Below are 115,343 nucleotides of genomic sequence, written 5' to 3'. Positions count from 1 at the left end.
CGGTACCGAACCGTCGTGCGCCACCGTGAGCGGTCGTGGTACCAGGCGGATTCCGGCGGGATCGGGCACCCCCGCGTAGACCGATTTCCAGGTGCGGGCTCGCAGTGGCGGACGGTGTGCCTCGGTCACCACCCGGTCGTAGTTGCCGGTCGCGATCCTCGCCATATTGTCGAGGGATTCCGACGGCACCCAGTTCCCGGCGAAATCTCTCGTGAATTCGAATTGTTGACGATGCGCCGTCACGCCCGTATAGCGTTCCGGGTATTCGGACCGGCCACGAATGGCACCGAATTCCTTGCTGGCCGGGGATATACCGTGGCCGATATCGATGGCGTGCTGCACCGCGTCGAACAAGCTCCCGCGCATGCCCGGCGCGGGTGCGCCCAGCCGGGCGACCGGATCCTCCGCTGGCAGCAGGGCGAACACCCGGCCCGGTGCGAGGCCGTATTCCGAGGCATGCCGGACGGGACCGGCGCCAGGCGACCCCAGCAGGGTGAGCGATTCGATCACCGGCGCAAGCCGACCGTTGTGCGCGGCGTAACTGGCGGTGACCGAACCGTAGCTGTGCGCGAAGACGTGCATGCGGTGCGCCGGTGCACCGTCCGCGCCGATGCGACGGGCCTCGTCGAAGGCGTGCAGAGCGGCACGCAGCCGATCGGCGCCCTCGATCGCCAGCGTGGGACGAGTGGCCCGCAGCATCGTCCATGGCCGCCCGTCCCCGCCCGGAGTCTTGTAGTCGACCCACACCACCGTCGCTACCGCCAGCTCCGGATCCGCACGCTTGGTCGCCGCGTAGAGGTTCATGCCGTTGATCACGTCGGTGTGCATGGTCGCTATCGACGTGCCGACGCCCGGGATGTACCACGACACCGACTCCGCGGTATCGACGTTCCCGTAGCTCATGACAGCGCTGCCGTACCCGCCGAACGCATCCGGATCGAATCGCAAGAGGTGAACCGGCGGTTGCTCGATGCCGGTCTTGCGGGCGATGAACCGGGCCTGCAGATCGGCGTTGTACAGGTTGATCAACATCTCCCGCAGGTTGCGCAGACGGTGCCGCTCGACCGAGGACAGCGCGGACGGGCGGCCCAGCTCGATCGACCTGGCCAATTCCCTGGCGATGTAGGTGCGGTTCAACGCATCTCGCACCTCGGCGGGGATGCCGTCCCCATTGCGCAGCCCGGCGAATTCGGTCACCAGGGCGAGCTGATCGGCCGGTTCCAACTCCGCGAAGCGCAGGTCCTGCCACCACTGGCTGCCCCGCGTACGCCACCAGTGTTCGACCGCTCGAGTGTGCGCGCGCACCGACTGCGGGTCGGCACTCCCGCCCGAGCCCGGTGGCGGATCCGGCGGTGTGATCGAGGGTGCCGCGGGTGCGAAGGCGTCGGGCTCGGGCAACGGGCGAGGCCGACCTTCGGCGGCTTGTTCTCGCCATGCGTCGAGATCTGCCTGTTGTCGGACCAGGTTCTCCCGATCCGCGCGCAGGGTCTGCTCGATCTCGTTCAGATCGTTCCAGCTGATTCGGACATCCCGCCACGCTGCGGCCCGTTCGGCGCGATCGCCGGTATGCCGCAGCAGTGCGCGCTGTTTGTTCGTGGTCTCGGTGCGCTGGACCCGCAGAGCCCGCTCCCGGCGCTCGAGAGCCGCACTCGCCGCGTCGAGCAGGAGTTGTCGGCGCTCGATCTCGGCGCGCCGGCGGTCGGGTCGAGTCTGCGGCGGCCGGGCCGGAGCGTCGGGATCGGCCGACCGCGTGGATCGAACAGTCACGGGCGTGTCGGGCGACAGAGATTGTCGGGTAACGGGATTCGCCGGGAATGGCGTGCTGTGCATGGTCGGACCGACCCGAAGGGGCGAATCGGGAGCGTTCGGCAGGAGAGCCGGACGCGCGCGGCTGCCGTCCTCGCCGGACGGGACGAGTCGGCTCGCGGACGTGGGCGGCACGGCGGGGCGCGCGGGCGTCATGCCCTCGCCCGGGGGCGTAGTGTGAGCGCTCGAAACGTGCTGTGTGAGAGAGGAACTGGCCGGCCCGGCGGGGCCCGGCGCGGTCGCCCGGGCTGGCGTCACGTCGGGGTCGGTGGGCCGCATCGGGATCGACGAATGCGCCGAGGGCGGCGGGTCCGAGCTGCCCGGGAAACGGGATACGTTGGGCGGCTGAGCGGTTGGAGCTGCCTGCGCTACGGGAACCGGGGCGTCCGCGGCGGCGGCACCGGCGAGCGAGTTGGGGTTCGGGGTGGTCGTGGGCTGACCGGTATGCATGCCGGGCCCGATCGGATCGGTCGTATTCGAAGCGGCGCCGGTGGCATGGCCGGTGCTCGAACTGGAGCCGGCGAGCGGAGCGGTGCTCGCGCTCGCGGCGGTCAACGGGCCGATGTTCGACCGTGCGGCGGCGGGGGGTTGGCCGGTGTGCGGATTCGCTCCCGCGGCGGGGCTGGGGTTCGGGTGGGTACCCGCGGGTCGGCTGTTGTCCGAGGCGGTACCGGCGAGGGGAGCCGTACCGGTGCCGCCGCCAGTGGATTGGTGGGCGCCGGGGACCGCGTCCCCGAGGGGAGTGGTGGTTGGGTTGGCGCCGATGCGTTGGCTGGTGCCGGAGTTGCTGCTCGCGAGGGGAGTGGTGGGGGCGGCGCCGGTGGGTCGGTCGGTGCGCGCGCCGGGGTCCGCGGGCCGAACATCGCTGGAGCCGCGTGGCGGCATGCTTGGCGCGGTGGATGGGGCGGTGGGGTTGGTGGCGCCGGTGCCAACGGGACCGGTCGCGCTCCCACTCCCGGCCGAGCTGGGCGACACGTTGGACAGTTCCACGATGCGGGGGGCGCTGCCGTCGGTTGCCAGGGCGGCGCGGGTGTTCTGCAGGTGATCGGAGACGCCGTGGACGCCACCGACCAGACCACCGCCCACGCCGCCGAGGATCATGTTGGGGTCGAAGGTCCAGTCGCCGGTGATGGCACCGTTGGCGACGTATCCGCCGAGGGCGCCGACGACGCCGGAGGGGACACCGGCGGCGATGGCCATTCCGCCGGCCTTCCACCAGGTCATCGTCGCCGGGTTCGCCAACTTGCCCAGGCCCTTGCCGATGTAGTGGCCGACCGGTGCGGCGACGGCTCCGGACACACCGGACACCGCTGTCGAGATGGCCAGCTGGCCGACATCGATGCCGTTGCGATGACCCTTTCCCACCTGGATGCCCTGGATGAGGAGCTCCTGGCCGAACCCGATGCCGGCCTCCCGGAGTGCGGCGACCCCGGCCAGCTTCCACAACGGCATATCGGCGATGCGGACGGCACGAGCCGCCAAGCGGCTCGCCAGGGCGCGGCCGACGGCCTGGATGATGCCGGCCGCCTCCGCCTGGATCACCGGAACCGCGAACGCTCCCCACATAGTCGCCAGCGCGTAGGCGATCTCGGCGGCGGTGATGATCAGCGTGATTATGATCTGCAGCTTGGCGTATTCGATCTGCGTCCCGCAGTCTCGGACCGAATCGCCAAGCTGGCGCAGGCCTTTCGCGATTTCGGCGATGGACTGGTCACCCTCGAAGAACTTGTCGAACTGTGCCTTGATCTGCTCCGCGCCGTCTCCGGAGTAGCTCCGCAGCGCGGTGTCGCAGGCGGCGCGCAGATCAGCGACCAGGCCGCCCAGCTCGTCGGAGGCTCGGTGCCAGTCCTCGGCGAGCGCGAACAGGGTGTCCTCGTCCCCCTGCGGCCACGACGAGCCCGCGAGATAGCTGAGCCACTGCAGCTCGGCGGGCATGTGGATCGACACGTTCAGATCTCCATGGCAGAGCCGAATTCACTCCGGTACAAGCTTTTCGGGAACCGAATCAGTAACCGTCGTCGGCGACCGCCGACCGCGCGCGGGGGGTATCGGAGTAGTCGAGATGTCGACGCGCCGAGGGCGGATCCATGGGCGCCCGCTGCGGTTCGGGCACCTTGGCTCGCAGATCGGGCAGGTCGGCGACGATCTCCGACAGGCTGGGCAGCCGGGACCGGGTGGAGCGGATGGGGGCGATCAATTCCTCGGCGCGGCGCGCGACCTCGACCGCCGCCAGCTGGGTCGCTTCCGTGACCGCCGCGGCGATCTCGTCGTAGTCCAGATCGTCGATGTCCTCGGCGAACCTGGTCTCGATGACCACGCCGTCGGCGTTCACCGTGATATGGACCCGACCTTCGCCGGCGGAGGCGGCGGCGGTGAGGGCGGTGCGCTGTCGCTGGGCCTCCGCAATGGACCGGATATGCGTGTTGACGGTATCGAACAGGTCTGCGAGGTCGGCCTTCGCCCGGTCGTTGGTCACGTCGAAATCTCCTACCGCCCGACGGATTTCGGAAAAGCGCCGCCGACGCCCGCCGCGCCCGCTTTTCCACGTTGCACGCTACCGGATCCGAGGGGTTCGGCAGCCGCGGATTATCCCGCGTTGACGGCCGAATGACGTCGTTGTGACGGCACCGGTGTTGAATGGCAACTGGTGGCATCTGCGAGCGGAGGCTGTTTATGGTGAACGAGCGTTTGAAAGCCGACGCGGCAATGATGATGGAAGAGTTGACCGCCCAGTTGACGGGTATCGCGAAGATCCAACGGGAACGCGCGCGGCTCACTGCGACCGTCACGGCCTGCGACAAACGAATAACCGTGACCGTCAACGCCGATGGGATTCTCGTGGAAACGCGATTCTCCGACGATATCGATGACCTGACCTACGACGAGATCGCCGCGGCCATGACCGAGGCCGTGCAGGCCGCCGCCGCCGATGCGGCTCGCCTCGGACGAGAACTCATGGATCCCCTCCGGGAGCGCAAGGCCCGGTTGCCGCGCCTGTCCGAGATGATCGAGGGCGCGCCCGATCTCGGTTCGATGATGCCGGTGACACCGCCCGCGTCGACCGCGCCGCCGAATTCGCCCGAGCGGCTCCAGGCGCACGACACCACGGAAGCCGATGGCGCCTACCGATTTCCGGCTCGGCGCTCGCTGGTCAGCGACCAAGACAGATGAACTGAGATCGGATCTCGATGGGAATCTATTTCCCGCCGGAACTGCAGTGGCTGGGCTGGATCGCGGGCAGCGCGTGGCCGCAGGGCGACGAGACCGTCATGCGGGAGGTGTCGCAGGCGTGGAAGGACGCCGCCGAGGCGCTGCGCCGGGTGGTGCCGGACATCGAGGCCGTCAAGCGGCAGGCCGTGGACGCCTACCCGGCCGGGTTCGGCGGGGAACAGATCGGGAAGCTGTTCGATCAGCTGCTCTCCGGCGACCATTCGCTGGATTCGCTGGCGAAATACATGAACACCGTGTCCGATTCGGCGTTCGACATGGCCACCCAGATCGAGGCCGCCAAACTGAACATCATCATTTCATTGATCGCGCTGGCCATCGAGATCATGTGGGCGTGGCTGTTTCCGCCCACGGCGCCGGCCGTCGAGGCGGCGGCCATCGCGGCGACCCGTTCCATAGTCAGGCGAATGGAACTGCTTTTCCAGGAACAAATCGTCGCCCGCCTGTTGTCGCTGTTCGGTCAGAAATTCGCCAATCTCGCCAAGAGTTACGTGGTGAAGATCCTCGAGGCCATGCTCATTTCCGGCGCGATCGACGCGGGCGTTCAGGTCGGGCAGATCGCCGGTGGGACGCGGCGGAATTTCGACGGCACTCAGTTCGGGGTTTCGTTGTTCGGCTCCGCCGTCGCCTCACCGTTCGGGCGAGTGTTCGCCGACATCCTCGGCAATCGGACCAGCAAATGGCTGGGCAACGCGATGGAGAGCCGGTGGGTGCGAACGGGGAACGGCGCGTTCGTCGGCGCCGTCGGAGGGGTGTTCGGCACCGCGGTATCGGGTGTCGCGGCTTCGACCATCACCGGCGACTGGGCCGGCATGGGCAGTCCCTACGGTTGGGCCGGCGGCGCGGCGCGGGGCGGCATCGGCGGTGCGGCGCGGGGATTCTGGGGGATCAACGCCTACCCGAGGGGAAAGAACTTCGACGTCGACTGGATGCCGGAGGGGTCTGTTCCGCCCGCGCGCCCCACCACCCCGGTCGGCGCGGGCGCTTTGCACAGCCGGGGTGTAGGAAGCGGACCGCCGCCGGTGGCGCCGGCGGCGAACTCGAACGCGCGGGCGGCGTCCTCTCCGTCGGCGACCGGTGTCTCGAATGCCGAGGCGAGCCGGCCGAGCACGCCGGTCAACGGTTCGGACGGGGCCGCGGCTCGGCCAGCTGGCGGTGGCAGCGCGGCGAACTCGCCTGGTGGCAACACGACTTCGGGGGGCAATGGCGCAAGCTCGCCCGGTGGTGGCGCAAGCTCGCCCGGTGGTGGCGCAAGCTCACCCGGTGGTGGCGCGAACTCGCCCGGTGGTGCGGCGAATTCGGCTGGCGGAGGCGCGAACTCGCTGCGGGATGGGACGAATTCGGCTGGTGGTGAGGGGAATTCGCCCGGTGGTGGCGCGACCTCGCCCGGTGCGGCGGTCAATGGCGCCGATACGCGTGGCGGTGGCCCGGGTACGTCTGGCGGTGGCCCGGGTACGTCTGGCGGCGGCGCGAATACGACTGGTGGAAGCTCGAATTCGACAACCGTAAGTACCGGGCACCGCACCGGGGCGGCGGCTGCCCCGGCCGTGGGTGGCGGTGGGGCCAATGCGTCAACTGGCACTGCCGGGAGTTCCTCGGGTGGGGCCAGCCCAACGACCGTAGGCCCCGCGAGTCTCGCTGCCGGTGGGACCTATTCGCCGGCCGTCGGCGCGGGCAACGCCGGAAACTCCTCCGGTGCCGCCAACTCGTCGTCGGCTCCACCCGCGAGTCCGGTCGGCCGTGCCGCGTCCATGCCGCCACCGGCTGCCGGGGTCGGCGATCCCGGCGGCAGGGGGCCGCAGGCCGCGGGGGTCACCGCATCCTCGACCGGTTCACCGGTCGGTCCCCCGGGGACCGGCGGGCGAGCGCCGGGAGAGCAGGCTGCGCCATCGGTCCGAGCGTCGTCGAGCGTCCCGGACACCCCGGCGCCGTCGGTCCCCCTGTCCCGCAACACATCCGGCGGGGATGGATCGCTGCCGTATCGACGGCTGCTACCGCCGGCGGGCCCGGGCGACGGACCGAATGCGTCCGGTCCGACCGCGAGCGGGCCCGGTGGCCAGGGGACGAATCCGTCGGCATCCGGCCACAACGCGCCACGACACCCCCTGTCGGCGACCCCCGACGAGCGCTCTCTCGCGTCCCCGCCGACGAGCGGGCACGGAGGCGGTCCCGGCGGTGGTGGCACAGCATCCGCTCATACCGGAATCGGCAGCGAGCCGGGGTGGCGCCGGGATGCCGCCGGAAACATCCTGGTCACCTCGCCCGACGGCACGCGGCATCTGGTCGACTCCGACGGCAACATCCTCGTGGGCCGGTCCACCGATTCGCAGCTGTTGCGGCTGCGTCCGGACGGCACCGTCGACGTGGTGGCCAACGATCCCGTCGACCCGCGCGGCGGATCAACGCTCGGTCGTGCCGCGCCCGGGCAAATCGTGCTGCGGCCGGACGGTACGGAGCACTCGGTGCTCCCCGACGGCTCGGTGCGCACCACCACGCCCGACGGCTGGGCCACCATCGTCAAACCCGACGGCACAACCGAGTTCACGTCGCCCACCGGGACGAAGACGATCTTCGACCCCGATGGCCGCGTGGCCGTGCACGAGCCCGGCCCGCGTGCGGATGCCGAGGAGCCGGCCGGCCCCGGCGACCCACCGACGCCGCCCGATCCGCGTCCGACGCCGGTCGACTCGGACGACCGGTCCCTCGTGCGCCATCCCTTCGGAACCGACGATCGGCAGCAGTCCGCGGGCCCGGGAACGCGGGAGCACCAGGCTCCGACAACACCGCCCCAGCCGCCGGAGAACACGGTCCTTTGGGAGCGGAACCCCGATGGCGCCATCCGGGTCACGTCTCCGGACGGCACGAGGCACCTGATAGATGCCGACGGCAACCTGGCCGTCGGCCGTCCCGGCGACGAGCACGTGCTGCGGATCGGCCCGGACGGGGCGGTGGACTTCGTCACCGCGCGGTCGAGGCCGAGCGATGAACCCGCTCGGTCGGCCGCAACCGACCCCGGCCGTGAACCGAGCTTCGGCCGCGCGGACGGCACTCGGCACACCGTGCTCGCCGACGGTTCGGTGCGGACCACCGGCCCGGACGGCACGACCACGACCGTCCGGCGGGACGGCACAACCGAATACGTCTCGCCCACCGGCGAGAAACAGCGGTTCGAGCCGGACGGCACCACCGTGACGTCCGGCCCGGACAGACCGACCGTGATCACCGAGCCGGACGGCACGAGCCGCTTCGTGCCGACCGATCGCGGCGGTTACGAGAAGAATGACAATGGTGTCCTGGTGACCTCTCCCGACGGGACGAGGCACCTGGTCGACGCGGACGGCACCATTTTCGTAGGCCGGCCGGACGAACCCCGATTGCTGCGGATCCGTCCCGACGGTTCGGTCGAATCGATACTCAACTCCGCCGAGCACCTCGGCCTGGCCAGGGGTCGCCGGTTGGAGGAAACGAGTTTCGACGGACCGGATCGGACGACGCGCACGATCCTCCCCGACGGTTCGGTGCGGACGACCGGACCCGAGGGGTGGACCACGACCGTCAAATCCGATGGTTCCGCCGAGATCGCCTCGCCCACTGGGGAGAAGACCCGCTTCGACCCCGATGGCACCCTGCGGGTGACCACCCCGGAGGGGGACACCACCGTGCACAAGCCCGACGGCGCCACGGTGGCGACCGGGCCCGCTCGGCCGATCGTCGTGACCAGCGCGGACGGCACCACACAGACGACGGATGCCACCGGCACCGTGGTTGTCGATCCGGATGGGACCAGGCATTCGGTGCTCAACCCCACCGACCCGCAGGGTGGGATGGCGACCTTCCACCCCGACGGTTCCCGCACGTTCACCACCGGCTTCAGCAACCTGGACAAGTCGCTGGAGTTCAGTCTGGCCGATCGCATCTTCGGGCTGAACCAGGACGGACCGCGCAAACCGAGCACGGTGCAGCTGAGCCGGCCCGATGGGACCGGGCTGGAATACATCCCCAGGGGCACGACGAGGGTCTACGACGCCGACGGCACCGTCTACGAACTCGAGCGCAGGTGGGCTCCCCTGCGGCAGTTGGTCGACCCCGAGCTGCGAGTGTTCGATGCGCACGGGAACCGGGTCGCCTCCGGGCCGAACATGCTCGACGAGCCGAAGACCCTCTCCAACGGGGCGAGGCTGGAGAAGACGTCCAACGGATTCAAGATCACCCACGCCGATGGCTCGGTGTCGGAGGTCGACGGGGGCGGGGTGCGCTTCACCGCCACCGATCCGAACGGCGGGTCGAACATCACGCGGGAGATCCAGCCCAATGGGATCGTGCGGGTGACGGAACGGGATTCCGACGGGAATGTGTTGCAGGTCAGGGAGATCCGACCCGACGGCGCGGTGCGGGTGATCGATCCGGACGGCGCCTCGTGGGGCAGTCGGCCGGACGGCACGACGTGGCGGGTCGACAGGGACGACATGGTGCACGTCAACGATCCCGACGGCGCCCAGCAGGCGCCGGCCCCGCGGAAGAACCCCTGGGTGGACGGCAGCGATCTCACCGGGAAGACGCGGCCCCGGCGCGTGCCGCACATCACCCCGCTGCCCGAGCCGTACGAGGGACCGTCGGCGCCGGAACCCGAGGCGTGGATTCCGCCGGGGGGCCGGGACACCGGGACGCAGAACCCGCCGTACCCACCCTATCCGCCGTACCCGCCGTACCCGCCGTACCCGCCGGAGCCCCCTGAGCCGGAATCGACGGAGCCGCCGGAGCCTCCCGAGCCGGGATCGACGGAGCCTCCCGAGCCGGAATCGACGGAGCCTCCTGAGCCGGAATCGACGGAGCCGCCCGAGCCCCCTGAGCCGGAATCGACGGAGCCCCCCGAGCCGCCCGAGCCTCCCGAGCCGGAATCGACGGAGCCTCCCGAACCCGGGTCGACAGCGCCGCCCGCGGCGCAATCGAACATGCCCCCCGGGCCCTCGGAATCGACGAAGCCCCCGGGGCCGCCGGCATCGCCGAATCAGTCGGCGTTCCAGCGTTCCCCGGAACTCACCGGCCGCCAAGGGCTTTCGGCGCTGCGCGATCTCTCGACAGCCATGGATGCGCTACGCCCGGCGAACTCCGCCGCAGCGGCTGGGATGTTCGCGCCGGCGAAACATGCCGGGCCGCCCGGATCGTCGGGAGCGCCGATGTCCTCGGACGCCCCTGGGGGAGAGGATGTCCCGGGTAGCGGCGCGACCGAGCCCGCCGGTGCGGGCGGCGGCGCGCGACAGCCGGGTGAGTCGGACTCCGCTCGACCGTTGGCGCCGTATCGGCCGGTCGGCGGGGCGCAACGAACCGCTGGATCGATGCCTACCGAACCCGCGGTATGGCCCGGTTCCTGGCAGCCGCCGGTCGAACCGGGGGCCTCGCACGAGCCGGGCGGGCCGATGCCGCCGGGCGGCATGATGCCCCCGGGTATGCCTGCGGCTCCGGGAGGTTCGTCCGGAGCGGCGTCGGGACAGTCGGATCGCAAGGAGAAGAAGGGTTCGGAGCACCGCCGCCGACCGATACCGAAGTCGGTGCTCATGCCGTCCCCATCGGAGGGAACCGATGGTTCGAGATCCGATGACGACGTGGACATTCCGTTCACCCTGGACGGCTTCGGTCCCACGGCATCGAGGCCGCCCGAGGTCGCGGGTTCGGAACGGGATGCGGCGAGCGGTGTGGGAGCCGATGGCAAACGTCGAACCTAGCGGTCGTCACGTCCCGTCTCGGACGACACGGCAACGAACACGATCGATCGAGGAGTAGGGCCGAATGGCAAAAGTTGATCTTGACAAAGATCCCGACGGCAAGCCGAAAGCCGAGCCAACGGAAAAGAAGCCGAACAGCGCGCCCACCGAGCCCGGTGCGTCGGACCCCAACCGGGACGGCGACGACATCGCGAAGAACGTCAAGGATCCGACCGAGTGGTCCAGCCTGAGGGACCAGGCGAACAACAGGACCCTCCGGGTCGATCCGGCGGCGGTGAAAGCGTGCGCCGAGGCGTGCCGCGATCTGGTCGCGACGATCATCGGTTACCGAGACTTCATCACCAACAACGGCATGAACAATCTGCGACCGTTCTCCCACCTCGAACCCGGTGGCAGGGCACTCGCGGTCAGATTCAACCAAAAGGGCAATGACGTCGTTCAGGGTATGAATCTGATGTCCAAGGTGTTGGAGAACATGGGTGACACCTTCATCGCGGCGATGAGGGCCTATCTGGCCGCGGACGGTAAGTCGGCGGCCGATATCGACGCGATCGGCGGCATGGGTGGGATCAAGCCGAAGCCTCCGCAGAATGCTCCGATCGACATCAGGCCGGACAAACCCGGTGGCGACATAGCCAAATTGACTCCTCCGAGCAATGCCGACGGCGCGGTGCCCATTGCCGTGCGAGCGGCCGCCTCCTTCGATATCGCGGGCTTCGTGGATTTCGGTCGCTCGCTCATCGGCAGCGACTGGCGGGCGAACGAGGCGGGCGCCCGCTACACCTGGATGGCCGGCAGTCTGGGGGCCGACCTCGATGCCTTCAACGAGAAGTTGCGGCGCGTCAAGGAGGACGCCTGGAGCGGAACGGGCAAGGATGCCGCGATCAAGGCGGTACAGCGGTTCCGAGACGAGTCGATGAAGTTCACCGAGAGCATGAATCAGCTCGGCAAGGACCTGGTCTACTGCTCCCAATGGTTGTGGCGGACCTTCAACAGCATGCCGGAGTACGATTACCACGGCTGCAAATACAACGATCGCCTGCGCGAATACCGTGAGGCCTACAACAAGCATTACGTCGAAGGTATCAACGGCGCGGTGGCCGCTATGCCGGCAATCGCGATGATCGGCCCGCCCCCGCCGCCTGCCAACAATAACAACAACAATAATAATAATAATAACGGTACCAACAACAACGGTACAAACAACGGCCCGATAAACACGACCGACCCCAATAGTCCATACAATCCCAACAACCCGAACAGCCTGTACAACCCGAACAATCCGGCGAGCCCGTTCAACCCCAACAGTCCCAACAATCCGAACAATCCGTACAGTCCGTTCAACCCCAACAATCCGAACAGCCCCTTCAACAACAAGAACCCGAACAGCCCCTACGGCTCCAAGGGCACCGGCAACGAACAGAGTTCCAACTACAGCGGTAAGTCGGAGGGCAACGGCAAGGGCGGGTCCGGAAACGGCAGCGGCGCCGGTGGCTCGGGCAGCAAAGGCAGCGGCGGCGGCCAGAGTGGTAGCGGCGGCGGCAAGAGCGGCAGCGGCAGCGGCGGCGGCAAGAGCGGCGGCGGCGAAAGCGGTAGTGGTGCGGGCAAGAGCGGCGGCGGAAGTTCCGGCGCCGGGTCCGGCGCCGGAACTCCGCCGCCCAGCTCGCGCCTGTCGCCGCCGCCTGGTGCGGGTGACGGATCGGGGAAGGGCTCGAAACCTCCCAGCGCACCGCCCGCCAGTCCGATAACGGATCCCAAAACGCCTCCGCCCCAGACGGATCCGGGTTCCACGCAACCTCCGACGCTGCCGCAGAACCCGATGCAGAGCGTGCTGCCCCAGCTGGCCAATGCCCTGTCGCAGGGCATTCAGGGAGTGACGACGGCGGCGATGCAGGGTGGCGCCGCGCTGGCGGGCCTGGCCGCCTCCGGAAAACTGCCCGGAATGGACATCCCGGGTGGTGGCGGCGGTGCGGGCGGTGGCGCCGGTGGACCGAATGGCCATGCCGGACCGGCGAATCCGGCGGAGCCGTCGAAGCTGTTCCCGCGCGCGGCCATCCCGTACGGCCCGAATATGCCGCCGGGGCTCGGGCAGGCCGGTCCCATGGGAGGCATCCCACCGGCCGCGCCACCCGGAGCCGCCAATGGTGCGAACGGCCGCGGTGAACACAAGCGGGCCAAGTTCCTCGACTCGGTCAAGCATCTCGAGGAGGCATTCGGTCCGCAGGTCGAGAAGGTGAAGCCGGTGATCGAACCATGAACCCGACGGCGGTGAGCGAAACCATGGAGGAGACACTGACTTTCACGGGTATCGAGTTCCAGGCGCTGTGCGATCGGCACCGCGACGGTGTGCTGCCGAACCCGTTCGTCTTCACCACCGACGAGCCCATGATGAGTCACGAATACGAACAGGCGACCCGGGAGGCCGTGGACGGGCTGGAGCGCCGGTTCGGCAGCGCATTGCACGGCCTCGTCGAAGTATTGTGCGCCCCTGAGGTTTTCGTTCGAGTACGGGCATGGGACGAACGGGATATGGACAACCCGCAGAAGTGGGCGCTGATGCATGTGGCCCGCCGGGGCACGCGGGCCTACGTGCTGCGGCAACTGCCGGGGAAAACCCTCTCCCGGAGCGGCGGATTCACAGCCACGGAGTGCGATCCCAGGGGGCTGGCCGTGACAGTCGTGGACGCACTGCCCAAAGCGCCGCCGGGGAACGGCGGGAGCATTCCGCTGGTGATCGACCCGGCGCAGCACACCGTTCCGCCCGGCACGGGCAGTTTCTTCCGTGACGACGAGGAGGACTCCGATGTCCAACGGACACAGAAGTTTTTCCAGAAGCGGGCGAAGTCCACGGGCTCGATCATCGTGGTGCAGGGCCGGTCGAAATACGGGCCGCGTGGAATTCACGAGTCGAAGATGATGTGGCGGGATGTCGTGGGCGAGGGCCGGTACGTGATGACTCTCGACGATTCTCCGATCGCGGTGCCGACGAGTCGAAAACAGTTGATCGAGCGAATCCAGACCGATATCGACAACTTGATGGAGCGCATCGGGTCCCATTGGGAACCCGGCTTGCGCGAGGATCGCGTCTGACCGGCCAACGGCGGACCGAAGGAGAGGGATATGGCAGGCAACGGGCATATCGAGATCAACACCGAGAAACTGCGCCGCGCCGCGGATGGTATGGACGCCGTCGGCCGCACCGTGGAATCGATACTGCGGACATTGCAGAACACCTTGAACGCCAAGGGCTCGCCCTGGGGTGACGACGACTACGGCCACAAGTACGCCAAGGGCGAGTCGGGTTACGAGAGGTCCAGCGAGAACCTGCTGACCGGCACCGGCAACATGGTGAAGTCGTTGCAGAAGTTCGGCTCCGGTATGCGCCAGGCCGCGGACAAGATGCAGACGATGGATCAACGGCGTTGAGGCGCCCGCGGACCCGTTTCGCGTGCCGGCCCTGTGAGTAGGTGATTCCGGGCGCGGGCGGTGCCCCGAGTTTCATCGGCTTGCCGGTGTGATGCTGTCGAGACATTGTGGACGGCGGATGACTCGGTGGTTGCCGGGCCGCGCCGGTGTTACCGTTGTCGAATCAGATCGCGGGTGTCGTGCTGGTGTGGAACGGGTGCGGCACAAGCGAATCGGGACCGAGGATTGAGCGTCCCTCGGTCCGTACTGCAGGAGAGGCGTGTGCGATGGGGACCCAGAAGTGGCAGATCGACCCGGAATCGTTCGGCAAGGCTGCCGGGCGGACACAGCATGTCGCCGACCGGATCGGTGCGGTCTGGTCGAAACTGGACTCCGGCTTGGCCGCGCTCGGCAGCCCCTGGGGCACATGCCGCACCGGTGACCAGTTCGCCAACGGTGAGGGCGGCAACGGCTATCTGAAGACCAAGACGGGTGTGGGACAGGGGTTGGTCGGCCCGCAGGGGATGGTTCCCAGCATCGGGAATCTGGCGGACGGCCAGCGCAAGACCGGCGAGAAGGTGCGCGAGTTCGAGACCGGCAACGCCGGCCGCTTCAAGCCGAAGAAGTAGGTCATGGCAGGCCCGTTCGGTCCGGACAAGTATCCGGATCTCATGGAAGACATCCAGTCGACACTGGAGACGATCGCGCGGCTGCAGCGGGAGCGTACGACCCTGCACGGCCGGGCCTCGGTGCGCCGCGGCCGGGTCACCGCCGTGGTCAACGCCGACAGTGTGCTGGTCGATCTCAAATTCGGCCGGGGCGTCGAGGATCTGGAGTATCCGGAGTTGGCGCGTGCCGTGATCGAGGCCGTGCAGCAGGCCTGCGCCGATGTGGCGCAGAAGTCGAAGCAATTGATGGCTCCGCTCGACGAGCAGCGGTCGCGGTTGCCGAAGCTGTCCGACCTGGTTCCCGGCATGCCCGATGTCCGTGATCGCTTGCCGCAGCCGGAGCCGGCCCCGGTGACCAAGCCTGCGACACAGGAGATCTACGGCGAGGAAGGCGACCAGCCGGACCGCGAGATGACCTTCGACAATGTCGAGATGGTGGACAAGCGCAAGACTCGAGAGCCAGGTGTCACCGATTCCGGTTGGTGATCGGGGAATGACGGCTTATGGAGTTGATGAGTGTCCTCGGCTGGGTGGCCGGGTCCGAGTGGCCCAATGGCGATCCGGACAAGATGCGGGCGCTGGCCGCCCTGTGGCGTGCGGCCGCCTCTGAACTCCAGGAGATCGAGCGGGATATCGACGCCGCCAAGAAGGCGGCCTTGGACGCATATCCGTTCGGCCAGGCGCGAGACGAGATCGCCGCCGCCTTCGACTCGTTGCGCGATGGGGCCGGTAAAGCCCTGGACGACCCGAAGAACGGGTCGGTGGCCAGATTGGCGCACGATTTCAAGGGAATAGCGGACGGCGCCGACGCCACCGCCGACGAAATCGAATACGGCCAGTGGATGGTCATTTCCTCGCTGGGTCTGCTCGCGATCGAAATCGCTGCCGCATGGGCTTTTCCGCCGACCGCCCCCGCCGTCGAGGCCGCCGCGATTCTCGCGACTCGATATGCGATCCGGCTGTTCATCATGCAAATCCGGAACCGGATTCTCAGCCTGGTGCGTAACAAGATCGCGAAAATCATTCTGGATTTCACGCTGCGCCACATCGCGATCAACACCCTCATCGGCGCGGGTCAGGACGCGGGTATTCAGCTCGTCCAGATCATGCAGGGGCACCGAAAGGGCGGGTTCGACTGGAACCGTTTCGCGGTGACCACGGTCTCGTCGGCAGCCGGTGGCGCGGCGGGCGGTCCGTTGGGCGAGGCCCTCGGGAACCGGCTCGCGAACATGGGTATGCGGCCGTTGATGAAGGACGTCATCGCCGCGAACGCCGGCGGTCTCGTCGGAGCGGGCGCCGGCTGGGCGGCGGGATTGGCGACTCAGTTCGGACTCGACCTGGCCCAGCACGGATGGGACCGGGCCGTGGAGAACCTGAACCGGGGCATCAAGGATTTCGATCCGCGGATGATCACCGGCGGCATGGCCAGCGGGGCACTGTCCGGCGGCGCGAAGGGCGCGTTCAACCGACATTTCGAGACCTCGACCCGCTGGGGCGGGGGCCGAATGCTGAACGAGCCGCGGATCGGCTTCGGCGGTCCGGGTGACGCGATGGCGGGAGCCAACGCCGGTGTCGGCGGCACGAGCGCTGCGCCGGGGAGCGCCAACGGCGCCGGTGGTCCTTCCAGCGGTACCGGCGGGGCGAACTCGTCGACCGGTGCGGCCGGGCGTGCGGGCTCCGACGGCGCCGCCCCGCGCGCCGGGATCGCCGGTGCGGGTGACAGCAGCTCGGTCCGTCCGGCGGGCTCGGACGCGCCGTCGGCGCGCGGTGGAGGTTCCGAGGCTCCGAGCACTCGTGGCGCCGGTTCCGACACGGCGGCGGGCCGGGGCGCGGACGCCGACAACTCGGCGCGTCCGGCAGCCGGGGACGGTTCCGCACCGCGTGCCGAAAGTCCTTCGCGTACAGGCGAAAACGGCTCTGCGCGCGCGCCCGAGGGGGCAGGTTCCGACGGGTCGACGGCGCCGAACGGCGCGGATCGGGGCACGGCCGCCGCCGGTGTCCCGGGCGCCGATCGGGGCGGCGCCGGTGCCGCCCCGGCGCGCGTGGACTCCCCGGCGGGGACGGACGCCGGCCGACCGGCGGGCTCGGATGCGGGCCGGCCGGCGAGCTCGGACGCGGGCCGACCGGCCGGTGACTCCTCGCCTCGGGCGAGCGCGGTGGGTGAGGCCAGGCCGGGCGCGTCGAGTTCCGAGCCGGTGCGCGGCGAGCAGTCGCGACCGGCCGGCCCCGAGCGGGCGGCGGGTGCGGCGGATTCCCGACCGAGCCCAGACCGCGGCTCCGCCCCGGCACGGGCCGGTGTCGCCGACGGGAATACGGCGCGCCCGCACCAGGATTCGGGTCCGCGCCTGCGCGCCGAATCCACCGGTGCGGAGGCGCCGCGGGCGTCGAGCCGACTGGCCGGCGACGCGGGTGAACAGGTGCCGGTGCGTCCGGCCGATCACCTTGCCCCCGCGGATCGCACTCCGGCGTCGGGTGAGAAACCACCGCTTGCCCCGGACCGCACCCCCACGGGGACCGACCGGACCACGAGCGCTCCCGACCACGGCGCGGGCAGCCAACCTCCGGTACGGCCCGACCGGGCGCCGGCAACGCCGGATCGCGGTGCCGGACTTGCGGATCGACCCGACGGCGCGCCCGAGCGGGCCGGAGCGTCCGACCGTTCCCACCCCGATCGGAGCCGGACGCCGGACCACTCCGAGGGCCGCGACCGGTCCGATGCCGGACAACCGGATCGCGCCCGCGCCGGCGACGAGTCGCGGCCCGGCAAGCGGCCGCTGCGCCCGTACGACGACGGCGTTCGGCCCGACGATGCCGCGGCCCGGCCCGACGAGTCGGACCGCGCGGAGCCCGCACGCGATCGCTCCGACGACACCGCGGACGACCAGCACCCGCCCCGACCCGAAGACGGGCTGGTGCCGCCGCCCCCGCACACCCCGCCCGCCCGTCCGGAGCCCGCGTCGCCGCCGCGTCGGATTCCGCCCGACGCCGGCGACGGGTCGGCGCCACCCCGCCCGCCCAGCGACGAGGACGGATCCGGACCGCGCCCGGACCGCGACGACGAGCGCGGCCGGTGCGGTCTGGCGGCGCTGCGCAAACTGATCGACCGGTTCTCGGACAGTTCGTTCGTGCGGCTCCCGGAGCGCGAGATCGGTGCCGAGGGCATGAGCCGGGCCGAGCTGGTCGGCGCGGCCGGTGGGCGGCTGCGGGAATTCGTCGGCGGGCACGCGGAAATCGCGAACACCCTGCGCTCGATGAAGGATGGGGCCGCGGCACTGGTGGTGGACACCTACCGCGGCGCGACGGACCGGTACGGGGTCGGCGGGCACGCGTATCTGATGGTGCGCGAGGGCGACCGGATCGTGGTGAAGGATCTCGGCACCGAGCACGCCTCGCCGCCGCGGGTGGTGCGGGAGCTGGGCAGGACCGAGGCGATCCTGTTCGATCACAAGGGCCGGCCGGTCGATCGGGTGAGCAATCGGGCGCGGGAGGCGTTGCTGGCGGCGGGAGCCGAGCGAGCGGTCCTCGCGCGCGAGGCCGGACAGGCGCTGGATCGGCGGGCCGACCAGGTGCGGCAGGCGTTGTCCCAGTCCGAGTTCGGGCGCGAGATTCTCGACGCCCTGGGGCCGGACGGGGATCCGAGTCGGCTGCGGCAGGTGCGAGAGCTGTTGTCGGAGAGCGAACTCGGACGTCGGATCCTCGAATCCATCGACGACGGACCCGATCGAATCGCGCCGCAGGATGGTCCGGCTGGCCGATGCCTCGTCGGTGCGCTGGGCGAATTGATCGACAGATACGGAGAGGACGCCGGCATCCGCATGGTGGGCCGGGTGGTCGACGAGCGGGGTGTCAGCGAGGCCGAGTTGCTCGCCGCCGCAGGTGGTGCGCTGCGCGAGTTCACCGATCACGACGCGATCGCCGACCAGCTGCGGGAGCTGGGGGACGGAGCCGCGGCGCTGGTGGTGGACTCCTACCGTGGCGGCGCTGACGACCACGGGGTCGGCGCACACGCATATCTGCTGCTGAACGACGGCGGCGAGATCGTCGTCCGCGATCTGGGCAAGGCCGATCACGGATTCCCGCCGCGGCTGCCGGACGAGGTGGATGGAGCACCGCGGGCAGTGGTGTTCGACCGCGACGGCCGCGCGACCGAACCGCTGGACGAGGCCGCACGACGGCTGCAGGTGCTCGACGAATTCGATCCGCACGCCGCCGGCCGGATCGGTCGCTCGTTGGACGCCGCCTCCGATCAGGTCCGAGAAATATTGCGTCAGACCAGAATCGGGCGCGAAATGCTCGAGGCGTTGGAACGCATGCCGGTCCGGCACGACTTCGAACGCGGCGACGGCAGCGATCTCGGTGGCTTCTTCGACGGGGAGCGGCACCGGCTGGTCGTGCGCACCGACGGGCACAATCAGGTGGCGCAGGCGGTCGCGGTGGTGCACGAGGTGGTGCACGGTCAGCGGTGGGCGAGCGGCGAGACCGCGTTCGGGCGCGAGAAGTTCATGACGCGTGACGAGTACGTGCGCGCCATGGTCGCCGAGGAGACCGAATGCTTCCTCCGGCAGGCGGAACTGTCCAAGGAGCTGCGTGAGCTCGGGTACAAGGTCTCGCGCGAGCCGGCCGAACAAGCCTACGACCGGGCGTACGACCAGACCACCGAACGTCTGCGGCAGCAATCACCGGAGCTGACGCCGAAGCAGGTGCACGCGCAGGCCCACGAGGCGGGCGTGCGCGAGGCGCACGAGGCGGTCGCGAAGTTCCCCTGGAAGGAGGGCGGGAACTACACCAAGTTCTATCAGGACCGTTGGGACGCCGCACAGCAGACCTCCGATTCGTTCACGCCGCACCAGGCCGTGCGTCCGGAGATCGCGCAGCGATTGCGTGCCGACGCCCTGCGGCGCACCCACGATGTGATGCGGTCGGACGAGATGGCCGAGGCACTCGAGCGGCGGTGCGACGAGCTCGGTGTCCCGTTCGGTGAGACCCCGGAGATCCGCGACCACGTGCTGCGCCGGCTGGCCGAGCTGGACGCCAGGTTGGCCGATCCCGCCACGCGCGGCGAGGAGATCCCCGATCTGCGCCGGGAACAGCATCGGCTGCGAGAACTGTCGGATCTGGCCGATCGTTGGCACAACCTCGACGCGGAACTGGGAGCCGCCGCGAAGCGGCTGCACGACGTCGCCGCCGCCGAGCAGTTGGCCGCGATCGCGCGCGTCACCCCGCACGCCGAGCGCCTTTCCGACCACGTGCTGAGATTGGCGGGCCCGCCGGAAAAGCTTCTGGTGGTGGGGATGCGCGGGACGCACGAGGAGGCGCTGTCGCATCCGCGCGCGGCCGAGGTTCGGGAGCGGATCGGCGACGACCGGGTCGTCTACGCGCGGACCGAGGTGGACGGCGAGGGCAATATCCGGCTGCGGAAGGGGGCGCCGGGGGAGCCGCCGTTCGAGCGCACACCCGAGGTCGTACCGCTGGACATGGCGGCCAAGGCGACCGCGGAGCGGTTGGCCGGAATCCGCGCCGAGTTGGCGCGGACCGAGGTCGGAAGGTGGGCGGTGGACGTCCTGCGGGACGTGGACATCGTGCACACCACCGATCCCGCGCAACAGGGGTATCAGCCGTTCCGCAACCGGCTGGTGCTGGATGTGGGGGCCTCCGACGCCGAACACATGGCCGCGCTGGTGCATCACGCCATCCATGCCGCGGCAGCGCGCGGGCACGAGGCCCCGATACAGGTCCCCGAGCGGGTCGCTCCGCAGGACCGGATGCGGCTGCGGGAGTCCTACATCGATCGGATGGTCGATGAGGAGACGCGGGCGCACGCCCTGGAAATCCTTGCGGCCGTGCAACTTCGGTCCGCCGGGCACGACGTCCCGGAACCGTTGGGGACGCGGGCCTACACCGAGGTGTACTACCGGGCGCGCGCGGAACTGATCGAGAACATGAAGCTGGGCGATCGACCCGTGCCCGATCGCCTGGCGCCGGCGTTGGACCGGATGGCCAACGACGCCGGTCTGGCGGCGTTGCGGCCGGAGATCGAACAGCATGCGCCGCACGGGGAGACCTACCGGGAGATCTACGGCAAGGCGTGGGACGAGGCGAACGGCGCACGCGCGTTCGAGGACATCCTGCGGGACGGCCGTGACTCCGGGGTGCGATCGGTGGAGCGGCTCGGGGACAACCTCTCGGTGCAGGGCGTGCGCAAGGTGGAGTTGGTCACCTTCGACAACGGCGCGCAGGTGATCCGCAAGACGCTGCTCAATTCGCGCTTCGCCCAGGCGGAGGTGCTGTCGTCCAAGCTCGGTCGCGCGTTCGGCCTCGACCTGCCGCGGGCCGTCGCCGAGGGCAACACGGTGTATTTGGAGCGGCCGTCGAGCCGGCTGGTCGAGCAGTTCGCGCAGCAGGGATTCGGCCGCGCGGGCAATGGATTGCACGATGTGCTGACCGGACTGCCGAGCGGCACCGACCGGATCGTCACCGAACCCGATGGGAAGCTCCGCTGGAGCAACCACCACCGAGCCTTCGAATCCCAACTCCTGACAAGGGAAACGGTCACCCGCTACGCGGAACGCTTCCTGCGGGTGCGCGACGACGGTGTGGTCGAGTTCATCGATCACGATATGACCAGGTCCGAGATCGCGTGGGTGCGCGATCAGGTGCGGGCATTGCGGCCGGCGTTCGAGGAGCTGGGGCGCGGGCAGTGGCACGACCGGATGCTGCAGCGCCTGGCGGAGATCGAGGCGCATGCCCGCCCCGACGACGCGCCGCGCGGCGACTCGTCGCAGGGCCCGCGCAGCGGTGCGCCCGCGCACGGGGACGGCTCTGTTCCGCGGTCGCCGTCGATGCGTGAGCCCGGCGAGAGCGGCCTGCCCGGTCGCCGTTCGCAACCCGGCGAGGATCGGCCCGAGGACGGCGGCGTCGAGCCTCGGCCGGTGCCCCTGGGAGCCGAACGCGGCCCCGCCCCCGAGGTTTCCGGCGCCATCCGGTCCCGGTCGATCGAGGGCATACCCGGCCCGATCAAGAACTCGATCACCGGTCTGGTCACGGGGGTGTCGTCGGACAGTCGGCCGACCCCGCATCCGACGGCCGACGAGACGGGGGCGCGACGGAGCACGGCCTCGCTGATCCTGGATTCGGTCGAGACGCGCGGGCCGAACCATCTCCAGCTGGAGGCCGCGATCGGCGCGCCGCAGCTCATCCGTGTCGAAAGTGCCGGGCACACCGTCGATTTCAAGGTGTTGTACCGGATCTTCGACAAGGGCAACATTCAGGCGCAGATCATCTACGACCATCCGGATCCGAGCCATCCCGCGTTTCAGAATGTGCGCAGGATGGTCGATGCCGCGCTGATCGATCGCTTCCCGGGCAAGTCGATCGAAACGATCGAGATCCACGAGATGGACGGCGGCGCCGAGTTCTACGATCGCGTGCTCGGTTCGGAGGAGCAGGCGCCGCCGCTGCGCGGGCAGGGGCCCGAACGTCCGGCGGATCTCGGACGTCCGCCGTGGGAGGATGGCGAAGGCCAGGGCGGCCGCAGACAGACCGCCCCGGTGCCGGCGCGGGAACGGGCGTTGGGCAGCGCAGGCTTGCGGTCGGACGCCGAATCGCCCGCGTCGCTGCGCGGTTCGTATCGGGACCCGGTATGGGACGGGACCCGCGGGGCGCCAGAGGCCGTCGGGAAGAACCCCGCCGAGGTACCGGTGGACGGAAGCGCGGACGTGCGACCCGATGCGGGTGCGCGTGACCACGAGCCCGGCCCGCGCGCCGAGGATCGGGGTGCACCGGCGGAGGCGCCGCACGAGGCGAACCGGGGCCGCTGTGGCGAGTTGTCGCTGCGCGAACTGTTGCGGCTGTTCGGCGAGGAGTCGGGTATCCGCCTGCCCGAGCGGCCGATCGGCGTCGAGGGAATGTCGCGAGCGGAGCTGGTGGCAGCGGTCGGCGGGCGCCTGCACGAGTTCGGTGGCCACGAGGCGATCGCGAATCGGTTGCGGGAGCTGGGGAACGGGTCCGCGGCGCTGGTGGTCGACATGTATCACGGCCCACGAGACCGCAACGGGGTGGGTGGTCACGCGTACCTGCTGGTGAACGAGGGCGGGCGCATCGTGGTGCGGGATCCGTCGTCCGGCGCGGAGCACACCGACCTGTCGCGGTTGCACCGGGACGTGCGCAGTACCGAGGCGGTCGTGTTCGACCGTGACGGTCGTGCGTTGGACCCCGTGGACGAGCGGACCCGGGATCGGCTGGTGCGCGAGGCCGCCGAGGAGCTGGGGCGTCCGGTATGGGAGGGCGTCGGCCGGTCGTTGGACGCGTATCCGGATCAGGTGCGGGAACTGTTGCGCAGCACCGAAACCGGTCGCCGGGCGCTCGAGGCGCTGGAGCAGATGCCGGTCCACGAACACTTCAGGTTGATGGCGAGAGACGGCCATCGCGGTGGCGAGTGGGTGGCGCATCAGCACGCCGTGACGGTATTCACCTCGGGACACGACCACTCCGCTCAGGCCGTTGCCCTGCTGCACGAGCTGGTCCACGCGCAATACTTCGTCGAGAACCGGTCGGTCAACCACCGGCCCCTATCGATGTCGCGCGAGGCGTACATCGATGCCATGGTCGCCGAGGAAACCGCATGTTTCCTGAAGCAGGCCGAGTTGGCGCGGGAACTTCGCGCGCGCGGGTTCGAGGTCGCTCGCTCCTCGACGGAAACGGCTTACGAACGGGCGTACCAGCAGGCGGTCGCAGCCCGCAGCGCGGACCCGGCGCTCACCCGGGAGCAGATCCACCAGCAGGCCCACGAGTCGGCGCTGCAGGCGGCCCGCCAGGAGACCAAGACCTTCCCGTGGCGCGACGGCAGCTCCTACGGCAAGTACTACGGCGACGCCTGGGACCGCGCGGCGGCGCACGCCGCGCAGCAGGCGCAGACCGCACCGCCACCGCATCCGGCTCAGCCCGCCCCCGCGCCCCACCCGCGGCGCTACGAGCCGACTCCCGAAGGCGCCCACCGGATGCGCGAGGCCGCACTGCACCGCGACAACGACATCGTGCAGGCGAACGATCTGAACCGCAGACTCGCGCGCGTGGCGACGGAGCTGGGGATCACGGTCGGCGATACCCCCAGCATCCGCGACCAGGTCACTCGCAGAATCACCGAATTGGACGCGGAGCTGGCGGGCGCGGCTCGGGAGCGGGCGGTCGAACTGCGCCGGGAACAGCATCGGTTGCGCGAGCTGTCGGATCTGGCGGACGAACGCGATGCCAACGACATCCGAATTCGGTGGGATCGGGTCCGGGCGATGCACGACGTCGTGGTCGGCGACGTCGTCGCTCGCATGCTGCGCGACGAGCCGGGGGCCCAGCGCATCTCCGACAACGCGGTGCTGTTGTCCGGCTCGCCGAAGCGTTTGGTGATCGTGGCGGCCCCGGGGGAGCACCACGCGGTCCTGGCCGATCCCCGAGTGGTCGCGGCTCGACAGGCCGCCGACGTCGAGTACCGCGCCGTCAAGGTGCAGCCGCACGGCGAGATCCACGTGTGGACCCCGCCGGGCCTGGCCGCACCGAGCACGCCGCCGTCGGCGACGCCGTTGCACCTCGCCGAGACGTCGACTCGCCGGCGCATGGACCTCGTGCGGGCCGAACTGGGCAACACCGAGGTGGGTCGGTGGGCCCTCGGCGTGCTGCGCGACGTGGAGATCACGCACACCGCCGATCCGGTCGAGGCGGGCTACCGGCCGTCGCGGAACCGGTTGGTGCTCGATGCCGGGATGTCCGACGAACAGCACATGGGCGAGCTGGTGCATCACGCCATCCACGCGGAGCTGGAGAAGGGCCGGCAGACCGTCGAGGGCCTGCGCGAGCTGCAGACGCTGAACCGTGAGGCGTACATCAACCGCAAGATCGGCGAGGAGACTCGCGCGCACGCGATGGAAATCCTGGCCGCCCTGCAGCTTCGGGCCGCCGGTCACGAGATCGCCGAACCGGTGGGAACGCGCGCCTATACCGAGGCGTACTACCGCGCGCGGGCGGCGCTGGTCGAGAACATGGGCCTGGCGGGTGGGCCGGTGCCGAATCGGTTGGTACCGGTGCTGGATCGACTGGCCAACCAGGCCGGACTGGTGGCATTGCGACCGGAGGTCGAACGGTACGCACCCCACGGCGAGTCGTATCGCGATTTCTACGGCAGGGCATGGGATGCCGCGCACGGGATTCGGCCGTTCCTCGAGCAGGTGCAGGCCGCGCGGCTGACCGGCGAGCGCTCGGCGCAGGTCCTCGGTGCGAACGCGAAAGTGCCCGGGGTGCGGAAGGTCGAGCTGGTCACCTTCAACGACAACGCGCAGTTCATTCGCAAGACCTTGCTCAACGAGCGCTACGCGCAGGCCGAGATGCTGTCGTCGGAGCTCGGGCGAGCGCTCGGTGTACCGCTGCCGCGTGTCGTCGTCGACGGCAACGTGGTGTACATGGAGAAGCCGGGGGGCGCACTTCCGCACGAGCTCGGTCGGGAGGGATTCGGCTCCGGCGGTATCGCTCTGCACGATGCGCTGACCGGACTTCCGGGCGGGCAGCGCGATCGGCTGGTGATCGAGTCCGGCGTGGCCTGGAGCAACCACCAGCGGGCGTTCGAAGCGCAGAACCTCACGCGGGAGACGGTCAGCCGATTCGCGCAGCGGTTCCTGCGCGTGCGCGACGATGGTGGGGTCACCTTCGTCGATCACGACATGACCAGGGCGCAGCTCGAGTGGGTGCGCGAGCGGGTGCAAGCAGTGCGGCGCGAGTTCGAGAACGCCGGCCGAGCGTCCTGGCACGATCTGGTGTTGCGCCGCCTTGCGGAGATCGAGGCCCACGCCCGCCCCGAACCCGCCCCCGGCGACGAATCGGCCAGGCGCCGAGACGATTCCGACGATCTGGAGGATCCGCCGACGCGGCCGACCCGGCGACGTGATGCGCAGGAGCGTCAACAGATCGAAACCACTTCGCGCCGAGACGATTCCGACGATCTGGAGGATCCGCCCACCCGGCCGACCCGGCGGCCCGGCGCCCAGCCGCGGCCGGACGCCGAGGAGACACCGACGCGGGCGATTCGCCGCGGTGGCGTGGCGCACGGCGACGGCTCGGTCGCGCGCGACGGGTCGGCGCCGGAGCGGCCCGGCGACGGCGAGGACGACCCCCCGACCCGGTCGCTGCGTCGCCGCGACGACGGCCGACAGCCGCCCGCGCCGCCGTTCCCGGCGCCCCCGCGCGAGCAGACTTTCGGGGATTCGGGCCTGACCGCGGCCCGGACCCACGCCGATGCGCTGGGCGAACCCGGGGAGCCGCACCGAAGCAAGGCGTGGGACGACGCTCGCGGCCTCTCCGACGGAACGGGCAGGAGAGCGCCCGAGGCGGCGGCCGATGACGGCTCCCGCACGGCGGAGCCCGGCGCTCGGCTCGAGACTCCCGTACGCGGCGGCGACGAGGCGACCCCGCCGGATGCCCGGGGGCGCTGTGGTGAGCTCGCGTTGCGTGAGCTGTTGCGGATCTTCGGCGAAGAATCCGGGATTCGCCTGCCGGAGCGGACGATCGGCGTCGAGGGCATGTCGCGCGGTGAGTTGGTCGCAGCGGCCGGCGGCCGGTTGCGGGAATTCCCCGATCACGCGGCGATCGCGGAGCGGTTGCGGCAATCGGGGGACGGATCGGCCGCGCTGGTGGTCGATATGTACCGCGGTCCGGCCGACCGGCACGGCGTCGGCGGTCACGCCTATCTACTGGTGAACGAGGGCGGCCGCATCGTCGTGCGGGATCCGGCCACCGGAGCCGAGCACGGTGATCTGTCGCGGCTGGCGCGCGATGTGCGCAGTACCGAGGCCATCCTGTTCGACCGCGAGGGTGGGGCCGTCGATCGGGTCGACGACACCACGCGGGATCGGTTGGCGCAGCAAGCCCACCGACAGCTGGGACTGCCGGTGTGGGAGGGCGTCGGTCGGTCGTTGGACGCCTATCCGGACCAGGTTCGAGAACTGGTGCGCCAGACCGAGACCGGGCGACGCATGCTCGGGGAGCTGGATCGCATGCCCATCCGCGATCGGTTCGAGTTGGTGAGCGAGGAGCGCAGTCTCAACGGGGAATTCCGCCCGCTGGACCATGTCGCCGTCGTGTTCACCGCCGGTAACAGTCATCTGCAACAGGCGATGACGATGGTGCACGAGCTGGTGCACGCCACCCGCTTCGTCGACGGTCGCACCGCCGACCCCAGGGCGATGACCAAGGATGCGTACATACGCGCCATGGTCGACGAGGAGGCAGCGTGTTTCCACCTGGAGATGCGCTTCGCGCAGGAACTGCGCGACCTCGGCTACCCCGCGCCGCGCACGCCGTTCGAAACGGCGTTCACCGAGCGCTACCGAACCGAGGCCGACCGGCTGCGCGCCGACCCCGCGCTGTCGCCGGAGGAGGTCGTTTCCCGAGCGGAGGCCGCGGCGTGGCGGGCGGCTCGCGACACTCTCGAACATACCGTCTGGCGCGACGGTACGACCTCCTACCACACCTATTACGACGAGGGGTGGGAGCGCTCGAACCGCCACGGCACCGTCGGCGACGGCTATCGGCCGACCCGACCGGAGGTGGCGCAGCAGTTGCGCGAGGGCGCGCTGCGCTGGCGACATGACATCCGGGAGTCGGAGGACTCCTACGGACGACTGCGGGAACTCACCGACGAGCTCGGTATCCAACGCGGCTTCGTCGACGCCGAGCTGCGTGACCCCGTCGCGCGCCGGCTCGCCGCGGTGGACGAGAAGCTGTCCGACCGCGCCACCGCCCCGCAGGAACTGGCACAGCTGCGGCGCGACCAGCATCGGCTGCGCGAGCTGTCGGATCTGCTGGACGAGCGGCAGAACCTCGATGCGCGTCTGGACCACCATCGCGAGACGTTGCACGCCTTGGCCGTCGGCGACGTGCTTGTCACGTTGCTGCGCGACCATCCGGGCGCCACGCGCGTCGGCGATCAGGCGGTGCTGGTCCCGGGATCGCCGGAACGGTTGATCGTCGCGGCGATGGCGGGTGAGCATCGACCGGTGCTGTCGGATCCTCGGGTGGCCGGGGAAATCGCGAGGTTGGGCGCCGATCGGGTCGAATTCCTCAGCGTCCAGGTGGATACCGGGGGCAAAGTCTTCCCGACGAGGACCACCGAGATCGGCACGCCGATCCCACGAACGCCGGAGGTGACGCCGCGCAATCTGGCCGCGGCGGCGGCCGACGAGCGGGTGGCGCTGATCCGGGCGCGGCTGGAGGCGACGACGATCGGTGGGTGGGTCGATCGGGTGCTCTCGGAGCATGACGTACGGATCGTCCACACCGCTGATCCCGGCGAGCAGGGGTACCAGCCGGTGCGCAACCGGTTGGTGCTGGACGCGGGGCTGTCCGACGGCGAATACGCGGCCGCGCTGGTGCACCACGTGATCCATGTGGAGGTCGCGCGCGGGCTCGAGACGCCGGGCGGGACGCAGGATCGGATAGCCATGGCGCGGGCGGACTACATCGACCTGATGGTCGGTGAGGAGACGCGCGCGCACGCGAGGGAAATCCGCGCCGTGGACGAACTCCGCCGGGTCGGGTTCGAAGTCCCGGATCTATTGGGCGAGCGGGTTTTCAAGAGTGCCCTCGACGCCGCGGTCGAGGCAGCGAAACGCCGGGGTGCTCCCGAATCCGACTGGGACGACATCGGTTTCGCGGCGGGGATGGCGGCGTTGCGACCGCTGATCGAAGAGCACACCCCGCACGGCCGGACGTACGCGGAAATCTACGGCGCCGCCTGGGACAAGACCCACGCCATCCAGACCTTCGCGGAAAGGGTGCAGGTCGCGCAGCGGGCCAGCGTGCGGTCCGTGGAGATCCTCGACGGCCCGGGGCGTGACGTGCCCACCGGCGTAGAGCAACTCCTCGCGATCGGCTACTCCAACGACACCGGCCTGATCGGCGTCACCCTGCGCGAGAGCCGTCTCGTCGACGCCGCGGTGCTGTCCTCCCTGGTGGGCCGCGTGTTCGGACGTGACATCTCGGAGACCTTCGCCGACGCGAACGTCGTGTTCCTGGAGCGGCTGGCCCCGGCCGCGATCCGCGAGTTGCACGAGGACGACTGGACGGCGCGCAGCATAGGTCTGCACGATGTGCTGGTCGGTGCGCCCGCGCGGCAGTCCGAGCGCTGGGTGTTCGATTCGGACGGCCGGATCATCGGCAGCCTCGGCCACCGCGCGTTCGACTCCGGGCGACTCACCCGAGAGACGGTGAGCGAGTTCGCCGAACGCTTCGCGCGCGTGCGCGAGGACGGTGGCGTCGAGTTCGTCGACCACGATCTGAGCCGTTCCCAGCTGGGTGAACTGCGGGCGCGGTTGCAAGCCCTGCGACCGGAGTTCGAGGCCCGGGGCCGTGCGCAGTGGCACGACCTGGTGATGGAGCGTCTGGGTGGGCTCGAGGCCCAAGCGCGCCCCGAGCCCGACAGCTACGATCCGGGTCCGGGGCGAATCGGGCGGTCGCTGGATCCGGTTTCCGATCAGCTGCGTGATCTGTTGTCGCAGACCGAGACCGGCAGCGAGATGCTGCGGGTGCTCGACGGCGGTCTGATGCGCGAAAGCCTGGAGTCGGGATCACCCGGCCTGCACGGGGAGTTCAGCGCGGCCGACCTGACCGCCACCGTCTACACCTCCGGTCGGGACCATCTGGCGCTGGCGCTGGCGCTCGCGCACGAGGCCGTTCACGGTGAGTACTTCCTGGAGGGCCGAACGGCCCTGGTGGACGACCGGATCATGACGATGGCTCGCGACGAGTTCATCAGCGCCATGATCGACGAGGAGGTCGACTGCTTCGTTCGCGAGGCGAAGCTCGCTCGCGAGCTGAAGGCGCTCGGCTACGACGCCAGGACCGTGCCGGCCGATGTGGAGCGGGCCTACAGCGCACGGTACGAGCGCGCCCTGGAGTATCTGAGCGAGGACCCGGCGTTGCGCCCGGCGCAGGTGCGCAGGCAGGCCGAGGCGGAGGCGGAGCGCGCCGTTCGCGACATCGTCGAACTGTATCCGGATCTGGAGGGAAAGACCTACGTCCAGCGCGCCGGCGAGATCTGGGACGACGCGCACGCCGACCCGGAAGCCGATTCCGGATCGGCGCTGCGGCCCGAGGATCCGCACGTCGCCGAGCGGCTGCGGGTGGAGGCATTGCACCGGCACGCCGAGAGCCTGCGATTGCGCGCCCTCGCCGAGGAGATCGACGCCCGAGCCGAGCGCCACGACATCGACTCCGCCCAGGACCACCTGACGCTCCGGCAGGAGGTGGCACAGCGGATCGCCGAGCTGGACGCCGAGCTGTCCGATCCGGCGACCGCACCGGAGCGCCGCGCCGAACTGCGGCGCACGCAGCACGAGTTGCGCGAGCTGGCCGACCAGCGGGTGGATTTCGAAAACCGCAGGGCGAGGCTGTATTTCGCCAACGACGCGGTGAACAGCATTGCCGTCCGCGAAGTCCTCGAGGCGCTGCTGCGCGACCACCCCGACGCGGAGCTGGTGGACGATCGCGCGGTGCTCGTCCCCGGCCCGCCGGAGCGGTTGATCATCCCGGCCGCCCGCGGTGACCACCACGAGCTGCTGCGGCGCGTGGAGATCGCCGACGAGGTGGACTACCTCGGCCCGGACCATGTCGAGTATGTCGACGTCACCGTGGACGGCATCGGCCGAATCGACCGCGAAACCGTGGCCGAGCCGGCCGAGCCGCTCCCGCGGCAGCAGGGCGCCTTCCCGATCGACCTGGCGGCATCGGCCGCGGCTCAGCGCCTGCGAGGTATCACCGAGGCCCTGGCGCGGACCCCCGTGGGCGAGTGGGCCACGGGCGTCTTGCGCGGCGTGGACATCGTCCCCACCGCCAACCCGCACGAGCAGGGCTATCAGCCGTACCGGAACCGGTTGGTGCTCGATGTCGGGATGTCCGATGCCGAGCACATGGCCGCCCTCGTGCACCACGCCATCCATGTGGAAGTGGCGCGGGCACGGGAGGCGAGCGGCAGCGCCCGGGAGCTGACCACGCTGGATCGCGATACCTACGTCTCGCGGATGCTGGACGAGGAGACCCGGGCACACGCGCTGGAAATCGTCGCGGCGCTGCAACTTCGGGCTGCCGGGCACGACGTTCCCGAGCCGGTGGGCACCCGTGCCTATACGGAGACCTTCTACGAGGCGCGGGCCGAGGCCAGGCGCAACGCCGGGCTCGCCGACGAGCCGATACCGGACGCCCTCGCGCCGGTGCTGGATCGTATCGCCAACGACGCGGCGATGACCGCGTTGCGGAGTGAGATCGAAGATCATGCGCCGCAAGGGATTTCGCACGAAGAGTTCTATCGCCGCGCATGGGAGGCCGCCAACGCGGCGGAGCCCGAGGAGGGCACGCGGCAGCGCCCCGACCCCGGCGACGGTTCACGCCCCGACGACGCGCGCTCGGCCAAGCTGCGGGCCCCGGACCCGGTGTGGGAAGCGTTGCGGGAGGCCGAGGCCGCCGCCCTGCTCGACGCGGTGAACCGGGGTCGCTGTGGTGAGCTGTCGCTGCGGGAGTTGCTCCGGATGTTCGGCGACGGGTCGGGAATCCGGTTGCCGGATCGGGAGATCGGCTTCGACGGGATGAGCCGTGCGGAGCTGGTCGCCGCCGCGGGCGGGCGGTTGCGTGAGTTCGACGATCACGAGGCGATCGCGGCGCGGCTGCGAGGTCTGGGGGAGGGGTCCGCGGCCCTGGTGGTCGACATGTACCGGGGGCCGACCGATCGCTACGGCGTGGGTGGGCACGCCTACCTGCTGGTGAACGAGGACGGCCGGATCGTCGTGCGCGATCTCGCCGCGGGGGAGGCCCACGCGGACCTGTCGCGACTGTCGCGGGATGTGCGCAGCACCGAGGCGATCGTGTTCGATCGAGACGGTCGGGCGGTCGACCGAGTGGACGATCCGACCCGCGACCGTCTGGCTCAGGAGGCGCGCGCGGCCCGGGAGAGCGCTCCGGCGGAAGCGGGGATCGGCCAGGCCCGCCGGCCCGACGACCAGAGCCCGGAACAGCGCGCCGCCAGGCGCCCGCTGGACGAGGTGCGCAGATTCCTGACCGATCACGCCGCCGCGCATCGTGACGATTCCGCGCGGCAGCGCAGCGACGCCGACCGTGAGTACGCCGGTCGCCTGATCGCCGCCCTGCGGCTGGACGATGCGCTCGCCAACCATCCCGATCCGCTGGCCGCCTTGCGGGAACTCGCCGAGATCGCCCGCGCCCGCGGCTTCTTCGGCGACGGCGCCGACGAGCAACCGCGCCCGATGCGGTATCCGGACGACCTGGGGCCGCTGCGGCCCGACGAATCGGACGGCACCGAGTTCCACCGTTTCGGAGCCGACCGGAGCTCGGCCGGTGGTGGGCCTCGCCCCGACCAACCCGCGGTCCGGTCCGAACAGCAACCCGCGCCACCGCCTCGTCCGGTGGCCGAGGAACAGGTGCGCGAACGGCTGCTGCGTCGGCTCGGCCTGCGCGCCGACGATCTGACCGGTGACGATCGCACTCGTATCCTGCAGGAGCTGCGGTATCGAAACGCGTTGCGCGCCGGCGCCGCCGAGGCGCTGGCCGGCCTTCTCGAGCGGCCCCACGGGGTGACCGATCCGCTGCAACGGGGCCGGATCGAGACCGCCCGCGACGGCTGGGCGCGGCTGATCGGCATGGACCCGGCCGATCTCGCCACCCCGGAGGCGGCGGCGCGTGCTCTCGCCGAACGGCGTGCCGACATCCTTCGTGAGGCCACGGATTTGGCCGACCTCGCCGCGATGACGGCCGAGAACCGGGAGCTGGGGCCGCCCGGCACCCATCGACTCGTCCTCGAGGTCGGTCGGGACCTGGTGCGGTTGCGGGCCGAGCCCGACGGCGAGGGTGGCTGGCGCGTCACGGAGGAGGCTCCGCCGGCGCGTCCGGACGAGACACCGGAGGATCCGGACGAGACCGAGCCCAAGAAGTCGTGGCTGCGCCGGAAGTGGGAGCAGTTCGTCAAACCACCCGCGCAGGAAACCCCGCCCGCACCGTCGGGGTCGATGTCGGCCCTGCCGCAACCACACGCCGATCAGAGTCCCGCTCCCGGTGCGTCGGCCCAGCCGCACGCTCCGCAGCCGCATGCCCCGCATCCGCTCGCGCCCGGTGTCGGCTTCGACCTCGTCGACGGGCTCGGCACCGCCGGCGAGGTGGTGCGCAAGCTGCCGATCGGTCTCGTCGTCGAGGTGCTCACGTTCTGGCAGAACCGAGAGCAACTCGCCAACTTCCTGCTGCGCCGACAGCAGGAGAACGAACTGCCGCCGCCGCGTCGACCCGACGGCAGCGAATACGAGTACTGGAACGAGCAGGCCGACCCGAGACTGCTCGAACAGGTCGGACTGACCGAGGAGCACCGCGCCCGGCTCAACCGTCGCGACGACGAATCACCGGCACCGCTGCGCCCGGACGAGCGTCCCGAGTTGCCCGAGCCGGCGGCGCGCCCCGAGGGCGGCGAGCGGTACCGGCCGGACGACGCCGAGCGCGACGTGCTGATGGACTGGCTGAACGAGGTCGACGCGCTACAGGACCAGCGGGTGGAGCTGGGCGAGGCGATCACCGCGCTGGCCCGCGCCTACAACCTCGAGCTGCCGGACCTGACCCCCGGATCGGTCCAGCGCGCGATCGAGCACCTGGAGTACCAGATCGCGCGGCGGGCCGCCGCCGTCGAAGGTCTGCTCGGTGCGACCCGGTGGTACAACGCCGCGGACGCGCTCATTCCCTACAGCCGGGAGATCGACTCGGGGCAGAACGACCCGATGGGCCGGCTGCTGCAGGAACTGGTGCGCGCGGAGGGCGGCGACGCCGCGCTGCTCACCTGGGCCGGCATCAAGAACAAGACCGCCTCACCGCCGCCGCACTGGAGCAGGCTGTTCGACGACGAGGGTCGGCTCAACCAATCCGAGTTGCGCGTCTTCTTCGAGGAGGCGTTGCGCCGGGAACAGATTCGCGAGCAGCGTGCCACCTGGGAAGATTTGATCCCGGACGATATTTCGCGGGATCCCGCCCGCCTGGTCGAGACCATCGAGGGTCTGCGCGAGGGCACCGAGACCCGAATGCAGGCGCTGGCACGGCTGCGGGAGCTGGCCGAGGATTTCCGGACGGTCGACGACCGCTACCGCGAAACCGGTGAGTCGCTGATCGATCTGGCCGCCACCGAATGGCTCCAGCGCGGTCTGGGCGGTCGCAGGCTCGAACCGGGCGTCTGGCGCGTGGACGGCGACCCGAATCGGCTGGTCGTCCTCGACTCGGGGTTGAACCACGACGAGGTACTGGCCCGGGCGCTGGCGAACCATCCCGAACAGGCCGCCGCGCTCAATCGCGGCGACCTCGTGGTCGACTACCGCATCGGCTGGGTGGATCCGGACGGCTCGGTCCGGATCGGCCGACTCGAGGCGCCGCAGGCACGGTTCTTCGACGGCGAGCTCGACGGCCGCCCGATCCGGGTGACCCTCGTGCGCGAGGGTGACGGCCCGTGGCGCCCGGTGCAGCAGACCGCCGACGACCCCGCGGCCTCCGTGCCGCCGGACGGTCCGGACGCGGCGCGACCGGCGCCGGACCAGTCGCGGCCCCGCGACCAACTCGAAAGCCGGGTGCGGGAGCTGGCCGAGAAGCTCGGTCTCGATGCGAACGATCTGCTGGCGCGGTCGGGATCCGGTCTGGTCGACGACGAACGCCTGCGAAATGCGGTGCGCGCGGCGCAGATCGAGGCGTTGGTCGACTACGTGCGCAGTGCCGGGGCCATCGAGGACTTCAACGGGATCGCGCTGGCGCGCGGTGCGCTCGCCCGTCGGCTGGACATCCCGGCCCAGGACTTGACCGCCGAGCACCTGGCGCGCGTGCTGTCGGATCCCGAGCTGGGCAGGACGAACCGGAATCGGATCGTCTCGGCGCTCACCGATTACGCCGCTCGGTTGCGCACGCTCGACTCGGAAGCGATCGATGCCGCGCGCGACCGGTTGGCGCGGCGGTTGGGCGTGGAGCCCGAGGAGCTGTATCCGCGGAAGTTCGACGACGATCTGCGCAAACGCGCGGCCGACTCCGACGGGATCGACCCGAAGAAACTGGCGAAGGCCATCGCGAAGATGGCGAATCGCTCGGGGGAATCCGACGGCGGCGCCGTGCCACAGGCCGAGCGGCTGCGCGAACACCTGGAGGAATTCGCCCGGCCGCTTCTGGAGATGGACCCCAGCGGCCGGGTCTGGGACGGGGAGTTGCGGGCGGATCCCCGTCTGGTCGGCGATGGGTCGCCGTTGCGCAGCGAGACCGCCTTCACCGATCTGCGAGCCCTGTTCACGGAGCTGGCCGGACCCCTGGACCCGACGCCGGGGCATATCGCCGAGCGGCTGGTCGACCCCGCCCTCACCCGCGATCAGCGGAACCGGCTCGTCGACGCGCTCGTCGGCTGCCTGCACGAATTGCGGTACGCCGATCGCGGCGCGGTGCTCATCGCTCGTAACAAGCTGGCCGACAAGCTGGGACTGAAGCCGCGTGACCTGTACGGCGCACGGTACGACGACGAGTATCGCCGCCGACCGGATCCGACCGCCGTCAACACGAGGCGGCTGAAGAAGGCGCTGTACAAGCTTGTGCGGCGCGGGGAGGTCGACGGTCTGATCGAACCGCTGACCGAGTTCGCCCGAGCCATCGTGGACGCAGAGCCGTCGGGCCGCCCGCCCGAGGGCGCCGTGCGCCAGGCGGCGCGTGCCGAACATCCGATCCGCGACGACTCGGCCGTCGCCCATCTGCGTGAGGTCATCGGCGATCTGGTGGAATTCGCCGGCCGGCTGGACGGCCGCGTGGGGCTACCCGCCGAGCACGGGGTCAACCGGGACTGGGCACGCATCATCGGCGTGGACGCGGGTGGTGCCGAACTGGCCGCCTATCGGGCCCGCTACGACGAGTTCCGCGAGGGCACCAGTGCGGAGTTCCGCGACCTCAGCGCCGAGGAACGCGCGGCGGTCGACGCCGAGATGCGCGAGAAACTGCAGGAACTCGTCGACGAGTACATCCGCGTGTACGACGCCTTCCGCGACGGCGTGATCGAGGATCACGAGCGGCTGTCGGCGGAGGAACTGGCCGAGGTGCACGCCGAGCTGCGGGCGGAGGTGCGCGAGCGGGCCGCCGACCTGAAGGTGCTGGCGGAACTGGTCGAGGAACATCGCCGGGTGGTGGCGCAGGACGCCCGGGCCGAACTGGTGGCCGCCGCGCGGGCGCGGGAAGCGGCCGCGCAGCGGTTGCGGGACGCGATGGATGCCGTGGAGCGGCTCGAGCGCGAGGCCCAACTGCGTGGCGACCGTCCGTCGCGGGAATCGTTGCCGGAGCGGGCGAAGACCGATCCGAATCCCGAGCGGCTGGCGGAGCTGGAACGTCTGCTCACCCGGCTGCGCGAGCAGACCATGCCGGTAGGTGAGGCGGCCGACCAGCGGCACCGGGCCTTCGACGAACTGGATGCGGCGATCGGGGAGCTCCGCTCCGCGCAGGATGCCCTGGACCACGCCGACGCGCGGATCAGGGCCGCGATCGAACACGACGCCCTGGTGTCGGCCGGGGCACGCGTGTTGGTCGGGGAGCACCGGGTCGGGATCATCGAGGCAGCGCCGCGCCGGGTGGCGGTGGCGGTGTGGGGTGATGCTAATCCCCGGGAGACGCTGCGGCGAGCGCTCGCCCTGGATCCGGGACTTGCCGACATCGTGGGCCGTGATCGGGTCACCGGCGAGCCGAATTGGGACAACGTCGTCGTGCTGCGGATCGGTGTGGACGAGAACGACAACGTCGTGGTGCGCCGCGAAGACCCGCCGGAGCCGCCGCGGGCATCGGCGCCTCGTCCTCAGCCCGAGGACCCGGGCTCGGGCGGTGCCGGCCGGCGCGTACCCGACTCCGACGAATCCGATTCCGGCACTGCCGCATCCGGCTCCGGCCGCCGGGACGAGCGGACCGGGGACGAGGCCGACGAGCCGTCGGCCGACGCCTCCGGCGCGGGCGGCGGGCCGCGCAAACCGCCGTCCGCACCACCCGGTGACAGGGGCGCGTCCGACCCGTCGAACGAGTCGCGCGACGGCAGCCCGGCCCCCGACGAGCAGTCCCAGGTGCACCAGCTGCTCGAGGATCTCAACCAGCGGCGTCAGGACGCGTTGCGGGAGCGAGACGCGTTGCTGCGCAGGCGCAATGGCCTGGCCGACGAGCTGGGGATCGGGTTGGACGACGGCGGGGCGGCATTGCGTCCCGACCGGCTGGGCGAGACGCTGCAGCAGGTGCGCGAGCGGACCGGGGTGCAGGACGTCGACCAACTCGAGCACGTTGTCGAGCTGATCCGCGTCGTGAAGCGGCTGGAGATCGCCGAGGAACACCTCGAGTGGTTGGAAGCGGAGAGCGTCGCACTGCGGCAGGACGAGTCGCCGCAGGCCGAGTACGAGCGGTTGGTCGAGCGCTGGCACGAGCTGACCCGCGAGCGCGAGTTCCTGCGCGCCAAACGCGACGAGCGCGCCGAATTGCGGGATGTGGCAGGGCTTTCCGGAGAGGCATTCGAGCGCAGGGTGCTCGAGCTGTTCCAGCGGACCCAGTCCCGCACGATCCGCATCCCGGGCTCGCTCGACATCCCGGAGCGGGTGGTGCAGCAGCGCATGGATCCCGCCGAGGTCGCGCTGCGGCGCAGGGGAATTCGCAAACTGGTCGAAGCGGTGGAGGAGTTCGACCGGGTCGATCAGGCGGTCCGAGACATCGAGGCGCGGCTGGTGGAACTCGAACAGGCCGGTGTGGGCGAGGGGCGTCCGCACTCGCCGCAGGTGGTCCGCGAGATCCAGCGTCTGGGTGCCGAGCGAGCCGAACTGTTCCGCAGCCCGTACAACAAGGCGCGCCGGTCGATGGTGGAGGACCTGGTCGAACGGCTGAAGGAACAGGGTGTGCCCGCGCGACTGGTCGAATTGGGCCCCGACGCCGAGGCGCTGAACCGCGCCGTGGACCGGTATCGCCAGGCCGCCGAGGGGCTGGACGGCGGCACGCGCGATCGGGCGCTGCGCTGGATCGATGCCCTGTACGACGCCGCCCAGGACGTGAACCGGGTCGACAACGCGATGGGCCGCCTCGACGACGAGGCCGGGCGGGTCGTCGGCAAGTGGGCGGACCACCTCGTGGCGGAGGGTGCCGTACTGATCAGCGACCGGGTCGGTTTCGTGGACGGCGAGCCGCCACGGATCATCGTGGTCGGACCGCGGGGCGACTACGATCACCCCTCCGCCGCTCACGATCGGGCGCTGGCCGAGGCGATAGCCACCAATGCCCGTGTGGCACACGCGATGACGCAACGACCGCAGATCGAATACCGGCAGCTGATCGGCGGCCTGTGGCAGACCGAGGTGGCCCCGCTGCCCGCACCGCGGGTCGAAACCCTGGCCTCGGACTGGTTCCGCGGTCGGCCGGGTATCCATCTGGTTCGCTGGCGCGACGGCGACGGTCGATGGCACGAGGTTGATCCGTCGCGGCCCTCCTGGCGCACCAACGACGACGCGAATACGCCCGATCCTTGGGAGGAGGGCAATCCCGACTGGTGGGGCGGCCTCGGCCACTACATCAACACGCTGGCGCTGCCCTTCGAGGACATTCCGCCCGGAATGATCCCCAAGGATCTGCTTCCGTTCAACGCCCTCGGCGTGGAGGGAAAGTTCTTCCAGGGCGATATCCCGGCCGAGGACATCTACACGATGCACCTCGGCAGCGAATTCAACGCCGTGCAGCGCAATCTGCGCACGCTGATGATGGCGTTGCAACATCCGCGCGTAGAGGCGTGGATCCAGCGGCACCCGGCCATCGGCGATTACTTGGACGCCCGGCCCTGGCTGAAGAAGTTGCCACCGTTCGCCACCATGTGGTCGGGCGTGGAATGGCATCAGCAGCGGCAGTACGACGTGCAGCCGATGTTCCCGCGGCGAGACAGCGGCGAGCACACCCTGGATCCGATGCGCGCCGACCTGCCCGAGTCGATGCGGCGTGACATCGACCGCGCCAACGCCGAGTTGGAGCGGTTCCGGTGGAATCAGCAGGTGCGCGCGGCCCACGAGGTGGTGGGGCTGATCCGACACGAACTGGTGGACACCCTGTCCCGCATTGACCCGACCCGCGCGGATCTGCCCGAGCAGCTCGATCGGGTCGACCGCTATGTCGAAGCCGTCGTGCGGAAGCTGGCCGACGCCTTCGTCACCGACGATCCCGGGGCGGTTCGCGATCTCGTCGTCGATGTGCAGCAGCGGTTGCTGGAGCTGCAGAGCGAAGGACGCGTCAGCGAAGCCGATATCGACCGGATCGTCGCGGACCTGACGCCGCACATGCGCAACGACTACATCGGAGGCGATCCGGTCGCCGACCAGTGGCGGCTGCTGTCGTGGACGGACCGGCAGTACGAACAGCTCCGGGCCGATCCACACCTGGCCGACAAGATCGTCGCCGGACTCGAGCAGCACCGCCGCAATCAGCAGCTGCTGGCCGCGCGCGAGCTCGTGGCCCGAATTCGGACCGATCTCATCGATGCGGTGCCGACCGAACTGTCCCGCGCCGACGCCGCGCAGCGGCTCGCGCAGTACATCGAAACGTTCATCGACAAGGCGTCCGACAAGAATCTGCGCAAGGTGGCCGACGCCTTCGACTCCGACGATCGTGCCCGTGTCCTCGACGCCGTCGTCCAGATCCGGGAACGGCTGCTGCAGATACAGGACTACGGACGGATCACCGAGGAGACGGTCAACCGCGTCGCCGACGAGGTGATCCAGCGGATCGAGGACGGCCTGGCGCCGCCGTTGCGCGACGACTACATGACCGACGCGGACGAGCTGCCGCCGCCGACGTTCACCCGAGAGCAGATTCAGCAGATCCTCGATCACCTGCTGGTCGACAAGCATCTCGTGCGTGACCACACCGACCCGTCCGGGCGATTCGTGTGGCGGCGGATGGACCAGGTGGTCGATGTGGCCGAGGCACTGCGGCGGCTGCTGAACGTCGAGCCGCTGCCGGAGAAGGTCGTGCCGCGGCTGCGCCACCCGCTGCAGCAGGACATCGTGCTGTTGCACGACGCGCTCGCCGAGTCCGAGTACGAGCGCGATCCGGCCAACCAGGGCGCGGGTAAGACGTGGTACGACGCGAATGCGCACGCGGTCGGCGCCGGCTATCACTGGGATGCCGACCGGCCGCCGCTCACCGGTTGGCGACGGGACCTGGAGTACAACTCGTACCTCGCCGAACTGCTCGAACTCCCGCGGGCGCAGGAGCGTGCGGAGCGGGCGGCGGGCGCGTTGGACGCGGCCGCGCGGGCGCTGCAGGTCGATCCGCGCGATGCCCTGGCCGCCTACGAGACCGCCGACCGTGCCCAGTGGCGGGAGAGCTTGCGGGCACAGCATCCGGACGCGGTCGGCCGCGAGCGGATCGAGGCGCTCGGGCGCGCCCTACGCGAACGGGTGGAGGCGGACCAGCACCTCGCCCGGGTCGAACAGGAGCTGCAGCGGTCGCGGCTGCGGAGCGGTCGCGACGAGATGGCGGATTTCCTGCCGCGCGACCGGCAGCACAGCGAGCTGCTGGCCGCCCAGGAGCGCCTGCGACAGGCGGCCGCCGCGCTCGACCGGGCCGCGGATACCGCGCACATCGATCCGCTGGCGGTTCTGATCGGCCACGAGTACAGCGGTGATCGCTGGTTCGAGACGCAGCGAGCCCAGCAGCCCGACGCCGCCGGCCGTGACCGGGTGGACGCCCTGGAGCGCGCGGTTCGCGAGTACGCCGACGCGGCCGACGATCTTCTCCGGCTCGAGCGAGCGCAGGAACCGAGCCGCGAAATCGCACCGCCCGGATCGCGGCGGGAAACGGCGTCCGAGCCCGCCGGTGAGATCGAGACCGGCGAGGGACGACGGGCGACGGAGGCGGAGAACCCGACCCGTGACGAGTCCGCGGGTCGGGATTCGGATGCGCGGGCGCGACGCGAGGTCGACCGGCTGCGGGCGGAGCTGGCCCAGGCGCAGGCGCGTCTGGACCGCGCCACGTCCGAACTCGACCAGGCGGCTCGGTTCTACCCGACCGAACCGCGGGCCGAGCTGACCAGTGAGGACCAGGTGACGTCGTGGTTGGACGAGCTGTTGGCGCGAACCCGTGAGGTGCCCGCGCCGGGTATGCCTGATATCTGGCAGGAGCGCGGGCACGCGCTGGAGGCGGCGGCGCGGGAGTACTTGCGCGCCGAGGCGGCGGTGGCACGGCTGCGCGAGGAGCTGGCGCGCGCCGAGCAGTTCGTTCCCGAGGTCGTCGAGAGCGAGTTCGGGACCACCTATGTGCACCGATACGGCGGTGACGATCGGCACGGCGTGCAGGCGTGGGTGGACGGCGACGGTGTACTGCACGCCGAGATTCGCCGGGGGCCCCATACTCCGAACGGCGCCACGATGTTCCGCGCGATGATGGCGGCAATCGGTCATCGGATTCGGTCGATCGAGGGGTCCTGGCATGCCGGCCCGCTGTTGGCGAGCAATCTGGACAGCTTCAATGCCGGTGTGCGGGATCGGTCGTTGACGCCGGAGCAGGCGGCGCGCGAGACGTTCACCGGCAAGATGGCGGCCGAGTTCGGTTTCACCGAGGTGACGGTGGCAGATCTCGTGGGGTCGCCGGGTGAGTACACCGAGGTGACCGTTCGATTCGGTCGTCCCGGCACGGATCCGGTCGAGAATCTGCCCGACCGCCCCGGCGAGCCCGAACAGGAGCGATCTCGGCCGGGGGCAGGGACGGAACCCGGTGCGTCACAACCCGTCTCCGGTCGCGCGCCGGATGGCCTCGGCGAGTCGGAACGGCATTCGGGGGAGGCGCCGCCGGCCCGGCCGTCCGGCGCCGACGCGCTCGTCGTGGCGCGCAGCGCAGAGATCGAGCGGGCTCGCGAGGAGGTCGAGCAGCGACGGGAGCGGCTGGAACTCGATCTGGCTCGGGCGCAGGCGCGATCGGATCAGGCCGAGGCCGCTCTCGACGAGGCCGCCACATACTTCCAGGCCGACCCACGCTCTCGGTTGACCCACGCGGATCAGGTCGGCCCGTGGATCGACGATCTGTTGTCCAGGAACCGTGACGCCGCGGATCGGCCCGACGAATGGTACGAACACGGCGCCGTTCTGGAGGCGGCGGCGCGCGAGTTCCTGAGTGCCGAGGCGGCGGTGGCCCGCATCGAAGAGCAACTGGCACAGGCGGAGTCGCGGGCCGAGGAGCTCGCCCACCGGTCCGGCTCCACCGGCGCGGAGGCGATGCGGCGTCGGGACGGCAACGAGGAGCAGGGCGACGGCGCGTCCTGGAATACCGCTGTGCGTTGGCGGAACGAAGACGCGCAGAGCACCGAGCCGATGGTCGCCGATCGCGCGGACGAAACGGACCCCGGTCCCGACGCCGACGCTCCGGACCGCGACGGTTCCGACCCCGCCGGCCCTGCCGAGGGCCGCAACCGAGGCGACCAGGGGCCGCTGCCGGTGTATCCGCTGTCCCGGATTCCGCATCCGCCGCACTTCTTCGAGCTCGAACTGCCGGAGGTCGAGCTCGAAGAACTGGAACTCGAGGCCCCGGAGCTACAACTGCCTCCCCCGCCCCAGGAACCGGTAGCCCCACCGCCGCCGCCGGTGGCACCCTCCGCGTCGGGCTCGACGCCCACGACCGGATCGGCACAGCGGTCGGTATCGACACCGTCGGGAACCCACGTACCGACTTCCGCGCCGGCGAAATCGTCGCTCTCGCCGCACCTGTCGGCGCCCGCGGACTCCGCGCGGTCGCCGATTCCGCCGCACGTGGCCGGCGCCCCTCGGCTGTCGAGTACGCCGCAGCCGCCGGGTGGTTCCCAGGCGCCGGGTATGCCGCACGCACCCGGCGGTTCCCAGGTGCCCGGGCACCCTCGGCCGACCGACCCTGCGCAAGGGCCGGAAGGAGGGCGAATGCCGGTGGCTTCGCGGCTCCCCGATGATTCACAGCGCGCGGGTGGTCCGCCGTCACCCGATGGTTGGTGGTTGCCAACCGATTCGCGGTTGCCGGGCGGCCCGCAGGCACCCGGTGCTGGGCAGTCCCCGGGGCAGGTCGGTTCGCCCGTGCTGCCGTACCCGCCGGGCCCGCCGGCGCCCTGGCCGTCGAACGGACCGGTGCCGCCGCCTGTTTCGCCACCGTGGGCGCCCGGCGGATGGGCGGCGCCCGGCGATTCGTGGCAGGGGCCGCCCGCCGGCCAGGTACCCCCGGTGATACCGCCTCCGGTGCTGCCGCCGCAGGGCGGCCACGGGAAGGCGACCGGTTCCGGCGGCGTGGGTGGCCGACGGCCCGAACCCGAGACAGGGTGGGGTGTCGATCGATTCGTCGTGCAACCCTTCGACGGAGCGGGCGGACCCGCGATGTTCGACGCCAACACGGGTGCGCTGCAGGGTTTGTTGGCCGCGATCGGACCGGTGACGGGGCTCTACGGGCGGCTCGGTGACGTACCGGTGGTGTTCTACCGGCGCAACGGCCGTCTGGAACTGTGGGCCGGCGGTCGGGCGATCACCCTCGACGATCCCGCCGTCGATGTCTACTGGGGCCGCTCCGATGCGGTCCAAACCTGGTTCCAGGTGGGGGTGGGCGGCATGTGCCTGTTCGATGCCCGCTATCCCTGGCCGGGCGCGGACTTCGACTTCGGACGGATGATCCATCAGACCCTGTCCGACCCCCAGCGACGGGCCGACATCTTCCGGAGGTGAGCCATGGCAACGTATCTCGGTCGCCGCACCGTCGGCCCGTTCCGATCACCCCGACACTGCCGTCTGGCGTGAAAAATGCCCGCACGGCAATATGGCCCCATAACTGTGTGTATCGCGCGCTCGCCGTAGCGATGAGGAAGGTCTAACCGCATGAAGGATCCGCAGCAGGACAAGCCGTCGGGAGCCGAAGAGGCGCCGGACGTCACCTTCCGGATGGGTGGCTCCGACCCGGTGGACGCCTCCGACGCGGCGCCGCCGGGCGCCGCCGCGGCATTCGACGGACCGGTCACCGATGCCACGGACGCGTCCGGCGGTGACGCGGACGAGTCCGCTGCGGCCCCCACCGAAACCCCCTCGGCCGAGCAGTCGATCGAGGCGCAGGCGACCGAACTCACCCACCAGATCGCCCGCGAACTCGCGGTCGCCGGTCCGGAGGGCTGGCAGCGCCTGGAGGCGGTCTTCTCCGTCACCGTTGCCGGTGGCGTGATGTACGTCCTCTACTTCGACGAGTCCGGACGGGTCGCCCGCAACGATCCCCCCGACGACGTGGTGGAGCTGGTGCGGCTGCAACGCGAGGTGTCCGCGCAACTCGGCGACGGCCCCTGGTGGCGGCTGGCCCTTCGGCTCGATGTCACCGGTCAGCTGGAGGCCGATTACGACTACGGCGACGAGCCCTTCCCGGACGATCAGCTGTTGGTGCCCGAGGCGTACCAGGCGGACCTGCAGGTATATCCGCGAAACCGGTTGCCGGTGTGGCTGGCCGCCTACATCGGCCACGACAATCGGCAGTGGCGCTCACCGCAGCAGGCGGCGCAACAGTCCCGGACCGATCGCGAAGCGAACATCGGCCCGGTGCGGTCGGAAGACGATTTTCCGGTGCTGCCGGTGCTGTGGGCCCGATGGGCGACGATCGCGGCGGCCTTCGTCGCGGTCGGATCCGAATGGGGCCCGCGCATCCTGCCCGCGCTGGGGGTGTTCGAGGGCGCCTCGCGCAGCGGTTCCACCCTGTACGTCCTGCCCGGCGGGCGGGCCGTACTGTCGGGCGGCGTCTGGAACGCCCCGGAGCTCGAGGCCGCGTACAACGACGGAGCGCCGATGCCGGATCTTTATGCGGGAGCCCCGGATTGGGTTGCCAACCAGGTGCTGAACCCGCGCGCGGCACGAGGGATGCTGTCCTTCTGCTACTGGTGGGACCACGGCAGCTGGTATCGCGGCGACTCCCCGACCTCGGACCGGATCAGCGCCGCGGTCCCCGGGGTGTGGACGGCCGACACCGTGATCGATGTCGTATGCGGTGTGATCAGTTCCGATCCGACCGACGAGCAGCGGTCGGCAGCGGCGAATCTGGTAGCTGCGGCCGAGGCCGGTGTGGTCACCCGCAACACGCTCACGGCGGTGTTCACCGATCCCGCCGACGACATCGATGGGGCGCTGTACCAGCTGTCACTCGCCGGCCTGGTGACAACGGTTCCCGAGCCGATCGCGGAGGAACACGCGATAACCCTGGTGCGCGAGCACATTCGCGGCCTCGGCATCGACGACTCCCGCTATCCGCTGGACGAACTCGTCGCCGAACGCCTCAGTGTCGGCTGGATGGTGTTCGTCCCGACCCGGCCGGGTGAGATCGCTGTCGGCCGGGCCATCTTCTACATCGCCGACGACGGAGTGATCGAACAGTCCTCCTCGTCGGTCGCGCCGTCCGTCTATGCCGAGGGTTTCGAACAACGTTTCCACCAGCGCCAGACGAGTGCGGCCGCCGATTTTCCGATTCAGTGAGGGGTGAGCAATGGCCGACGAACCATGGCGAGATCTGCGGAATCGCGCCCTGAACGGCTCGTACCGAATTCGGGTTCCCGAAGGGATCATCCAATCGGCGGCCACCTATGTGGGCGATGCCATCACCGTCATCGATACCGCGGCCTCGGACAAGAACCGATCCGGATCCTACGGGTCCATGACAAATTTCACCGCGGGAACCGATCGGGGGCAGGCCGGCCTCTTCTTCGGCAATCTGCCCTCCGGCAGGTTGCTGGCCAACGCCTACACCGATATTGCCGCGAAATTGCTCAACGAGATCATTCCCGCTTACAAGAAGGCGCTCGCGGATATGGGGGAGGCGCTCGTCGCGGGCGGCAGGGTGATGGCGAACGCCGATGGTAGTGCGGCGGACAAGTTCAACAGGATAAAGAGGGACAGCGCTGGTACGACCACCATGCAGGACAAGATCCGGCAGGTGGAGCGCAATCGCCGCTACTTGGAAACCGAGGGTGTGTACCGAGGGCAGTGGCGAGACGACAACGGCCGGCTCCCGGACTGGGCGAACAACGCCGACCGCAAGCGGCCATTGCAGTTGGAGCCCAGATTCAAGCCGGGGGACAAAGGCACCACAACGGTCAAGATCAGCCCCGAACCACCGGATTACCTCGACTATGCTCGGGCGCTCAGCCTGGGTCAGTCGTTGTCCGGAAAGCCGGTCTTCCTGGCGGAGATGGGTAATGCCTGGCTGCGCATGGCCTCCGGTATACAAACCGCATTCAGCGATTTGGACAACAACATCGAATCGCTGAAGAAGCTCGGTTGGGAGGGCCAAGGCGCGGACGCGGCGACGGGCGCGATCAATCGGTTGTCCGGCCACGGTCGGCAATTGGCTCAGACCATGAACACGATCGGGAACAATCTCGTGAACGGTTCGGGGTGGACGGCCGTGGTGGTGTACAACATGCCCACCAAGGACAAGCCCACCCCCGAAGAAGAGAACGCGTGGACCCGGCAGGCCAACGACGCCTTCAACAACTGGTACCTGCCCGGCGTCGGCATCTCGGGCGTCATTCCCGACCTCGTGCCGCCCACGGGAATTCAGGGAGTCAGCGGCGATCCCGGTGACCGCGGCGGCGGCAAGGACACCGGCGGGGGTGGCAAGGACGGGTCCGGCTCGGGCAGTGGCAGTGGCGGGGGCGGCGGCGGTGGCGGCGGCGCCGGGAAGGGCCAGCCGCGCAAGGAGTTCAGCCCCGATCAGAAGCGGCTCGAGGAACAAGCCCGTAAGGAGAAGGAACGGCTGGAGCGGGAGGCTCGCGAACGCGACGCCGAGAACCGCAAACGCCTCGAGGACTATTACAAACGTCAGGAGGAGGCGCAGAAGCAGGCGGAGCGGCGTGCTCAGCAGCAGGCCGCCCAGCAAGCCACCCAGCAGGCGATGCAGCAGGCGCAGCAGGCGCTGCAGCAGGGCCTGCAGGCCGCCCAGCAGGCGGCGCAGCAGGGCCTGCAGGAGGCTCAGAAGGGGTTGGCCGCGGGCATGCCGCCGCTGTCGTCCCTGGCCGGGCTGGCCGAATCCGCGCGCGATGCCGCCAAGAGCGGCAAGGGTGGTGGCGGCGCCGGCGGCGGCGGTGCGGGCAAAGGCGGTGGTGGCGCAGGCGCCGCCGGCGGACCGCAGAGCGTGTTGCAGGCATCGCGATTGTTTCCGCGGGCGTCGGTCACCGGCGCCGCGGAGACCGCCGTGGGAACCGGCCGTGCCGGAATCGCCGCGGGCGGCGCACCGATGGGCGCGCCCGGTATGGGGCCCGCCGGGGCCGGTGCCGGTGCGGGTCAGGGCGCCAAGGAGCGCAAGCGAGCCGAATTCCTCGACTCCACAGAGCATCTGGACGAGGCGCTCGGCACCCCACCGGTCGTGGCCAAACCAGTCGTCGAGAAATGAGCCGCAGCTGGAAGTTCTCCGGGTTCGACTTCTACGTCCTCTGGCAGGACGCCACCGGGGATCGACTGCCGTGGCCGTTCTTCTACACCAATCGCATGGACACCATCGACGAGTTCGAGAAGATGCGGCTGGAGGCGCGGGAACGCCTGCGACGGGAACTGGATCCGTATTTCGGCGAAGTACTGGCGGCGTTCGCGCAGCCCGACATCTGGATCGCCGTCAACGGCTGGGACGGCCGGAAACCGCGCGAGCCCAAGGGCCTCGTCCGGATTCGTGCTGCCCGGCGTGGTGATCGAGGCTGGCTGATCATTCAGGAAACGGGTGGAACATACTGGGACGCCAGCGGTTTCACGGTCACCGAGGGCGGTGCCGTGGCCCTGGCGGACGATCTGGTCGCCGCGCTGCCCGCGGCCGGCCCGGGGAAAGGGAACGATCTCATCCTGCCGGAGCGGGGCGGCACCGACGAATTGGACTTCTCGGTCGGTCGGTCCGCGGTGCACGACTCGTTCGACGAGACGGTGACCGATCGGGCACAGCGGTTCCTCGATACCGTCCCGGTGTGCACGGGGAGCATCGATATCGAGCAGGGGCGTTCGATCTTCGGTCCGCGCGGTCTCACCCGGCATCGGTTGACGTGGCGGGATCTGGAGGGCGACGGGCGTTATGTGATCGATGATCAGCATCCCCCGGTGGCCCGCCCGTCCGACGACAAGCGGATGATCTCCTTGATCAACGGCCGAATCGCGGAGATCATTCGCGCGATCAAGGACGAACGGAGGTGATCGCGTGCCGAGTACGCTGACGGGGACGCGCGGAGCACACGGACGGGGGATCGGATGAACAACGACAAGCCGAGCGGACCGGTCGAATGGACCGCCACCTCCCGCAGCGGCACCATCACGGTGCGCACCACGGACCAGGGCCTGCCCCTTGGCATTTCGGTTGAACCTGCCGAGTTGCGGCGCAATCCCCGGGAGCTGGCGGCCGAGATCGTTCGGCTGTGCCGGCAGGCGGCCAATCGGGCCGCGCTGGCGCGTCGAACGGAATTCGAGGCTGCCGGTGTCGATCCGGAGGCGCTCCGGATGATGGGCCTGCCCACCCGCGAAGAGGTGGCCCGGCAGGAGCAGTTGGAGGAAGACGAATACGAGACCGAGCCGCAGAGCTGGCTGCGGTCGGTGTAGGAAGGAACCGAGCGTCGTGTTCGAGACGATGGACGAACTGGAAGCCAGTGTGCGGCAACGGCTGAACCGGATGCTCGACCTCAACGATCGGATGACCGGCATCCGCGCCCGGGAGAGCTCACCGGACGACATGGTGATCGCCGAAGTCGACGGCAACGGCGCGTTATTGGATCTCGAACTCTCCGAGTCGATTTCGCGGTTGTCTCCGGCCGAATTCGAAAGCGCGCTCGTTGCGGCGGCAATGGCCGCCGCCCGTGCGGCCTTCACCACTCGTGCGGATATGATCAACGAGTTCAACGAGGAGATCAAGGGAGCGTAATTTTACAATCACCCAGGCGCTGCCCAGGGTTCCTGGGGGTCCCGAGCCGTAGCGCGCTGTCGGTGGGTCTGCTTACGATGAGATCGAATCAATTGTCTTACTGAGCGGGGTTTCCGATGGACGTTGTAGCTGCTACGCCGGACGCGATTCGTCGGTACGGAGACGCTTCGGCCGCGATGGCCGCCACCACTGCCACCGTCGGCGCCGTCGACCAGGCCGCCACCATGGCCGCCGCGGTGCCGGTCTTCGGACTGATCGGTCAGGACTTCCTGCTGTCGTTCGCCTACGCGCAGGCCAACCATCTAGCGTCCGTAAGTGAACTGGCCGCGGTGCACGCGGGCACGGCCGTGACCGCCTACGAGGGTGCGGCCACCTACGAGACGACCGACGCGGGCTCCGCCGCGAAGGTCGGCAAGGTCGGCGACTCGCTATGACGGCACCCGTGGATCCGACCGTGCTGGATCTGCTGCGAGGCAGTGCGCTCGCCCCGATGCTCGACCAGCCGGTTGGCCAGATTCTGAGCAATTTGGGTTTGCCGCAGTTGCCGAATGTGCCGCCCGCTCCACCGCTTCCGGACATGCCGCCGCTGCCCGTGATAGACCTGGCCGCCCTGGCCAAACCGCTCACGGATATGGCGGCCGCGTTCGGAACCGGCCAATTCCCCGGTGGCTCGGCGCCCGCGGCCGCGCCGGCGCCCGGCGAGCCGAAGCCGACGGGCGCACCCGGTGCACCCCAGAACGCCCCGCCCCCACCGCCCGCCGATCCCACCCAGATGCTGCAGGCGGTCACCACCGGAATGCAGAGCGTCATGCAGCTCGGCATGTCGGCGCTGCAGGCGGCGATGGCGCTCTGGCAGGGCATGGCCGCTCAGCAGGCCGCCGCGAAACAGGCCGAGGCACAGCAGAACGCGGGTCAGCTCGCGGGCCAGAGCACCGAGCAACACGGGATCCTCACCAGTGCGGCCGGCTCGGTCGCGACCGGCGGTGCGTTGATGACGGCCGTCATCGGGAAGTACACGACCACGGTCGCCATGACAGCGCCGTTCCTGGGGACCCCGCCCGGGCAGGGCTTCCTGCTGGCGTCCACGATCGAAAGCATTCTCGAGGCGCTCGGAATCGTGGCCAAGACGCGCGGCGAGATGACCATCCACTCGGCGAACATGACCAAGGCGGGCACCAAGGTCAAGATCACCAAGCCGCCCACCGGTGTGAACGCCGCCCAGAATCTGCAGCAGCTGATGCAGCTGATCCAACCCCTGGCCACCATGGCGCAGAGCGGTGTGCAGTCCGCGTCGCAATTGGCCGCCGCCAACAAGTCGCTGCTCGCACCGCAGCCGGTCGACGCGGCCGAACGCGATCGCACGGCCGTGGCGAGCAAGCTCAGCGGCGCAGCGCGCGGCGGTGGTGGCGGTGGTGGCGGCGGCATCGGCGGCGGTGTGGGCGGCGCGGTCGGCGCTGCCCCCGCACCCCTGAGCCCGTGGGCCGGTACCCGGGTCGCCGGGGGTGTCGGAAGTCTGCCGGGCGCAACGGGTTTGGGCGCGGGATCGGTCGGCGGCGGGTCGGTCGCGGCATCGCCGGCCCCGATGGCCTCCACTGCCGGTGCCGGCATGATGCCGCTGGGCGCGGCCGGTGCGGCGGCGGCCGGAGCGCGCGCGACCGGCGATAACGATGCGGACCAACATGCCGATTTCCTGGTAACCGGACGCAACGGCGACGAGGTCGTCGGTCCGATCGAAGGGGTCTCGGTACCGGTGGTCGGTGTGGGCGGACAAACGCCGGAACCGCCACCCGACAAGGAATTGACGCTGTAGCGGGTTGCGGAAATACGACTCGAGAGAGAGGTTGTCATGGTCGAGACGGTGAACTTCGCGGGCCTGAGCTTCGACCCGGCCGCGGCTACCGATGCGGCCGCTCGTCTGGATGCGCTCGCGCAGCGGTTGGAGGATGACCTGCGAGCGGACGAGCCGGCGCTCACCGTCCCCGCCGCGGGCGTGGACGAGGTGTCGGTGCGTGCCGCGGAGACGATGAACGGTGTGGCCGGCTCGTTCTCCGAAACCGCCAACGCCGGCATCCTCGAACTGCGGAAGCTCGCCGCGTCGCTGCGCGCCCAGGTGAGCTATTTCGGTCGAGTGGAAAACGACAGCGCCGCCGGCCTCGGCGGCGCTGCCCGATCGGCCTGAACCGAGGTGCCACGATGATCGAGCCCCCGAAACCCGGTTTCACCGGGGTGATTTGGGAGGCCCGCGAGGCAGGTCGGCTGGCGCAGGATCTGACCACCGGCCCGGGGCCGGTGCCCATGGCCGAGGCGGGCCTGGCCTGGGCGCGCCTGGCCGTCGGCTTCGGCGCCGCCGCGATCGAGTACGAGCAGATCATCGCCACCCTGCGCGGCGCCTGGCAGTCCTCGGCCAGTGAGTCCGTGCACCAACAGGTTGCGAAGCTGCGGGATTGGCTGGCCGACGCCGCGGTCGCCGCCGGCAGCAATGCCGCCAAGGCCGAGGCGCAGGCTGCCGCCTACGAGTTGGCCCGGTTGACCATGCCCAACGCGGCCCATATCGCGGCCATCGAGGCCGTGCAGCGATCCATCGAGCAGATCGGTGCCGCGATGGGTGCGCCGATCAAGGCGGTGGCCGCGGCCACCGATACCGAGGCCGATGCCGCCAAGGCCACCGCGTCCCGGGTGATGCGCGTCTACGAGGCGGCGACCGAGCCGCTGGCCACCCCCTGGGCGCACACCGAGCCACCGGTGCTCACCGCCGGCGCCTCGCTCGAGGCCGAGCGTGGCGGTACGCCGCTGCCGCAACCGCCGACCGCGACGGTGCCGACCGGAATGCCCGCCATGCCTGCCGGTTTCGGCATGGGGCCCACTCCCGTGGCCCCGGTCAAGACCGAATACCGCGCTCCTGTCTACGCGCAATCCGGCCAAGCGTCGGAAGTCCGGGTGCCGCAGCAGATTACGGTGCCGGTGGGCGAGCCCGCGACGCCGATGCCGGCCGCCGTACCACCCGGCGCCGCGGCGGCAGCGGCAGCGCAGACCGACGAGGAACATCGGGCCGGACTGGTGGCAGAGGGGGCCGACGTGATCGGCCTCGAGGGCGGAATCGTCAGCGCTCCGGCGGTTTTGGGCGCGCCGCCGGAGACGGCGGCGCCCGCCGCGGCACCGGAGGCCGGACGGGCGATCCCCGACCGAGGGGAGTCGTGATGGCCACTCTGACCAACGAGGGGTTGTTCGCGGTGGCCGAACGGCTGCGGGTGCAGACGCTGCCCTTGGTCCTCGCGGTCGCGCCGCGGCACGACTCCTTCTCGGAGTGGGCGCGAGCGCAGGAGGCCGCGGTCGCGCAGCTGACCGAGTCCGGGGTGTTCGACTCCTATGGTGAGGTGGAGCCCGACCTCGCGCTGGCCATGTACGCACTGGCTCAACCGGACCGGGAACTGGTGGCGCGGATCTTCGTGCGTCCCAAGGACTCCGAGGAGGGAGCGACCCGCTCGGTCCGGGTATGCCTGGTGCGCCGCGGTGAACAGCATGCCGTCGCGGTGCGGACCGACGACACCTTCGTCATTCAGCCCATCTGGTGCGACGGCTCCGGGACGGCGCTGGCACGCCCAATGCTGGCCGCGCTGGGAACGTGTGCGCCGGCCGAAGTCGAGAGCTGCACCGCGCTCGCGGACGAACTGAGCCGGCGGCTGGACGCGGCCACCACCACCGGCGACTACGCCGACGCCCTCTACGCCCTCGGCGTGTCCGGCCGGGACGCCACCACGTTGGGCCTGGCCTTCGAATCCTGTTACGCCTATGCCGAAATCGTGGCCTACGCGCACGGCGATGGCATTGCCACCAGATCGCCCGGGGCGGTCGCGGTGTACGACACCGGCCGCGGCCGGCTCGTCGCTGCCCCCGGGATCGCTCCGGACCAGCGGATCTGGTCCACGGTCACACCGGGCACGGATCACCGGATCGCCCAGGCGATCTCGGCGCTGATCGAAACTCTGCCCGGGGAGAGGTGGCTGCAACCGTAGGACAACACCGCGATCCGTTCCCCACAACCGGTGAGATCGCATCGATCTCGATGAAACATTCATGATGAAAGGGATAAGAAGATGACAAGCGCTGTTGGAGTAAATACTGGCGGTATTGACGGCGTCGTCAAGGAGATGGAGTCCGCGATCAACAACCTCCGGGCTTCCGTGAATGCGGTTGACGCCGCTGCCGACGAGGTGCGAGCCGGCTGGAAGGGCCAGGCCAACGACACGTTCATGCAGGTGTCGAAGAGTTGGAGCGACGAGGCCGAGCGCTTGAACAAGAAGCTCGACGAGCTGCAGGCGGCTGTGGACCAGGGCAAGAACACCCTCGTGAACATGGACCAGGGGAGCTTCAACGGTAATTCCGTCGCAGCTGCCAGCGGCCCCCGCAGCACCAACCTCCCCATGTGATTGTCCGGACCATTCGCACATCACCAACTGAAAGGAATTGAAATATGCCTACCGAAGAGATCAAGTATGATCCGGGCGCGATGGACCGGCTGTTCGACGAGCTGAAGAACAACGGAAGCAAGATTCAGGGCGAGATCGACGCGCTGCAGACGGCCGCGAACAATTTCCTGAACAACCTGGAGGGCGAGAAGGCCCAGACCGCGTTCACGGCTGCTCACAAGAATGTGAACGAAGAACTGGGCGACACCCTCACCACGCTGGACCGATTGGCCGCCGAGGTGGAGAACGCCAAGCATCTGGCGCTCGAGGCCGATGGCAAGGTTGGCGACGGTTTCGCCGCTTTCTGAGTCCGCTCGAACGACGACGGCCGGTTGGAGGCTTTCTCCGACCGGCCGTCGCTTTTGTTCGGATAACTCAACCGATGTGGACGCCAGGGCACTCGAGAATCATCGGTTGCCTCGCGTATACGTCATTCGCGACCGGCCCGCCCGACTACCGACTGGCAGCCAGCGACTCGCCGATGTAACGCATCTCGTCCGGCGTGGTGACCATGTGCACGGTCGCGCTGGCCGCCGGCGTCCGCACCGTGATCAGATTCGGCGACGACGGATCCTGCACCAGTGTGACGTCGGCGTCGAACGGGCCGGCGGTCTCGTGCGGGTCGTGCACGTAGATGATCGTCGCCCCACCCGCGAGCGAGGTCGGGGCGATGCCGTCGAATACGACCACCGTGGTCGGGGGATAGGGCGCGCCGGGCTGCACGACCGGTGTCGGCGGATGATGGCTGGCGCCGGCCGAGCGTGGCGCCAGCGACAGCGCATGGGGCGCGGCCACACCCCCGACCATGCTGTGCCATGCCTCGGGTCGGACGGTGTGCACCACCGTGTGGGCGCCCAGCGCGACCGCTCGCAGCACCACCTGCTGCGCAAGATCGAGTGCGCCGATGACCTCCAGGTGGCGGGTGCCCTCACCGATCAGCGGCACCGCGATGCCCTGTCCGCTCAGATCGGCGCCGATCAGCTGACCGCAGCCCGCCGTGGGGATGGTGATGTCGGCCAGCGCGTCGAGCAGGCCGCGGTGTTCGTCGGCCTGGCCCTGGCTCGGCGTGCCGATCGGCAGGGTGTCCAGCAACGCGCGCAGCTGTTGTCCCGGCAGTGGCCGCAGGCCCGCGACCGGTGGTTCCTCGGCGTCGGCGAGGGTGTCGAAGCGGGCCACGGCGGTGAGGGCGATCGCAGGCGACCGGTCGTCGCGCCCGCCTGGGCGCGGCGGGACCGGTCGCAACCGCAGCGTGATCGCGGTCGCCAGGCTCGGTGTCGCCCACAGTTCGGCGAAGCCGCGAGGGGTGAGCAGCTCCTTGCCGATCGAGTAACTGGTCAGATGTAATCCGTCGTCCTGCACCGAGTTCGGCGTCTCGGTGATCCGGTCCAACGCGATTCCGCTGGTGATCTGCCGTACCGCACTGTTGATTTCGCCCGCGGTGAGCACCGAGACCGTGATGTCACGCGCGGCAAGTCGATTGGCGACTCGGCGGGTGGCGATGATGGCCGTGCGCAGCGCGCCGGCGCCACCGCCGCCGCGGTTGTCCACGGCCTCGGCATTGGCGAGCGGATCCAGCCGCAACACGAGCCAGACCGTGCGGCGGGCGATGGCGGGCAACGGTCCGAGGATGCGGTCGTAGAGCTGGGCCACCGCCCCGTTGCTCGCGGTCCGCGCCCCTATGCTGACGATGTCTATCGAGGCGAGGGTGATATCGAATTGCGTGAGACAGCGCGCGATTTCGGTGAGCGGGAGCATCCGCTCCGTACCCAGCGAGCCGGGGCGCAGGAAGGTCATCGTGTCCGGTGGCGGCTCGATCCGGAGCACGGTGATCACCCGGTCGCCGTCCCAGCGCACGCCGTAACTGCCGCCCTCCGGCAGCGGCACGTCGAACGGCTCCGATCCCTCGGTGATCGAACTCTGCCGCATCCGGTACCACCGGAAAGCCAGTGCGCCGGCGACCATTCCGGCACAGGACCGCGGCGCCTTGCGTCGCACCGGAGCCAGCCCGAGCACGAGCACCACCGCGCCGATGGCGGCGACAGCGGCGATGGGCAGATCGAAGACCAATGCCACCCAGGTCGCCACGGCGGCCAGCAGCGCCACGGGCACCACGAGGTGCAGGGGAAAGTCGCGGAAGAGCCAGAAATCCTGATCGCTCAGCGCCGGCCGCGACCGCAGCGCCCGGTGTCCGTTCTCGCCGGGCGGGGGCGGCTGTGCGCCGGAATTCGAAGAACCGGATAGCGGACCGGTATAGACGATCGCTTCTTCGACCATGTCACCGGTCTTTCACAGTGTTGTTCACGATAGTTTGCCCTGCAAGGTCGAACGCGCCGTTTCCACATGCCGGTTCGCGCAGTGGTTGACCGGCTCGCAAATACGTTACCCGTTTCCGGCGCGGGTGGCGGCATGGCTCGGCTTCCGCATAGGCTTTTCCCGCAGACGGCGGTTGCGCCCGCGAGTCGCGACAAAGATCTACCGTTCGAGGGAGTTCCGGTGCCGGCACAGTTGACCACCCGTCAGCAGGTCAATGGATACCGCTTTCTGCTACGTCGACTCGATCATGCCCTGGTGCGCCGGGATGTGCGGATGCTGCACGATCCGATGCGCTCGCAGACCCGCTCGCTGGTCGTCGGCGCCATCCTTGGACTACTGGTGGTGGCAGGCGCCGCGATCCTGGCATTCCTGCGGCCCCAGGGCGCCATCGGAGACGCCAAAATCGTCATGGGTAAAGACAGCGGCGCGCTCTATGTGGTGGTCGCCGACAAGGCCGGCAACACCACTCTGCATCCGGTGCTGAATCTGGCCTCCGCCCGGCTGATCAGCGGCAGCAGTGAGGGCCCGAAGTCGGTGAAGGACAACAAACTCGGTTCGATGCCGCGCGGTCCGATGCTCGGCATTCCAGGCGCGCCGGCCGCGCTGCCGGGCTCCGGGCAGGGGAAGCGATCGGACTGGACGCTGTGTGAGGCGGTGAAGTTGTCGGCGACCGGTCGCCTCACCCCGGGGGCGGGCACCACGACCACCATCGCGAGCGGGCGACCGGCGCTGAGCGAGCGAATTCGCGTCGCCGGCCCCGGCGAGGCGGTCCTCGTGCGTCACGCCGACAAGACCTATCTGATCTACGAAGGCAAGCGTGCGGAGGTGGATGCCGGCAACTCCGTCGTAGCTCGGACCCTGGGTCTGGCCACCCATCCGCCCCGTCCGGCCGGGACCGCGCTGCTCGATGCCGCGACCGCGGTCCCGCCGCTGACCCCGCCCGCGATCGCGCAGGCGGGCAGTCCCGGTCCCGGACGGCTGTCGAATGTTCCGGTCGGCGGCGTGATCTCGGTGGACGGCCTCGGACAGCCCGACCTCTATGTGGTGCTGGCCGACGGTGTGCAGCGCATAGCTCCGTTCACCGCCCAGTTGATCCGCAATGCCGATTCCCAGGGGATGAGCGAGATCAAGAGCGTTCCACCGGACGCGCTCGACGGGGTGCGGGTGGTCGAGCATCTGCAGGTCGAGCACTTCCCGACGCAGATCCCGAAGATCATCTCCGGCGAGGATGCCCCCGTGGCCTGCGTGACGTGGGGGAAGAACGTCGGTGCCCCGGCAAAGAAGGAGACGCTCGCCGATGATCCGGCCGACCGGGCTGTGGTGTCGCTGCTGGTGGGATCGCGGCTGCCCATTCCGGAATCGGCGAAACCAGTGGAATTGGCCACCGCGACCGGCGACGGCAACCACGTCGACAACGTCTATGTCCGGCCGTCGACGGGGGAGTTCGTTCAGACCACGGGCATGGACCCGAGCAGCGTGCGGCGCGACGGCCTGTTCTACATCGGCGACAACGGAATCCGCTACGGCATACCGGATGTGGCGACCGCGCAGATACTCGGGCTGAAGGAAGCCCCGCGGCTCGCGCCCTGGGCGATCGTCGGCCAGTTGGTTCCCGGACCCACCCTCTCGCCGGACGCCGCCCTGGTCAGCTACGACACGCTGCCCCAAACCCGCTGACGGGAGAGGGTTCTCGTCGCCGCGCCGACCGGGGGGCTCCGGAGGCGAATCCGCCGGACCGGCGGTGCCGCCCGACTCAGCCGGCGAGGCCGAGCGACGACAGCACGCTGTCGAGGGCGGTGCGCATATCAGGCGCCTCGATGCGCATCAGCACCGATTCGTCGATCTGGGTGAGATCCAATTCCGGGTCGTTGGCGAGCCGGAACTCCCGCTCCTCCTCGGCGGCCTCGATGACGTTGCGCACGAATCGACCGTTACCCGCCAGATCGACGCCGCGTCTGGGCTGGCCGCTCTGGTCGACGCTTTCCAGGGCGTACAGCCGCGTGCACGCCTCGACCAGGAGTTCCTGAGCCTCCGACGAGAGTTCGGAATCCCGGGATTCGGCGATGATGTGACCGATCTGGCCGAGTTCTTGCGGTGTGTAGGACGGGAACTGGAGGCGTTTGGCGAACCGTGAGGCCAGGCCGTCGTTGGCGGCCAGCAGGCGATCGATCTCGCCGTCGTAGCCGGCGATGATCACCACCAGGCGATCGCGATCGTTCTCCATGCGGGCAAGCAGGGTGTCGACGGCCTCCCGGCCGAAGGCGTCACCACCGGACAATCCGGTCTGGATCAGCGTGTACGCCTCGTCGATGAACAGCACGCCATCGATGGCGCTGTCGATCAGCTTGTCGGTCTTGATGGCGGTGCTGCCCAGGTGCTCACCGACGAAGTCCATGCGCTTGGCCTCGACGACCTTGTCGGTCTTGAGCAGGCCGACGCCGCAGTAGATCTTGGCGACGATGCGGGCGATGGTCGTCTTGCCGGTTCCCGGCGGGCCGGTGAAGGCCAGGTGCTGGCCGCGAGGCGCGCTCGCGAGCCCCTTCTCGGCCCGGATCTTCGCCAGCATCGCCGACGACTGCAGCTTGGCCACCTGGGTTTTCACCGAGGCCAGACCGATCTGTCGATCCAGGTGGGCACGGGCCTCGTCGAGAATGCGCTTGGCCCGATCCTGGGTCTCGACCTGCTCCAGCTGCTCCAGGGTCGGCGCCGAGTCCGGATCCCAGCGATTGGTTCGCGACTCGATCACCTCCTTGGAGGTGACCGTGATCCGGTAGGTCCGATCGCGCATCGCCTCGGTGTTGGCCTTGAAGTCCGGCGTCTGCGAGTAGACCTTTTCGAACAGCGACTGCGCTTCCTCCTCGTTGCCCATCTCGCGCAGGCACAGACCACGGCAGAACATGGCCGTCGTCCGCGCCGCCGGAATCGGACCCTGCTCGGCCTGTTCCATCCGGCGGATCGCCTCGCCGAACAGTCCTACCTGGGCACATGCCGAGCCGACCATCACGTGGGCGCCGGCGGCCATGTAGGGGTCGTCCCACTCGGACGACCCGGCCAGCACGGTCATGACGTCGGGCCAGCGCTGCGTCGTGTAATGCAGCACGCCGCGCACATAGGCCGCGATTCGGTTGTCGGCCACTGTCTCCGCGGTGGCGGACCGGGTCCGCAGATATTCGGCCAGCTTGTCCAGCACCCGCTCGGCCTCGTCGAATTGCTTGTCGGCGATCAGCTGCGCGGCCTGGGCGGCGCAGATCTCGGTGTAGTTGGCCAGCGGGTAATCGATGTACAGGCCGGTGTTGAAGCGGGCGGACAGCTCCCGAGGCTGCAACCCGAGCCGGCGTTGCTCCCGATACAGCGTCGAATCGCTGGTCTTGTAGAGGTTGAAGAGCACCTCCTGGGTGACCTCACCCGCCGCCGCCCGGCCGAGCCAGGCGTCACACATCGTGGGATCCCATTCGGTGGCCCGTTGGAATGCCAGCTTGGCGTAGTCGAGATCGCGCGCGGACTCCTGTCCGTCGATGGTGAGACCCAGCGACAGGACTCCGGCGTCGAAGGCGCGCTGTGCTTGGCGGTTGCCGGTCATTGCTGTCGATCCCCGAATTTTTCTGTTGTCGAAGCTTTGTGGTCCATCTGCCGACCAGCCTACCGATAGCGCAGGTCCGGGCAGTCCGATACAGTAGTTTTCGCGGCCGGATGGTGGCAACGTAAGATTATCGACGGGGTGAAAGTGGTTCTGCCGAAACGGAGATCGTTCAACGAACAGCTGTTCCCCGAGCCTCCGGAGTTGTCGAAGAATTGACCACATCAGCCATCGGCGGCCGTGCCGCCGTCGAACCCGAACTGTGCCGCGTTTCGGTCATCGGCGGTAATACGCAGCTCGATATCGGACTGCCGGCGTCGGTGCCGATCGCGTCCTTCATCGGTGAGCTGGTCGAGCTCATCGAATCGCGAAACCCTGATCCCACGGAGAGCGACGAAGACGCCGCACCGCTGCAATCGCAGCACTGGACATTGGCCCGGCTGGGCCGCGAACCGATCCCGCCGCATCGCACGCTGACCGAAGCCGAGGTATACGACGGTGAACTGCTGGTTCTGAGGTCGGTGACGGCCAAGGAATCGCCCGCGCTGTTCGACGACGTCATCGACGCGGTGTCGCGGCTGACCGCGGACTCGTTCCGCGGCTGGTCCCCCTCCGCGGCCCGCTGGACCGGCCTGCTGGCCGGGGCGGCGGCGGTCCTGGTCGCCATGCTGTTGCTGGCCATGAGCCGGTCGGAGGGCGACGGACTGGTGCCACCGTTCCTCGCCACGGGCACGGGTATCGCGGCAATGGTCGCCGCGGCCATCGCCGCGCGGAAGTACGCCGATTCGCTCTCGGGCACCTGGCTTTCGGTGTCGGCACTGCTCCTGTTGTTCACCGGGGCGATGCTGTTCGCGCCGGGTCCGCTCGGCAGTCCGCATCTGCTGCTGGGATTTTCGGTCCTGCTGGCCGCCGCGGCGGTCGGTTACCGTGCCACCGGGGTGGGAGCCACCCTGTTCTCCCTCACCATCACCGTGTCCGTCTTCGGCGCGATCGCGGCGGCGGTGCGGATGATCTGGGATCCGGCCCTGCCCAAGATCGCCGGCGGACTGCTGGTCGGCGCGCTCGTACTGATCTCGGTCGTGCCCAGGTTGTCGGCCGGGCTGGCTCGTCTGCCGGTGCCGCCGGTACCAACGGCGGGTGCGGCGATCGACCCCGCCGACCACGAACCGCGGCCGACCATCGAGGGCATCGGCGCGATCGGCGCCACCGCGCTGCCGTCGGCTGTCGGCCTGGGGCGTCGGGCCGAGGCCGCCAACCGGTATCAATCCGGCATCCTCGCCGGCAGCACGGTGGCGGCGGTCGTGGGTGCGCTGGGTGCGGCCGACCCGTTGGGCGCCCCGCGCTGGCCGGGCATCGCCCTCGCGGTCGTGACGGCGATAATCCTGTCCCTGCGGGGCCGCTCGTTCGCCGATCTCACCCAGGCGGGCACGCTCATCGTGGGTGGGGCGGTCGCCTTCGGCGGGCTGCTGGTCGGATTGGCGCTCGGGGACTCCCGATACGCCGTGCTCGCGGCGGCCGTATTGCTGGTGCTCGCCGCGGCCGTCGTCTTCTTCGGCGTGGTGGGGCCGCATATCGAGATCACCCCGGTGCAGCGCCGAGCCGGGGAGATCTTCGAGTATCTGCTGATCGTTCTCGTGATCCCGTTGGTGTTGTGGATCATGGGTATCTACTCGATGGCTCGCAACCTATGACCGAGCCGGGGGGCGGCGGGCGCGGCATCCGGTCCCACGGACTCGGTGGCGCGTGGAGCGCAGTCGTCTGCGCCGCAGCTGTTCTCGGTGCGGCGCTGCTCGGAATCCCGGCAGTGGCGGGTGCGGTCGCACCACCGACGGTGGATCCGGGTGCGCTGGGGCCGGCGCTGGCGCTGAGCGGTCGGCCGGCCCCGCTCGAGCCGACCGAACAGCGCCGCATCTGTGCCGAACCGACGCTCGTCGGCTCGCCGCCGCAGGAGCCGCCGATCGCGCAGCGCGTGCTGGATCTGCCGGCCGCCTGGCAGTTCAGCCGGGGCGCGGGGCAGAAGGTCGCCGTCATCGACACCGGGGTGAACCCCCATCCGAGGCTGCCCGCACTGCAACCGGGTGGCGACTATGTCTCCGATACCGACGGCACCGCCGATTGCGACGGGCACGGCACGGTCGTCGCCGGTATCATCGCGGCCCGGCCCAGCCCCGATGATGCGTTCGTCGGTGTCGCCCCGGAGGCCGAGATCCTGACCATTCGCCAGCTGAGCCTCGCCTACGAGCGCAAGGATCGCAACAACGACCAGGTCCCGGGCGCGATCGTCGACTCCGGCTACGGCAATGTGCTCACCCTGGCCGCCGCGGTGGTCCGCGCGACCGACATGGGGGCCAGTGTCATCAACATCTCCGAGGTCGCGTGCTCGTTCGCAGGTTCCGACACCGCCGATGCCACCCTCGGCGCTGCCGTGCGGTACGCCTTCGAGCGTAATGTGGTCGTCGTGGTCGCGGCGGGGAACCTGCAGTCCGACGGTGCGTGCAAGACGCAGAACGAGACGCCGGGTTGGGCTGGGGTGCAGACCATCTCGAGTCCCGCATGGTTCGACAAGTACGTCCTGTCGGTCGCCTCGATCGATCCGAACGGTGTTCCTTCCGAGCTGACGCTCCGCGGGCCGTGGATCGGTGTGGCGGCCGTGGGGCGGCAGATCGTGTCGCTCGACAGCAAGCGCGGCGGGACCGGATTGGTCAACGGGGTGCAGACCACCGACGGCATCCGGCCCATCGAGGGCACCAGCTTCGCCGCTCCGTACGTGGCCGGGCTGGCGGCATTGATCCGGGCGCGATTCCCCGAGCTGAGCGCCGGGCAGGTCATCGACCGGATCGTCCGCACCGCCCACGCACCCGGCGCCGGACACGACGACGCCGTCGGGCACGGCATGATCGATCCGCTGGCCGCCCTGACCGCGCGGCTGCCCGAGCGGCCGGTGTCCGCCGACGCGGACAAGCCCCGTCCCATCGCGGCTCCGTACGTGCCGCCGCCACCGGACCCGCGGCCGCGCCGCTACGCCGTCATCGGGTCCATCACCTGCCTGGCCGCGCTGGGAATCGGTATGGCCGTCGCGATTCCGTTCCGCCGCAAACGCGACGACGTCGAGTTCTACAACGAGCCGTAGCTACGGGACTGCAGAGGAACATGGTTACCGAAGGTTTTGTGCGCCGCCCCCGGATCGCTCCGCTGCGGGCGCCTGGTGGCGAGGTGACGCTGAGCCCGCCGCCGGAGATCGCCCGGCCGCTGCCGGCCCCGCTGATCGCAAAGCTGATGCCGGTCGTAATGGTCGTCGCCGTTGTCGGCATGCTCGCGATGTTCGTGATGATGGGCCGGTCGCTGCTGAGCAATCCGTTCATGATGATGTTCCCGATGATGATGCTCATGTCGATGGCCGGCATGATGATGGGGTTCGGCCGGGGCGGCGGCGGCCCCAAGTCGGCCGCGGAGCTCAACGAGGAACGCAAGGACTACTTCCGCTATCTGGACCAGGTGCGCAAGGACGTGCGCCGCACCGGCCAGAAGCAGCTGGATTCGCTCATCTGGAGCCATCCCGAGCCGGCCGATCTGGAAGCGATCGTCGGTAGCCGGCGGATGTGGGAGCGGCGCCCGAACGACCCGGATTTCGGCCACGTCCGCGTCGGGGTCGGCAGCCACCGGCTGGCCACCAAACTGGCGCGACCGGAGACCGGCCCGCTCGAGGATCTGGAGCCGGTGTCGACGGTGGCGCTGCGCCGGTTCGTCCGGACCCACTCGGTGGTGCACGGATTGCCCACCGCGGTGTCGTTGCGGGCCTTTCCGGCCATCAACATCGAGGGCACACCCGAGGACGCCCGGACCCTGGCGCGGTCGATCATCATGGAATTCACCGCATTCCACGGACCCGACCACGTCGCCGTCGCCATTGTCTGCGCCAACCCGGACGGGCCGGCGTGGGCGTGGGCGAAATGGCTGCCGCACCTGCAGCATCCGACCATGCGCGACGGCCTGGGATCGGCGCGCATGATGTACGGCTCGCTGGGCGAGCTCGAGACCGCGCTGTCGGCCGAGTTGATGGAACGCGGTCGCTTCATGCGCAATCCGCAACCCACGCAGGGGCGGACACATCTGCTGGTCGTCATCGACGACGGCTACGTCAACGGCAGCGAGCGGCTGGTCAGCGAGTCCGGGCTGGACTCGGTGACGGTGCTCGACCTCACCGCACCCGAGAACGGGCTGGCCGCGCGGCGCGGCCTGCAGCTGGTGGTGGGGGGCGGCTCGGTGAGCGCGCGCAGTCCCGCCGGTGTCGAAAAGTTCGCCACCGCGGATCAGGTGAGCATCGCCGAGGCCGAGGCGTTCGCCCGCGCGCTGGCCCGGTATCGGATCGCGACCGCGGCGCAGATCGTCAGCCTGGGCGACGAGACCCGGGCCGATCCCGGCCTGATGGCGCTGTTGAAGATCCCCGACGCCGCTCAGATCGAACCGGCGAAGGTGTGGCGCCCCCGCACGCCCCGCGAACGGCTGCGGGTGCCCATCGGCGTGACGCCGGACGGTACCCCGGTGGAGCTGGACATCAAGGAATCGGCCGAATTCGGCATGGGCCCGCACGGATTGTGCATCGGCGCAACCGGTTCCGGTAAGTCGGAGTTCCTGCGCACACTGGTGCTGTCGCTGGTGGCCACGCACTCACCCGACGCGCTGAACCTGGTGCTGGTCGACTTCAAGGGCGGTGCGACCTTCCTGGGATTGGACCCGCTGCCGCACGTGGCCGCGGTCATCACCAACCTGGAAGCGGAGCTGTCGATGGTGGACCGCATGCGCGACGCCCTGGCCGGCGAGATGAACCGCCGCCAGGAGCTGCTGCGATCGGCGGGCAACTTCGCCAACGTGACCGACTACGAGAAGGCCCGCGCCGCCGGTGCACCGCTGGATCCGCTGCCTGCGCTGTTCATCGTCGTCGACGAGTTCTCCGAATTGCTCTCGCAGAAGCCGGATTTCGCCGATCTGTTCGTGATGATCGGTCGCCTGGGCCGATCGCTGCACGTGCATCTGCTGCTGGCCTCCCAGCGTCTCGAGGAGAACAAGCTGCGGGGTCTGGACTCGCACCTGTCCTACCGAATCGGCCTGCGGACGTTTTCCGCCAACGAGTCGCGGGCAGTCCTCGGCATCACGGACGCCTACCATTTGCCCAGTATCCCCGGCTCCGGCTACCTCAAGACCGATGCCGCGGATCCCTTGCGGTTCAACGCGACCTACGTGTCGGGACCGTACGTCTCACCGCGGCCGTCGGGGCCGGTGGTGGTGGACGGTCGCATCGTCAGCGGGTCACCGACGGTGTTCACCGCCGCGCCGGTGGAGGTCAAGACGCCACCGGAGACGGAGCCGGATCCGTTGCTGGAGTTGCCGGAGCCGCCGCCGCCGGCGGAGGAGGGTATCCCGCAGACCCTGCTCGAGGTCGTGGTGAGCCGGCTGACCGGGCACGGTCGGCCCGCGCACGAGGTCTGGCTGCCGCCGTTGGACGAGTCGCCGTCGGTCGACATGCTGCTGCCCGACCCCGACTGGCGCTCGCCGGTCAATCGCCACGGCCAGCTGTGGATGCCCATCGGCATCATCGACAAGCCGTACGAGCAGCGGCGGGACGTGCTGACCATTCAATTGTCGGGCGCCCAGGGACATGTGGCGATCGTCGGCGGTCCGCAGTCGGGTAAGTCGACCGGGCTGCGCACGATCATCATGGCCGCGGCCGCCACCCACACCCCGGAGCAGGTGCAGTTCTACTGCCTGGATTTCGGTGGTGGCAGCATGGCGGGCCTTTCGGGTCTGCCGCACGTCGGTTCGGTCGCCGGCCGCCTCGACGTCGATCGCGTCCGCCGAACCGTCGCCGAGCTGTCCTCGTTGATGCGGCAGCGGGAGGAGCGCTTCAGCCAACTGGGTATCGAATCCATGGCGGAATTCCGGCGCCGCAAGTTCTCGCAGATGCGTCCGGACGGCTCGATGCCGGAGGGCGATCCGCTGGCCGACGACAGATTCGGCGATGTGTTCCTGGTCATCGACGGCTGGGCAACCATCCGGGAGGAGTTCGAGAACCTGGAACCGCAGATCTGGGGCTTTGCGGCACAGGGCCTTTCGTTCGGCATCCACTTGATGATCAGTGCGTCTCGCTGGATGGAGATCCGGCCGGCGGTGAAGGATCAGATCGGAACCCGGCTCGAGCTCCGATTGGGTGACCCGAGCGACTCCGAGATGAACCGTCGCACCGCGGCCCTGGTGCCCGTCGGCCGGCCAGGCCGTGGTTTGACACCCGAGGAGCTGCACATGTTGCTGGCACTGCCTCGACTGGACTCCAACACGGATCCCGAGACGCTGTCGGAGGGCGTTGCGATGTCCAAACAGCAGCTCGAGCAGGTGTGGGGCCCGCGCCGGGCGCCCGAGGTGCGCATGCTGCCGGCACAGATCGGCCGGGAAGCGGTGCTGGCCATGGCGGCCGAACGCGGAATCGAGCAGAGTCCGACCCGGATCGTGGTGGGCCTCGGTGAAAACGAGTTGGAACCGCTGGTCCTGGACTTCTCGACCGAACCGCATCTGATGGCCTTCGCGGATGTCGAATCCGGCAAGACCACGCTGCTGCGCAATATCGCCATGGGGTTGGTCGAGAGCGCCACACCCGACGAGGCGCGCATCATCATGATCGACTACCGGCGCACGATGCTGGGGGTCGTGGAGGGGGAGCAGCTGGCCGGCTACTCCACCTCGTCGCAGACGTGCGGGCCGATGCTCGCCGAGGTCGCGGCGTACCTGTCGAAACGGATACCGGATTCGACCATCACCCCGCAGCAGCTGCGCGAACGCAGTTGGTGGAGCGGGCCGGAGATCTACGTGCTGATCGACGACTACGACATGGTCCAGGTCGGCGGCGTCAACAATCCCTTCGCCCCGCTGATGGAATACCTGCCGCAGGCTCGTGACATCGGCTTCCACCTGATCGTGACCCGACGCATCGGTGGCGTCTCCCGCGCACTCTACGATCCGGTGCTCGGCGGCATGAAGAACATGTCCGTGGATACGCTGATCATGAGCGGCCCGCGGGACGAGGGCAAACTGATCGGCGACGTGCGCCCGACCAAACTGCCGCCCGGGCGCGGCATCCTGGTCTCCCGTAGCCGTGGGCAGGAGATGGTTCAGATCGCCTATCTGCCTCCGCTGTGAGAGCGTGCCGCCACGTGGCACCAACCTTCCGTGGCGGCGTCCGCGCCTACGGCATCCCAGGCACCGGCACGGCGCTCGAACAGGGCACCGGACGGGCCGGGCGCGTCGGGCCCGGCGAGACGGACCAGGCGAAACCCCGCACGCCGGTAGTAGTCGTGCAGGGTGGTATTGGTCGTCCACGCGTCCAGGCGCACCCAGGTGCGATGGCGCTCGCAAGCCACGGCGCCGGCGTAGGCCAGCAGCGCCTTCCCGACGCCCCGGCCGGCGAAGCGGAGGTCGACGATCATGTAGTGCACGATGACGGCGTCGGCGATCTCGCCCGGCGACCACAGACCGGCGTCGGCACGATCGTTCACGGTGATGGTGCCTGCCGGTTCGCCGTCGACCTCCGCGATCCAGGTCTCCCCGGCGCGCACGGCGCGGCCCACCGCGCGGGCAAACCGTTCGATCGGTAACCCCCGCCCCTGGCGGGTCCATTGATCCGAGCCTCGTTCCGCAAGCCAGGCCGTTCGTTGGAGTCGTAATCGGCAGATGGTGCCGAGATCGCTCATATGCGCCTGGCGGATGCGGATCGTCATGGTGGTCCTGGCACCAGCGAGCTACCGAAGGAATGCGAATTGCCCGGGGGCTGCGGCGATCCCAGGACCTTGCGGATCATCTCGGTGCCGCCGTCATCGCCCAGCTCGTAGGCGAGCCGGTTGCGCGCGGCGATCGAGCGATGCCGGGTGACGCGCGTGATGCGCGCGGCGTTCGCGCCGATGCGCAAATGATCCAGCAGCATGGTGCCGATGCCGACACCGAGGACCGCCGCCTCCTCGGCGGTCGCGGGGCGGGCGACGATGGTGTCGCGGTGCGCTGTCTCGGCGTGGCCCCGCGCTGCCAGCCGACGGGTGGTGCCCTCGGGAATGTCGTGCGGCGAGTCGATCCCGGTGGCCTCTGCCAAGTCCCGTGGATAGAAACTCACCTCCCACGACCACGGCTCGTTGTCCAGATACTGGACAACGGTTCTCGACATGACCCAGGAGTCCTTCGGCACGCCCAGCCACAGCGCGACCTCCCCGTCGGCGGGTTCCATGCGCGCGGTGAACTGCTTGGACGGTTCGCGCCCGGCCGCGCGCGCGATCTCGGAGAAGATGTCGTGCGACGACTTCGGCCGGTCCGGCCGGATGTGGTTGGTCACAACCGATTCCAGTACTTCCTGACTGCGGACGATGGTCCCCCGGGAAGTTGCCGTGTAGAGCAGGTTTTCGGCCACGAGAACCTGAATGGCGTTGCGGGCGGTGGTGATCGACACCTGCATTTGCTCCGCAAGCTCCGAGTGACTGGGTAATCGATCGCCCGGCTTCCAGGTGCCGCCTCGGATCTCCTCGCGGAGGAGGTCAGCGATCCGCTGGTACCTCGGACCCTCCGCCGCCATCTCGCTCCTAGGTTGTGCCTCGAGAAATGGAGTCTACTCTGCTGGTCCGATGGGCGTGTGACCCTTGACACACGCCTTCAGAGGTTTATTGTAATGAAGTCCTGAACGGGTGTTGTAACGGCGATGACGGCGAGGCAACGTGGCAGGTTCGGAGACATCTCAGACGGTGGTCGTGGCGCTGCCCGACGCACCACAGAGCGCGACCGCGGTCCAATCCCTGACGACCGGCTTACTGCCGAGTTCCGATTTGTTGTTGCGCGCCTGTCGCGGTCATCGCGTCATCGGCGGCCCCATGCTGTGGTTCGCCCGGGATCTAGCGGTGCTGCACGAGCGCAGGCTCATCGGTCGCGGCGGTTCCGAGCCCGACCGCGATCCCACCACGATCATCGAAATCGAGCGCCGCCGAACCGAATTGGTGATGGCGATCGACGACTGGATCGCCCGCACGGTTCCCCAGCACCGCCTCGGTGCGACGCTGCACACCGAGACCATCGGTTCGGTCATCGACCGCCTCGCCGAGGCCTCGGTCCGCGCCCACCACGCGCTGATGACCCTCGACGCGAATGACGAAATGCTGCACGGCGCCTGGCACCACCTGGCCGAATTGGCGGACGGCTACGACGATCTCGTCAACGATGTCCTCGCCGGCCGGCGGCGGCTGCCCGCCTGGTAGGAACGTCCGCGCTGAACAGATCGGACACCACGATCGAAAACGCGGCTATCGGTGCTTCTCTCCCGCACGTTTGCGGCGCAGGGCGCCGCAAACCCGCGACGACGGGGCCGGCGCAATCACACACTGTAACGCCGGTGGTCGGTGGCGAAATCGTCTGCGACAGTGGCGGCCAGCTCGACCAGGGCGCGTTTGGTGTTCTTGTGCAAACGGGCCAGGTCGATCTCGGCGCCCTCGGACAGATGCGGGTCGTAGGGGATGATGTGCACCGCGCGGCAGCGGGACAGGAAGTATTCGCGCAGTTGTTGAATGCCCACATTGGGTGAGCCCGGTCGCGGCAGGTTGATCACCACGACGGCATTGCGCACCAGGTGGTCGTGGCCGTGCAGCGACAGCCAGTCCAGGGTGGCGGCGGCGCTGCGGGCGCCGTCGATCGCCGAGGACGAGATCAGCACCAGCGAATGCGCCAGATCCAGCACGCCCGCCATGGCCGAATGCATCAGTCCGGTACCGCAGTCGGTGAGGATGATGTTGTAGAACCGCTGCAGGATGCGGGCGACCTTGCGGTACTCCTCCTCGCTGAACGCCTCCGACGCGGCCGGATCGCGTTCGCTGGCAAGTACTTCCAGCCTGCTGGTGGCCTGGGAGGTGTGCCTGCGCACATCCGAATACGAGCGGATGGACTGATCCAGCAGCAGATCTCGCACGGTCGAGCGGGTCTGCAGCGAGACGCGCTGGGACAGCGTGCCGAAGTCCGGATTGGCGTCCACCGCGATCACCCGATCGCCGCGGATGGACGCGAAGATCGAGCCGATGCCCATGGTGGTCGTGGTCTTGCCGACGCCGCCCTTGAGTGAGAGCACCGCGATGCGATAGTCCCCGCGCACGGGCTGGCGGATCCGCGCGACCAGCTCCTGCAGCCGCCGCTCCTCCGCGGACATCCCGGGATTGATCGCACCGCCGGACATGTGGTGCACCGCGCGCCGCCAGCCCGATCCGGGCGCCTTCTTGGCCCGGCGCACCGGCACATCGTCCAGCGAGGGCGGCGGCCCCTGCTGCCCGAAGTGCTGCGGCTGCGGCGTGCCCCACTGTCCACCGGGCTGCTGCCACTGCCCGCCGTGCGGGGGCGCGTAGGGAGGGCCCGGCTGCTCGTACGGCGCGGCGTAACCCGCTGCGGCCGGGTTCGTTCCGTTGTAGTGCCCGGGCGCGCGATCGTCGCCGCCCGGGGCCGGCGGGGCGGTACGCGGATGGTAGGCGGCGGGGCCCGACTGCGGCATCGCCGGTCCGGGGGCGTGCGGTATGCGCGGATCGGTGCCGGGGTACCGGGTTGCGGGCGTGCCCGTTTCGTCGCCCGGGGCGGGTGCGCCGGGGGTGGGTACGTGCGGTAGTCGTGGGTCGGTGCCGGGGTACCGGGTTGTGGGCGTGCCCGTTTCGTCGCCCGGTGTCCGTGCGCCGGGGGTGGGTGCGTGTGGTAGCCCCGGATCGGTGGCGGGGTAGCGGGTTGTGGGTGTGGCTGTTTCGTCGCCCGGGGCTTGCATGCTCGCGGCGGGCGCCTGCGGTAGCCGTGGATCGGCGGCAGGGTACCGCGTTGTGGGCGTGGCCGTTTCGGCACTCGGTGGCTGCGCTGCGGGGCCGGGGCCGGGGGGTAGTTGCGGTGTGGCTGTCGCACTGATCGGTGCCGATGTTTCCGGTCCGGGGACGGGCTGCGCTGTGGGCGCGCCGGTTCCGTTGCGCGCCTCGTGCGGGGCGGTCATCGGGAGGTGCGGACCGGATTCGCCGCGCGGCCGCACGAAGGCGGTGGGCTCGCCGGCCGGACCGAGGTGCGTCGGGATCGGCGTCTCGAGCGCGGGGTGGCGATCGGCGGCCGGAGCCGGGGTGGCGACCTGCTCGTCGGGCCGGGCCGTGGGGAGACCCGCAGGTTCGGCGGCCGTCGGCGGTGCCGAATCCGCCGATGCCGGAGCCGGTTCCGCGGGCGGCTCGGGGACGCGCATGGGGCTCAGCCAGGGCGGGGCCGGTTCGTCCGCGGGAGGGACCGCCTGCGATGGATCCGGAAGCCGTTCGGGCGCGGGACGATCGGCCGGTCCCGGCGGCTCCGGCAGCGACGGCCGGTCGGCCGTGCGATCCGGAGGCGGCGGCAGATCCGGCAACTCGGGCCGACGGCCGATCCGCGTCGTCTGCTCTACCGACTCGGCATCGGGGGCACTCGCCGCCGAATAGGACTGCGGCACCGACGGCGGAGCCTGCCAGGTCGGCGCTGCCTGCGGCCTTTCCGAAAACCCCTGCGGCGCAGAGCTTCCCGCCTGCGCCGCGGATTCACCGCCCGCGGCCGGAGTTGCCGCCGGCGCCTGCCCGCCCGGGTATCCACCGTGCTGTGGCGGGTACCCGCCGCTTGCCCGGGGGGAGGTCGGCCCGCCCGGCGCGGAGGTGTAATCGGCGTCCTCGCGTGCCGTGCCGGGAATGGGTCCGCCGGGTGCGGGTGTGTACGCGCCTGGGTATCCGCTGCTCTCGGGAGTGGGGGTATGTCCGCCCCCCGTGGGGGCGTAATCGGTGCCTTCGTGTGATGTGGCGGGAGCGTGCCCTCCGGGAGTCGGCGGGTGTCCGCTCGGGTATTCACCACTCTCGGGAGTGGGGGTTGGTCCGGTCGGGGCGTAGCCGGTGCTCTCGCGCGAAGTCGCGGGATGTCCGCCCAGCGTGGGTGAGTATTCGCTGGGCGGGGGCGGATATCCGCCCTCCAGGTGTGACGCGGGGGTTTGCTCGCCCGGGGCAGGCGCGTGCCCGCCGCCCGGCCGCTGCGTCGCGGTGCCGCCGCCGTACCGGCCGGGGTACTCGTCACCGTTGGCCCGCGTGGGCGAATTCTGGTGGGGCAGTTGGAATTCGCCGCCGTGTCGCTGGGGGAGGGGCGGGAGTTGCCGCGGTGCCGCGCTGTCGGGGGCGGGTGGCTCCTCCCGCTCCTCGGACTCGGATTTGTCGCGGCGCCAGCCGATCCGGCGCTTCTTGCCGCCCTCCGGATCCTCGGCCTTGCGGCGGCCCTTGCGCCGGGAGGCGGACTCCTCGGGGATGTACTCCTCGTGCGGCAGGTTCTGGACCGGAGCCTCGTAACCGACCTGTGTGACTTCGCTTTCGGACAGCCACGGCGGCAGCATCGGGAGGCCGTCGTCGTTACGACCCACAACGCACCTCGCAGACGCTCGAGCTCAGCTCCGCGGTGCCCGAGGGCGCTGCGGAGAAGACTGGCTCGCTGCGCTCCCTCACGGATCCCCCTGGATCTGCTGGTACCGGATTACCTGGACAGCCGGTAGTTTACGCGAGCGAAAACGGCCGTGACGGACCTGCCGCCCGGTCGGCCCGCGGGGAACCCCCGCCCGGATAGCTGTAGTGTGCCTCACACTCGGCGCGCTGGATTGCCGGGCCGTTGCGAGATCGGGAGCATGGCGGGATGGCGACAACAGTCGAAGACGGCCGCAGCGGCCTGCGGCTCGACCAACTCCCGGTCCGGCCCATCCATCGCAAGCTGGTCGCCCTGGTCGGAATGGGCCTGTTCTTCGATCTCTACGAGCTGTTCCTGGCCGGCACCATCACCGGCGTGCTGAAGCAGGAACTGCAGCTGTCGACCTATCAGCTCAGCGGCATCCTCGCCTCGGCCTTCGCCGGTCAGTTCTTCGGCGCGCTGGTGCTGGGCCGGTTGTCGGATCTGTTCGGCCGCCGCCGGATGTTCATGATCAATATCGGCCTGTACGCGGGCTTCACCCTGCTGGGCGCGTTCAGCCCGAACGTCTGGTTCCTCATGGCCACCCGCGCGCTCGCGGGCCTGGGCATCGGCGCGGAGATGACCGTCTCCGACACCTATCTGTCCGAGGTGATGCCCGCGCAGGTGCGCGGCCGGATGATCGCCATCGCCTACACCATCGGTTTCTGCGCGGTGCCCACGGTCGGATTCCTCGCGCGCTGGCTGGTCCCGCTGCGCCCACTCGGCATCGACGGCTGGCGCTGGCTGTTCGTGATCGGCGGTCTCGGCGCCGCGCTGGTGTTCGTCGCGCGGCGGCACATGCCGGAATCACCGAAGTGGCTGGCCCGACAACAGACCACGGCCGAACACGTGCCGTTCGCGCGAATCCTCCGCCCGCCCTTCCGGGGTCGCACCCTGCTGTTCTCCGCGGTGATGATCCTGCAGGTCTTCGGCTACTACGGCTTCGGCACGCTGGCGGTGCTGGTACTGCACGCCAAGGGCTTCACGGTGGTGAACTCGCTGGGCTATCTGGCCATCACCTATCTGGGCTATCCGATCGGCTCACTGCTGACGATCCCGCTGATCGAACGCGTCGAGCGCAAGTATCTGGTGATCGCCACGACCGCGCTGATGGCGGTGTTCGGACTGATCTTCGGCTTCGCGACGGCCGTACCGCTGATCCTGCTCTCCGGCGCTCTGTTCACCGTGGCGAGCAACGTCTTCTCCGACGCGATCCACACCTATCTGCCGGAGTCGTTCCCCACCAGCGTGCGCGGGACGGCCTCGGGCGCGACCTATTCGCTGTCGAAGCTGAGCACGGCGGTGCAGCCGTTCCTGCTGCTGCCGCTGCTGGAGAGCCACGGTCCCGGCGCGGTCTTCTCGGTCATCACCGCCGCGCTGGTGGTGATGATCGGATTGCTCGTGGTCTGGGGACCGCTGACCGGACGACGGCCACTCGAGCCCGACTGACCCCCATTTGGCCGAAGCGGACAGTCACGGGTAAGCTTGATCGGCGGTGCACCTACCCGCCGGTCGCTTCATGTCCGCATGCCGCTTCCGGAGAGTATGGCACCCGGTCGACGCAAGTGCACGACAAACTGCAGTGACAGCTAGGCGCAAGCCGAGCCAACCAGGCTCGGCCCAACCGGGATCGCGGAGGATATGGCGAAGAAGGAAGGGGCCATCGAGGTCGAGGGCCGAGTAATCGAGCCGTTGCCCAATGCGATGTTCCGGATCGAGCTGGAAAACGGTCACAAGGTTCTCGCGCACATCAGCGGGAAGATGCGGCAGCACTACATCCGCATCCTGCCCGAGGACCGCGTGGTCGTCGAGCTGTCGCCCTACGACCTGACCCGCGGTCGCATCGTCTACCGCTACAAGTGACCGCCGCTCCCGGCGAAGAGCGTGCCGGGAAACGAGCGGGCAGAAGACTTCCCCGGCCAATGGGCCGGGGAAAAACTGTGTTCACACCCCTGTGAACCGCAACCAGATTGGACGGACGTGAAGGTTCAGCCGAGCGTCAAGAAGATCTGCGAGAAGTGCAAGGTGATCCGTCGCAACGGACGGGTCATGGTGATCTGCGACAACCTGCGCCACAAGCAGCGCCAGGGCTGATTGCCGCCAAGCACCGATCGCGGATCGGATTGGCACACCAAAGAAGACCTCCCAGATCCAGTGGGCGTTGTCGAGCCCGAGAGGGCGGATGCCCAACCACCCCCGGTACGGAGGCCGGGGCCCCAGACGAGGGGACGGACAGGGAGCAGACCTCCGCAACTATTAAGGAATCGCCACCATGGCACGTCTGATGGGCGTCGATCTCCCGCGCGAGAAGCGCATGGAGATCGCACTGACCTACATTTTCGGCATCGGCCGTACCCGCGCCAAGGAGATCCTCGCCAACACCGGCGTCAGCCCGGATCTCCGCGTTCGGGATCTCACCGACGACGATGTCACCCGCCTGCGTGACTACATCGAGGCGTCGGACTTCAAGGTCGAGGGTGATCTGCGCCGCGAGGTGCAGGCCGATATTCGTCGCAAGATCGAGATCGGCTGCTACCAGGGCATCCGCCACCGCCGCCACCTGCCGGTGCGCGGTCAGCGGACCAAGACCAATGCGCGCACGCGCAAGGGTCCGAAGAAGACCGTCGCCGGCAAGAAGAAGTAGGGATAACCGATGCCTCCGAAGAGTCGGGCCTCCGGCCCCAAGAAGACCCAGAAGTCGCGGCGGCGGGACAAGAAGAACGTTCCGCACGGCAACGCGCACATCAAGTCCACGTTCAACAACACGATCGTGTCGATCACCGACCCGCAGGGCAACGTCATCTCCTGGGCGTCCTCGGGCCACGTCGGCTTCAAGGGTTCGCGCAAGTCGACCCCGTTCGCCGCGCAGCTCGCCGCCGAGAACGCCGCCCGCAAGGCGCAGGAGCACGGCGTCAAGAAGGTCGACGTGTTCGTCAAGGGCCCGGGTTCGGGCCGCGAGACCGCGATCCGCTCGCTGCAGGCCGCCGGCCTCGAGGTGGGCACGATCTCCGACGTCACCCCGCAGCCGCACAACGGTTGCCGTCCGCCCAAGCGGCGTCGCGTCTAAGCGGGAAGGAAGGTTTAGAGAAATATGGCTCGTTACACCGGCCCCATCACCCGCAAGTCGCGTCGTCTGCGTGTCGACCTCGTCGGAGGCGACCAGGCGTTCGAGCGTCGTCCTTACCCGCCGGGCCAGCACGGCCGCGCGCGGATCAAGGAGTCCGAGTACCTGATGCAGCTGCAGGAGAAGCAGAAGGCTCGCTTCTCCTACGGCATCCTCGAGCGCCAGTTCGCCACGTACTACAAGGAAGCCCACCGGCAGAAGGGCAAGACCGGCGACAACCTGCTGCGTCTGCTCGAGACGCGGCTGGACAACGTCGTGTACCGCGCCGGTCTGGCTCGGACCCGTCGTCAGGCCCGTCAGCTGGTCTCGCACGGCCACTTCCTGGTCAACGGCGTGAAGGTGGACGTCCCGAGCTACCGGGTCTCCCAGTACGACATCATCGATGTCAAGGAGAAGAGCCTGTCGACGCTGCCGTTCCAGGTGGCGCGCGAGACCCTCGGCGACCGCCCGATCCCGGGCTGGCTGCAGGTCGTGCCGAACCGGCTGCGGATCCTGGTCCACCAGCTGCCGGAGCGTGCGCAGATCGACGTGCCGATCAACGAACAGCTCATCGTCGAGTACTACTCGAAGTAATCGCGAGCGAGCTGCTGGTATGCGCGGCGGGGTGCTCCCGCCTCGCATACGACCCCAGTCGTGGGCGTCAAATAGCGGGCGCCCCTGAAGGAGGAGATCCTCAATGCTGATTTCACAGCGACCGACGCTGACCGAAGAGGTCGTGACCGAGAACCGGTCGCGGTTCACCATCGAACCGCTGGAGCCCGGCTTCGGTTACACCCTCGGCAACTCGCTGCGCCGCACGCTGCTGTCGTCCATTCCGGGCGCGGCCGTCACCAGCATCCGCATCGACGGCGTGCTGCACGAGTTCACCACCGTCCCGGGCGTGAAGGAGGATGTCACCGACATCATCCTGAACCTCAAGGGCCTGGTCGTGTCGTCCGAAGAGGACGAGCCGGTCACCATGTACGTCCGCAAGAGTGGCCCGGGTGCCGTCATCGCCGGTGACATCGTGCCCCCGGCCGGTGTGACCGTCCACAACCCGGATATGCACATCGCCACCCTGAACGACAAGGGCAAGCTGGAGATCGAGCTCGTGGTCGAGCGCGGTCGCGGCTACGTCCCGGCCGTGCAGAACAAGGCCTCGGGCGCGGAGATCGGCCGGATCCCGGTGGATTCGATCTACTCTCCGGTGCTGAAGGTGACCTACAAGGTCGAGGCGACCCGTGTCGAGCAGCGCACCGACTTCGACCGGCTCATCCTGGATGTCGAGACCAAGAACTCGATCTCCCCGCGGGATGCGCTGGCGTCGGCCGGTAAGACCCTGGTCGAGCTGTTCGGCCTGGCGCGCGAGCTGAACGTGGAGGCCGAGGGCATCGAGATCGGGCCCAGCCCGGCCGAGGCGGACCACATCGCCTCGTTCGCGCTGCCGATCGAGGACCTGGACCTCACCGTGCGGTCGTACAACTGCCTCAAGCGCGAGGGTGTGCACACCGTCGGCGAGCTGGTCGCCCGCACCGAATCGGATCTGCTGGACATTCGCAACTTCGGGCAGAAGTCCATCGACGAGGTCAAGGTCAAGCTGCACTCGCTGGGCCTCTCGCTCAAGGACAGCCCGGCCTCCTTCGATCCCTCCAGCGTCGTCGGCTACGACGCCGCCAGCGGGACCTGGAGCGACAGCGGCTCGTTCAGCGACACCGACAGCGGCGAGCAGGACTACGCCGAGACCGAACAGCTTTAGGCCATTTCAGCGGACGCAGCGCTGTGTCCGACACGAAGAGCCTTCCCTAAGGAGATTCCAACAATGCCCAAGCCCAAGAAGGGTGCCCGCTTCGGCGGGTCGGCGTCGCACCAGAAGGCGATCTTCGCCAATCTGGCGACGGCGCTCTTCGAGCACGGTCGGATCACGACCACCGAGGCCAAGGCCAAGGCGCTGCGCCCGTACGCCGAGAAGCTCGTCACCAAGGCGAAGGCCGGCACCCTTGCCGACCGTCGCGAGGTGCTCAAGGTGATCCGCAACAAGGACGTGGTGCACGAACTCTTCGCGAACATCGGACCGTCGTTCGAGGGCCGCGAGGGTGGCTACACCCGGATCATCAAGACCGTCCCCCGCAAGGGTGACAACGCGCCGATGGCGATCATCGAGCTGGTCCGGGAGAAGACCGTGACCAACGAGGCCGATCGCGCCCGCCGGGTGGCCGCGTCGCAGAAGAAGGTCGACGAGGCCCCGGCCAAGGAGACCGAGGCCGAGGAGACCGAGGCCGAGGAGACCAAGGCCGAGGCCGCCGAGGCCGAGGCCCCGGCCGCCGAGGAGAAGGCCGCCGAGGACAAGAGCGAGTAATTCGCTTCCTCACATGACGCGCGAGCCCGCCGTCCCCTCCGGGTCGGCGGGCTCGCTCATGTTAACCAGGAGGTCGCTGTGATCGCCGAGGATCCGGCCCAGCAAACCGTTGCGGTTCGGGTACGACTGGATATCGGTTACGACGGCACCGATTTCATCGGTTGGGCCCGTCAGCCCGGTCTGCGGACCGTGCAGGGCGTACTCGAGGAATCGCTGAGCAAGGTGCTGCGCGAACCGATCCAGCTCACCGTGGCCGGTCGCACCGACGCGGGTGTGCACGCCGAGGGGCAGGTGGCGCACTTCGATACGACCTCCGCATTCGACGGGCCCAAGCTGCTGCACCGGCTGGCCCGCTTTCTGCCGAAGGACGTGCGAGTCAAGAACGTTCGCATCGTCCCGCCCGAATTCGACGCCCGGTTCTCGGCGATTCGGCGGCACTACGCCTATCGGCTCACCACCGCGCCGTACGGGGCCGAGCCGCTGCAGGCCCGCAGCGTGGTCCCGTGCCGCCCCGGGGTGGATCTGGACGCGATGCGCGCGGCGTCGCGAAAACTACTGGGGCTGCACGATTTCGCGGCCTTCTGTCGCCGCCGGGAGGGCGCGACCACGGTGCGCGAGCTGCAGCGCTACGACTGGGAACGGGTCGGGGACCTGCTCATCGCCCATGTCAGCGCCGACGCCTTCTGCTGGTCCATGGTCCGCAGTCTGGTCGGCGCCGTCCTGGCCGTGGGCGAGGGCCGCCGCACCCCCGAGTGGGTGGCGGGCCTGCTCGACGAGCGGCAGCGATCCAGCGCCGTGACGGTCGCCCCGGCGCACGGCCTGAGCCTGGTCGGCGTGGACTATCCGCCCGACGAGGAGCTGGCCGCCCGCAATGCGCAGACCCGAGAAATGCGGACGGTACCGGCGGGCGAGGGATGCTGCGGCGGATGAGGCGCGAGTTGCTGAGGTGGCGTGGGCCCCGCGGATGGCAGACTCGGCTTCCATGAGTCCGGTGAGTCGCGGTCGTAAGAAGGACAACAGGCGAAACGGGTATGCGCCCGAGCGGGCGGAGGCGCCCGCGTCGCCCGAGGAGCAAATCGGTGCGGAGCATCCCGCGGTCCGGGAGATGCTCGACAATGTGGTGGCCACCCTCGATGACTTCGAGCGCGTGGACGACCCGGTGGACGGAGAGTATCTGGCCGCATCGATGCTGGCGGTCGGCTACGGCACCGGGCCGGAGGCCGCCGAGATGTTCGCCCGGCTGTTCATCGTCGAGGCCGAGGAGTTCGGCGGGGCGGGCGCGCTGGCCTTCCTGCGCTGCGTCGCGGCGCTGAGCCCGGAGCCGACCCGGACGCTGGCGACCGAGGCGGCCGAACGCCTTGCCGCCCAGGGTGTTTCGGCTCCGGCATGGGTGGCCGAGCTGGGTGAGCCGACCACCGCGGGGGAGTACTTCCGCTGGTCCGAGGGCGACGGCGTGGGCGCGGTGCTTTACGGCAGCTTTCATCGCGCCGGTCGCACCGACGGATTCCTGCTGTTCGTCGACGACGAGGACTGCGGTTCGGCCAACGATCTCGCCCCGTTCGTCAGCGCGGAGGCGCTGGCCGAGGCGCGGCGGATGACCAACGAGGAGGAGCCCGTTCCCGAGGCCCCGATTCCGGCCGACGAATTCCGCTGGCAGGTCGAGGCCGCGCTGGATGTGCGGGAATCGCACGATCGCGAGGTCATCGAGCAGGGCCTGGAGCCGTCCCAGCCCGAGGACGACATTCCCTACGAGGTGACCGATGTGGTGCTGCGCGCCCGCCTACGCGCGCTGCCCATGCCCGCGAAACCCCTTCCGGCGCACGTGCACCCGGTCTGATCGGTCGGGGACGGACGAGGGCGGCCGCGCGGCCCGATGCCTTTCACCGGCTGAGGTGTTCGCGGCGGTGACAAGTCACGCCGACTGGCTGCTGGGCCTCGGTCGCGGCCGCCCATTGACTATTCGACGGTCGTTACTTCGGTATTCGAGGTTGTCGCTATGGGCCACCACCTCCTTCGGTTCCGGATGGGAACCCCGCCGGCGTCAGCCGCGCGGTAGCGGCAGCCAGCGGGGGAGCCGTGCTCTTCAGCTCGACTGGGAGCCGGAGCTTGCCTCGATGGTCTTGGGACCCTTGCCCATTCCGCCGATCTCGATGCGGCGCGGCTTGGCCTTCTCCGCGATGGGGAGCGTGACCGACAGCACGCCGTCGTTGTAGGTGGCGGAGATGTGGTCGGTGTCGATGCCCTCACCGAGCGACAGCTGGCGCATGTAGCTGCCCGCGAAGCGCTCGGACGCGACCCACTGCACGTTCTGATCGCTGGGCAGGCTGCGCTGCGCCTTCAGGGTGAGGGTGCCGTTGTCTACGCTGACTTCGACCGAGCCGGGGTCGACGCCCGGAAGGTCGGCGTTCAAGACGTAGTGATCACCCGCCTTGAACAGATCCATGGGCATGAAACGCGGCGCGCGTGCTGAGCCGACAGTCTCTCCGAGGAGCTGGCGGGCAACGGTGTCGATGTCGTGGAACGGATCGAACCTCAGCACAGGAATCACCTCCATATTTCTGTGGCGACGCCCGCCTCGGCGGCGAGCGCCGGAAGCTGTCGCCCACTAATTTAGCACTCTCGGCGGGAGAGTGCCAGATGTGACGCGCGTTCGATCGGAATGGAATAGGCACGGCCGCAGCGGAGTTCGGATGGACTATGACGATCAAGGGACTCGGTAAATTCGGTGTATGGGCGCATCCCGTGCAGCCCGTGCTGTTCAGCGCGGAGGGCGCGCGCGAGGTGGAAAACCTCGGCTACGGGACGCTGTGGCTGGGCGGCTCGCCGGAGGCGGGTCTGACGGTGGTGGAGCCGCTGCTGGAGGCCACCGAGTCGCTGATCGTCGGCACGAGCATCGTCAACATCTGGTCGGCCCCGGCCAGGGAGGTCGCCGAATCGTTCCATCGGATCGACAAGCGCTTCCCGGGCCGGTTCGTCCTGGGCATCGGGGCGGGCCATCCCGAGGTCACCGACGTCTACCGCAAACCCTACGACGCGCTGGTCGAATATCTGGACGTGCTCGACGATGCCGGAGTGCCGAAGGAGCGACGGGCGCTGGCCGCGCTCGGTCCGCGGGTGCTGAAGCTGGCCCGCGACCGTACCGCGGGCGCGCTGCCGTATCTGACCACCGCCGAGCACACCCGGCAGGCCCGCGAGATCCTCGGCCCCGACGCGCTGCTCGTCGCCGAGCACAAGGTCGTGGTCGACACCGATCCGGTGCGGGCCCGCGCGACCGCGCGGCCGAAGGTCGAGCACTACCTGAAGTTGCAGAACTACACCGCGAATCTGAAGCGTCTCGGCTTCGCCGACGAGGACATCGAATTCCCGGGCAGCGATCGCCTCATCGACGCCCTCGCCCTGCACGGCACGGCCGATCAGGTCGCCGACTCCCTGGTGGCGCATCTGGCCGCGGGTGCGGACCAGGTCGCGGTGCAGGCGGCCGCGGACGACTTCCTGCCCACCCTGCGCGAACTCGCCCCGGCCCTGGCCGAACGGGTCTGAGTCTCAGGAGCGGACGAGGCGGGCGATGGCGTCGGTGGCCTCTTTGATCTTGGCCTCCGCCTCCGGCCCGCCCTTGACCGCGGCATCGACCACGCAGTGGCTGATGTGATCCTCGAGCAGACCCATGGCCACCGCCTGCAGCGCCTTGGTCATGGCCGAGACCTGGGTAAGGATGTCGATGCAGTACTTCTCCTCCTCGACCATGCGCTGCAGGCCGCGGGCCTGGCCCTCGATCCGGCGCAGGCGCTTGAGGTAGTCGTCCTTGGCGGTGATGTAGCCGTGGGTGGCGGGGTCGTGGCAGGGTTGGTCTGCCGTGATGGTGTGGTCCTCGGTCACGGTGCCTCCCGCCGTCGTCTGGTCAGATACCCCCCTAGGGTACAACACGCTGGACGGATTGTCAGGAAGGCGGATATGCGGGCGTTCGCATGAGCCGCCGCGCCGCGCCGATACAGCGTAGGTGAGAATCGGGGCATGAGTTCGGTTCCCCGGCCCGCGCTGGCCATCATCGGCGGCAGCGGCTTCTACGACTTCTTCGGCGACGACGCGACCACCCTCGAGATCGACACGCCCTACGGCGCGCCGAGTGCGCCGATCACCGTCGGCGAGGTGGAAGGCCGGCAGGTGGCCTTCCTGCCCCGCCATGGCCGTAAGCACGAATTCTCCCCGCACACCGTGCCGTATCAGGCCAATATGTGGGCGCTGCGCTCGATCGGCGTGCGCCGGATCCTGGCGCCCTGTGCGGTCGGCAGCCTGCGTGCCGACTGGGGTCCGGGCACCGTCGCCGTGCCGGATCAGTTGGTGGACCGGACCTCGGGCCGGGCACAGACCTACTTCGACAACGGGGGTATCCACGTCTCCTTCGCCGACCCCTACTGCGACGATCTGCGCGCGGCCGCGATCGCCTCGGCGGTCGAGGAGCTGCCGCTGAAGTCCACCGCGACCATGGTGGTGGTGCAGGGACCGCGCTTCTCCACCCGCGCGGAGAGCCGCTGGTTCGCCGGACAGGGCTGGGAGCTGGTGAACATGACCGGCTTCCCGGAGGCCGTCCTGGCTCGTGAACTCGAAATGTGCTATGCCGCAATCGCTCTGGTGACCGATCTGGACGCCGGACTGGAATCGGGCGAGGGCGTCAGCGCGGCCGCGGTGTTCGCCGAGTTCGAGCGGAACCTGGTGCCGTTCAAGAAGCTGGTGCGCCGGTCGGTGGCGGCCGTCGAGTCGACCAGCGCCTGCGAGCGCTGCCGTGTCCATGTGGGAGTGGCGTTGCCGTTCGAACTACCCTGAGTCGATGCGTGTTTTGCTGACCGGCGCGGCCGGGTTCATCGGCTCGCACGTCCACCGCGCTCTGTGCGGCGCCGGGCACGATGTGGTGGCGGTCGATGCGTTGCTGCGGCCGGTGCACGGACCGGACGCGGCTGCGCCGGAGGGTGTTTCGGTGGTCGACATTCGCGACCCACGGGCGCTGGAGCCGTTGCTGCGCGGGGTGGAGGTGGTCTGTCACCTCGCCGCGGCGGTGCCGCCCGGATCCCTCGCCTTCGGCGGCTCGATGCCGGAGAGTGCCACCGCCGCAATGACTTCGGTGGGTGACGCGGCGGAAGACGAGGAAGCGGGCGACGTTCCGGCCGACGATTCGGATTCGTCCGAGAGCGCCGAGCCCACTCGGCCGGTGCGTGGGCGCGAATCGGGCCGCGAACCGCGGGCAAACGGTCCCAGCGGGCCGGATCTGCAGGACGGACCGGTCTACGCCGACCACAACGATGTCGGCACCGCGGTGCTGCTGGCCGCCATGGCGCGGGCCGGGGTGCGGCGGCTGGTGCTGGGTTCGTCGGTATCGGTGTACGGCGAGGGCCGCTATCGGGGCGCGCGCAGCGGGCCCTACTTCCCCGGCGTGCGGCGCCGCGCCGATCTGGATCGCGGCATGTTCGATCACCGTGCCCCGCGCACCGGGGAGATCCTGACCTGGGAGCCGGTCGTCGAGGACGCCCCGCCGCGGCCCCGAAGCGCCTATGCCGCAAGTAAGGTCGCGCAGGAGCATTACGCGCTGGCGTGGGGCATCGGCACCGGCGCGGCGGTGACGGTGCTGCGCTATCACCATGTGTACGGCGATCCGGCGGGCGAACATGCCGCGCCGACCGCGCATTCCGGCGTCGCGGCCCGGTTCCGCGCCGAACTCGCGGCGGGCCGGGCGCCGTTCGTCTTCGAGGACGGCGGCCAGGTGCGCGATTTCGTGCATGTGCGGGATGCGGCCGCCGCGACGCTGGCCGCGGTGGAACGGCCGCTGCCCGGCTTCGTGCCGCTGAATATCGCCTCGGGACATCCGATCACGCTGTGGCAGGCCGCCTCCATCATGTCCCGGGCCCGAGGCGGGCCCGAGCCGGTGGTCAGCGGTCAGTACCGGCTGACCGATGTGCGGCATATCGTTGCCCATCCCGAGCGGGCCCGCGAGGCCCTCGGCTTCACCGCCCGTCTCGCCCCGGCCCAGGGGCTGGCCGAATACGCGATGGATCGCTCCGCGGCGAGTTGAGCGCGGCCGTCAGCCCGGCGGCCGCAGTTCGATTCGGACCAGGGCGAATTGGGGGCGGCCGGTCTCGGCCTGCCCGTAGGGCAGCGGCGAGGCCTCGGCGTCCACCGTCAGCCAGCCCCCGTCGGCGGCGGCCAGGCGCAGGCCCGCGATGGCGTACTTCGGCGTTCCGGCCAGGATGGCCGAGCGGGCGGCCAGGATGCGGGGCCGGTCCTCGGGGTGGGGCATGGTGCGCTCGTCGGTGTCGCCGGACCACCGCAGCCCGGGGACGGGTGCGCTGATCCAGCGGATCAGGCGCACCTGCGCGGTGTCCACCACCGCCAGGAACAGGTCCGGATTCGCGCTGACCAGCGTCTCCACCGTGGTGGCCTCGAAGGATTTGCCCTGCGGCGGAACCGAATCGGTGATGTCGAGGACCAGCCCGCGCCAGCGCCGCGGATCGGTGCGGAGGTTGCGGGTGGCCAGCAGTCCGGTGCGCAGTCCGAGCTGCGTGCGGACGCAGAGGTCGCCGAGCCAGCGGGTGCCGGGCTGGGCGCGACCGATGGCGGCCGCGAGATCCAGCGCGCCGTCGAATCGCTCGATATCGGTGAATATCTCGGCGCCCGCCCACTGTGTCCGTTCCGATTCGAAGGTCGGCTCTCGCCCGTCGATGCGGATCTCGAAACGGCGGGTGCGGCCGTCGAACGTGAACGGCGCCACCGCCGGCCGCGAGGGCGGATCGCCCCCGCCCACCCAGAAGTGCAGGCCGTGCACCCACCCGTCGTGTCCCACCACGGGTATCGCCCGGGCGCGCTGACGGGACCAGGCCCGTCGGGAGCGGGGCAGTTCCCGCACGATGGGCTCGCGGCGCTGGAATGCCTCCGCGACCAGGACGAGCAGTTGGGTCGGCACGGTTCGCGTCAGGGATTTCCACCGCCGCGGTGTGGTGCCGACGGCCAGCACGGAGGCGGACTCGAGACCGTTCAGCGTCTCGATGAGTAGCCAGTCACCGACGATCATTGCGTCCACCCCCTTCTCGAAATCGCCTGTCCAACCGGCACCCGCGGTCGGAATATGGTGCACCATACGGTGTGTGGCCCGGCGCCTGGGTGGTTCCCGCCCGGCGGCCGCGATCCGATTAGGCTCGCGCCATGGACAATCCGCTGCGGCTCGAGGTCATCGTCGCCAGCGTGCGGCCCGAGCGGTTCGCGCCGGTGGTCGCCGACTGGTTCCTGCGTATCGCGCGCGCCGACGCGAACTTCGATGTGGGTGTGATCGATCTGCTGCACACCCCGCTGCCGACCGATCTGTCCGCGACCCCCGAGGCCGCGGCGTACCGCGAACGGCTGGCCGCCGCCGACGCTTTCGTCGCCGTCACCTCCGAATACAACCACGGCTACCCCGCCGCGCTGAAGACCGCGCTGGACACCGCCAAACACGAATGGCGGGCCAAGCCCATCGGATTCGTCGGCTACGGCGGGCTGTCCGGGGGTTTGCGCGCGGTCGAGCAGCTGCGCCAGGTGGTCGCCGAGATCCACATGGTGTCGATCCGGGAGACAGTCTGCTTCCCCGAGGCGAAGCGGAAGTTCAACGAGAACGGGGCGACCGATTACGGCCCGGCCATCGATGCCGCGGGCCGCATGCTGCGCCAATTGGCCTGGTGGAGTAGGCATCTACGGGCCGCACGGGTCGCGGAACCGTATCCCGGCTGAAAGCGCGCCGGGAACTCGGAGTGGCGCACGGCGGGAACTGGGGAGCGGCGGTCCTACTGATGCGCCACGGCGCGCCGTCCGCGCGGGTGACTGATGTAGGTCGTCTCGCGCGGGATGGAGACCAGGTTGAGGTCGACCTGGGCCGTGCCGGTGCGCAGTACGACGTGGTTGCCGATCGCGCCGGGCTGGTGGATCGATAGGTCGGGGCGTTCCGGGGGCCAGCCCATCGGATCGCCGGTCACATGGATGGTGGTGACACCGGCATGCGGCGGGGGCGCATGCACGCCGTCGACCACGGCGGCGGTGAAATCCGCATCGCTCTGGTGGCTTTCGACCGCGATGGCCAGGCGCTGCGGATTGCCGATCGTGGTGACCAGCTGATCCCACGCCTGCGGCCGGTCGGTGCGGATGAGGATGCGCTCGCCGACGGCCAGCGCGCGGAACACCAGCTGCTGGGCCAGATACAGCTCACCGGCCACATAAACGGTCGAGATGCCCTGTCCGACCAGCCGGACCGCCACACCGTTGCCCTGCTCGTCCGAGCCGATCAGCTGACCGCAGCCCGACGACGGCAGCTGCAGCGCGTCGAGCCGCTCGATCGGATATTCGGCCAGCGGCACCACATCGTCGACCGACGGGGAGGCGATCGGGAAGTGCGCGAGCAGTCCCTGGCGATGCCGGCCGTTCATCGACACCATGTGCTTGCGCTTGGACTTCTCCGGCAGTTCGCGGGCGGTCAGGCGCCAGGCCGCGCCGATGCGCACCGACTCGGCCGAACTGCCCGGCCGCAGCCGCACCGCGACCGTCGTACCGCGCGAGGGCGCGACCCAAAGCTGGGCCAGCAGTTCGGAATCCAGTCGCCGGGGATCGACGGCCGCGCCGATGTTCACACTCTTGCCCAGCTCGGCGTAGCGCCATTTGTGGGTGAGGGTGCGCGCGTCCGCGCCGCCGCTGATCTGCAGCACGGCGGTCTTGATCTCGGGGGCGGTCAGGATGCGCGAGGCGCAGTCGGCATCCTCGAGCGCGCGCACGATGCGCTGGGTCGCGATGGTGACCGCGCGCGACGCGCCCGCGCGGCCGCCGCCGCGCCGATCGGCGGCGTCCGGACAGGCCAGCGTGTCGAATCCGATCGCCAGCCACACCGTGCGATGCGCCGTCGCGGGCAGCGGGCCCAGCAGCGATTCGTAGATCGGTCCGGCCGGGGTGCCGGAGCGGCTGCGGTGGCCGTGGCTGATGATGTCGATCCCGCTGAGCAGGATGTCGTGCTGGGTAAGGCATTCGGCCAGTTCGGCCAGCGGCAGCAGATGGGAGGCATGGACGGTGCTGCGGTCGATGCGGGTCAGCCCGCCCCTGGGCGGCAGCACCTCGACCACGGCCACCACCCGGCTGCCCTCCCAGTACAGGCCGAGCGAACGTCCGTCCGGACCGCGGAAGTCCACGGTCGTGCCGATTTCGTAGTCGTCATCGGTCGAGTAGCGCCAGATGGTGGCGATCCAGTCGGCGACGGTCCGCTTGCCCAGGGGGATCAACAGCAGCAGTCCGGCCGCGACGGCGGCGCCCAGCGCGTACCACCACTGCACCCCCACGGCCAGCACCACCAGGCCGACGACCAGACCGAGCAGCTGTGCCGCCAGCAGATTCGGCAGCGAGATCCGTCCAAACAACCGGCGGCTGTCTCTCCCGCCTGGTCCGGCCATCGTCGTCCCCCAAATACCCGGTGTCGGCCCGCTGTCGGTGGCCGAGCTGAACTTCGGTCCTGCTGAACTGTACTGTGTTCTCCGAACGCGAGCACTGTTCGGGGGAGGACACATGCCTTCAAAACCCACCACTCGCTGGCAGATAAGCGGCTACCGCTTCCTGGTCCGGCGGATGGAGCATGCCCTGGTGCGACGGGACGTGCGGATGCTGCACGACCCGATGCGCTCGCAGTCGCGCGCGTACGTGGCGGGTGTGGTGCTGGGCGTGGTGGTGCTCGCCGGTTGCGGCGTGCTCGCACTGCTGCGCCCGCAGGGTTCGATCGGCGACAACAAGATTCTGGTCGGCAAGGAGTCCGGCGCGGTCTACGCGGTGATCGACGGCGTCGTGCACCCCGCGCTGAATCTGGCCTCCGCCCGGCTGGCGGTCGGGGATCCGGCGAAACCGGTGTCCATCAAGGAATCCGAGCTGTCGAAGAAGCCGTTGGGCGCGCTGATCGGCATTCCGGGCGCCCCGGCGTCGATGAACTTCGACACCAGCGGCAAGGGCCGGGCGTGGACGATCTGCGACGAGCTGCGCAACGACGGCAGCAATGCGCTGACCACGACGGTCATGGCCGGTGATCCGGAGCTCGGCAGCAAGGCGTCGGTGCTGAGCCGCGGTAATGCGCTGCTCGTACAGGGCAAGGAATCCGCCTACCTGATCTACGACAACAAGCGCGCTCGGCTCAACCCGAACGATCCCGCGATCGCGGACTCGCTGAAAATTCGCGGTGTGACCCCGCGGCCGATCAGCGAGGGCCTGCTCAACGCCATCCCCGAAGTGCTCCCGATCGAATCCCCGAAGATCAACGATCCGGGCGGTCGCCCCGCCACCTATACGATCGGCGACCACCGCATCGGTGACGTCGTGCACGTCTCGACCAACAATCAGTACTTCGTGCTGTTGCGCGACGGCATCCAGCAGATCTCCGAGTTGGCCGCGGACGTCATCCGCTACTCCTATCCGACGACGAGTTCGGACCAGGAGATCGGCGCCTACGAGAGCTCCCAGCCACCGCATGTGACATCGCTACAGGTCGAGCAGTTCCCCGAGACCGCACCGACGATCATCGGCGCCAAGGATCAGCCGGTCGGCTGCATGTCGTGGCGGCCGGTGCCCGGTGGCGCCGGCAAGGCCGACGGCGGTAAGCGTGCCGAACTGTCCGTGCTCACCGGTCGGTCGCTGCCGATTCCGGACGACGCCAAGACGGTGCCGCTGGCCCAGGCCGACGGTTCCGGCCCGAAGGTCGATGCCTTCTACAAGACCCCCGGCTCCGGAATCTTCGTCCAGACCACGGGTATCGAGCCGGACAGCCAGCGCAAGGACCCGCTGGCGTACGTCTCCGACACCGGTGTCCGCTACGGCATCAAGAACGCCGACGCCGAACGGGCCCTCGGCATGGACGCCGAACGCGCGAAACCCGAGCCCGCGCCCTGGCCGATGGTCGGCACGCTGGCCCCCGGCCCGGCACTCGGCCGGGAGGAGGCCATGGTGGCCCACGACGGCGTGGCCCCGGACGCCAATCCGGCCAAGCAGCTGGTGAAGCCGCAGCAGAACTGATCGGATATCCAGAAATAGCTTGAATATTCGTTTCCGTCGGCGAAATAGCTTGGGTGCGAGCCGATTACGAATTCTCCGTATGCTTGGACGCGCGAGGAGTAAAAAGCGTTCCCGGTTGTGCTTCATATCACAACGGACATATTTTCTATCTTGACGGCCATACTCCGCTGTGCGAATTTCATGTCGAAAACAGCAATTCGACTCGGTCGCGAGAGCGGGGGAACCCATGCGGATGGACGTAGCTGGTCTACAGGGCATTGCCGGGGATCTGAAGTGGTCGGCGCAGGCGGTGAACGACAGCGCGCGGCGGGTCTTCGGTGCGGCGCAATCGTTCGACGCCACCTGTGCGGGGCGGGCCTATTCGGTGCAGGGCGGTCGGGTCGCCACCGCACTCGAAGGGGTGGCGCTGCGGCTGTTCGCCTGGGCGAATTGCGTCGATGACACCGGTGGCGCGCTGTCGACGGCGGCGGCGGGCATCACCGGTGTCGACCAGTCCGTCGGTGCGGCGGTGCAATCGGCCGCGGCGGTGCGGGTATGAGGGGCGGGGAGGCGTCGGCGACCGGTATCGACAAGATTCTGGACTCCGGCGGCGACGGGCTGCGGTTCTTCACCGAGTATCTTCCGCGGTATCGCGAGTGGGCCGGCGCGAATCCGGTTGGGCACGACGTGAACTCGCTGACCGGCCACTACGACGAGCAGCGGGGTATGGATGTGGAGCCGCTGCGCGCCTTCGCCACGCTGCTCGGCGGTGACGTCTCGGGAATCGTCGACTATCACGTCGGGGTTCAGCAGGCGCGATTCTCGGAACTGCCGGTCCGCTGGAGCGATTCGGGAACGGCGAATCTCGCCGGCGCGCGGGCGCGGGCCGTGAGCGCTCAGGTGGGCAATGACAGGGAGGCGCTGCGGACCATCGCGCGGATCGTGTCGACCGCGGCCGACAAACTCGAGGAGATCGTGCGGACCAAGGCCGATGCGGTGCGCACGGATCTGGCGACGAAGACCGTGGCGGGCAAGTCCGCCACCCAGGTCGACAGCGTCATCGCCTACGCCCGAGGCCGATTCGGCGCCGGCACCGACGAGGACGCGCGGGCCGAGCTGGTACGGCAGGTGCTTCCGGAGTTCACCTCCGGCGACGCGAAAGCGTACTGCGGCCGGTGGCTGAATACGGTGTTCCTACCCGCGATCGACCACACCGTCGCGGCCTTCGTCGGCCTGAACGACGCCACGCACACGGCGGTCGGCGGGCTGTACGACCAGCTGGCGGGTGCATTGGAGAGCGTGAACGCCGTGCCCTACATCTCGCCCGACGGCAGCCCCTCCGCCACCACGGAGATCGGCGCGGTAACGACGCGGAACGCGGTCGATGCGTTGTTCGGTGGGCAGCGGTTCACCGATGGATCCGAACCGGCCGACACCGCGCCCGCATCGGTTTCCCCAGCGTCCGCGCAGGTACCGAATTCGGCTGACGCACTGCTCGGTTCGGCAGGACTGTCGGATACCGAAATGGCGAACGCGAGTGGTTCGAATACCGGAGGGGCCGATACTGGCAGTTCGATTTTGGGCGGCGAGGTACCGGCGGTGCCGACCGAGACGTCACCGGCCAACCCGTCGCTCACGTCGATTTCCGATATGGGGCAGGCGGGCGTGTGGCGGCCCGGCGATATCGTCAATGTCATCAACGCCGTCAGCCAGATCACCGCCGATGTTCCCGACATCCTGGAACACCTCGGCGATCCGATCGAGGCCGTCGGCGAGGCCGCCAACGATTTCGGCAATGCCGCCAAGGGCTTCGGTGAATTCTTCGAAGACGTCATCGGCCCCGACGGTATTACCGGCCTGGTGCGGGAGGGCGTCGAGGCCATCGAAAAGATCGACAGAATAATCGACAACCACAGCGGCGATGCCGCGGCCGTCACCCCGCCCGAGGCGCAAACCCGCACCGCCGACGGCCAAAGCCCCTCCGCCCCAACGGCGAACGGCGCTACCGCCCCCGCCACCATGGAGGCCGGCCAGCTGTGAACTGGATCAGAACGATGGAACAGATAGCCGCCGACCACACCACCACTGTCCGCCGCACCCGCTACCGCCTAGAGGAAATCGACGACGAGGCAAGACGGGGCAGCGCGATCCTCGGGGTGATCGAACCGGATCCGGAGGAGTAACCGCGGCGACCGTCGCCTCAACCGCACTAGCCAAATTCGGCTAGCTGCCTTACGCTGGTCGTAAGTAGCTAAATTTGGTTAGTGAGGTTCTCATGTCATCGATTACGCCGTACGTGATGGTGGACGACGCCAAGAGCTATCGGAGGTTCCTGGAGCGGACCTTCCACGCGGAGATCTCGAACATCATTGCGCTGCCGACGGATTCGGAGCGGATGATGCATGCCGAAGCGCGCATCGGGGACAGCGTGATGTACTTCGCGGACTCCGGCGCCTCCGGGGAGCGCTGTCTGAGCTCACCTTCCGAACCCGTGCACGTCCAGTTGTGGGCGACGGTGCCGGACGCGGACGCGGTCTTCGCGCGCGCGATCGATGCGGGTGCGCGGCCCGCCCAGGAGATCATGGGACAGCCGGATGGCGTCCGGATGGGCGGATTCGTCGATCCCTACGGCACGCTGTGGTGGGTGAGCACCCAGCGACCCGTGGCGGGCTGAGCCCGTGTCGGCGGTTCGCCTGCTCGTACTCGGCGCGGTGCGCACACGCGGGCGCGCGCACGGCTATCAGGTGCGCGCGGACCTGGAGTCGTGGGGTGCGCACGAATGGTCCAGTGCCACTTCCGGTTCGGTGTACCACGCGCTCAAGGCCCTGACCGGTGCGGGCCTGCTGCGGGTACACGACAGCACGCCGAGTGCGGCAGGCGGCCCGCCGCGAATGGAGTACGAGCTCACGAAGGACGGTGAGCAGACCTATCTTTCGTTACTTCGCACCGCACTGTCGAGCCGCGATCCGCGCATGGATGTCCTCGCCGCGGCCGTCGGTTTCATCGAGGCCCTCCCGCGCGCGGAGGCGATCGAACTGCTCGGCAAGCGCGCGGCGGCCATGGACGAGTGGGCCGACAGCATCACCCGCCATCTTCCGCCGGGTACCGATCTGACCACGTGGGGACCGATCGGCGAGGTCATCGACCTGTGGCTGCACACCGCGCAGAGTCGAGCGGACTGGACCCACCGGCTGATCCGCCGACTCGAGGAGGGCGCCTTCACCATGGCGGACGAGGGCTGAATTCGGGCCGGTACCAGGCCTACTCGTCCTCGCGAACGCCGAATCTGCGGCGAATCGGGAACGAGGCGAGGTAGCCGAGAACCGCCAGCACGCCGATCACGGCGGTGCCGATGAGCGCGACATCGCGTGCGGTGTGGTCGGGCGGGGGCGGCGCGGCCGGAATCGGTAGCTGCACCGCACGACCCTCGAGGGTGTCCGGCTTCTTCTCGAGGACCGTACGCGGATCGACGGTATGGGTCAGGGCCGCAACGGGATCGATGATGCCGAAGCCGACCTGGGGGTTCCAGCCCTCGGCCGGGGGATGGGCGGTGGCCTCGATACGCTTGATGACCTCGGGCGCGGACAGTTCCGGGAATCGCGCGCGTACGAGGGCCGCCAGCCCGGCGACATACGGCGTGGCGAAACTGGTGCCGCTGAGCGGATGCACCCCGTCGTTACCCACCGTGGCGTTCGTCAGGCCGCCGCCGTTGGGATCGAGGGAGACGATCTGCTCACCGGGAGCCGCCACGCCGACCCAGGGACCCGGAACGGTGAAATCCGAGGGCTGACCGTTGAGATCGACGGAGCCGACGGTCAGGACGTATTGGTCGTACCAGGCGGGCGTCACCGCCGTGGTCAGGGTCTTCCACAGATCGGCGCCCGGATCGAGCGGATTGATGCCGGGATTGCCGTTCTTGCAGTCCTTTTCCTTGTTCCCGGCCGCGGCGACGATGACGACGTCGTGCACCTCGACGGCATACTGCACGGCCGAACCCATCGCGAGATCGCTGAGACCGGCGGGCCCGCAGGCGACCTCGCTGATATTGATGACCTTCGCGCCCCGGTCGGCCGCGGCACGAATGGCCGTGGCGAGCGTATTGGTCTTGCCGACACCCCCGCCGTTCTTCGGATCGTTCGGATCCACCTGCGTGCTCTTGTAGCGGTAGAACCCGGAGGTCTGGCGGATCGAGAGAATCTGCGCACCCGGCGCGATACCCGCGAATCCGTCCTTGGGCGAGGGCTGTCCGGCGATCAGGCCCGCGACAACGGTGCCGTGCAGATCGCAGTCCTCGGTGCCGTCGGTATTGCTGACGAAGTCGCCGCCGGGGATCAGATTGGGAAGCCGGGGGCTGCGCCCGACGCCGGTATCGATGACCGCGACGGTCTGTCCCTCGCCGCGGGTGAACTGCCAGGCGTTCTCGATGCCGAGAAACTGCTGGGCGGGCGGCTTACCGGGCGAGGTGTAGGGCTGGGCGATATTGCACGCGTTCTCGGTCCGATCGGTCGGCTCGTTCGCCGGGGGTGGCAGCAGGCCGGGAATGATGGGCGGCGGACCGCTGGCCGCGGCCGTCGGCGCGCCGATCGCGGCGGACAGGCCGGTCACGGATGCGGCCAGCAGGGCGGCAACCGCCCGCCGCGAGCGAGGAGAGGTGGCCGAACCGATGCGAGCTCTGCGATATCCGGACATCTTCGCCCTCACCGCCGCTCAGAGCGAACGGACGAGCTGGTACAGCTCCGCCACCCAGAACACCAGCGGCACAACGGCGGCCACGAAGGCGTATTCCAGCAGCTCCACCGCGCGGCGCATGGGGGGAGTGGCCTGCTGGTTGGGAATGACGATGCCGAGGATGAGGCCGCCGACCACCATCACCATGGCGGCGGCGAAGACCGCCAGGGGCTGTTCGACGGTGACGGCCGCGCCGATCATGAGCAGCAGCAGGATGGCCGAGCCGCCCGCGATCAGCACGACCGCCTGTTCGGCGCCCGCATAGGTGCGGCTGCGGAACATCAGCACCACCGAGCAGACCAGGGCCAGGGCGATGCCGGGCCAGTACGGGCTCGACGCCTGCGGATCGGCGGCGGCCAGCGCGCCGGTCACCGTCACCAGCGTGGTGGCGGTGACCAGTCCGGCCAGATACATCCGGGCGCGTTCGGATTTCGCGCGCAGCACCTCCATCGACGGCAGTGCGCGGTGGTCGTCGGGATCGTCCTCGGTCGGATCGATCGGGGTGCCCGGCGAGGGGACCGGCGGCAGCGGCAGCTTCGCCAGCAGCATCGATACCCGCGGCGCCAGCGACAGCGCGCCGAGGGCTACCGCGGCCGCGATCGCCCCGATGGCCTTGTTCGGCTGCGCGGTCAGCAGGCCCACCAGGCTCGCCGGAACCGCGAAGACCGCCAGCGTGGTCGCGCCGATGAACAGTGCCAGGCCCACGCCGCTGACCCGCCAGGCCAGCACCGCGGTCGCGCCCACCAGCACCGAGCCGAGCAGCAGGTTCGCCCAGCCGTAGTGGTCCGGGACGATCAGCATGCCCGCGGTGAACGCGGTCGGCAGCGCGCAGCCGCCCAGTACCAGCGCGGTGGACCGATCGCCGTACATCCGGCTGAGCACGGTGCCCGCGATGACGAGCAGGATCGTGATGACCGCGGCCACCGAACCCGGAATCCAGCCGGGCAGCGCATCGGGCGCGGCCAGCAGAGCGGCGCAGCCGACCAGCATGGTCAGCACCGCGATGACCGATCCGGTGAGCCGCGCGACCCGCGGCGACCAGGCGCGGAAATGGTCGGCATCGGCGATCGCGACGTTGTACATGATGTCGTCGAACAGCGGGGTGGGCGCGACGTGGTCCGCGCTCTCCAGCATGAGCAGCTCGCCGTCGCGCACACCGTGCTCGCCGAGACTCAGCGAATTGGAAAAGGGCGGTTGACCGATTCGGGCCAGCACCCATTCCGCCGGTTCGAATTGTTCGCCCGTATTGTCGAATTCATTGGTGCGACTGTGCTGGGCGACCATGTCGACCACGCTCGGAATCACAAGGGCCACCGGCACATCCACCGGAATGGCCATATCGACCTGAGTATGTTTGGCGAGAATGGTGACCCGCGCCAGGTCCGGCGCCCGGACGATACCGCGGCTCGCATCCTCGGCGATGTGATCCAGTCGCGCGTGCGTCACGCTTCCCCCAACCTCGTCTCTACCTCGTGTTTCCGCGTGCGCACCGGTTTGCGGTCGCGCGGTTCATCCGTGCAGAATGCTGCCCGAACTGTACGACATGTCGGCAGCGCCCTCTACACTGAGGCCGCAGTACAGTCGCCGAAGGGGGATCCAGCGTCGATGAGCACCGTCCGGTTTCAGCGCCGCCAGCGCCGGGAGGTTCCGCGCTCTCCGGGCGGTGAGGTGACGCTGCAGCCGCCGCCGGAGATTCCCCGGGCGATACCGGGAAGTCTGCTCGCCAAACTCATGCCGGTCGTCATGGTCGTCGGCATGGTCGGAATGATGGCGCTGCTGTTCACCCGCGGCGGCGGCATCGCGTCCAATCCGATGGCGATGATGTTCCCGATGATGATGCTCTTCTCGATGGTCGGCATGTTCGCCGGGCAGGGCGGGAAGGGGCAGAAGGCGGCCGAGGCCAACGAGGATCGCAAGGACTATCTGCGCTATCTCGATCAGGTGCGCAAGGATGTCGACGAGACCGCCGCCCAGCAGCGCGCCGCCGTCGAATGGAGTCATCCCGAGCCCGGCCTGATCTGGATGCTCGCGGGCACCAGCCGCATGTGGGAACGCCGCCCCGGCGACAAGGACTTCTGCCACGCCCGTATCGGCCTGGGCGGTCAGCGCCTCGCGACCCGGCTGGTGGCGCCGGAGACGGGTCCGGTGGAGGAGTTGGAGCCGATCGCGGCGGTCTCGCTGCGCCGGTTCGTGCGCACCCATTCCACCGTGCCGGATCTGCCGACCGCCGTCGCCGTGAAGGGTTTCGCGACCATCCAGCTCAACGGCGACCGCACCCAGGCCCGGGACATGACGCGCGCGATGCTGTTGCAGCTGTGCATGTTCCAGGCGCCGGATCAGGTGCTGGTCGCGGTGGTCTGCGGCGCGGACACCTCGCGCGAGTGGGAATGGACCAAATGGCTGCCGCACAACCAGCATCCGGAGGCGCAGGACGGCGTCGGTACCCAGCGTATGGTCTACGGCTCGATCCGGGCCATGATCGACGGCCTGAATCCGTTGCTGCACAACCGCGTTCGGTATTCCCGCAATCAGCCCGCCAATCAGAATCTGGTGCATGTCGTCATCGTCGTCGACGGCGGTCTGCTCGAGGCCGAGGAAGATCACCTGCGCGAGTCCGGCTACGAGGGCGTCACCATCGTCGACCTGTGCAATTACGCACCGCGCCTGGCGGTTTCGCGCGGCATCCAGATGGTGGTCGAGAACGGTGAATGCGTCGGCCGCGGCGCCACCGGGAATATGGAGCGCTTCGCGCTGATCGACCGCATCAGCGCGAGGCAGGCCGAGCAGGTGGCGCGGCGGCTCGCGCCGTTCCGGGTGGCCCCGGCCCAGCGCGGTGAGACCCAGGTCGAAGAGGCCGAGGTGATCTCGTCCTGGGCGCAGCTGATGGGCCTGGGCGATATCGGCACGTTCAATCCGGAGAGCGCGTGGAAGCCGCGCTATGGCCGCGAGCGGCTGCGGGTGCCGTTCGGCGTGGGCACCGACGGCTTGCCGGTCTACCTCGACATCAAGGAGGCCGCCGAGAACGGTATGGGTCCGCACGGCTTGTGCATCGGCGCGACCGGTTCGGGTAAGTCGGAATTCCTGCGCACGCTGGTGCTGTCGATGCTGGCCACCCACTCGCCCGACCAGCTGAACTTCGTCCTCGTCGACTTCAAGGGCGGTGCGACGTTCCTGGGCCTGGAGGGCGTGCCGCATGTCGCGGCGGTCATCACCAACCTCGAGGAAGAGGCCGACCTCGTCGCCCGCATGCACGACGCCCTGGCCGGTGAGATGAACCGCCGCCAGAACATGCTGCGCCAGCACGGCAACTTCATCAATGTCAGCGAGTACGAGAAGGCGCGCGCCTCCGGCGCTGAACTCGATCCGCTACCGGCGCTGTTCGTGGTGCTCGACGAGTTCTCCGAACTGCTTGCCCAGCATCCGGATTTCGCCGATCTGTTCGTCCAGATCGGCCGCCTGGGCCGATCGCTGCACGTCCATCTGCTGCTGGCCTCGCAGCGACTGGAGGAGGGGCGGCTCAAGGGTCTGGAGACCCACCTGGCCTACCGGGTCGGCCTGAAGACCTTCTCGGCCAACGAGTCCCGCCAGGTGCTCGGCATTCCCGACGCCTACAACCTGCCCAGCAGTCCGGGCGGCGGTTATCTGAAGACCGACGCGGGCGAGATCGTCCGCTTCCAGGCGGCCTATGTGTCCGGTCCGTACGTCGGCGGCGGTTCACAGCGCGAGATCACCCAGGCCGGTATCGCGGGCGGCGAAATCGACATCACGGCCCGCCCGTTCAACGCGAATCAGGTCGACTTCCGGGCCAGCGATCACATCCCGCTGCCGCAGCAGATCGCGCCGCAGGAGAGTGCGGAGGAGGGCGACGGCACCACCAATCTCGAGATGCTGGTATCGCGCATCCGCGGCCACGGCCGCCCGGCGCACGAGATCTGGCTGCCGCCGCTGAACGAGCCCTCCACCCTGGACCAGCTCATCCCGCGGTCGATCCTCACCGGCGAATACAACGCCCTTGCCACGCTGCGCGCCCCGATCGGCGATGTGGACCGGCCCTACGATCAGCGACGCGACCCGCTGCTCGTCGATTTGTCCGGCGCCCGCGGCAATGTCGCGATCGTCGGCGGTCCGCAGTCGGGTAAGTCGACCGCGCTGCGCACCCTGATCATGGCGCTGTCGATGACCCACACCGCCGAGCAGGTGCAGTTCTACTGCCTCGACTTCGGTGGCGGCACGCTGGCCAGCCTCGAGGGACTGCCGCATGTGGGTTCGGTCGCCAGCCGTCTCGACGAGGACAAGGTGCGCCGCACCGTCGCGGAGATGCAGACGATCGTGCGCCAGCGCGAACTGCGCTTCCGTCAGCTCGGCATCGAGTCGATGGCCGACTTCCGCCGCCTGCGTGGAACGGATCCCGCCGCCAGCCCGAATGCCGCGGGCGCGCACGAGGATCCGTTCGGTGACGTCTTCCTGGTGATCGACGGCTTCGGCTCGATCCGCCAGGACTTCGACGCCCTCGAGCAGCCGATCATGAATCTCGCGGTGCAGGGTCTGTCCTACGGCGTGCACGTGGTGATCGCGCTGTCGCGCTGGGCCGAGGCGCGACCCGCGCTGAAGGATCAGATCGGCACCCGGATCGAGCTGCGCCTGGGCGATCCGATGGATTCCGACCTGGGCCGCAAGTTCGCCTCGCTGGTTCCGCAGGGCCGACCGGGTCGCGGTATGACGCCGGAGACGCTGCACATGCTGACGGCGCTGCCGCGGGTGGACGGCCGCTCGGACGCCTCGGATCTCGGCGCGGGCGTCGCCGACGCGGTGGCCAAGATCAAGGCCATGACCCCGGGCCGCCCGGCCCCCGCGGTGCGCATGCTGCCGGAGCGCCTGACCCGCGAGGATGTCCTGCGGCTCACGCCGAGCTGGCCGACCGAGACCGCGTTCGACCGCTGCCTGTCCATTCCGATCGGCATCAACGAGGCCGAGCTCGCACCCGTCCAGCTGAACTTCGTCGAGAATCCGCATCTGCTGATCTTCGGCGACAGCGAATGCGGTAAGACGACGCTGCTGCGAACGATCTGCCAGGGCATCGTCGATTCGAATCCGCCGCACAAGGCGGTGATCCTGCTGGTCGACTACCGACGCACGCTGCTCGGCGCGGTCGACAACAACCACCTGGCCGCCTACGCGACCACCGCGCAGGGCCTCGCCGTGAACGCCAAGGACGTGGCGGCGCTGATGGCCTCGCGCATGCCCGGACCGGACATCACGCCGCAGCAGCTGAAGGACCGGTCGTGGTGGCAGGGGCCGGAGCTGTTCGTCGTGGTCGACGACTACGACCTGGTGGCCTCGCAGAGCGGGAACCCGCTGCAGCCCATCCTCGAGTATTTGCCGCTCGGCCGGGACGTGGGTCTGCACCTGATCCTCGCGCGGCGCGCCGGTGGCGCCTCGCGCTCAATGTTCGACCCGTTCATCGGCCGTCTGAAGGATTTGGCGTCGCCGGGTCTGATCATGAGCGGCGACCCCGGCGAGGGCGCGCTGCTGGGCAATGTCCGGCCCAGCCCGATGCCGCCGGGCCGCGGCCGGTTCATCTCCCGGGCGGGTATCGGCCTCATCCAGACGACATGGATGCCTTCGGTATGAGCACCGCGGCGTGCCGTCGAGCCCCCGGATCCGGGGGCATGACCTGTTGTGTTCGCCGACGTCCTCGCCTAGCGTATGAGAGCACCCTGACCAGCGATCGAAGGCAGCTGGCAGGCGTACCGGAATTCGGCAATCCGGCCCAGGCCGGGTGCCTCAATTCGATAGGGGGAGAGGCTAGTCGCGCAAGTGTGTGAACCGGCGCGAAAGCTGGGGGTGTCGCCGCGGTGCCGTCCAGAAGAAGTCGCCGAGTCGACGGAACCGATCCACGCATCGGTGCGTCCAATCCATATATAGGACCAGAACGTTCACGCTCGTTTGGGGCCTCCCGAACCGAGTCTGATCACAAAAGGAGATGTCATGGCGGGGAACGTCACTACCGATTTCGCGCAGATGGAGGCCTCGGCCAAGCACGTCGAGGATGTGAACTCGCAGCTGCAGGCGGAACTCACCCGCATTCAGGGTGCCGTCGATTCGGCCGTCCACTGGAAGGGTGACGCGAGCGGCGCCTTCCACGGGGTGATGGTCGAATTCCAGGAGGCCTCCAAGCGCCTGAACAACACGCTGCAGGATATCGCCGGCGCGATTCGCCAGAGCGGGATCGGCTACACCAACGCCGAAGAGGCGATCCAGCAGTCCATCATGAAGGCCGGTGCCTCGGGCGATCTGGGAGCCCCGTCGAGCCTGAACATCCCGACGGCCTGATTCCGCACAAGCTTTCCCTAAGGAGAACATCGTGACCCAGATCGCATACAACCGGGACCAGCTCATCACCCTTGCCGGAGATCTCCGGAATTCCAAGGCTCGGCTGCAGGAGACCCGCAACGAGCTCGAGAGCTACGTCAAGGGCCTGGTGGCGCAGTGGCAGTCCGGCGCCCAGGAAGCCTACTCGGGCAAGCAGGCCCAGTGGGACAGCGCCCACAACGAGATCATGACCATCCTCGAGGCGATCGCCAAGGCGGTCGAGGACGGCGCCATCAGCATGGCCGAGCAGGACGCGATGCTCGCCGCCACCCAGTTCGGCGGCTAGACGAGCGGTTCGCTCTGGTCCGAATCGAGTATGTGCGCCCTGACGATTCAGGGCGCACATACTTTTTCGGCCCCTATTTGATGTGGTCGCGCAGAATCGGCACCAGCTTCTCGAGGACGACCTGCTCCGAGCCGTCGGACCAATTTCGCAGCGCCGCGATCAGGCCCGGATCGTCGACGACGATCACCTCGGCGCGAACGCTGCTGAGATATGCGGGCAATCCCAGCTGACCACCGTTGCCCGCCTTCGGATCGCTGCGCACCGCGATCAGATAACCACCGGTGAGGTTCTTGGTGAAGGTGGCGTAGCGGTCGTCCTTGCCGACCCTCCGCGGCGAGGGTTCGTCACCGTGTTTGGTGAAACCCGGGTTGTAGTAAAGACCCAGTCGGCCGAGGAAATCCGTTTGCGGACTCGGGGATAGATAAACCGCCACGGCCGGGTCGTATTCATCGCCGGTCGTGACGTCGACCATCGCGATCGGCTTGCCCTCGAAGGCGGGATTGTTCGCCCGTGCCTGCGCCACCGAGACCGCGGCGGGCGGGCGGGTCGCGGTGGCCGATGCGGCGGGCGGCGTGGGGGACGAACCCTGATCGCCGGTGGCCCAGACGATTCCGGCCGCCGCGAGGACGATGACGACGGTCCCCAGGCCCGCGACCAGCGGCCACCGCTTGCGCCGCCGACCCGGCGGAGCCGAGAGCGAGATTCGCGGATCCGTGCCGGACCGCGGGTCGAAGACCCGAATCGGACGGGTCGGTGAGGTGTTCGTCGACACCGGATGGCGGCCCGACACCAGCGCATCGGCGGCGGCATCGGTGAATTCGCGGCAGCTGCCATAGCGTTCGGCCGGATTCTTGGCCAGCACGCGCTGGAAGACGGCATCGATCGCGGGCGGCAGCCCCGGTCGCACCGCGGTGGCCCGCGGCGGCGGCTCGTAGAGATGCCCCATCATGACCATCGCGGGCTGCGCCGCCGGATAGGGATTCTGGCCGGTCAGCAGCTTGAACAGCGAGCAGCCCAGGCTGTAGATGTCGCCGCGGTGGTCCAGGGCCGATCCGGCCAGCTGCTCCGGCGGTGCGTAGGCGATGGTGGCCAGGAACCCGCCGGTCTGGGTGAGCTCGTTGACATCCTCGGTCGACTTCGCGACGCCGAAGTCGGTGAGGAAGACCCGCTCCTCCTCACCGTCGCGGCTGGACAGCAGGAAGTTCGCGGGCTTGATGTCGCGGTGCAGCAGGCCCTTTCGATGGGCGTAGTCCAGACCTCTGCCCACCTCGGTGACGATGCGCAGCGCCCGCAGCGGAGTCATGGCGTGCGGGTCGCGGGCGAGTTCGGCCGAGGCGTCGGTGCCGTCGACGTACTGCATGGCGATCCAGAGCTGACCGTGCTCCTCGCCCCGGTTGTAGACCGAGACGATATTCGGATGATCCAGTCCCGCGGCCAGATTCGCCTCCCGCTCGAAGCGGGCGCGGAACTCGGGATCGCGTGACAGCTCGGAACTGAGCACCTTCAGCGCGTCCATGCGCGGCAGGCTGGGGTGCTGGGCCAGATAGACCGTGCCCATCCCGCCCGCGCCCAGGATGCGCTGGATGCGGTAACCGCCGACGATGGTGCCGGGGCTCATCGCCATACGTCTTCGTCTCCTGTCCTGCGAGTCCGTCGCGCGGCCACCGTCATCGGCTGTTCGCGAGGAGGGCGTACTGGGCCGCGGCGCGCTGGTGGACGTCCGCGAGCTGATCGGCGGTGACCGTCGCGGCGTGGCGGCGATAGCTCACCGCGCACCGGTATCGCTTGGTCTTCCAGCTCGTCGACGACTTCTCCTCCCCGCAGCGGGCGTTCGGCACCGTGCGCGGCGCGTCGGCGGGCGCGGTGTAGGAATTCTCGAAGAGCTTGTCGCGCAGCTGATTCGCCGCGGCGTCGTCGCGGGCACGGTAGACGACCGCCACACTGCCCGGCCCGTGGTGCCTGCTGACCGAGACGCGGTCCACGCCGGTGTCGGTCAGCGCCGATCGCCACCATTGCTGTGGGCCGACCTGATGCAGGAAGCCCCGATCCGTGAACGCCGCCTGATCCTGGAAATCGGGCGCGCCGGTGCCTTCCGGATTGAGCGTGCGCAGCAGCATGGCGTCCGGGTCGTAGGGCATGCGGAGAATGCCCTCGCGATTCAGCGGTGGCAGGGCATCGAGCAGCGGCAATTGCACCGCGTAGATCTGCTCGGCGAGGTCGGCGAGTGCCTTGCCGTCGGGCGAGGGCAGGCCCAGATACAGGTTGACGACGTAATTGCCGCGGGCGATCGTCGAACCGATGGTGGCCACCGTGGGCCGCCAATGAGTATGCGCCTGCGGGAATTTCGGCAGTTCGACGCGCTGATTCCGATCCGCGGCCACCGCGAAGTCGGTCTCCGCTATCTCCGCGGCGGCCCGGCTCGCCGCCTGCTCGTCCGGAAACTGCAGCACCACGACGGTGGTGAACGAACTGTTCGGCGGCGCCTTGCCCTCCTCGGTGGGCTTCTGGTCGGTGGTGCCCGCCGCGAAGCCGAACATCATGCCGTTGCGGGTGACGACCGGGCCGTTGACATCAGCGAGAAGCCGGATCGCGTCGTCCGCGGTGAGGATCGGAATCGCCCCGGTGCCGTAGGCGAAGCGGGAATCCAGCTGCGGGCCGCTCGCGACGTGATCGGCCAGCCGCATGACGGCCAGCTTTCGCCCGTCCAGCATGCCGTTCTCGTAGGTGTAGCGCAGATCGAGCGGGTCGGTGGGGTACTTGCCCACATCCAATGTGCGGACATCGATTTCGCCCGCGGTCGCGGTGCCGCTGGTTTGTGAACCACAACCGGCGATCGTCGCCCCCACGGCCAATGCCACGATCGCACAGCCGATTCTGCGGACGGTGGCTCCGAATCCACTGCGATTGTTCATCGGCCACCCTCGCTGTTCACGAGCAACGCGTACTGCGCGGATGTGCGCTGATGGACGTCGCGCAGCTGATTGGCATACAGCCAGGCGGCGTAGCGGCCGTGGGACACCGCGCAGTAGTAGTTGACGGCGGTCAGGGTGGGCACGCGCAGGCCCAGGCACTGGGCGAAGGGCAGATTCTTCGGCGGTTCCACGCGGGTGAGTTTGCGGCTGGGGGCGGCCATCTCCTGCACGATCTTTCGCGCACCGGCGGCGTCGCGCGCGCGATAGAGATATCCGCCCATCCACGCGACCCGATCGACTCCGGCCGCCTCGAACAATTGCGCCGACGTATCGGGGGACAGCGAAATCTGCAGTCCGCCGCGCCGGTCGTAGACCCCCGGGTTACCGCGCTGGGAGTTGTCCACCACCACGGTCCGCAGCGTCCGTCCCAGCACCCGGTCCGGATCGACATCGGCGGTCATCAGCCGGTCCGGCGGGGTGGGGGTGAACCCACGCAGGGCGGCGGAAATCGTATCGATGCTCTTTTCCGCGCGCGCAACCAGTTTCGGGACGTCCTGCTCCTCGGTCGCGCTCATGACGTAGTCGTAGATGTAGGTGAAGATCACGTATTTGCCGGTGGCGTACCAGGAGCGGAAGCCACCGGGGAAGGCGGGCGTGATCTGCCCGTGCGCGGCCGGGTATTTACCAAGGGCGACCGGCGTTTTCGTCATATCCGGCGCATAGCTGGGCTTCGCCGCGAAATCGGCCTGGGCGAGTAGATCGGCGGCCGTTCTGGCGCTGTCCTCGGAATCGAACAGCATCACGACATTGTCCAGATCGACCGCCAGACTCTTCGTCGTATCCGTGCGCCCCGAGGAGACGAAGCCACAGACCAGTCCCTTGATCTGCGCGTCGAGCTGTTTGGTGTCGGCATCGGAGTGCCGCGCGATCGCCTCGGAATCGAACGAGATGAAGGTGTACACATTTCCGGGGGTCTGGATGGCGTACTTCGCCGCGGGATCGATATCCGACGGCAGCGGCAGGGCATTGCCGAGTCGCATGGCCTCCACCAGCTTCGCCATCTCCAGGCTCGTCGGCTTGGTGTACTCCTTGGGTTCGGTGGGATTGTTCCCCACATCCAGCCCCGCGAGATCGACGACGGGATCGGTCGGTGCGCCGTCGCCGTCGTCGGAACCGCAGGCGGCGGTCGCGGCGAGGGCCGCGGCCACCAAGGCGCTGAGAAGCCCCTGCCCGAGCTTGTTCATGGACTTCCCCTCCCGGATCCGGTCTTGCGGCATCCTACTTTCGATCTACTCCGGAAAGAATGCCGGATCTGCCGCACATGTTCGATCCGTGGCCGGAAGGGTGCCGTCGGCCAGGTAGGTGTTGACGATGTCGTTGAGGCAGGGACTCAGTCCCCTGCGGAAGGTACCGTGAATCCGGGTGTCGGCCAGTGTGATCAGCCGGGAAGCGGTCAGCGCGCGGTGCAGGGCCTGGCCCTCGAAGTAGGCGGTGCGGGTGTCGCGGGTGGCCTGCAGGATCAGGGCGGGGGTGTCGTTGCGGATCTCGGTGGCCGGCTCGACCGGGTCGGGCCAGAACGCGCAGGCGGTGATGTTGTTGGCGAAGGCGCCGAACACCGGCTGGGTCGGGCGGGCGCGCTCGATATTGGCGTAGTACCAGGCGGGATCGCGCGGGGCGGCCTTGTCGCCGCACATGACCGCGGCCATGCCCGAGGCCTCGACCGGAATCGCCCCGGTGATCTTGGCCTTCAGCCGTTCCATATCGAAGGGCAGACCCGAGACGCCGTCGGCGACCATCCGCACCACCTCGGCGAGATCCGCATTGAGCTGCGGATTGAGCAGCAGCGCCAGCAGCATCATCGGGAAGGTGTGCTCGTCGACGATATAGCCGCCGCCGATCAGCGGACGGGCCGCGGCCTTGCGCACCACCTCCTCGACGAAGGCACGCACCTGCGGGCCGGTGCTGCCGAAGTGGTATTCGGCGTCGTGCCGGGCGGCCCAGGCGGCCCAGTCGTCCAGGCCCGCCTCGTTGGCCGGGCCCATATCCTGAAACATGCCCAGCCAGTAGCGATCCGGATCGACGCCGCTGTCCAGCACGATGCGATCGCTACGGCCGGGGAACAGCTGGGTGTACACCGCGCCCAGATAGGTTCCGTAGGACGCGCCGAAGTAGTTGAGCCTCGGCTCGCCGAAGACGCTGCGGATCACATCCATATCGCGCGCGGTGTTTCGGGTGGTGATGTAGCGCGCCTTCTCCGGATCGGGCGCGAGGCAGGAGCCCGCCAGCGCGGCGGCCAGGGTGGTGTCGCGGGCGTAGCCGAACAGGTCGAAACCCGCCGAGAACAGCATGGTCGGCAGCGGCAGTGCGCAATTCACCCGATCCGAGCGGCCGATCCCGCGCGGATCCATGCCGATCAGGTCGTACTGCGCGCGCACCTCGGGCGAGAGGGTTTTGCCGATATTGACCATCATGCGCAGTCCGGGTCCGCCGGGTCCGCCCGGATTGGACAGCAGAATGCCGCGGCGGCGGCTCGGATCGGTCGCGGGGATGCGGGAGATGGTCAGGGTCAGCGTGCGCCCGTCGGGCCGGGAGTAGTCCAGCGGCACCACGACATTCGCGCACTGCGCGCCCGCCTCGTCGAGAACCCGGTCGCCACAGGGCTTCCAGTCCAGCTGCTGCCGATGAAACCACGGTTGCGCGCTCGCCGCGCCCGCGGGCAGCCCGGCGAGCAGTCCCGCCGTTGTCACGACGCCGATCACACACCGACGAACCCATCCGACCGGCATCGGCGAACCCTCCTGCCCGCGCTGAAGTAACGGCCCGAGATTACTGGAATCGCCAGATCAATTCGCCGCCGCGGCGGTCGTGCGCGCGGTGGATCAGCGCGCGCAGCCGTCGCTCGCCACCCAGAGCCGCGGTCTGCGTGCGGTATTCGGCAAGAGCGCGGAATTGGATGTCCTCGTGTTCCGGCCGGACCGGCAGCGCGCTCGGCCGCCACCGCTCCGGAACCACCCGCAGTCCCAGCGCCGTCGTCGGATCCGGACCGCGGGCCAGCAGCGACAGCGCGGCCAACCGGCAGCCCAGCCGCGGACCCGCCCAGCCGGGGGCGTCACCGAATCCGAAGCGCTGCAGGCGCGATACCGGATGGCGACGGCGGCACCGCTCCGACAGCGCGGAGAAGTCCTCGTAGAACAGCAGCCGTGGCGCCGGGCCCACTCGCAGCGCCCCCATAGCGACCAGTACGTGGTCGACATGATTGCCGATCCCCAACGGGGCCAGCACGATCGCCTCGGAGGCCAGCGCCTCCGCGATCGTCCGGCGCACCGCCTCGACCTCCGGGCAGTCGGCCACATCGGTGGGGGTGTGGAACAGGTCGGATGGATGGCGCGGCGGCGGTTCCCGGAAGATCCGCTCGAACAGCCCGAGCCGATGCGGCCGCGCGCCGAGCACCCGCAGCGCGCGGTCGTCCTCGGCGCGTCGAACGACGTAGTCGGCGAAGGCCTCTCGGCGGCCGTAATGGGTGGCGTCGTCGCGGGCGCCGGTGAAGACGGTCAGCACCTCGACCGGCTGACCCGCCTCCACCCGGGCGGCGATCAGCGCGCCGACAGCCAGCACGGCGTCGTCGAAATGCGGCGACACGACGACCATGCGGTCGGCGTCGTCGAGTGCGTCCGCCACGCCTGACGGACCGGTCATAGGCAACTCCTACTCGCTGAGCGAGAAGCTGCCCTCGTCACAAGCCGTCCGCACAGTGAGCCTACTCACCGTACCGATGTGTCCGATTCGGCTCAACGGATTCGGCGACGAGTATCGTCGACCGGTGCGGTACGTGCTGTTTCTGGCGGTTCCCGCCCTGCTCTTCGTGGTGCCCTGGTGGTTGCTGGTCTACACCTCGACCGACGGGCCGCTGTTGGCGATCGGCTCGGCGGTATTCCTGCTCGCCTTCCTCGCGCTGCCCGCCGCGATGATCCTGGGGCACGGGCGAACCCAATCCGACGCGGCGGCCGTCCTGGGCGACAGTCTGCTCGGGGTGGCGTGGGTGCTGTTCAGCTGGTCGGTGCTGGGCGCGGTGGCGCGGGCGGTGCTGATCGTTGCGGGGGTGGACGATCCGGTGCGCTCGCGGGCGGTCGCGATCGCGGTGCTCGCGATCGCCGCCGGGCTGATCGGGTGGGGCATCGTCGAGGCGCGCCGAGTGCCGCGGATCCGCGAGGTGACGGTGCCGATCGCGGGGCTCGGGGCCGGGTTCGACGGAGCGCGGCTGGTGGTCCTCACCGATACCCACTACGGACCGCTGAATCGGCTGCGCTGGTCGCAGCGGGTGGTCGAGGCCGTGAACGCGCTGTCGGCCGATATCGTCTGTCACACCGGTGATCTCGCGGACGGGCCGGTGGCGCGGCGGCGTGGTCAGGTCGATCCGCTGGGCAAGGTCGCCGCACCCCTGGGCCGGTTCTACATCACGGGCAATCACGAATACTACGGCGACGCGCCCGGATGGATCGAGCACATGGCCGGGCTGGGGTGGCAGCCGCTGCACAACGAGCATCGGATGCTGGAACGCGGCGGCGACCGGTTGGTGCTCGCGGGCATCGACGATCCGACCGGCGTGACCGTGCCCGGTCACGGTCCCGATCTGGCCGCCGCGCTGGCGGGCGCGGATTCGAGGCTGCCTGTGGTGCTGCTGGCGCATCAGCCCAAACAGATCGCCGATGCCGTATCCGCCGGTGTAGCGCTGCAGATTTCGGGTCATACCCACGGCGGCCAGATCTGGCCCTTCCACTATCTGGTCCGGCTCGATCAGCCCGTGGTGGCGGGGCTGTCCCAGCACGGGCCCACCCAGCTCTACACCAGTCGCGGCACCGGCTTCTGGGGTCCGCCCCTGCGGGTGTTCGCACCGAGCGAGATCACCGTGCTCACCCTGCGCTCGCGGGTCACGGCGTGAGCTCGAGATCGCGGACGAACTGGTCGCAGGTTCGCGCGAACGCCGCCCAGAGATCGGGCGCGGATTGGCAGCCGATGCTGGCCTGGGTGGCGGAGTCGGCGATGACGCGCCAGCGCACGGTCGTTCCGTCGGCGGGATATTCCTCGTAGGCCAGGGCCGGGCGGCCGACCGAGGTGTCGGGGCGCAGCGGGCCGAAGGTTCCGGCGGGACGCTGTCGCAGCTGTGCCGTGAGCGCGGCGGCGAGATCCTCGGGGGTGGTGCCCGGGCGCAGGGGGTTCTGGGTCACCGTGATGCGCTGGCGGACACCATCGTTCGGCGCCAGGTCGATGCGGTCCCCGGAGTGGCCGGTGACCCGCCAGCCGGGCGGGATGCGCAGCCGTACCCGGCCGAGGTCGTCCGCCACGGGCGCGGCGGAGGCCGAGGGCGACGCTGCCGTGGGGGACGGCGGGACGGCCGTGGTGGTCGGTGCTGCCGAAGGCTCGGCCCGGTCCCGCGGAGCCATCACGGCCACGCCCGCGGCGACCAGCAGCGCGAGGGCGGTCGCGCCGACGAGGACGAGCAGGCCGCGGCCGCGTCGCGGTCGACCGGGCCCGGGGTGCTCGCGCAGCGCGCCCGCTCGCGCGGCGGGCGGCGGCAACCGCCGCGGGGCCGGTGTCGCCCGCGGCGCGCCGCGCAGCAGCTCGGCGCCGGTGACCGCGCGCACGTCGACCGGGAATCCGCACCGCCGCGTGATGGCCTCGCGCAGGGTCTCCAGCGCCGCGGCATCCGAAATGCTCAGGGCCACCAGGTAGGTCGGTGGTCGGCCCGCGAGCAGTCTGGCCACCACCGCGGCCACCGCATCGATGCCGTGCCCCTCGGACACGTCGGCGGCGCCCACGGTGGGTTCGTGTTCGCACGCCTCGATCCAGGTCTGCTGTCCGGACCGGCCGACCAGGCTCACCGTCGTGGTCAGCGGGGCCAGCTCCAGCACGGCGATCCGCTGCTGCTGACCGGTGCTCGCGCTGAGCGCGGCCGCGCGCAGCGCGAGCGGTTCGACCGCGACCTCGGCGGCCACCCGGCGCGCCGCGGCGGCCACCCGGTGCCGTCGCCGGTCGCCCCATTCGGTGGGCGTCACGACCGTGAGCCGTTCGCACGGCCCGGGCAGCCGCAGTTCGGCCAGTACCGCGGTGAACACCGTGGCCAGCGCGTCGGTGATGGTGGGAGCGGCGGGGCCGAAGGCTATTCGGTCGGCCGCGGCGAAGCGCACCACCGAAACCGCCGGATACCGCGGCCGCAGCGGCTCGCCCGCCACGAAGCCCGTGTGATCGCTGGTCGGCACGATCGAGGGCGGCCCGTCCCAGTGGGTCGTCGCGCCGCGCGCCCACAACCGGGCGTCGGTCAGGGCCACTTCGACTGTCGACATCAGCGCGATGCTACTCACAGACTGTTGGCCAGCAGTGCGTAGGCGGCGGCGGTCCGCTGGTCGGCGTCGGTGCGGTCGTTGCTGGTCACCACGGCGACGTAGCGCTTGTAGGGCACGAAGCAGCGGTACTTGGGTTCGCGCTGCAGGTCGCCGGTGCTATTGAGCTGCAGGCATTTCGCGCCGGGCACCTCGCCGGTCGCCGCGGTCGGATCGTACCGTGATCCGGCAGCCGCCATGAGCCCGCTGATCAGCCGTGGGCCCGCGGCCGTATCGCGCACGCGCAGTACGGAATTGGTGTCCCCGACCGACAGCGCGTCCAGGCCGGTGTCGTCGACCAGGCGCTGACGGGCCGTCTCGTCGGCGGCGATCTGCACGAAGGCCGGTGCGGCGTAGACGCCGAAGCGATTCGGATCGGGCGTGCGGCCGGAGCGGTCGCGCACCAGCGTGCGGGCCAGCAGACCCTCCGGATCGACCGGCAGTTCGTCGAGGCGGTCCCGCGGCGTCGGGGTGAACCGGTCCAGCGCGGGCACCTGCGCGTCGAGCGTCTTCTGCACCCAGGCCAGCAGGTCCTGCTCCTCGGCGCGGGGGCGCTCGATGAACAGCGAGATCACGAATTCCCGGTAGGCCATGAAGGTTCCGATATTCGCCACGCCCGGCCGGTAGTGGACGAAGGCGTCGGGATACTTCGGCAGCACCAGTTTGCGGTTCAGATCCGGCGCCACGTCGAAGTCGACCTGCTCGAGTTCACGGGCGGCCGTCCGCGCGGTGTCGGCGTCAGGGAATCGCATCACCACATCGGTGACGGTGGTGGCACCCGGCCCGGGCCGGTCGGCGTCCGGTGCGGTCGGCTGATCGGCCCCGGCGGCGACGTAGGCGACGATCATCTCGTGGCGATCCAGCACGGGTTTGGACACCCCGGCGAGGAAGTGGCTGGTGGCGTCGAGGCTGTCCGGAATGACGCGGCCCTGTTCGCCGACCGACAGCGAGGGATCGATGCGCACCGACGGCACCACCGCCGCCGACATCCGCATGCCCTCCAGCAGCGCGCCCTTGTCCTCCGCGCGCTGGTCGTAGCGGTGTCGGTCGACCGGGTACGGGCCGACATCCAAACGGCGGACGTCGATTTCGCCCGCCACCGGGGCACCCGCCATACCGCATCCGGTGACCAGTCCGGCCGCGGCCAGCCATCCGACGACCGACCGTATGTGCCTGCGACGGTTCATGAACCAGCCCCCGTGCCTCGCGGTGCCCTCGTCCCAAATTACCGGACCGGCGACCGGCCGGGGACCGGCGAACGGCGATTGCCTTAACCTTGTCCGTGTGGTGAGGACCGCACAGCCGTACCCGGGGAGCCGATTGCCGTGATGGATCGGCAGGTCGAGATCGTCGCGGGCAATCATGTCGCGGTGCGGGTGGCGGGTGCGCTCGTGCTAGTCGCCCATCGCGAACCCGGCCGGGTCCACACGGATTCACCCGCCATGCGGGCGGCCGAGGCGCTGGCCCAGCTGGTGGTGCAGGCCCGCGAGCAGGTCGCGGACGGGCCGGGGCGGCTGGTGGCGCGCGAGGCGACGCGCTGGCTCATACGCGATGCGGAGCAGATCTCGCCGCGGCCGATCGAATTGGGCATTCTCTCCCCGGCCGATCACGGCGGGCTGGCGATCTTCCTGCACGGCGGCGTGACCGCGCTGCTGTCGGGTGCGCGCGGGGTCGAGCACTACCGCGGCGTGGACGCCGCCTTCACCGTCGATCGCGTGGCCGAACCGCCGGAGCGGGCGGCCGCGCTGTTCATCGATGACGACCCCGGCCGGATTCCCGACCTGCCCGAGCGCGGCATCGGCTCGCTCGTCGAGGGCGTGGCTCCCGCGGCCGGTGCGATCGTCTGGTTCGAGGGCGAGCGGACGCGGGCCCGAAACGGCCTGCGGCACAGCGGCGGAGCGCATCGGCGCGCCGAGTCGGCCGAATCGCCGGAATCGGCCATCGAAATGCCGACCGACGCGCCTCGATCGCAACCCCGGCCCCGCGGGCCGGTGGCGCATACGCGCCCGGAAGCCCAACCGCGGCAGGCTGTTTCGTCCGTGCCGGAGCAGCCGGATACCGCGGCGGCCGCGCCGGATCCCGAACTCGAACGCCGCCTCGAGGCGACCGCGCGGGCCACCTCGCTGTCGGTGAAGGTGCTCGGATTCACATGCGCGCGAGCCCATCCCAGCGATCCGCGCTCCGCCTTCTGCACGGTCTGCGGCATGCCGGTGGATCAGACCCAGCAGCCCGCCGAGGTGATCCGCCCGCCGTTGGGTGTGCTGCTGCTCGACGACGGAATGAGCTTCCTGCTCGCCGCCGACGCGGTGCTCGGCCGCGATCCGGACAACTCCGAACCGGCCCGCCGTGGCCTGGTGCCGCTGCGCGTCGAGGACGCCTCCGGCGGCATGTCCCGCGCGCACGCCGAGATCCACCTGGTGAACTGGGACGTCATGTTGGTCGACCGCGGGTCCACCAACGGCACCCGGGCCCGGCCGCCCGGCTATCGGGACTGGATTCGGTTGCCGCCCAACCAGCCCCTGGCCCTGGTACACGGCGCGGAGATCATGCTCGGCAACCGGGTGCTGCGGTTCGAGCCCGCCGCCCCGCCGCCGTTCGGCTGACGCTCAGGAGTAGCGGGAGACGCAGGTCTGCTGGGTGCCCAGCACGCCCGCGCGAAAGGCGTCGACCCGGGAGAAGCCGCTGGGCACCGTCTTTCCCTCGACATCGCTGGCGGCCAGACCGTCGGTGAGCAGGCCGGAGACGGCCTTGTCGAGATCCCCGGCGGTCAGCCGGAGATCGCCCGGCTTGGGGCTGTTCTCGGGTTCGGCGAGTTCGGCCGAGATCACTCCCGACAGGCAGGCCGCGCGCAGTCCCGCCTTGGCGCCGGTCAGGCGCTGACCCGCATTGCCCTGTACCGCGAGGGTGTATCGGGAGACGAACACCACATAGGCGTCGTAGTCCCCGGTCACCCGGGTCGGGAAGTTGTCCCGCTCGTCGTCGTGCGCGGCGCCGCGTTCGGCGAGCGCCGGGACGTCGGTGCCGATGGTGTTGGTGGCCGGGCAGTAGGTGACCGGGACGGTGTCGGCGCCGTTGCGGCACTTCAGATTCGCGCCGTGAAAATCGTAGGTCGGCTCGTGCGGCACCGGCATGATGGCCGCCATCTGGCGGCTGAGCTTGATCAGATTCTCCTTGGTGATGTCGACCTGATCGTGGCCGCCGGTGTCGGTCCGCATGCCCTCGGGCAGATTCTTGCGGCGGCGGTTGATGTCCTTCATATCGATCGACTTGCACGCCTTGGGACCGTCGGTGAAGCCGATCTGCACCGCGGTGACCCGTTCGAACGCCGAACCGTGCACCGCCTCGGGATCACCGGGATTGGAGTCGCGGATCGCGACCGTCGCCGCCAGCACATTGTTGAGGCCATCGGAGGTATTGATGGTGAAATGTCGCGACTTGCCCTCGGCCACATGGCGAATGAACGCCCCGGCGAAGCAGTCGGCCTGCTGCTCCTTGACGATCACCTCATCCTTGGCCGAGACGATGCGCGACATGGTCTGGATCGCGTGGCCGTACTCGTGGGCCAGCACCATCACCACGGCCATCTTGCCGAAGCTTTCCTGCATCATCGGCAGCAGCACGCCGCGATCCCAGCCGATCGTGTTGTCCAGGCGGCAGTATGCGGCGTTCACCAGATGGTAGGTGGTCTCCTTGCAGAACTGCGTCTCCTGGGTGCGCGGTGCCTTGGCCGTCCAGGAGAACAGCTTGGTGACCGGAACGAATTCGCCCTCGAACTCCCTGTGATACTCCCCGCGCCAATAGGTTTGGATGTCGTCGATGGCGTTGAGCGCCAGCTTGTCGATCTCGCCGTTGTCGCCGCCGATGGCGGTCAGCGTCGAATCGGGCACGCCGGGGCGCGGTCCGCTCGGTCCGCCGGTGGTGGGCAGACCGGCCACCTTGAACGGATCGTCGTAGATCGAGACCGCGCGACCGCTGACGGTCATGGTGCAGCCAGCGAGCATCGTGACCGCCAGGGCCAGTACCGCGAGCACCGCTAACCTCCGGCGTCTCGCCAACATCGACTCCCTCCCCGGGCGGTCACGTATCGGTTTCGGACTTCCGACAGGATAATTGCGGGCATCTCCGACCCCCACCCGTGTCGGGTCTATCGAATATAGTCCGCCACATGTCATCACCGACGGCGCAGAAGATCACCGTGCGCCACGAGGGAACCGATCGCGTCTTCGATGTCACGCAGCACGTCACGATGGGCCGCGCGCCGGAGGTGACCCTGTTCGTGGACAGCCCGCTGGTGTCGCGCGTGCACGCCACGCTCGCCTGGCAGGGTACTGCCTGGGTGCTCACCGACAACGGAAGCACCAACGGCGTGTTCGTGGAGGCGCGACGGCTGACTCGGCCGGTGCCGATCGATCGGCCCACCCTGATCCGGCTGGGCGATGCGGTCTCCGGTCCGCTGCTGCATCTGCTGCCCGACGGCGTTCGGCCGAATTCGCCCGCGCCGCACCGGCCCGCGCCGCCGAACCGCATGCCCGGCCAGCCGCAGCCGCATCCGCACACCCCGGCGAACGCTCGGCCGCAGACCCCGCCGCCCGGCCGCGGTGCGCCGCAGCGGCCCACGCCGCAACCGATGCCGAACTTCAATATGACCGCCAAGGCCGACAGTTCGGCGCTGCCGCCGATGCGCGCCCGCGCCTCGACCGCCCCGATCGCGCGCGCCGACCGGATTCCGGCCGGGGGCCTGACCATCGGCCGCACCAGCGACAACCAGATCGTCGTCAACGACCCGCTGGCCTCACGTCGGCACGCCCGGCTGGTGAAGAGCGCCGAGGGTTTGGTCATCGAGGATGTCGGCTCGGCCAACGGCACCTTCGTCAACGGCCGCCGCGAACAGCGGACCGCACTGCGCGAGCGCGACATCGTCACCATCGGCAACGTCGACTTCGTGGTGGCCGACGGTGCTCTGGTGCACCGCAAGAAGCCGGTCGCCGAGCAGGGTCTGCACGTGCACGGCGTCGGATTCGCGGTGGAGGGCAACAAGCAGCTGCTCGTCGATGTGAACCTGGCCGCCGGGCGCGGCACGCTCACCGCGCTCATCGGCCCGTCCGGTGCGGGCAAGTCGACGCTGTCCAAACTCATTGCGGGAACGACCCATCCGTCCGCGGGTGTGGTCACCTTCGAGGGCCGCAACCTGCACGCCGAATACGAGGCCATGCGCAGCCGAATCGGCATGGTCCCGCAGGACGATGTGCTGCACCGCCAGCTCACCGTGCGCCAGGCGCTGGGTTTCGCCGCCGAACTGCGGCTGCCGCCGGACTCCACCAAGGCCGATCGGCAGCGGGTGATCGACGGTGTGCTGAAGGAACTTTCGCTCACCGAACACGCCGACACGCGGGTCGACCGGCTCTCGGGCGGCCAGCGCAAACGCGCGTCGGTGGCGCTGGAACTGCTCACCGGCCCGGCGCTGCTGCTGCTCGACGAGCCCACCTCGGGTCTGGATCCGGCGCTGGACCGGCAGGTCATGACGATGCTGCGCGAACTGGCCGACGCCGGGCGCACGGTCATCGTGGTCACCCACTCGGTGGCCTGCCTGGACATGTGCGATCAGGTGTTGCTGCTGGCCCCGGGCGGCAAGACCGCGTTCTGCGGCCATCCGGCCGCCGTCGGACACTTCCTCGGCACCAGCGACTGGGCCGAGATTTTTGCGCGGGTGGCGGCCGATCCGGATCGCGCCTTCGCCAACTACCGCTCCCGCCAGGCCGCCGCGGTGCCGCCGCCGCCACCGGCCGCCCCGCGCGGGGTGGCCGGACAGCCGCCGAAATCCAGTGGTTGGAAACAGTTCTCGACGCTGTCGCGGCGGCAGGTGCGGCTGATCCTCGCCGATCGCGGATATCTGGCGTTCCTGGTGGTGCTGCCGTTCGTCCTCGGGGTGCTGTCGCTGGTGGTGCCGGGTAAGAACGGTTTCGCGCCCGGTCCGCTGGTGCCGCTGCCGGATGGATCGATGGTGCCCAGCGGGGGCGGGGAGACCCAGCAGCTGCTGGTGGTGCTCATCCTCGGGGCGTGTTTCATGGGCTCGACGCTGACCGTGCGCGATCTGGTGGGGGAGCGGCCGATCTTCCATCGCGAGCGGGCGGTGGGACTGCTGCCGTCGGCGTATCTCATGGCCAAGGTCATGGTGTTCGGCATGGCGGCGCTGTTGCAGTCGGCGGTGCTGGTGGCGATCGTGCTGGCCGGGAAGAATCCGCCGGGTGACGGCACGCTGCTGCCCTCGGGCAGTGTCGAGCTCTACCTCGATCTGGCCTTCACCGCGGTGACGTGCGTGGTCATCGGCCTGCTGCTGTCGACCATCGCCAAATCCAACGAGCAGGTGATGCCGCTGCTGGTGGTCATGATCATGTGCCAGCTGGTGATGGCGGGCGGCATGATCCCGGTGACCGACCGGGTCGTGCTCGAGCAGCTGTCCTATCTGTTCCCCTCGCGCTGGGGATTCGCCGCGGGGGCGTCGACGGTGGATCTGCGCGATCTGTT

General features: G+C 69.3%; 72 protein-coding genes (2 of these 72 only partly in view). 51 read left to right on the top strand and 21 right to left on the bottom strand.

Going from position 1 to position 115,343, the window contains the following annotated elements; genetic code table 11:
- Positions 1-3,753 carry the 5' end (the start) of an alpha/beta hydrolase gene (locus tag NDR87_RS19730; RefSeq protein ID WP_251914390.1) on the bottom strand. The gene continues 7,725 nt to the left of window position 1, outside the view, so the window shows 3,753 of its 11,478 coding nt (coding positions 1-3,753); it begins with the start codon at positions 3,751-3,753; its stop codon lies off the left edge, out of view.
- A gap of 58 nt (positions 3,754-3,811) precedes the next feature.
- Entirely contained in the window at positions 3,812-4,282 is a 471-nt protein-coding gene (locus NDR87_RS19725; RefSeq protein ID WP_251914391.1) for a YbaB/EbfC family nucleoid-associated protein, read from the bottom strand.
- A gap of 197 nt (positions 4,283-4,479) precedes the next feature.
- Here NDR87_RS19725 and NDR87_RS19720 point away from each other — a divergent pair, with 197 nt between their 5' ends.
- The 20 genes from NDR87_RS19720 (at position 4,480) to NDR87_RS19625 (ending at position 53,555) form a co-directional block, all read left to right on the top strand.
- Positions 4,480-4,977: a YbaB/EbfC family nucleoid-associated protein gene (locus NDR87_RS19720; RefSeq protein ID WP_251941184.1), complete on the top strand. Its 498-nt coding sequence runs from the start codon at positions 4,480-4,482 to the stop codon at positions 4,975-4,977.
- Positions 4,978-4,994: 17 nt separating this feature from the next.
- Complete coding sequence (locus NDR87_RS19715; RefSeq protein WP_251914393.1) at positions 4,995-10,757, top strand: hypothetical protein; 5,763 nt, start codon at positions 4,995-4,997, stop codon at positions 10,755-10,757.
- Between the two features lie 64 nt (positions 10,758-10,821).
- Positions 10,822-13,014: a WXG100 family type VII secretion target gene (locus NDR87_RS19710; RefSeq protein WP_251914394.1), complete on the top strand. Its 2,193-nt coding sequence runs from the start codon at positions 10,822-10,824 to the stop codon at positions 13,012-13,014.
- Positions 13,011-13,847: an ESX secretion-associated protein EspG gene (locus NDR87_RS19705; protein ID WP_251914395.1), complete on the top strand. Its 837-nt coding sequence runs from the start codon at positions 13,011-13,013 to the stop codon at positions 13,845-13,847. Before NDR87_RS19710 ends, NDR87_RS19705 begins: the two co-directional genes overlap by 4 nt.
- A 30-nt stretch (positions 13,848-13,877) precedes the next feature.
- A complete protein-coding gene (locus tag NDR87_RS19700; protein WP_251914396.1) occupies positions 13,878-14,183 on the top strand; it encodes a WXG100 family type VII secretion target in 306 nt (101 codons plus the stop codon).
- Between the two features lie 266 nt (positions 14,184-14,449).
- On the top strand, positions 14,450-14,791 hold the full coding sequence (locus NDR87_RS19695) for a WXG100 family type VII secretion target (RefSeq protein WP_251914397.1): 342 nt from the start codon (positions 14,450-14,452) through the stop codon (positions 14,789-14,791).
- 3 nt (positions 14,792-14,794) lie between these two features.
- On the top strand, positions 14,795-15,316 hold the full coding sequence (locus NDR87_RS19690) for a YbaB/EbfC family nucleoid-associated protein (protein ID WP_251914398.1): 522 nt from the start codon (positions 14,795-14,797) through the stop codon (positions 15,314-15,316).
- A 17-nt stretch (positions 15,317-15,333) separates the two neighbouring features.
- Entirely contained in the window at positions 15,334-43,590 is a 28,257-nt protein-coding gene (locus NDR87_RS19685) for a toxin glutamine deamidase domain-containing protein (protein ID WP_251914399.1), read from the top strand.
- A gap of 150 nt (positions 43,591-43,740) precedes the next feature.
- Positions 43,741-45,366, top strand: coding sequence for a hypothetical protein (locus NDR87_RS19680; protein ID WP_251914400.1), 1,626 nt, complete (start codon positions 43,741-43,743; stop codon positions 45,364-45,366).
- Positions 45,367-45,376: 10 nt separating this feature from the next.
- Positions 45,377-47,281 (top strand): WXG100 family type VII secretion target, encoded by a 1,905-nt coding sequence (locus tag NDR87_RS19675; RefSeq protein WP_251914401.1) that lies wholly within the window; start codon positions 45,377-45,379, stop codon positions 47,279-47,281.
- Entirely contained in the window at positions 47,278-48,063 is a 786-nt protein-coding gene (locus NDR87_RS19670; protein ID WP_251914402.1) for an ESX secretion-associated protein EspG, read from the top strand. Before NDR87_RS19675 ends, NDR87_RS19670 begins: the two co-directional genes overlap by 4 nt.
- Before the next feature lie 54 nt (positions 48,064-48,117).
- Positions 48,118-48,462, top strand: coding sequence for a hypothetical protein (locus NDR87_RS19665; RefSeq protein WP_251914403.1), 345 nt, complete (start codon positions 48,118-48,120; stop codon positions 48,460-48,462).
- A gap of 16 nt (positions 48,463-48,478) precedes the next feature.
- Complete coding sequence (locus NDR87_RS19660; protein ID WP_251914404.1) at positions 48,479-48,781, top strand: YbaB/EbfC family nucleoid-associated protein; 303 nt, start codon at positions 48,479-48,481, stop codon at positions 48,779-48,781.
- A 116-nt stretch (positions 48,782-48,897) separates the two neighbouring features.
- On the top strand, positions 48,898-49,215 hold the full coding sequence (locus tag NDR87_RS19655; protein WP_251914405.1) for a type VII secretion target: 318 nt from the start codon (positions 48,898-48,900) through the stop codon (positions 49,213-49,215).
- Positions 49,212-50,591: a hypothetical protein gene (locus NDR87_RS19650; protein WP_251914406.1), complete on the top strand. Its 1,380-nt coding sequence runs from the start codon at positions 49,212-49,214 to the stop codon at positions 50,589-50,591. Before NDR87_RS19655 ends, NDR87_RS19650 begins: the two co-directional genes overlap by 4 nt.
- Before the next feature lie 36 nt (positions 50,592-50,627).
- The gene (locus tag NDR87_RS19645) at positions 50,628-50,960 is read left to right on the top strand and encodes a PE domain-containing protein (RefSeq protein ID WP_251914407.1); all 333 of its coding nucleotides are present in this window, start codon (positions 50,628-50,630) and stop codon (positions 50,958-50,960) included.
- Between the two features lie 14 nt (positions 50,961-50,974).
- Positions 50,975-51,979, top strand: a complete 1,005-nt coding sequence (locus tag NDR87_RS19640; protein ID WP_251914408.1) for a PPE domain-containing protein — start codon at positions 50,975-50,977, stop codon at positions 51,977-51,979.
- Positions 51,979-52,794, top strand: a complete 816-nt coding sequence (locus tag NDR87_RS19635; protein ID WP_251914409.1) for an ESX secretion-associated protein EspG — start codon at positions 51,979-51,981, stop codon at positions 52,792-52,794. Before NDR87_RS19640 ends, NDR87_RS19635 begins: the two co-directional genes overlap by 1 nt.
- A gap of 81 nt (positions 52,795-52,875) precedes the next feature.
- Positions 52,876-53,208, top strand: coding sequence for a WXG100 family type VII secretion target (locus NDR87_RS19630; RefSeq protein ID WP_251914410.1), 333 nt, complete (start codon positions 52,876-52,878; stop codon positions 53,206-53,208).
- A gap of 44 nt (positions 53,209-53,252) precedes the next feature.
- On the top strand, positions 53,253-53,555 hold the full coding sequence (locus NDR87_RS19625; RefSeq protein WP_251914411.1) for a WXG100 family type VII secretion target: 303 nt from the start codon (positions 53,253-53,255) through the stop codon (positions 53,553-53,555).
- A gap of 145 nt (positions 53,556-53,700) precedes the next feature.
- Here NDR87_RS19625 and eccE (NDR87_RS19620) read toward each other — a convergent pair whose 3' ends face one another.
- The gene (gene eccE / locus NDR87_RS19620) at positions 53,701-55,521 is read right to left on the bottom strand and encodes a type VII secretion protein EccE (RefSeq protein WP_251914412.1); all 1,821 of its coding nucleotides are present in this window, start codon (positions 55,519-55,521) and stop codon (positions 53,701-53,703) included.
- A 219-nt stretch (positions 55,522-55,740) separates the two neighbouring features.
- Between eccE (NDR87_RS19620) and eccB (NDR87_RS19615) the strand changes: the two genes are divergently transcribed.
- Complete coding sequence (eccB, locus tag NDR87_RS19615; protein ID WP_251914413.1) at positions 55,741-57,237, top strand: type VII secretion protein EccB; 1,497 nt, start codon at positions 55,741-55,743, stop codon at positions 57,235-57,237.
- Positions 57,238-57,313: 76 nt separating this feature from the next.
- Here eccB (NDR87_RS19615) and eccA read toward each other — a convergent pair whose 3' ends face one another.
- Entirely contained in the window at positions 57,314-59,140 is a 1,827-nt protein-coding gene (gene eccA, locus NDR87_RS19610) for a type VII secretion AAA-ATPase EccA (RefSeq protein ID WP_251914414.1), read from the bottom strand.
- Between the two features lie 212 nt (positions 59,141-59,352).
- Between eccA and eccD (NDR87_RS19605) the strand changes: the two genes are divergently transcribed.
- The 3 genes from eccD (NDR87_RS19605) to eccCa (NDR87_RS19595) are packed head-to-tail and all read left to right on the top strand — an operon-like array spanning position 59,353 to position 66,325.
- Positions 59,353-60,828, top strand: a complete 1,476-nt coding sequence (gene eccD / locus NDR87_RS19605; protein WP_251914415.1) for a type VII secretion integral membrane protein EccD — start codon at positions 59,353-59,355, stop codon at positions 60,826-60,828.
- A complete protein-coding gene (gene mycP, locus NDR87_RS19600) occupies positions 60,825-62,267 on the top strand; it encodes a type VII secretion-associated serine protease mycosin (RefSeq protein ID WP_251914416.1) in 1,443 nt (480 codons plus the stop codon). The genes eccD (NDR87_RS19605) and mycP (NDR87_RS19600) overlap by 4 nt, the downstream gene beginning before the upstream one ends.
- Positions 62,268-62,287: 20 nt before the next feature.
- On the top strand, positions 62,288-66,325 hold the full coding sequence (gene eccCa / locus NDR87_RS19595; protein WP_251914417.1) for a type VII secretion protein EccCa: 4,038 nt from the start codon (positions 62,288-62,290) through the stop codon (positions 66,323-66,325).
- Here the strand turns inward: eccCa (NDR87_RS19595) and NDR87_RS19590 are convergent.
- Together NDR87_RS19590 and NDR87_RS19585 are read right to left on the bottom strand one after the other, a co-directional pair.
- Positions 66,307-66,903 (bottom strand): GNAT family N-acetyltransferase, encoded by a 597-nt coding sequence (locus NDR87_RS19590; protein ID WP_251914418.1) that lies wholly within the window; start codon positions 66,901-66,903, stop codon positions 66,307-66,309. The two genes, eccCa (NDR87_RS19595) and NDR87_RS19590, sit on opposite strands and share 19 nt — an antisense overlap.
- Complete coding sequence (locus NDR87_RS19585) at positions 66,900-67,742, bottom strand: GntR family transcriptional regulator (protein ID WP_251914419.1); 843 nt, start codon at positions 67,740-67,742, stop codon at positions 66,900-66,902. The genes NDR87_RS19590 and NDR87_RS19585 overlap by 4 nt, the downstream gene beginning before the upstream one ends.
- Before the next feature lie 139 nt (positions 67,743-67,881).
- Here NDR87_RS19585 and NDR87_RS19580 point away from each other — a divergent pair, with 139 nt between their 5' ends.
- The gene (locus NDR87_RS19580; protein WP_251914420.1) at positions 67,882-68,415 is read left to right on the top strand and encodes a DUF4254 domain-containing protein; all 534 of its coding nucleotides are present in this window, start codon (positions 67,882-67,884) and stop codon (positions 68,413-68,415) included.
- 116 nt (positions 68,416-68,531) lie between these two features.
- Here NDR87_RS19580 and NDR87_RS37915 read toward each other — a convergent pair whose 3' ends face one another.
- Positions 68,532-70,166, bottom strand: a complete 1,635-nt coding sequence (locus NDR87_RS37915; protein ID WP_372494235.1) for an AAA family ATPase — start codon at positions 70,164-70,166, stop codon at positions 68,532-68,534.
- Between the two features lie 1,682 nt (positions 70,167-71,848).
- Between NDR87_RS37915 and NDR87_RS19570 the strand changes: the two genes are divergently transcribed.
- The 10 genes from NDR87_RS19570 (at position 71,849) to NDR87_RS19525 (ending at position 78,955) form a co-directional block, all read left to right on the top strand.
- Positions 71,849-73,108, top strand: a complete 1,260-nt coding sequence (locus tag NDR87_RS19570) for an MFS transporter (protein WP_251914422.1) — start codon at positions 71,849-71,851, stop codon at positions 73,106-73,108.
- A 192-nt stretch (positions 73,109-73,300) separates the two neighbouring features.
- The gene (infA, locus tag NDR87_RS19565; protein WP_040804562.1) at positions 73,301-73,522 is read left to right on the top strand and encodes a translation initiation factor IF-1; all 222 of its coding nucleotides are present in this window, start codon (positions 73,301-73,303) and stop codon (positions 73,520-73,522) included.
- 117 nt (positions 73,523-73,639) lie between these two features.
- Positions 73,640-73,753, top strand: coding sequence for a 50S ribosomal protein L36 (rpmJ, locus tag NDR87_RS19560; RefSeq protein WP_025347279.1), 114 nt, complete (start codon positions 73,640-73,642; stop codon positions 73,751-73,753).
- Between the two features lie 178 nt (positions 73,754-73,931).
- Positions 73,932-74,303 (top strand): 30S ribosomal protein S13, encoded by a 372-nt coding sequence (gene rpsM, locus NDR87_RS19555; protein WP_251914423.1) that lies wholly within the window; start codon positions 73,932-73,934, stop codon positions 74,301-74,303.
- 9 nt (positions 74,304-74,312) lie between these two features.
- Entirely contained in the window at positions 74,313-74,726 is a 414-nt protein-coding gene (gene rpsK / locus NDR87_RS19550; protein ID WP_019929497.1) for a 30S ribosomal protein S11, read from the top strand.
- Positions 74,727-74,750: 24 nt separating this feature from the next.
- Complete coding sequence (gene rpsD / locus NDR87_RS19545) at positions 74,751-75,356, top strand: 30S ribosomal protein S4 (RefSeq protein WP_251914424.1); 606 nt, start codon at positions 74,751-74,753, stop codon at positions 75,354-75,356.
- Between the two features lie 103 nt (positions 75,357-75,459).
- Positions 75,460-76,518 carry a DNA-directed RNA polymerase subunit alpha gene (locus tag NDR87_RS19540; RefSeq protein WP_062509558.1) on the top strand — a complete coding sequence of 353 codons (1,059 nt, stop codon included), beginning with the start codon at positions 75,460-75,462 and terminating at the stop codon, positions 76,516-76,518.
- A 63-nt stretch (positions 76,519-76,581) separates the two neighbouring features.
- On the top strand, positions 76,582-77,118 hold the full coding sequence (rplQ, locus tag NDR87_RS19535; RefSeq protein WP_251914425.1) for a 50S ribosomal protein L17: 537 nt from the start codon (positions 76,582-76,584) through the stop codon (positions 77,116-77,118).
- Between the two features lie 78 nt (positions 77,119-77,196).
- Complete coding sequence (gene truA / locus NDR87_RS19530; protein WP_251914426.1) at positions 77,197-78,048, top strand: tRNA pseudouridine(38-40) synthase TruA; 852 nt, start codon at positions 77,197-77,199, stop codon at positions 78,046-78,048.
- Positions 78,049-78,100: 52 nt separating this feature from the next.
- On the top strand, positions 78,101-78,955 hold the full coding sequence (locus NDR87_RS19525) for a hypothetical protein (RefSeq protein WP_251914427.1): 855 nt from the start codon (positions 78,101-78,103) through the stop codon (positions 78,953-78,955).
- 246 nt (positions 78,956-79,201) lie between these two features.
- Here NDR87_RS19525 and NDR87_RS19520 read toward each other — a convergent pair whose 3' ends face one another.
- Entirely contained in the window at positions 79,202-79,657 is a 456-nt protein-coding gene (locus NDR87_RS19520) for an Hsp20/alpha crystallin family protein (protein WP_251914428.1), read from the bottom strand.
- 158 nt (positions 79,658-79,815) lie between these two features.
- On the opposite strand from NDR87_RS19520, the gene NDR87_RS19515 reads away from it, so the two are divergent.
- Entirely contained in the window at positions 79,816-80,658 is an 843-nt protein-coding gene (locus tag NDR87_RS19515; RefSeq protein ID WP_251914429.1) for an LLM class F420-dependent oxidoreductase, read from the top strand.
- Positions 80,659-80,661: 3 nt separating this feature from the next.
- On the opposite strand, the gene NDR87_RS19510 is transcribed toward NDR87_RS19515, so the two are convergent.
- The gene (locus NDR87_RS19510; protein ID WP_308212117.1) at positions 80,662-80,994 is read right to left on the bottom strand and encodes a metal-sensitive transcriptional regulator; all 333 of its coding nucleotides are present in this window, start codon (positions 80,992-80,994) and stop codon (positions 80,662-80,664) included.
- A gap of 135 nt (positions 80,995-81,129) precedes the next feature.
- Between NDR87_RS19510 and NDR87_RS19505 the strand changes: the two genes are divergently transcribed.
- Both NDR87_RS19505 and NDR87_RS19500 read left to right on the top strand, forming a co-directional pair.
- Entirely contained in the window at positions 81,130-81,939 is an 810-nt protein-coding gene (locus NDR87_RS19505) for an S-methyl-5'-thioadenosine phosphorylase (RefSeq protein WP_251914430.1), read from the top strand.
- A 4-nt stretch (positions 81,940-81,943) separates the two neighbouring features.
- On the top strand, positions 81,944-83,179 hold the full coding sequence (locus tag NDR87_RS19500; protein ID WP_251914431.1) for an NAD(P)-dependent oxidoreductase: 1,236 nt from the start codon (positions 81,944-81,946) through the stop codon (positions 83,177-83,179).
- 9 nt (positions 83,180-83,188) lie between these two features.
- On the opposite strand, the gene NDR87_RS19495 is transcribed toward NDR87_RS19500, so the two are convergent.
- A complete protein-coding gene (locus NDR87_RS19495) occupies positions 83,189-84,175 on the bottom strand; it encodes a GAF domain-containing protein (RefSeq protein WP_251914432.1) in 987 nt (328 codons plus the stop codon).
- 131 nt (positions 84,176-84,306) lie between these two features.
- On the opposite strand from NDR87_RS19495, the gene NDR87_RS19490 reads away from it, so the two are divergent.
- Positions 84,307-84,867, top strand: coding sequence for an NADPH-dependent FMN reductase (locus NDR87_RS19490; protein WP_251914433.1), 561 nt, complete (start codon positions 84,307-84,309; stop codon positions 84,865-84,867).
- Between the two features lie 53 nt (positions 84,868-84,920).
- Here NDR87_RS19490 and eccE (NDR87_RS19485) read toward each other — a convergent pair whose 3' ends face one another.
- Positions 84,921-86,564: a type VII secretion protein EccE gene (gene eccE, locus NDR87_RS19485; RefSeq protein ID WP_251914434.1), complete on the bottom strand. Its 1,644-nt coding sequence runs from the start codon at positions 86,562-86,564 to the stop codon at positions 84,921-84,923.
- Positions 86,565-86,676: 112 nt separating this feature from the next.
- Between eccE (NDR87_RS19485) and eccB (NDR87_RS19480) the strand changes: the two genes are divergently transcribed.
- The 6 genes from eccB (NDR87_RS19480) to NDR87_RS19460 all read left to right on the top strand — a co-directional run bounded on the left by eccB (NDR87_RS19480) (position 86,677) and on the right by NDR87_RS19460 (position 91,385).
- The gene (eccB, locus tag NDR87_RS19480; RefSeq protein ID WP_251914435.1) at positions 86,677-88,164 is read left to right on the top strand and encodes a type VII secretion protein EccB; all 1,488 of its coding nucleotides are present in this window, start codon (positions 86,677-86,679) and stop codon (positions 88,162-88,164) included.
- A gap of 232 nt (positions 88,165-88,396) precedes the next feature.
- Positions 88,397-88,702, top strand: coding sequence for a hypothetical protein (locus tag NDR87_RS19475; protein ID WP_251914436.1), 306 nt, complete (start codon positions 88,397-88,399; stop codon positions 88,700-88,702).
- Positions 88,699-90,183 carry a hypothetical protein gene (locus tag NDR87_RS19470; RefSeq protein ID WP_251914437.1) on the top strand — a complete coding sequence of 495 codons (1,485 nt, stop codon included), beginning with the start codon at positions 88,699-88,701 and terminating at the stop codon, positions 90,181-90,183. Before NDR87_RS19475 ends, NDR87_RS19470 begins: the two co-directional genes overlap by 4 nt.
- 14 nt (positions 90,184-90,197) lie before the next feature.
- On the top strand, positions 90,198-90,326 hold the full coding sequence (locus NDR87_RS37390) for a hypothetical protein (RefSeq protein ID WP_286013768.1): 129 nt from the start codon (positions 90,198-90,200) through the stop codon (positions 90,324-90,326).
- A 92-nt stretch (positions 90,327-90,418) separates the two neighbouring features.
- Complete coding sequence (locus tag NDR87_RS19465) at positions 90,419-90,817, top strand: hypothetical protein (RefSeq protein ID WP_251914438.1); 399 nt, start codon at positions 90,419-90,421, stop codon at positions 90,815-90,817.
- A gap of 4 nt (positions 90,818-90,821) precedes the next feature.
- Positions 90,822-91,385: a PadR family transcriptional regulator gene (locus tag NDR87_RS19460; RefSeq protein WP_251914439.1), complete on the top strand. Its 564-nt coding sequence runs from the start codon at positions 90,822-90,824 to the stop codon at positions 91,383-91,385.
- Positions 91,386-91,404: 19 nt separating this feature from the next.
- Here the strand turns inward: NDR87_RS19460 and mycP (NDR87_RS19455) are convergent, their stop codons facing one another.
- Complete coding sequence (gene mycP / locus NDR87_RS19455) at positions 91,405-92,832, bottom strand: type VII secretion-associated serine protease mycosin (RefSeq protein ID WP_251914440.1); 1,428 nt, start codon at positions 92,830-92,832, stop codon at positions 91,405-91,407.
- Between the two features lie 18 nt (positions 92,833-92,850).
- On the bottom strand, positions 92,851-94,317 hold the full coding sequence (gene eccD, locus NDR87_RS19450; protein WP_251914441.1) for a type VII secretion integral membrane protein EccD: 1,467 nt from the start codon (positions 94,315-94,317) through the stop codon (positions 92,851-92,853).
- Between the two features lie 159 nt (positions 94,318-94,476).
- Between eccD (NDR87_RS19450) and eccCa (NDR87_RS19445) the strand changes: the two genes are divergently transcribed.
- From eccCa (NDR87_RS19445) to NDR87_RS19435, 3 genes are all read left to right on the top strand, one after another.
- Complete coding sequence (gene eccCa, locus NDR87_RS19445) at positions 94,477-98,502, top strand: type VII secretion protein EccCa (RefSeq protein WP_251914442.1); 4,026 nt, start codon at positions 94,477-94,479, stop codon at positions 98,500-98,502.
- Between the two features lie 357 nt (positions 98,503-98,859).
- On the top strand, positions 98,860-99,204 hold the full coding sequence (locus NDR87_RS19440) for a WXG100 family type VII secretion target (protein ID WP_251914443.1): 345 nt from the start codon (positions 98,860-98,862) through the stop codon (positions 99,202-99,204).
- A gap of 31 nt (positions 99,205-99,235) precedes the next feature.
- On the top strand, positions 99,236-99,529 hold the full coding sequence (locus NDR87_RS19435) for a WXG100 family type VII secretion target (protein WP_251914444.1): 294 nt from the start codon (positions 99,236-99,238) through the stop codon (positions 99,527-99,529).
- Between the two features lie 73 nt (positions 99,530-99,602).
- Here NDR87_RS19435 and NDR87_RS19430 read toward each other — a convergent pair whose 3' ends face one another.
- From NDR87_RS19430 to NDR87_RS19410, 5 genes are all read right to left on the bottom strand, one after another.
- Positions 99,603-101,153, bottom strand: a complete 1,551-nt coding sequence (locus tag NDR87_RS19430; protein WP_251914445.1) for a serine/threonine-protein kinase — start codon at positions 101,151-101,153, stop codon at positions 99,603-99,605.
- A 43-nt stretch (positions 101,154-101,196) separates the two neighbouring features.
- Positions 101,197-102,441, bottom strand: a complete 1,245-nt coding sequence (locus NDR87_RS19425; protein WP_251914446.1) for a hypothetical protein — start codon at positions 102,439-102,441, stop codon at positions 101,197-101,199.
- Positions 102,438-103,685, bottom strand: coding sequence for a hypothetical protein (locus NDR87_RS19420; protein ID WP_251914447.1), 1,248 nt, complete (start codon positions 103,683-103,685; stop codon positions 102,438-102,440). The genes NDR87_RS19425 and NDR87_RS19420 overlap by 4 nt, the downstream gene beginning before the upstream one ends.
- A gap of 45 nt (positions 103,686-103,730) precedes the next feature.
- Entirely contained in the window at positions 103,731-105,188 is a 1,458-nt protein-coding gene (locus NDR87_RS19415) for an alpha/beta hydrolase (protein WP_251914448.1), read from the bottom strand.
- A 79-nt stretch (positions 105,189-105,267) separates the two neighbouring features.
- Entirely contained in the window at positions 105,268-106,137 is an 870-nt protein-coding gene (locus tag NDR87_RS19410; protein WP_251914449.1) for a PIG-L deacetylase family protein, read from the bottom strand.
- 76 nt (positions 106,138-106,213) lie between these two features.
- On the opposite strand from NDR87_RS19410, the gene NDR87_RS19405 reads away from it, so the two are divergent.
- Entirely contained in the window at positions 106,214-107,380 is a 1,167-nt protein-coding gene (locus NDR87_RS19405; protein ID WP_286013767.1) for a metallophosphoesterase, read from the top strand.
- Here the strand turns inward: NDR87_RS19405 and NDR87_RS19400 are convergent.
- Together NDR87_RS19400 and NDR87_RS19395 are read right to left on the bottom strand one after the other, a co-directional pair.
- Positions 107,370-108,782: a type VII secretion-associated protein gene (locus NDR87_RS19400; protein ID WP_251914451.1), complete on the bottom strand. Its 1,413-nt coding sequence runs from the start codon at positions 108,780-108,782 to the stop codon at positions 107,370-107,372. The genes NDR87_RS19405 and NDR87_RS19400 overlap by 11 nt on opposite strands.
- Before the next feature lie 14 nt (positions 108,783-108,796).
- The gene (locus NDR87_RS19395; protein ID WP_251914452.1) at positions 108,797-110,005 is read right to left on the bottom strand and encodes a hypothetical protein; all 1,209 of its coding nucleotides are present in this window, start codon (positions 110,003-110,005) and stop codon (positions 108,797-108,799) included.
- 141 nt (positions 110,006-110,146) lie between these two features.
- Here NDR87_RS19395 and NDR87_RS19390 point away from each other — a divergent pair, with 141 nt between their 5' ends.
- On the top strand, positions 110,147-111,421 hold the full coding sequence (locus NDR87_RS19390; protein WP_251914583.1) for an FHA domain-containing protein: 1,275 nt from the start codon (positions 110,147-110,149) through the stop codon (positions 111,419-111,421).
- Between the two features lie 3 nt (positions 111,422-111,424).
- Here NDR87_RS19390 and NDR87_RS19385 read toward each other — a convergent pair whose 3' ends face one another.
- Complete coding sequence (locus tag NDR87_RS19385; protein ID WP_251914453.1) at positions 111,425-112,876, bottom strand: metallopeptidase; 1,452 nt, start codon at positions 112,874-112,876, stop codon at positions 111,425-111,427.
- Between the two features lie 107 nt (positions 112,877-112,983).
- On the opposite strand from NDR87_RS19385, the gene NDR87_RS19380 reads away from it, so the two are divergent.
- Positions 112,984-115,343, top strand: partial view of an FHA domain-containing protein gene (locus tag NDR87_RS19380; RefSeq protein ID WP_251914454.1) — the 5' portion only. The gene runs 139 nt beyond the window's last position; 2,360 of the gene's 2,499 nt are visible here — the first part of the coding sequence; its start codon is at positions 112,984-112,986; its stop codon lies off the right edge, out of view.

Origin of the sequence: Nocardia sp. CDC159, assembly GCF_023740735.1 — a bacterium.
In the GTDB taxonomy this organism is placed as follows: domain Bacteria; phylum Actinomycetota; class Actinomycetes; order Mycobacteriales; family Mycobacteriaceae; genus Nocardia; species Nocardia pulmonis.
Note: the sequence above shows the minus strand (reverse complement) of the source record. Positions and strands in the feature narration are given on the sequence as shown.

What these genes read in the sequence shown, in the direction of transcription:
- NDR87_RS19700 (WP_251914396.1), top strand. Translation starts at nt 13,878, where the DNA reads ATGGCAGGCAACGGGCATATCGAGATCAACACCGAGAAACTGCGCCGC.
- rplQ (WP_251914425.1), top strand. Translation starts at nt 76,582, where the DNA reads ATGCCCAAGCCCAAGAAGGGTGCCCGCTTCGGCGGGTCGGCGTCGCAC.
- NDR87_RS19690 (WP_251914398.1), top strand. Translation starts at nt 14,795, where the DNA reads ATGGCAGGCCCGTTCGGTCCGGACAAGTATCCGGATCTCATGGAAGAC.
- NDR87_RS19570 (WP_251914422.1), top strand. Translation starts at nt 71,849, where the DNA reads ATGGCGACAACAGTCGAAGACGGCCGCAGCGGCCTGCGGCTCGACCAA.
- eccB (WP_251914435.1), top strand. Translation starts at nt 86,677, where the DNA reads ATGCCTTCAAAACCCACCACTCGCTGGCAGATAAGCGGCTACCGCTTC.
- mycP (WP_251914440.1), bottom strand. Translation starts at nt 92,832, where the DNA reads ATGTCCGGATATCGCAGAGCTCGCATCGGTTCGGCCACCTCTCCTCGC.
- rpsK (WP_019929497.1), top strand. Translation starts at nt 74,313, where the DNA reads ATGCCTCCGAAGAGTCGGGCCTCCGGCCCCAAGAAGACCCAGAAGTCG.
- NDR87_RS19405 (WP_286013767.1), top strand. Translation starts at nt 106,214, where the DNA reads ATGTGTCCGATTCGGCTCAACGGATTCGGCGACGAGTATCGTCGACCG.
- NDR87_RS19515 (WP_251914429.1), top strand. Translation starts at nt 79,816, where the DNA reads ATGACGATCAAGGGACTCGGTAAATTCGGTGTATGGGCGCATCCCGTG.
- NDR87_RS19395 (WP_251914452.1), bottom strand. Translation starts at nt 110,005, where the DNA reads ATGAACCGTCGCAGGCACATACGGTCGGTCGTCGGATGGCTGGCCGCG.
- NDR87_RS19635 (WP_251914409.1), top strand. Translation starts at nt 51,979, where the DNA reads ATGGCCACTCTGACCAACGAGGGGTTGTTCGCGGTGGCCGAACGGCTG.
- NDR87_RS19500 (WP_251914431.1), top strand. Translation starts at nt 81,944, where the DNA reads ATGCGTGTTTTGCTGACCGGCGCGGCCGGGTTCATCGGCTCGCACGTC.
- NDR87_RS19670 (WP_251914402.1), top strand. Translation starts at nt 47,278, where the DNA reads ATGAGCCGCAGCTGGAAGTTCTCCGGGTTCGACTTCTACGTCCTCTGG.
- NDR87_RS19650 (WP_251914406.1), top strand. Translation starts at nt 49,212, where the DNA reads ATGACGGCACCCGTGGATCCGACCGTGCTGGATCTGCTGCGAGGCAGT.
- NDR87_RS19465 (WP_251914438.1), top strand. Translation starts at nt 90,419, where the DNA reads ATGTCATCGATTACGCCGTACGTGATGGTGGACGACGCCAAGAGCTAT.
- NDR87_RS19525 (WP_251914427.1), top strand. Translation starts at nt 78,101, where the DNA reads ATGAGTCCGGTGAGTCGCGGTCGTAAGAAGGACAACAGGCGAAACGGG.
- NDR87_RS19475 (WP_251914436.1), top strand. Translation starts at nt 88,397, where the DNA reads ATGGACGTAGCTGGTCTACAGGGCATTGCCGGGGATCTGAAGTGGTCG.
- eccCa (WP_251914442.1), top strand. Translation starts at nt 94,477, where the DNA reads ATGAGCACCGTCCGGTTTCAGCGCCGCCAGCGCCGGGAGGTTCCGCGC.
- NDR87_RS19665 (WP_251914403.1), top strand. Translation starts at nt 48,118, where the DNA reads ATGAACAACGACAAGCCGAGCGGACCGGTCGAATGGACCGCCACCTCC.
- NDR87_RS19630 (WP_251914410.1), top strand. Translation starts at nt 52,876, where the DNA reads ATGACAAGCGCTGTTGGAGTAAATACTGGCGGTATTGACGGCGTCGTC.
- NDR87_RS19390 (WP_251914583.1), top strand. Translation starts at nt 110,147, where the DNA reads ATGGATCGGCAGGTCGAGATCGTCGCGGGCAATCATGTCGCGGTGCGG.
- NDR87_RS19680 (WP_251914400.1), top strand. Translation starts at nt 43,741, where the DNA reads ATGAAGGATCCGCAGCAGGACAAGCCGTCGGGAGCCGAAGAGGCGCCG.
- NDR87_RS19645 (WP_251914407.1), top strand. Translation starts at nt 50,628, where the DNA reads ATGGTCGAGACGGTGAACTTCGCGGGCCTGAGCTTCGACCCGGCCGCG.
- NDR87_RS19655 (WP_251914405.1), top strand. Translation starts at nt 48,898, where the DNA reads ATGGACGTTGTAGCTGCTACGCCGGACGCGATTCGTCGGTACGGAGAC.
- NDR87_RS19410 (WP_251914449.1), bottom strand. Translation starts at nt 106,137, where the DNA reads ATGACCGGTCCGTCAGGCGTGGCGGACGCACTCGACGACGCCGACCGC.
- eccE (WP_251914412.1), bottom strand. Translation starts at nt 55,521, where the DNA reads ATGGTCGAAGAAGCGATCGTCTATACCGGTCCGCTATCCGGTTCTTCG.
- NDR87_RS19400 (WP_251914451.1), bottom strand. Translation starts at nt 108,782, where the DNA reads ATGTCGACAGTCGAAGTGGCCCTGACCGACGCCCGGTTGTGGGCGCGC.
- NDR87_RS19585 (WP_251914419.1), bottom strand. Translation starts at nt 67,742, where the DNA reads ATGGCGGCGGAGGGTCCGAGGTACCAGCGGATCGCTGACCTCCTCCGC.
- NDR87_RS37390 (WP_286013768.1), top strand. Translation starts at nt 90,198, where the DNA reads ATGGAACAGATAGCCGCCGACCACACCACCACTGTCCGCCGCACCCGC.
- NDR87_RS19495 (WP_251914432.1), bottom strand. Translation starts at nt 84,175, where the DNA reads ATGATCGTCGGTGACTGGCTACTCATCGAGACGCTGAACGGTCTCGAG.
- NDR87_RS19505 (WP_251914430.1), top strand. Translation starts at nt 81,130, where the DNA reads ATGAGTTCGGTTCCCCGGCCCGCGCTGGCCATCATCGGCGGCAGCGGC.
- NDR87_RS19430 (WP_251914445.1), bottom strand. Translation starts at nt 101,153, where the DNA reads ATGGCGATGAGCCCCGGCACCATCGTCGGCGGTTACCGCATCCAGCGC.
- NDR87_RS19440 (WP_251914443.1), top strand. Translation starts at nt 98,860, where the DNA reads ATGGCGGGGAACGTCACTACCGATTTCGCGCAGATGGAGGCCTCGGCC.
- NDR87_RS19710 (WP_251914394.1), top strand. Translation starts at nt 10,822, where the DNA reads ATGGCAAAAGTTGATCTTGACAAAGATCCCGACGGCAAGCCGAAAGCC.
- NDR87_RS19685 (WP_251914399.1), top strand. Translation starts at nt 15,334, where the DNA reads ATGGAGTTGATGAGTGTCCTCGGCTGGGTGGCCGGGTCCGAGTGGCCC.
- NDR87_RS19695 (WP_251914397.1), top strand. Translation starts at nt 14,450, where the DNA reads ATGGGGACCCAGAAGTGGCAGATCGACCCGGAATCGTTCGGCAAGGCT.
- NDR87_RS19720 (WP_251941184.1), top strand. Translation starts at nt 4,480, where the DNA reads ATGGTGAACGAGCGTTTGAAAGCCGACGCGGCAATGATGATGGAAGAG.
- eccA (WP_251914414.1), bottom strand. Translation starts at nt 59,140, where the DNA reads ATGACCGGCAACCGCCAAGCACAGCGCGCCTTCGACGCCGGAGTCCTG.
- NDR87_RS19715 (WP_251914393.1), top strand. Translation starts at nt 4,995, where the DNA reads ATGGGAATCTATTTCCCGCCGGAACTGCAGTGGCTGGGCTGGATCGCG.
- NDR87_RS19420 (WP_251914447.1), bottom strand. Translation starts at nt 103,685, where the DNA reads ATGAACAAGCTCGGGCAGGGGCTTCTCAGCGCCTTGGTGGCCGCGGCC.
- mycP (WP_251914416.1), top strand. Translation starts at nt 60,825, where the DNA reads ATGACCGAGCCGGGGGGCGGCGGGCGCGGCATCCGGTCCCACGGACTC.
- rpsD (WP_251914424.1), top strand. Translation starts at nt 74,751, where the DNA reads ATGGCTCGTTACACCGGCCCCATCACCCGCAAGTCGCGTCGTCTGCGT.
- eccE (WP_251914434.1), bottom strand. Translation starts at nt 86,564, where the DNA reads ATGGCCGGACCAGGCGGGAGAGACAGCCGCCGGTTGTTTGGACGGATC.
- NDR87_RS19425 (WP_251914446.1), bottom strand. Translation starts at nt 102,441, where the DNA reads ATGAACAATCGCAGTGGATTCGGAGCCACCGTCCGCAGAATCGGCTGT.
- NDR87_RS37915 (WP_372494235.1), bottom strand. Translation starts at nt 70,166, where the DNA reads ATGACCGCCCCGCACGAGGCGCGCAACGGAACCGGCGCGCCCACAGCG.
- NDR87_RS19640 (WP_251914408.1), top strand. Translation starts at nt 50,975, where the DNA reads ATGATCGAGCCCCCGAAACCCGGTTTCACCGGGGTGATTTGGGAGGCC.
- infA (WP_040804562.1), top strand. Translation starts at nt 73,301, where the DNA reads ATGGCGAAGAAGGAAGGGGCCATCGAGGTCGAGGGCCGAGTAATCGAG.
- NDR87_RS19625 (WP_251914411.1), top strand. Translation starts at nt 53,253, where the DNA reads ATGCCTACCGAAGAGATCAAGTATGATCCGGGCGCGATGGACCGGCTG.
- NDR87_RS19385 (WP_251914453.1), bottom strand. Translation starts at nt 112,876, where the DNA reads ATGTTGGCGAGACGCCGGAGGTTAGCGGTGCTCGCGGTACTGGCCCTG.
- NDR87_RS19490 (WP_251914433.1), top strand. Translation starts at nt 84,307, where the DNA reads ATGGACAATCCGCTGCGGCTCGAGGTCATCGTCGCCAGCGTGCGGCCC.
- NDR87_RS19540 (WP_062509558.1), top strand. Translation starts at nt 75,460, where the DNA reads ATGCTGATTTCACAGCGACCGACGCTGACCGAAGAGGTCGTGACCGAG.
- eccCa (WP_251914417.1), top strand. Translation starts at nt 62,288, where the DNA reads ATGGTTACCGAAGGTTTTGTGCGCCGCCCCCGGATCGCTCCGCTGCGG.
- NDR87_RS19705 (WP_251914395.1), top strand. Translation starts at nt 13,011, where the DNA reads ATGAACCCGACGGCGGTGAGCGAAACCATGGAGGAGACACTGACTTTC.
- rpsM (WP_251914423.1), top strand. Translation starts at nt 73,932, where the DNA reads ATGGCACGTCTGATGGGCGTCGATCTCCCGCGCGAGAAGCGCATGGAG.
- NDR87_RS19470 (WP_251914437.1), top strand. Translation starts at nt 88,699, where the DNA reads ATGAGGGGCGGGGAGGCGTCGGCGACCGGTATCGACAAGATTCTGGAC.
- NDR87_RS19675 (WP_251914401.1), top strand. Translation starts at nt 45,377, where the DNA reads ATGGCCGACGAACCATGGCGAGATCTGCGGAATCGCGCCCTGAACGGC.
- NDR87_RS19590 (WP_251914418.1), bottom strand. Translation starts at nt 66,903, where the DNA reads ATGACGATCCGCATCCGCCAGGCGCATATGAGCGATCTCGGCACCATC.